This is a genomic window from Aliivibrio sp. S10_S31, from assembly GCF_014694495.1.
Taxonomy (GTDB): domain Bacteria; phylum Pseudomonadota; class Gammaproteobacteria; order Enterobacterales; family Vibrionaceae; genus Aliivibrio; species Aliivibrio fischeri.
Genome location: NZ_JAAUWR010000011.1, coordinates 57672 through 155286, shown reverse-complemented (window position 1 = coordinate 155286; position 97615 = coordinate 57672). Strand labels below are relative to the sequence as shown.

Annotated in this window: 85 protein-coding genes and 1 pseudogene (1 of these 86 running past the window's edge); 50 read left to right on the top strand and 36 right to left on the bottom strand. The window is 38.0% G+C overall.

The window, feature by feature from the left end:
* Window positions 1-3091 (bottom strand): cadherin domain-containing protein (locus HC728_RS11575; protein ID WP_190395523.1); only part of this gene is annotated, 3091 nt, incomplete at its 3' end.
* Window positions 3092-3630: 539 nt separating this feature from the next.
* Between HC728_RS11575 and HC728_RS11570 the strand changes: the two genes are divergently transcribed.
* Window positions 3631-4944: a TolC family outer membrane protein gene (locus HC728_RS11570; protein WP_065640982.1), complete on the top strand. Its 1314-nt coding sequence runs from the start codon at window positions 3631-3633 to the stop codon at window positions 4942-4944.
* A gap of 2 nt (window positions 4945-4946) precedes the next feature.
* Window positions 4947-5555 carry an OmpA family protein gene (locus tag HC728_RS11565; protein WP_190395522.1) on the top strand — a complete coding sequence of 203 codons (609 nt, stop codon included), beginning with the start codon at window positions 4947-4949 and terminating at the stop codon, window positions 5553-5555.
* 71 nt (window positions 5556-5626) lie between these two features.
* Here the strand turns inward: HC728_RS11565 and HC728_RS11560 are convergent, their stop codons facing one another.
* The 5 genes from HC728_RS11560 to HC728_RS11540 all read right to left on the bottom strand — a co-directional run bounded on the left by HC728_RS11560 (window position 5627) and on the right by HC728_RS11540 (window position 14082).
* A complete protein-coding gene (locus tag HC728_RS11560) occupies window positions 5627-7741 on the bottom strand; it encodes a type I secretion system permease/ATPase (protein ID WP_012535331.1) in 2115 nt (704 codons plus the stop codon).
* Window position 7742: 1 nt separating this feature from the next.
* Window positions 7743-9668 (bottom strand): EAL domain-containing protein, encoded by a 1926-nt coding sequence (locus HC728_RS11555; protein ID WP_190395521.1) that lies wholly within the window; start codon window positions 9666-9668, stop codon window positions 7743-7745.
* Between the two features lie 6 nt (window positions 9669-9674).
* Window positions 9675-10343, bottom strand: a complete 669-nt coding sequence (locus HC728_RS11550) for a transglutaminase-like cysteine peptidase (protein ID WP_065624554.1) — start codon at window positions 10341-10343, stop codon at window positions 9675-9677.
* Window positions 10344-10366: 23 nt separating this feature from the next.
* Complete coding sequence (locus HC728_RS11545) at window positions 10367-11758, bottom strand: HlyD family type I secretion periplasmic adaptor subunit (protein ID WP_005423898.1); 1392 nt, start codon at window positions 11756-11758, stop codon at window positions 10367-10369.
* 206 nt (window positions 11759-11964) lie between these two features.
* Window positions 11965-14082, bottom strand: a complete 2118-nt coding sequence (locus HC728_RS11540) for a GNAT family N-acetyltransferase (protein WP_190395520.1) — start codon at window positions 14080-14082, stop codon at window positions 11965-11967.
* 152 nt (window positions 14083-14234) lie between these two features.
* Here HC728_RS11540 and HC728_RS11535 point away from each other — a divergent pair, with 152 nt between their 5' ends.
* Window positions 14235-14807, top strand: a complete 573-nt coding sequence (locus HC728_RS11535) for a nucleoside triphosphate pyrophosphohydrolase family protein (RefSeq protein WP_005423902.1) — start codon at window positions 14235-14237, stop codon at window positions 14805-14807.
* Between the two features lie 74 nt (window positions 14808-14881).
* Here the strand turns inward: HC728_RS11535 and HC728_RS11530 are convergent, their stop codons facing one another.
* Both HC728_RS11530 and HC728_RS11525 read right to left on the bottom strand, forming a co-directional pair.
* Window positions 14882-15856, bottom strand: a complete 975-nt coding sequence (locus HC728_RS11530; RefSeq protein ID WP_005423904.1) for a ParB/RepB/Spo0J family partition protein — start codon at window positions 15854-15856, stop codon at window positions 14882-14884.
* Window positions 15857-15859: 3 nt separating this feature from the next.
* Complete coding sequence (locus HC728_RS11525) at window positions 15860-17083, bottom strand: ParA family protein (protein WP_005423906.1); 1224 nt, start codon at window positions 17081-17083, stop codon at window positions 15860-15862.
* 1092 nt (window positions 17084-18175) lie between these two features.
* On the opposite strand from HC728_RS11525, the gene HC728_RS11520 reads away from it, so the two are divergent.
* From HC728_RS11520 to HC728_RS11510, 3 genes are all read left to right on the top strand, one after another.
* Window positions 18176-20161, top strand: a complete 1986-nt coding sequence (locus HC728_RS11520; RefSeq protein ID WP_005421664.1) for a replication initiator protein RctB domain-containing protein — start codon at window positions 18176-18178, stop codon at window positions 20159-20161.
* A gap of 349 nt (window positions 20162-20510) precedes the next feature.
* The gene (locus HC728_RS11515) at window positions 20511-20858 is read left to right on the top strand and encodes a RidA family protein (RefSeq protein WP_005421667.1); all 348 of its coding nucleotides are present in this window, start codon (window positions 20511-20513) and stop codon (window positions 20856-20858) included.
* Between the two features lie 307 nt (window positions 20859-21165).
* Window positions 21166-22707 (top strand): DUF4832 domain-containing protein, encoded by a 1542-nt coding sequence (locus HC728_RS11510; RefSeq protein ID WP_065598199.1) that lies wholly within the window; start codon window positions 21166-21168, stop codon window positions 22705-22707.
* Window positions 22708-22715: 8 nt separating this feature from the next.
* Here the strand turns inward: HC728_RS11510 and HC728_RS11505 are convergent, their stop codons facing one another.
* Together HC728_RS11505 and HC728_RS11500 are read right to left on the bottom strand one after the other, a co-directional pair.
* On the bottom strand, window positions 22716-22886 hold the full coding sequence (locus tag HC728_RS11505) for a hypothetical protein (RefSeq protein ID WP_190395519.1): 171 nt from the start codon (window positions 22884-22886) through the stop codon (window positions 22716-22718).
* Window positions 22887-23063: 177 nt separating this feature from the next.
* Entirely contained in the window at window positions 23064-24170 is a 1107-nt protein-coding gene (locus HC728_RS11500) for a M20/M25/M40 family metallo-hydrolase (RefSeq protein WP_190395518.1), read from the bottom strand.
* A gap of 229 nt (window positions 24171-24399) precedes the next feature.
* Here HC728_RS11500 and msrB point away from each other — a divergent pair, with 229 nt between their 5' ends.
* Complete coding sequence (gene msrB / locus HC728_RS11495; protein ID WP_190395517.1) at window positions 24400-25536, top strand: peptide-methionine (R)-S-oxide reductase MsrB; 1137 nt, start codon at window positions 24400-24402, stop codon at window positions 25534-25536.
* 140 nt (window positions 25537-25676) lie between these two features.
* Window positions 25677-25979: a VF_A0006 family four-cysteine protein gene (locus HC728_RS11490; RefSeq protein ID WP_017019972.1), complete on the top strand. Its 303-nt coding sequence runs from the start codon at window positions 25677-25679 to the stop codon at window positions 25977-25979.
* Between the two features lie 90 nt (window positions 25980-26069).
* Here the strand turns inward: HC728_RS11490 and gfa are convergent, their stop codons facing one another.
* Window positions 26070-26633 (bottom strand): S-(hydroxymethyl)glutathione synthase, encoded by a 564-nt coding sequence (gfa, locus tag HC728_RS11485; RefSeq protein ID WP_190395516.1) that lies wholly within the window; start codon window positions 26631-26633, stop codon window positions 26070-26072.
* Window positions 26634-27030: 397 nt separating this feature from the next.
* On the opposite strand from gfa, the gene HC728_RS11480 reads away from it, so the two are divergent.
* From HC728_RS11480 to HC728_RS11450, 7 genes are all read left to right on the top strand, one after another.
* Entirely contained in the window at window positions 27031-27903 is an 873-nt protein-coding gene (locus HC728_RS11480; RefSeq protein ID WP_005421683.1) for a patatin family protein, read from the top strand.
* 54 nt (window positions 27904-27957) lie between these two features.
* On the top strand, window positions 27958-29406 hold the full coding sequence (locus HC728_RS11475; RefSeq protein ID WP_190395515.1) for a catalase: 1449 nt from the start codon (window positions 27958-27960) through the stop codon (window positions 29404-29406).
* Window positions 29407-29626: 220 nt separating this feature from the next.
* On the top strand, window positions 29627-30166 hold the full coding sequence (locus HC728_RS11470; RefSeq protein ID WP_005421688.1) for a hypothetical protein: 540 nt from the start codon (window positions 29627-29629) through the stop codon (window positions 30164-30166).
* A gap of 267 nt (window positions 30167-30433) precedes the next feature.
* Entirely contained in the window at window positions 30434-31612 is a 1179-nt protein-coding gene (locus tag HC728_RS11465; RefSeq protein WP_065622948.1) for a lytic polysaccharide monooxygenase, read from the top strand.
* A gap of 211 nt (window positions 31613-31823) precedes the next feature.
* Window positions 31824-32363, top strand: a complete 540-nt coding sequence (locus HC728_RS11460; protein ID WP_054775960.1) for a porin family protein — start codon at window positions 31824-31826, stop codon at window positions 32361-32363.
* 227 nt (window positions 32364-32590) lie between these two features.
* Complete coding sequence (locus tag HC728_RS11455) at window positions 32591-34201, top strand: ABC-F family ATPase (RefSeq protein WP_081300251.1); 1611 nt, start codon at window positions 32591-32593, stop codon at window positions 34199-34201.
* Window positions 34202-34273: 72 nt separating this feature from the next.
* Entirely contained in the window at window positions 34274-34936 is a 663-nt protein-coding gene (locus HC728_RS11450; protein WP_190395525.1) for an exonuclease domain-containing protein, read from the top strand.
* 45 nt (window positions 34937-34981) lie between these two features.
* Here HC728_RS11450 and HC728_RS11445 read toward each other — a convergent pair whose 3' ends face one another.
* Window positions 34982-36448, bottom strand: coding sequence for a hypothetical protein (locus tag HC728_RS11445; protein ID WP_065598192.1), 1467 nt, complete (start codon window positions 36446-36448; stop codon window positions 34982-34984).
* A 524-nt stretch (window positions 36449-36972) separates the two neighbouring features.
* Here HC728_RS11445 and rsgA point away from each other — a divergent pair.
* The 13 genes from rsgA to HC728_RS11380 all read left to right on the top strand — a co-directional run bounded on the left by rsgA (window position 36973) and on the right by HC728_RS11380 (window position 48802).
* Window positions 36973-38034, top strand: coding sequence for a ribosome small subunit-dependent GTPase A (rsgA, locus tag HC728_RS11440; protein WP_005421700.1), 1062 nt, complete (start codon window positions 36973-36975; stop codon window positions 38032-38034).
* A 187-nt stretch (window positions 38035-38221) separates the two neighbouring features.
* Window positions 38222-38638, top strand: coding sequence for a glycine zipper domain-containing protein (locus HC728_RS11435; RefSeq protein WP_005421701.1), 417 nt, complete (start codon window positions 38222-38224; stop codon window positions 38636-38638).
* Between the two features lie 82 nt (window positions 38639-38720).
* Window positions 38721-39263, top strand: coding sequence for a porin family protein (locus HC728_RS11430; protein ID WP_005421703.1), 543 nt, complete (start codon window positions 38721-38723; stop codon window positions 39261-39263).
* Between the two features lie 131 nt (window positions 39264-39394).
* Window positions 39395-40114 carry a FadR/GntR family transcriptional regulator gene (locus HC728_RS11425; protein WP_017019961.1) on the top strand — a complete coding sequence of 240 codons (720 nt, stop codon included), beginning with the start codon at window positions 39395-39397 and terminating at the stop codon, window positions 40112-40114.
* Between the two features lie 93 nt (window positions 40115-40207).
* Complete coding sequence (locus HC728_RS11420; RefSeq protein WP_065598190.1) at window positions 40208-41113, top strand: 2-dehydro-3-deoxygalactonokinase; 906 nt, start codon at window positions 40208-40210, stop codon at window positions 41111-41113.
* On the top strand, window positions 41106-41747 hold the full coding sequence (locus HC728_RS11415) for a 2-dehydro-3-deoxy-6-phosphogalactonate aldolase (protein ID WP_190395514.1): 642 nt from the start codon (window positions 41106-41108) through the stop codon (window positions 41745-41747). The genes HC728_RS11420 and HC728_RS11415 overlap by 8 nt, the downstream gene beginning before the upstream one ends.
* A gap of 32 nt (window positions 41748-41779) precedes the next feature.
* Entirely contained in the window at window positions 41780-42772 is a 993-nt protein-coding gene (locus tag HC728_RS11410) for a TRAP transporter substrate-binding protein (RefSeq protein ID WP_190395513.1), read from the top strand.
* Between the two features lie 57 nt (window positions 42773-42829).
* Window positions 42830-43336, top strand: a complete 507-nt coding sequence (locus HC728_RS11405; protein WP_005421709.1) for a TRAP transporter small permease — start codon at window positions 42830-42832, stop codon at window positions 43334-43336.
* Entirely contained in the window at window positions 43336-44616 is a 1281-nt protein-coding gene (locus HC728_RS11400) for a TRAP transporter large permease (RefSeq protein WP_005421710.1), read from the top strand. The genes HC728_RS11405 and HC728_RS11400 overlap by 1 nt, the downstream gene beginning before the upstream one ends.
* A gap of 11 nt (window positions 44617-44627) precedes the next feature.
* Window positions 44628-45776 carry a galactonate dehydratase gene (gene dgoD, locus HC728_RS11395; protein WP_065624547.1) on the top strand — a complete coding sequence of 383 codons (1149 nt, stop codon included), beginning with the start codon at window positions 44628-44630 and terminating at the stop codon, window positions 45774-45776.
* 2 nt (window positions 45777-45778) lie between these two features.
* The gene (gene ilvD / locus HC728_RS11390) at window positions 45779-47470 is read left to right on the top strand and encodes a dihydroxy-acid dehydratase (protein WP_188863604.1); all 1692 of its coding nucleotides are present in this window, start codon (window positions 45779-45781) and stop codon (window positions 47468-47470) included.
* Window positions 47467-48372, top strand: a complete 906-nt coding sequence (locus tag HC728_RS11385) for a dihydrodipicolinate synthase family protein (protein ID WP_190395512.1) — start codon at window positions 47467-47469, stop codon at window positions 48370-48372. The genes ilvD and HC728_RS11385 overlap by 4 nt, the downstream gene beginning before the upstream one ends.
* A 178-nt stretch (window positions 48373-48550) precedes the next feature.
* The gene (locus tag HC728_RS11380) at window positions 48551-48802 is read left to right on the top strand and encodes a hypothetical protein (RefSeq protein WP_005421716.1); all 252 of its coding nucleotides are present in this window, start codon (window positions 48551-48553) and stop codon (window positions 48800-48802) included.
* A gap of 56 nt (window positions 48803-48858) precedes the next feature.
* Here HC728_RS11380 and HC728_RS11375 read toward each other — a convergent pair whose 3' ends face one another.
* Entirely contained in the window at window positions 48859-49011 is a 153-nt protein-coding gene (locus tag HC728_RS11375; RefSeq protein WP_005421718.1) for a hypothetical protein, read from the bottom strand.
* 145 nt (window positions 49012-49156) lie between these two features.
* A complete protein-coding gene (locus HC728_RS11370) occupies window positions 49157-49387 on the bottom strand; it encodes a hypothetical protein (RefSeq protein WP_005421723.1) in 231 nt (76 codons plus the stop codon).
* A gap of 316 nt (window positions 49388-49703) precedes the next feature.
* Between HC728_RS11370 and HC728_RS11365 the strand changes: the two genes are divergently transcribed.
* Together HC728_RS11365 and HC728_RS11360 are read left to right on the top strand one after the other, a co-directional pair.
* On the top strand, window positions 49704-49889 hold the full coding sequence (locus tag HC728_RS11365; RefSeq protein ID WP_005421726.1) for a hypothetical protein: 186 nt from the start codon (window positions 49704-49706) through the stop codon (window positions 49887-49889).
* Between the two features lie 332 nt (window positions 49890-50221).
* On the top strand, window positions 50222-51739 hold the full coding sequence (locus HC728_RS11360) for a peptide MFS transporter (protein ID WP_065594691.1): 1518 nt from the start codon (window positions 50222-50224) through the stop codon (window positions 51737-51739).
* 42 nt (window positions 51740-51781) lie between these two features.
* Here the strand turns inward: HC728_RS11360 and HC728_RS11355 are convergent, their stop codons facing one another.
* Window positions 51782-52207, bottom strand: coding sequence for a MarR family winged helix-turn-helix transcriptional regulator (locus HC728_RS11355; RefSeq protein WP_065598186.1), 426 nt, complete (start codon window positions 52205-52207; stop codon window positions 51782-51784).
* A 147-nt stretch (window positions 52208-52354) separates the two neighbouring features.
* On the opposite strand from HC728_RS11355, the gene HC728_RS11350 reads away from it, so the two are divergent.
* Window positions 52355-52657 (top strand): DUF3861 domain-containing protein, encoded by a 303-nt coding sequence (locus HC728_RS11350; protein ID WP_012534959.1) that lies wholly within the window; start codon window positions 52355-52357, stop codon window positions 52655-52657.
* Between the two features lie 111 nt (window positions 52658-52768).
* Here the strand turns inward: HC728_RS11350 and HC728_RS11345 are convergent, their stop codons facing one another.
* Window positions 52769-54007 carry an NADH:flavin oxidoreductase/NADH oxidase family protein gene (locus tag HC728_RS11345; RefSeq protein ID WP_065598185.1) on the bottom strand — a complete coding sequence of 413 codons (1239 nt, stop codon included), beginning with the start codon at window positions 54005-54007 and terminating at the stop codon, window positions 52769-52771.
* Between the two features lie 170 nt (window positions 54008-54177).
* Here HC728_RS11345 and HC728_RS11340 point away from each other — a divergent pair, with 170 nt between their 5' ends.
* Window positions 54178-55086, top strand: a complete 909-nt coding sequence (locus HC728_RS11340; RefSeq protein WP_065598184.1) for a DMT family transporter — start codon at window positions 54178-54180, stop codon at window positions 55084-55086.
* Between the two features lie 74 nt (window positions 55087-55160).
* Here the strand turns inward: HC728_RS11340 and HC728_RS11335 are convergent.
* Window positions 55161-55382, bottom strand: a pseudogene (locus tag HC728_RS11335) (LysR substrate-binding domain-containing protein); the annotation flags it as partial.
* Between the two features lie 48 nt (window positions 55383-55430).
* Here HC728_RS11335 and HC728_RS11330 point away from each other — a divergent pair.
* Window positions 55431-55895 carry a peroxiredoxin-like family protein gene (locus HC728_RS11330; protein ID WP_139070540.1) on the top strand — a complete coding sequence of 155 codons (465 nt, stop codon included), beginning with the start codon at window positions 55431-55433 and terminating at the stop codon, window positions 55893-55895.
* Between the two features lie 124 nt (window positions 55896-56019).
* On the opposite strand, the gene HC728_RS11325 is transcribed toward HC728_RS11330, so the two are convergent.
* Both HC728_RS11325 and HC728_RS11320 read right to left on the bottom strand, forming a co-directional pair.
* Complete coding sequence (locus HC728_RS11325) at window positions 56020-56655, bottom strand: CatB-related O-acetyltransferase (protein ID WP_190395511.1); 636 nt, start codon at window positions 56653-56655, stop codon at window positions 56020-56022.
* 254 nt (window positions 56656-56909) lie between these two features.
* On the bottom strand, window positions 56910-57284 hold the full coding sequence (locus HC728_RS11320) for a hypothetical protein (RefSeq protein WP_190395510.1): 375 nt from the start codon (window positions 57282-57284) through the stop codon (window positions 56910-56912).
* 248 nt (window positions 57285-57532) lie between these two features.
* Here HC728_RS11320 and HC728_RS11315 point away from each other — a divergent pair, with 248 nt between their 5' ends.
* Window positions 57533-58876: a Fic family protein gene (locus HC728_RS11315; RefSeq protein WP_190395509.1), complete on the top strand. Its 1344-nt coding sequence runs from the start codon at window positions 57533-57535 to the stop codon at window positions 58874-58876.
* A 607-nt stretch (window positions 58877-59483) separates the two neighbouring features.
* Here HC728_RS11315 and HC728_RS11310 read toward each other — a convergent pair.
* Entirely contained in the window at window positions 59484-60440 is a 957-nt protein-coding gene (locus HC728_RS11310; RefSeq protein ID WP_190395508.1) for a WYL domain-containing protein, read from the bottom strand.
* Window positions 60441-60599: 159 nt separating this feature from the next.
* On the opposite strand from HC728_RS11310, the gene HC728_RS11305 reads away from it, so the two are divergent.
* Both HC728_RS11305 and HC728_RS11300 read left to right on the top strand, forming a co-directional pair.
* The gene (locus HC728_RS11305) at window positions 60600-60770 is read left to right on the top strand and encodes a hypothetical protein (protein WP_190395507.1); all 171 of its coding nucleotides are present in this window, start codon (window positions 60600-60602) and stop codon (window positions 60768-60770) included.
* 387 nt (window positions 60771-61157) lie between these two features.
* Window positions 61158-61580 carry a PD-(D/E)XK nuclease superfamily protein gene (locus tag HC728_RS11300; RefSeq protein ID WP_065594700.1) on the top strand — a complete coding sequence of 141 codons (423 nt, stop codon included), beginning with the start codon at window positions 61158-61160 and terminating at the stop codon, window positions 61578-61580.
* Window positions 61581-61709: 129 nt separating this feature from the next.
* Here the strand turns inward: HC728_RS11300 and HC728_RS11295 are convergent, their stop codons facing one another.
* Window positions 61710-62603 carry a LysR family transcriptional regulator gene (locus tag HC728_RS11295; RefSeq protein WP_190395506.1) on the bottom strand — a complete coding sequence of 298 codons (894 nt, stop codon included), beginning with the start codon at window positions 62601-62603 and terminating at the stop codon, window positions 61710-61712.
* 117 nt (window positions 62604-62720) lie between these two features.
* On the opposite strand from HC728_RS11295, the gene HC728_RS11290 reads away from it, so the two are divergent.
* Window positions 62721-64742: an alkyl/aryl-sulfatase gene (locus HC728_RS11290; protein ID WP_190395505.1), complete on the top strand. Its 2022-nt coding sequence runs from the start codon at window positions 62721-62723 to the stop codon at window positions 64740-64742.
* Window positions 64743-64888: 146 nt separating this feature from the next.
* Here HC728_RS11290 and HC728_RS11285 read toward each other — a convergent pair whose 3' ends face one another.
* On the bottom strand, window positions 64889-65860 hold the full coding sequence (locus HC728_RS11285; RefSeq protein WP_026029390.1) for a GlxA family transcriptional regulator: 972 nt from the start codon (window positions 65858-65860) through the stop codon (window positions 64889-64891).
* A 158-nt stretch (window positions 65861-66018) separates the two neighbouring features.
* Between HC728_RS11285 and HC728_RS11280 the strand changes: the two genes are divergently transcribed.
* Both HC728_RS11280 and HC728_RS20405 read left to right on the top strand, forming a co-directional pair.
* Window positions 66019-66789, top strand: coding sequence for an MBL fold metallo-hydrolase (locus tag HC728_RS11280; RefSeq protein WP_017019937.1), 771 nt, complete (start codon window positions 66019-66021; stop codon window positions 66787-66789).
* A gap of 53 nt (window positions 66790-66842) precedes the next feature.
* On the top strand, window positions 66843-67022 hold the full coding sequence (locus HC728_RS20405; protein WP_370539788.1) for a DUF2798 domain-containing protein: 180 nt from the start codon (window positions 66843-66845) through the stop codon (window positions 67020-67022).
* Between the two features lie 97 nt (window positions 67023-67119).
* Here the strand turns inward: HC728_RS20405 and HC728_RS11270 are convergent, their stop codons facing one another.
* Window positions 67120-68325, bottom strand: coding sequence for a sugar efflux transporter (locus HC728_RS11270; RefSeq protein WP_190395503.1), 1206 nt, complete (start codon window positions 68323-68325; stop codon window positions 67120-67122).
* A 205-nt stretch (window positions 68326-68530) separates the two neighbouring features.
* On the opposite strand from HC728_RS11270, the gene HC728_RS11265 reads away from it, so the two are divergent.
* Together HC728_RS11265 and HC728_RS11260 are read left to right on the top strand one after the other, a co-directional pair.
* Entirely contained in the window at window positions 68531-69418 is an 888-nt protein-coding gene (locus HC728_RS11265) for an AraC family transcriptional regulator (protein ID WP_155662324.1), read from the top strand.
* Between the two features lie 34 nt (window positions 69419-69452).
* Window positions 69453-70292, top strand: coding sequence for a LysR family transcriptional regulator (locus HC728_RS11260; RefSeq protein ID WP_155662323.1), 840 nt, complete (start codon window positions 69453-69455; stop codon window positions 70290-70292).
* 273 nt (window positions 70293-70565) lie between these two features.
* Here the strand turns inward: HC728_RS11260 and HC728_RS11255 are convergent, their stop codons facing one another.
* The 5 genes from HC728_RS11255 to HC728_RS11235 all read right to left on the bottom strand — a co-directional run bounded on the left by HC728_RS11255 (window position 70566) and on the right by HC728_RS11235 (window position 76600).
* Window positions 70566-71906, bottom strand: a complete 1341-nt coding sequence (locus tag HC728_RS11255; protein ID WP_190395502.1) for an MFS transporter — start codon at window positions 71904-71906, stop codon at window positions 70566-70568.
* An 8-nt stretch (window positions 71907-71914) separates the two neighbouring features.
* The gene (gene uhpB / locus HC728_RS11250) at window positions 71915-73372 is read right to left on the bottom strand and encodes a signal transduction histidine-protein kinase/phosphatase UhpB (RefSeq protein ID WP_238933810.1); all 1458 of its coding nucleotides are present in this window, start codon (window positions 73370-73372) and stop codon (window positions 71915-71917) included.
* A 38-nt stretch (window positions 73373-73410) separates the two neighbouring features.
* Window positions 73411-74019 carry a transcriptional regulator UhpA gene (gene uhpA / locus HC728_RS11245; RefSeq protein ID WP_065604475.1) on the bottom strand — a complete coding sequence of 203 codons (609 nt, stop codon included), beginning with the start codon at window positions 74017-74019 and terminating at the stop codon, window positions 73411-73413.
* A gap of 147 nt (window positions 74020-74166) precedes the next feature.
* A complete protein-coding gene (gene uhpT / locus HC728_RS11240) occupies window positions 74167-75561 on the bottom strand; it encodes a hexose-6-phosphate:phosphate antiporter (RefSeq protein ID WP_005421797.1) in 1395 nt (464 codons plus the stop codon).
* A 295-nt stretch (window positions 75562-75856) separates the two neighbouring features.
* The gene (locus HC728_RS11235) at window positions 75857-76600 is read right to left on the bottom strand and encodes a TetR/AcrR family transcriptional regulator (RefSeq protein WP_065621313.1); all 744 of its coding nucleotides are present in this window, start codon (window positions 76598-76600) and stop codon (window positions 75857-75859) included.
* Window positions 76601-76821: 221 nt separating this feature from the next.
* On the opposite strand from HC728_RS11235, the gene HC728_RS11230 reads away from it, so the two are divergent.
* The 3 genes from HC728_RS11230 to HC728_RS11220 are packed head-to-tail and all read left to right on the top strand — an operon-like array spanning window position 76822 to window position 82015.
* A complete protein-coding gene (locus HC728_RS11230; protein ID WP_012534896.1) occupies window positions 76822-77895 on the top strand; it encodes an efflux RND transporter periplasmic adaptor subunit in 1074 nt (357 codons plus the stop codon).
* Window positions 77895-78956: an efflux RND transporter periplasmic adaptor subunit gene (locus HC728_RS11225; RefSeq protein ID WP_017019929.1), complete on the top strand. Its 1062-nt coding sequence runs from the start codon at window positions 77895-77897 to the stop codon at window positions 78954-78956. The genes HC728_RS11230 and HC728_RS11225 overlap by 1 nt, the downstream gene beginning before the upstream one ends.
* Window positions 78956-82015 carry an efflux RND transporter permease subunit gene (locus tag HC728_RS11220; protein ID WP_017019928.1) on the top strand — a complete coding sequence of 1020 codons (3060 nt, stop codon included), beginning with the start codon at window positions 78956-78958 and terminating at the stop codon, window positions 82013-82015. The genes HC728_RS11225 and HC728_RS11220 overlap by 1 nt, the downstream gene beginning before the upstream one ends.
* Window positions 82016-82106: 91 nt before the next feature.
* Here the strand turns inward: HC728_RS11220 and HC728_RS11215 are convergent, their stop codons facing one another.
* On the bottom strand, window positions 82107-82820 hold the full coding sequence (locus HC728_RS11215; protein ID WP_026029388.1) for a GntR family transcriptional regulator: 714 nt from the start codon (window positions 82818-82820) through the stop codon (window positions 82107-82109).
* A gap of 247 nt (window positions 82821-83067) precedes the next feature.
* On the opposite strand from HC728_RS11215, the gene mngA reads away from it, so the two are divergent.
* The 3 genes from mngA to HC728_RS11200 all read left to right on the top strand — a co-directional run bounded on the left by mngA (window position 83068) and on the right by HC728_RS11200 (window position 88472).
* Entirely contained in the window at window positions 83068-85014 is a 1947-nt protein-coding gene (gene mngA, locus HC728_RS11210) for a PTS 2-O-a-mannosyl-D-glycerate transporter subunit IIABC (protein WP_017019926.1), read from the top strand.
* 196 nt (window positions 85015-85210) lie between these two features.
* Window positions 85211-87847, top strand: a complete 2637-nt coding sequence (gene mngB / locus HC728_RS11205) for a mannosylglycerate hydrolase (RefSeq protein ID WP_190395500.1) — start codon at window positions 85211-85213, stop codon at window positions 87845-87847.
* A 208-nt stretch (window positions 87848-88055) separates the two neighbouring features.
* Complete coding sequence (locus HC728_RS11200; RefSeq protein WP_005421808.1) at window positions 88056-88472, top strand: VF530 family DNA-binding protein; 417 nt, start codon at window positions 88056-88058, stop codon at window positions 88470-88472.
* Between the two features lie 141 nt (window positions 88473-88613).
* On the opposite strand, the gene HC728_RS11195 is transcribed toward HC728_RS11200, so the two are convergent.
* Together HC728_RS11195 and HC728_RS11190 are read right to left on the bottom strand one after the other, a co-directional pair.
* Window positions 88614-89333, bottom strand: a complete 720-nt coding sequence (locus tag HC728_RS11195) for an SDR family oxidoreductase (RefSeq protein WP_011262955.1) — start codon at window positions 89331-89333, stop codon at window positions 88614-88616.
* Between the two features lie 176 nt (window positions 89334-89509).
* The gene (locus tag HC728_RS11190; protein ID WP_017019924.1) at window positions 89510-90712 is read right to left on the bottom strand and encodes an MFS transporter; all 1203 of its coding nucleotides are present in this window, start codon (window positions 90710-90712) and stop codon (window positions 89510-89512) included.
* A 175-nt stretch (window positions 90713-90887) separates the two neighbouring features.
* Here HC728_RS11190 and HC728_RS11185 point away from each other — a divergent pair, with 175 nt between their 5' ends.
* Window positions 90888-91769 (top strand): LysR family transcriptional regulator, encoded by an 882-nt coding sequence (locus HC728_RS11185; RefSeq protein WP_017019923.1) that lies wholly within the window; start codon window positions 90888-90890, stop codon window positions 91767-91769.
* Between the two features lie 27 nt (window positions 91770-91796).
* A complete protein-coding gene (locus HC728_RS11180) occupies window positions 91797-92696 on the top strand; it encodes a LysR family transcriptional regulator (protein ID WP_038155721.1) in 900 nt (299 codons plus the stop codon).
* A 63-nt stretch (window positions 92697-92759) separates the two neighbouring features.
* On the opposite strand, the gene HC728_RS11175 is transcribed toward HC728_RS11180, so the two are convergent.
* Together HC728_RS11175 and HC728_RS11170 are read right to left on the bottom strand one after the other, a co-directional pair.
* Entirely contained in the window at window positions 92760-92972 is a 213-nt protein-coding gene (locus HC728_RS11175) for a helix-turn-helix transcriptional regulator (protein ID WP_005421814.1), read from the bottom strand.
* Window positions 92973-92983: 11 nt separating this feature from the next.
* The gene (locus tag HC728_RS11170; protein ID WP_005421815.1) at window positions 92984-93514 is read right to left on the bottom strand and encodes a DUF2975 domain-containing protein; all 531 of its coding nucleotides are present in this window, start codon (window positions 93512-93514) and stop codon (window positions 92984-92986) included.
* Window positions 93515-93754: 240 nt separating this feature from the next.
* On the opposite strand from HC728_RS11170, the gene HC728_RS11165 reads away from it, so the two are divergent.
* Complete coding sequence (locus HC728_RS11165; RefSeq protein WP_190395499.1) at window positions 93755-95056, top strand: diguanylate cyclase domain-containing protein; 1302 nt, start codon at window positions 93755-93757, stop codon at window positions 95054-95056.
* Here the strand turns inward: HC728_RS11165 and HC728_RS11160 are convergent.
* The 3 genes in view from HC728_RS11160 to HC728_RS11150 are tightly spaced (at most 2 nt apart) and all read right to left on the bottom strand, a layout consistent with a single transcriptional unit that may run on beyond the window.
* Entirely contained in the window at window positions 95037-97028 is a 1992-nt protein-coding gene (locus HC728_RS11160; RefSeq protein WP_005421817.1) for a diguanylate cyclase domain-containing protein, read from the bottom strand. The two genes, HC728_RS11165 and HC728_RS11160, sit on opposite strands and share 20 nt — an antisense overlap.
* Complete coding sequence (locus tag HC728_RS11155; RefSeq protein WP_065598171.1) at window positions 97025-97606, bottom strand: YfiR family protein; 582 nt, start codon at window positions 97604-97606, stop codon at window positions 97025-97027. The genes HC728_RS11160 and HC728_RS11155 overlap by 4 nt, the downstream gene beginning before the upstream one ends.
* A gap of 2 nt (window positions 97607-97608) precedes the next feature.
* On the bottom strand, window positions 97609-97615 hold the 3' end of the coding sequence (locus HC728_RS11150; protein WP_190395498.1) for a TonB-dependent siderophore receptor. Its footprint extends 2177 nt past the window's final position; 7 of the gene's 2184 nt are visible here — the last part of the coding sequence; its start codon lies beyond the right edge, outside the window; it ends in the stop codon at window positions 97609-97611.

The following is a 97615-nucleotide window of genomic DNA, read 5'->3' as shown; positions in this document are numbered from 1 at the left end:
ACACATTACCTGCCGCATCAGTCTCTCGAACCGTAATTGAGTTGTCACCTTCGACCACAGCAGGAGGGGTTGTTGACCAACTGCCATCTGCAGCCTGATATTCAACTGTATTGCCAACTTCGCTTGGGGTTACTGTGAATAAGCCATCATTCGTAAGCAGATCACCATCACTAATACCCGAATCAGTATCCAGCGTGATCTTTGGTGCATTTGGCGCTTGCGTATCTAAAACAAAATCTAGTGTATTTGAACCAGACACATTGCCCGCAGCATCTGTTTCTCGAACTGTAATTGAGTTGTCACCTTCAACTACTTCAGGAGGGGTTGTTGACCAACTGCCATCCGCCTCTTGATATTCAACTGTATTACCCACTTCGCTTGGCGTTACTGTGAATGAACCGTCATTAGTTAAGAAGTCATCACCTAACTTACCGCTATCGGTATCTAAAGTGATTATTGGTGCACTTGGAGCCTGAGTATCTAAAACAAAATCTAGTGTACTCGAACCAGATACATTGCCTGCAGTATCAGTTTCACGAACCACTATTGAGTTGTCGCCTTCCGATGCTGTTGGCGCATCAGTCGTCCACTCACCATTAACAAAGTACTCAACCGTATTACCAACTTCGCTTGGCGTTACTATGAATGAACCATCATTAGTTAAGAAGTCATCACCTAACTTACCGCTATCGGTATCTAAAGTGATTATTGGTGCATTCGGCGCTTGGGTATCAAGTACAAAATCAAGTGTGCTTGAGCCAGACACATTGCCTGCCGCATCTGTTTCTCGAACCGTAATTGAGTTAGCACCTTCGGTAGCGATTGGCGCATCAGTCGTCCACTCACCATTCACGAAATACTCAACCGTATTACCATCTTCGCTTGGGGTTACTGTGAATGAACCATCGTTAGTTAGGAAATCATTACCCAACTTACCGCTGTCGATATCTAAAGTAATCGTCGGTGGATTCGGTGGAATTTCATCTATATCTGTTACTGCAATATCAAAACTTTCTTGGCTTATTGAGCCATCAGTAGACGTCGCAATGATGGTGATAGAGTGAGAATCAGCTACTTCGTGATCAAGATTACCAATCAGCGTCACCACACCAGTGGTTGCATCGATCGCAAACAGACCTTTCACAATATCTGCATCTGAGAGCTTATAACTAACCTCGTCACCATCTGGATCTGTCGCAAGGCCAGTGATATTTACAACCGACCCAATTTCAGCATTCTCTGAAATCGTATTATCCACTGCGTTACTGTCAGTAACAGGACCTACATCATTATCAGTATCACCGCCGCCCGGTCTCGAACCATCAGCATCGGTTACTGTAATATCAAAACTTTCTTGGCTTATTGAGCCATCAGTAGACGTCGCAATGATGGTAATAGAGTGAGAATCGGCGACTTCGTGATCTAAATTACCAATCAGCGTCACCACGCCTGTAGTGGCATCGATAGCAAACAGACCTTTAACAATATCTGCATCTGAGAGCTTATAACTAACCTCGTCACCATCTGGATCTGTCGCAAGGCCAGTGATATTTACAACCGACCCAATTTCAGCATTTTCTGAAATCGTATTATCCGCTGCATTACTGTCAGTAACAGGACCTAAATCATTATCGGTATCGCCACCGCCCGGTGTCGTTCCGTCTGCATCCGTCACTGTAATATCAAAACTTTCTTGGCTTGTTGAGCCATCAGTAGACGTTGCAATAATGGTGATAGAGTGAGAATCCGCTGTGTCGTGATCAAGATTACCAATTAACGTCACCACACCTGTAGTTGCGTCGATAGCAAATAACCCTGCATCAATGTCTGCTTGTGATAATGCATAAGTGACATCATCACCATCTGGATCTGTCGCAAGACCTGTAATGTTTACAACCGCCCCAATTTCAGCATTCTCTGACAAAGTATTTTCAGCTGCATTTGAATCTGTAACAGGACCCACATCGTTATCGGTATCGCCGCCGCCCGGTGTCGAACCGTCTGCATCGGTTACTGTAACATCAAAACTTTCTTGGCTTATTGAGCCATCAGTCGATGTCGCAATGATGGTAATAGAGTGAGAATCGGCGACTTCATGATCAAGATTACCAATCAGCGTCACCACACCTGTGGTTGCATCGATTTCAAATAAACCAGCATCAATATCTGCTTGTGATAATGCATAAGTCACCTCATCACCATCTGGATCTGTCGCAAGGCCAGTGATATTTACAACCGACCCAATTTCAGCATTCTCTGAAATCGTATTATCCACTGCGTTACTGTCAGTAACAGGACCCACATCGTTATCGGTATCGCCACCGCCCGGTGTCGAACCATCTGCATCCGTCACCGTAATATCAAAACTTTCTTGGCTTGTTGAGCCATCGGTCGATGTCGCAATGATGGTGATAGAGTGAGAATCGGCGACTTCGTGATCAAGATTACCAATTAACGTCACCACACCTGTAGTTGGGTCGATAGCAAATAACCCTGCATCAATGTCTACTTGTGATAATGCATAAGTGACATCATCTCCATCAGGGTCAACGGCCAAACCAGTAATATTGACTTTATTACCTATCGTTATATTTTCTGAAACTGCATTTATTTTTTCATCACCATCAACAATATTACTGATAGCGCTATTTTTAGTATCTTTAGTTATTCCATTATCAAAGCTACCAGTATCTCGATATGCTTTATATTGATCTAACAATGTTAAACTTTGAGTTTTAGAGAAACCAATAGCCTCTAAAGAAGAAGTATCAAAATCTGTTTTGGCAATTATACTTTCGCCTGTTCTTTCAATTTCAATCGATGTAGTTAAACTAGAACCAGAATCTTCACCTGCTGCTGGCGCTTCGGTAATCAGGGAAGGATCTTCCCCGTCAATAATGGCGTTTAGAATTTCTTCAATATCCTTATTTTCTTCAGGTATATCATTAGAATCTAATGATACATTCTCATTACCATTATTAAGTAAAATTTCCCCGGGTAATACTTTATCGCCTGCATTGATTAGTTTTAAATTGCCATTTTTATCAATGACAATAAGTTGTTCTTTGCTTGCTGATATATTTAAGGCCATGAAGAGATTCCTAAATCCATTTATTCATATTAACTATCACCACCCAAGATCATAGTTATCTATGTAATAAATTTATCATACCTTTAACATTTCATCCACAAAGCAACATCATCAAAAACTAGATAAGTAACGTATGTTATCGGTCTTTTTTCATAACTTCTTAATTTTACGCCCGACATCACAAATGTGATATTTATTCCAAAATAAACGTAACATTATTTAACAGAGGTAAATTATTTTTATCTTTTTTAAGAAAAATAAACTAGCAATCTCAGTTATGAGCCTAATAAAATTTGCTTTTTTATTCTGCTTTTACCGAAACCTTCAACTTTATTTTATTTTATTTGTGCCAAAATGTTACTAATTATATTTCAACAAGTTATTTTTTGCTTTTCAAGTCAACATAACGTAGCATTTCTAACAAATGGTACACATAATAAGTACAGAGTAATGACATTATGTTGTTATTAACTCATTGATAGAATTGTTAATATCTTCTTCATTTATGGTTTAAAGATACGATTATTAGGAGAAACACTTTGAAATGGATAAAACTCGCAACATGCAGCAGTTTGCTTGTTTTGAGCGTATCTTCACAAGCTCAAACTTTAGAGCAAGCAATATCTCAAACCTTAACAACTAACCCTGAGGTAAAAAAAGCTTATAACTCTTATATGAGCTTTGTTGAAGATAGTAATAGTGTTGATGGTAATTACTTACCTTCTATCGATCTAGATGCTGGGATTGGATATGAACAAATTAACCCGGTAAATGGAAATGATACGAGTTTAACTCGAAAAGATGCAACACTATCTCTAACTCAATTAATTTGGGATGGTTCAAACACCATCAATGATATGGATCGAACCGAAGCTGAAGCTGAATCTGCAAGATTACAATTGATCTCTTTAGCTGAAAATAAAGCACTTGATGTATCACAAGTTTATTTAGATGCAGTGAAAGCAACTGAAATCCTTGCGCTATCTGAAAGTAACCTTGCTATCCATAAGAAAATCTATAAAGACATAAAAAAACGTGCCGCATCAGGAATTGGCTCTACAGCTGATGTATCTCAAGTGGAAGCCCGTATTGCTAGAGCCCATGGCAATTTACTAGCGGCTCAAAATAACCTTTTTGATACTCATACAGTTTTTACACAGATTGTAGGCTCTCCACCCCAAGCTCTTATTTACCCAAGAGCTGATGCGAATACCTTACCATTGAGCTTACAAGAAGGTATTGAACGAGCTTATGAGCATCACCCTGTAATTTTAACTGCTCAATCTGATATTCAAGCTGCTAAATATCAATATGCGCAATCAAAAAGTAATAACTACCCTACTTTTTCTCTAGAAGCAGCTCAAACATGGCGTGATGATGCTGGAGGTATTGAAGGAAGTAGTGATGAGTTCTCCGCAATGGTTCGCATGCGTTATAACTTATACAATGGCGGCACGGATAGCTCTCTATCTGAAAAAAGCGCGTATCAACTAAATATGGCGAAAGATCTACGCGATAGTGCATACAGAAATGTCGAGCAAGGTCTTCGTCTGTCTTGGAGCGCTCTAGATTTAACCTTACAACAAAAAGAGTTTTTAGCCGATCACGTAGATGCTGCTTCAGACACTGTTATTGCTTATGAAAAACAATATCGTATAGGTAAACGAACATTACTTGACCTACTTAATACTGAAAATGAATTGTTTGAAGCAAGAAAGTCTTACCTTGATGCTCATTATGCAGAGCAATTTGCAAAATACCGAGTACTACATGCAACAGGGACACTATTACCTTCATTACTAATTGATACTCCACAAGAGTGGGACAATAAAAACAAAGAAGAGGAGAAATAATTATGAAGCAATCAATTTATCCAGTAATTATTGCTAGCCTTTTCTTAACAGCGTGTGTTTCTGGTGATAAAGATTACATAGAAACACCGAAATCAGATCAAATCGCTGATTTAAAAGATGAAGATAATGACGGTGTAATAAATGCACGTGATATTTGTCCAGGGACCCCGAGAGGTGCTCAAATTGACAATGATGGCTGTGCAGAATATGTCGAACATTCAGATAAAAAAGATCTGAAGATCTTGTTTGCAAATGACTCATCAGAAATATCTCCAATATTCAAAACCGAAATACGCACCATGGCGGAATTTTTAGAAGAATACCCTGAAACATCGATTCAACTACAAGGATTTGCAAGCCAACAAGGTAATGCTGAATATAATATTCGCTTATCAGAATTACGAGCAGCAGCAGTACGTGTCGCTTTAATCGAATATGGCGTTGATCCTCAACGTATTGAAACCATAGGCTTTGGTGACACATTACTAACAGCTAAAGGCGACTCAGCCGTTAGCCATGCCCTAAACCGTCGTGTAGTAGCGACAGTCGTTGGGTTTAAGGGGGATGTTGTCAATGAATGGAATATTTTTACATCCCGTAAAAAGAGATAGCATTATCTAACCAAAAAAAGCCCCTCAGTGAAATTCATTGAGGGGCTTTTTTATTACAAAATAGAAGGAGCTTAACTTACCGCTCTTACCTTTCCGGTTTTCAATTCATTTAATACTTGTTCTTTTGGCCCATCAGCAATGATATGACCCTTCTCCATTACGATAAGTCGATCTACAACATCTAACATCGATGTTTTATGAGTAATTAAGATTAACGTTTCTGCAGGCTTTAAGTGTGATAGCTGGTTCTTAAATAACATTTCTGTACGATTATCCATGCAGCTTGTTGGCTCATCTAACAACAGTACAGGCGGCCGACCAATTAACGCTCGCGCAATAGCAACTGACTGACGTTGTCCACCAGATAATAATAAACCACCTTCACCAACTTGACGCTCTAATCCAGCTGGATCTTGCTGTGTGAAAGCAGTAACACCAGCACGATTGGCTGCATCCATCACTTCTGCATCATCTGAAAGTTCACGTCCAAGTACAATATTCTCTCGGATAGAGCCATAAAATAGTGTTATATCTTGAGGGACACAGCCTATATTACGTCTCACATCAACATGGTGTAATTGTGATATGTCGGTATCATCAATACGAACAGAGCCAGCAGTGGGCTTATACAGGCCCATAATAAGGCGTTCTAACGTGGTTTTTCCTGAACCAATACGTCCAATAATTGCTACTTTCTCACCTGGATTGATCGTTAAGCTAATATCACGTACCGCAGCAACTTCAGCTTCAGGGTAATTAAAGCTGACTTTATCAAGTTCTATTTTTCCTTGAAGTATTGGGCGATGAATATATCGCTTCTCTTCTTCCTGTTCATCAGGCATTGCCATTAATTCTTCAATAATCGTCATTGATGATTTTGCTTGATTATAACGGCTTGATAGTAGAGATATTTGAACTAAAGGGCCGATAGCTTTACCACTTAACATTGTTGATGCGATTAATCCTCCCATGGTTAGATCGCCATTAGAAATAAGATAAACACCAACAATAATCATCCCTATGTTTACAGCCTGTTGAACAAAACCAGCCATATTTTGAATCGAATCAGTAATTCTTCGGCTTTTAATGCTCCAATTAGAAATATGTGTAACCGCTTCTTCCCAACGATACTGATATTGACTTTGTGCATTAAATATCTTTAACGTTTCTAAACCCACTAAACTTTCAATTAAGTTCGCATACTTTTGTGAGGACAAACGAGAGCCTTCTTCAATCGTTTTCTTTAAAGGTCCTTGAATTATAGCTGCATGAATCAACAGCAATGTAATACCGACGACAGGAACTAATACAATAGGTCCCGCAATAAGATAAATAATAAATAAGAATAAAAGAGCAAAAGGCAAATCAATCAATGATGCTATCGTTGCCGAAGTAAAGAAATCACGAATAGACTCAAATTCTTGTAAATGCCTTGCAAATGCACCAACAGAAGCAGGTTTTGCTTCCATTCGAATACCTAATACTTTTTGAAACAGCTTTGAAGAAATCAATACATCTGATTTTTTACCTGCTACATCAATAAAATAGCCTCTTAAGTATTTCAAAATAAAATCAAATACAAAGACCACAAAAATACCAGAAGCCAATACCCATAGAGATTCGAACGCTAAATTAGGTACAACTTTATCGTACACCAGACGGGTAAACATAGGTGTAGCGATTGCAAATATATTAATCAAAATAGAAGCAATAAATACATCTCGATAAATATGCTTCGATTCAAACAAAGTGCTCCAAAACCAATGACCTTCACGCTTTTTTAAAATCTCAGGTGAGCGATCATCATATCTGAACTGTTTTTTTAATAAGATATACCTACCAATATATTGAGCTTCTAAGTCTTCAACGGAAATAGATATAGGTAACATATCCGAGCTTAATGTAATAATTTCAGCTTCTTTTCGCTCAGCATCAAACCCGATTAAAACACACGACTCTCCCCCTTTTAGCAATAAAACAACAGGTAAAATAAGTTGAGGAATAGAAAGTAACTCACCTTGGTTTTCTTTTGCTACTAAACCTGCTCTTTCTGCTGCACGAGAGAATAAAAATGGCGTTAACTTACCATCTTGTAATGGCAATCCATTAATCAAAGCTTCTGGTGAATTTATTTGTCCGTAATAACGACTTACATAGCAAAGTGAATGTAATAATGAATCCTTCATATTAAATGCCTTCCACTTTTTCATTAATAAAGAAACCTTGGAATACATCAACATTATGTTCTGCTAATAAATCCAATTGTTCTTTGTTTTCAACGCGCGATGCGATTGTTGTAATACCAAGGTTTTGTGCCGTTCTTGATATAGAAGCTAAAATATAGCGCTGTTTTTCATCATCTAACTGATGGGTAAATAGGTAGTCAAGTTTTACATAATTAGGACGGAATAATTTAATGTACTCTAAAGATTCAAAATTACGTCCAAAATTATCAACGCCAAATTCAGCACCAGAAGAACGGATCACATTACACAATAATGCCGTATGGTCTTCACTTTCAATGAATGCACTCTCTTGAATTTCAAAATGAAATAATGACGCAATAGATTTATGCTTCTTCAGTGTTGCAGTTAGCCAACGAACGAAACTTGGGTTATCCACACTTCGATTTGATAAGTTAATCGCAACAGGTTGTATTATTTCCCCAGATGAAACTCTTTCTATCATGGTTCTAATTACAAATTGATCAAAGTAAGTCGTTTCATTCAGTTGTTCTAATGCAAATAAATACTGATTAGCAGAGTAACGTTGCTCATCTTTTTCTATCGCAGAAAAAACCTCTTGATGGAAAACAGTTCCGCTAGGAGTTGTGGCAAGTTGTAACGTAAATTGAAATAAGTGTTCATTAATCGCTTCATCAACAAACGCTTTCCATTGTTGTTTACCCATCAATTCATGCTCGCTTTCATCAGCAATAAAACCAAAAGGTAATTGTGGATTTGAATGAGCTAACGTTAATGCGTTATCGGCAAGCGATAATATTTCAGTTGTCGTTTTCCTTATTTCATTAAATACAACGCCAAGCTCAGCATCAATAGGCGCTGTTGCTGTTGGGTCACCTTTAATATCTTGGGTATAAACCACAATATTTTCAGCGGCTAGCTTTAACTCATCTTCTTCAATATTTGGAAAAATAAAACCAAATTCAGAAGAGTTAATACGAGTCAGAATTACATTGGATGCAGGAAGCGTTGCTTTTAATAAATCAGACAATTCACGAACTAAAGCATCACCAGCCTCGTAGCCATCTTGCTCATATACTTTATTGATAAAATTTACTTTAAATAAAGCAACACCACCTTTAGAAGACTCAGCTAACCAATTTGTTAACTGCCCCATAAAGAAGCTTCTATTTCCTAGACCAGAGATAGGATCTAAATACACTTTATCACGCAATTTTTCAGCCTCTTTCGCTTGTGATTGAAAGCTTTGCGCTATCTGTGCTGACATCAAATTGATCCCGTCAATTACAGCTTCAAGATCTTTTGTCTTTGGTTTTGGTAAATTGTTTTCAAAATTATTATTAGCGACTTCTTTCATCTTAATAATAATTTGTTGAAGAGGAGATAGCGCACGCTTAACAACAAAGGCAATAGTTACTGTACCAAGACAAATAACAACAAAGAAAGTTATCGCTAACTGTATCAAAGCATTCCAGAGTTGCTGATAAGCATAACCAGGATGCGTAACAATTTCGACTTCTGCTAACTGCAACCAACCGCTTGTTATAATACGATTCTCAGAAATAGTTCTAAAAAGGTGTAATTGAGTAAACCACTCTGGAACAGTATCGATTTTAACAGGGTAAACTCGAACAATTTCCTCATTCGTTGTAAACAATGTTAAACGTACCGCAGAGTAATAACTTCCATCAAATAAAGCATTAATAACAGATTCAGAGGCTACTTTATCTTCATCTTCCAAATAAGGAGCTAATGCTAAACCAACCGTATTAATGGTGTTATTCACTTCTGAGCGCTGTTGATTCTCTAAGAAGGCTTGCGTATTTCGAAATTCAATGGCAAAAACAGAAATCATCAATATTAAAAAGACAGCTGTCATCCATGCTACTAGTTGTTTATATAATGTCATTTCTCACTACTCATCATAATTCAAAATTGGGTGATTTAATCTCAAGCCATCGTTCCGTTTTCGTAAATCATTCCATAGACTTAAACGAGATGACTTTCCAGCTTGCTGACCATTACCTTTTCCTTTCATCAGCCATAGATGTTGACCGTTAAAACTGTATATAGGTAAAAGATCTGTTCGTTCTGTTGCTGGTTTTATTTCTTTATCTATATTATCTAAAATTAAAGGGACTGATGCTGGTGTTGGATAATAAGCCAGTACCATGTGAAACTGATTTAACTCTATTGCTTTAAGGTAAATAAGCCTTAATTTTTTATCTGATACGCCTAACTCAATCAGAGAAAAATATTTAGCAATGGTAAAGTCTTCACAATCACCAGCATTTGCTCCAAGAAACTCTAAAGGGGTTGCCCAGTAGTCTTTTTTCCCCCACAGTTTTATATCATCAACAAAATAGAGTTGATTAAAAAACTGATTCACATTATTTAGTTGTTCTCTCTCATTATTCAAATCAGCTTTGGCTAGCATATCTCGCCAAGCTAACACTCTTTTTCCGGCTCTTTCGCCATATTCATCTTGTACTGCTTTGATCCAAATATTTTCTTGTTGTGTTAAAGCAATAGAAGCGATAGAGAATATGGCAAATGGTATTCCTAACAACCATCGACTTCTCATTGTGAGATGTGCTCCTTTTACTTTTATTCTCTTAGTGCTGATCCTTTTGCTTGAACGATAGGTTTCACTAAGTAATCTAAAATAGAACGTTTTCCTGTAATAATATCAACCGTGGTTGTCATACCTGGAATAATATTAAATTGTGTTTTTTCTTCTAAATCTTCTTGGGAAGTCCTAACTCTTACAAGATAAAAACTGTTTCCTTCTTCATCTTGAATAGTATCGGCACTGATATGCTCTAGCGTACCTTTCAAACCACCATAACGAGTAAAGTCATAGGCACTAAATTTAACAATGGCAGAAAGCCCTGGACGTAGAAAGGCGATATCTTGTGGTGCAATCTTAGCTTCAATTAATAACGTATCTTCTGTGGGTACAATTTCAATTAAGTCCATACCTGGTTGAATAACACCACCGACCGTATTTATGTATATTTTTTTTATGGTTCCAGTAACTGGCGATAACACAACTGTACGATTTACTCTATCTTTCAATCCGACCTGTGATTCAGTTAAGGCTGATAATTTATCTTGAGTAGTATTTAATTTTTCTTGCTGTTCAGAACGAAACTTTAGAGCTGCGTCGATTCTGTTTAAAACAGTTTCTTGAATTGCAGAAGTTAAGACAGGAATTTTTAATTCAGTGGATGTAAGTTCACGCTTAGTATCGTTAACTTGACGCTGTAATTTTAATAGTTCGATGCGAGGAACAACACCTTCATCTGCTAGAGGTTTTGTTATATCTAACTCTTTTCTTGCAAGGTTATAGCTTGCCTTTAAATTTCGAACCCGCGCTTTTATTTCTACAAGGTCTTGTTGCTTTTGACTTACCTGTTGGTCAAAAACAAAGATTCTGTTTTTCAGGTTATTCATATCAGCTTTATATTCTGCAAGCTGGCGACGAGTAACAATTGGATTTTCTTTCGCAAACTCTTCATCAAATTTTAATTTATCAGTATAAATGATGACAGATTCTTTCCAGCGCTTACGATTATTTATATCCTGAATAAGAATACTATCCATCGAAGCCGCCAATTGTTGAGCGCTTGCAGTTAAATTGATCAGTTGTTTTTTACGTTCTCTAAAATCAGAGCGAAAGCGAGTATCGTCAATTAAAAGAAGTTGCTGTCCTTTTTCAACTTGGTCACCTTCTTTAACCAACATCTCTTTGACTAAACCCCCTTCTAAGTTTTGTACAACTTGTAATTGCGAAGAGGGAATGACTTTTCCTTGACCTACAGTAACTTTATCAATTTCAGCCCAAGAGGCCCAACCAATAGCAATACAAAAGAAAACGACAATCACCCATAAAAGAATTTTTGCATTAGTTGGTGTATTTAAAAGTAGAGCCGCCGTTTTGTCATCAACAAAATCCAGCTCATGTTTATCAAGCTTGTTGAATCCTTTCTTACTCATTTATATATCCCTAATTGTTGTTATTCAGATAACAATCCTATTACATTAAGAATATAGTATTTATACGTTAGGAACTACAACAAATCATTGAATATTAGAAGGCTGAATCAAATTTAGGATAACTCTTTATGTGGAATTTACAGTGTAAATTCAATGAATATGAAAATCTTAATTTACACTGTAAATTGATAGCTATAATGATTTGACTAGGATTTACAGTGTAAATTACATAATAAGATTCTAATTGCTGAGCGCATTTCAGCTTCGGCTTCTCTTCTTCCTGAAACCTTTGAAAGAGAAATGGTAGTTTTCCAATCTTGTAATTGAATGATTTTAGACACCACTAACACTTGATGCGTTATATTTAGAGGTAGCAGAGATGATATAGATGACAATACAAAGTGTCTGAGTTCATACTGAATCATCTCAACGCCTAACCCACCATTAGAATACATTTCAATTCTTTTAATCATTAAATCGGATAACGGCTGTTTCGTATCAATCCCTTTTAATAAACTTAATACTTCAGAAACATCAAGTTCATTAAAAACACTTAGTAGTTGTTCAGGTAAAGCCATAGAAAAATAATCTTTACCAACAGGTTGCCATTCGACCGCATTTTTAGATAAAGGCAATACCGCAAGTAACGAGTGGCTTCCACTCGCTTTATCTTTAGAAATACCTAATCGTATAAAACTAAAATCTAAGCTCAACCAAAATTCATTCAATCCAGGAGTCGAGCCAAAGCTTGTGCTTAGGTAATCAACACCTAAATCACAATAGAATGCTTTAATACACTCAATTAATTTAGAACCAAGATGCATACGTTGATAATGCTGCTCAACCGCAATCCTCATAATACGAATACAAGATTGTTGAGCCGGTTCGTTAATACATAACGTTTGTGTTAACGAAACAGGAACTAAATGTCCTTTAGGTCTTCTCTTTCCAAGTTGAATATCAGCAATAAGCTGATTGTCGAGTTCACCTTCTGAAGAAACTAATGCGCATGTAAGTACGCTTCTAGACGATTTATCTATGCCAGCCCAACAAAAGAGACTAGGATCAGATAATAGAGCCAACCAATCATTAGGTGATGTTTGATAGTGAGCAGACACTAATAAAGAAAAAATGGATTGTGCTAATTCAGGATACGTTAATAAATCACTTACATTCAAGCGAACAAATTCGACATCCTCTCGGCTAATATCCAGTTGCTTATTACTCGACACTTTGTGATCTAATAAAAAAACAGAAGATAACCAATTTTCTAATGGATCGAGTTCAGACCAGCGAATAGGTTGTATCATTTCCACAGAATGAAAGTTTGGGCGTAGCAGAGCAAGTTGCTTTTTGAACTTTATTTCGAATCCTCTACCAGTCCCTTCATAACCATTAATTGTGGTAGAAAAAACCAGACGAGAATAACGCTCAGTTAATGCCAATAACATCGGTGCAGGAATAGCTGCCGCTTCATCGATACATAACAAATCTAATGAATAAGAATCACGTATTAATTCATCCGGAGCAAAATACGTAACCGTTGAGCCATTTATAGTTAAGGTGTTTTTTTCTTGTTTAAATGGCATTCCTAATTTTTTTGCCACACTTGCAGCATGACCGAAAACTTCATTGATATTCACGCGTAGTGGTGCCGTAATACCAATAACCAATTTTTTATCACGAACAAGCTCAGCGATAGCGATACCTATTGCTGAAGATTTTCCTCGTCCACGATCAGCGGTGATAATTAATGGTCTCTTAGCGTGGCCAGTAATCACTCTTTGTATACTTAACACGGCATGCTTTTGATCGATAGAACGATATAGTTCATCTAATTTATCTGTCTGAGTAAAAGACGACGTTAACTTTTTTTCTGTCGGAACCTGCGGTAGTGACGGTACAGGAGCATTTTCTGAAATAACGAGCATCTGCTTTTTAAAGAGTGTTAACCAACGTTCGATATTACGATGCAAAGATGAGTCTTCTGAACGAACAAAAAAAACTAATCCTCCGCCAACAAGTGTTCCACAAACTGCATTTATTGCATTCGCGTTAAACTCATGAGAAATATCGATCACCAAACAATGTGTTTCTTGCCCTAATTTTTTTAGAGCTGCTTTCATTTCTAAGCTAGGTAATTCACCAATAGAAAGGTTACCGTAAACCTCAATATCAGAATCCAGATATCCAGAATGAGCAATATACTCTTTAATGACTTCTTCGCTCCAACCGATAGAACCTTCTAAAAGAATTGGGTATCGAATAAAACCACTCGCTGCATAAGCAGAAACTGTTTTCAAAAAAGATAAAACTTGAAGCATGGGAAAATCCATTAATACGAGAGATAAAAACCATTGAATTGTAGCATGAGATACAAAGTTTCCTTCAATTAAGAAAAGAAAGTATGACGAGAGTTTATTTGAAAAGGTATAATAACTAACTCATTTATGACTTCATCATTTAGGAAATAAACATGCATTTAAGTCAATTAACTCCAGCGGTTTACCAAAAGCTTTATCAAGATATCGAACAATTCAGAAGTACCTTTGACTTAGCTGTTGATTCACCTGAATCACTAGATGAAAAAAATGACCTACTACATACATCTCTAGCTATTGAAGAACTAACAGAATTAGCAGAAGCAGACAGCAAGATTGAACAAGCTGATGCTATTGTTGATACGGTTTATGTATTAATGGGAAGAGCAGTTCATCTTGGCACAAAGAATTTAGAAGATAATTTAAGTATTTCGTATCTTGTAGATTTACTTCTAAACGTTGCTAAAAATCTGAATATTGAATTTATTCCGTGCTGGGATGAAGTTCATTCAAGCAACATGAGTAAAGTATGTAAAACAGAAGATGAATACCAAGCAACAAAAGCATTCTATGCAGAGCAAGGCATTGAACTGATGTCGACAGAAAAAGGCGGTTTTATTATCGCGAAATGTGCAAAAAATGTAGAACTAGAAAATAAAGTAATTAAACAAGGTAAAGTTCTTAAATCAGTAAATTACCGACCAGCTGATTTAGCACCATTGGTTTAATGCTTTCTTAGATAAAAAAAGAGCCTGATTTAATGATTAAATCAGGCTCTTTTTTATTATTTAATAAATACTAGTTACGATACTTTTTGACTAATGTACTCAAGAATATCTTCCATCAAAGCATCATCAACTTTTTTCAAACTTAACGTTAAGCCTGAGCCTTTACGTTTATAAGAAGCACGTCCTTTTACTAATTCAGTCGTTAACGATTTTGCTGGTTCTTTTTTCGGTAATAGATCTTCAATCCATACTTCAATCAGCTCTGTTACTTCTTTAGTCATTCGACTAACACCAAGAGCCGTAGAACGCGTCCAGGCAGCTCCTTGTTCACCAGCACACTGCTTTAATAAGGTTTTCTGCTCTTCTTCTGAGAGGGCGTTATAGAGCTTATGAAGCTTAACTACCGTTGGACGACCTATTTCACTTACGCTTGGGTAAGCTTGTAGTAATTCCAATGGTAAAGTCGCTGCTTTTAGAGCTCCACTGACTAAAGCTTCACTGCACTGGCATACTTTTGCTAATTCTTTTTGATCGGCAACATCACCACGAGAAAGCATTGCCTGCATTTCTTTACCACGCTCATATAATGAAAGTGGTTTATGAGCATTAGCAACGTCAGATAGGAATTTTGCATGTTTTGTATTAATACCTTCAGCAACATAGATTAAGAAATCTTGTTCAGCCAAAATACATGACATACGACGACGGCTACCATCAAGAACTTCAATCTTACCGCCTTCAACCACACGACCAACAGCAGGATATTGCTGACCACGATCACGTAATGTAGATAATATATCTGATAGTGCATGCTCAGTTAAAAAAGATTGTTCACGAGCATTTTCAGCAAATACTACCGTTGATGAACTCACATCTTTAGCAGGAATTTTACGTAATTCAAACGTCACTAAATCTTCACCAGCAACAGCTAATTCAATAACTTGAGCTTGTGATTTAGCTGCTTTTTGTGCTTCAACAGGCGTTGTTGCACGACGCTTATTAGTTTTACCAAACAGTTTTGCGTTTAAATCAGAAGTTTTAATCGCCATGAATTAGTACTCCCCTTTATTTAATGAATTCCAGTGACTGTGTAATACGCGTTCAAACTCTAGTGCGCTTTTCTTAACAGCATCTTGAGCTACAGCAAGTGTCTTCTTACCACCTTCAAAATCAGCGGCAGTTAAGTCAAATACGGTACTGTATGTATCTGCACAAATTTCAAATGCTCGGCTTCTTGGGATGGTCGCCATCATAACTTGATCAGCCAATAAATAATTCATTTCCGTTAACACAGAAACTTGTTTTTTATTGTCATCTTCAAACATGGTTGGCATTAAGCGAACAAACTCTAAACCGTGCCAGTCTTCTGGGAACATTTCATAAACCGTTGGTAAATGTTGGAAAAAGTTAACCGTTGAAGCCCAGTCTAAACGTTTTGCAGCACATGGAATTAATAACGAATTCGATGCGTACATTGCATTCCAAACTAATGGATCTACGTGTGGACCGGTATCAATCATAATGACATCAAATTGATCGGCAATTGGATCAATCACTTTTTCTTTCAATAATTTAACGATATCTAGAGAGCCATTTGTTGATAAATCTTGCCATGCTTCAGCATTAAACATTGCATCTTCAGGGAAAGCTGAAATCGTTTTTAAATTTGGATATTGAGTGTTTAAAAGCACATTTTTGGCCATGAACTCGCCATCAATAACCTCACCTTCAGGTACATTATCTAGCATAATATCAACAGCAGAATAAATAGTATCTTGTTCTGACACGCTAATCTGAGGGTTTAAAAATAGACGAAGTGAGCCTTGTGGATCTAAATCGATTAGACAGATACGGTATCTTTTTTCCAGATTTAACGCTAAACATGCAGCCAAATGTACAGCTGTCATTGATTTACCAGTACCACCTTTTTGGTTCTGAACATTAACCACCCAAGGTTTATTGTTAGCATTTTTCTTCTGTTCATGAAATGTTGGAACGCCTGCCGCATCCATTAACATATGCGCTTCAGTCAAAGAAATTGAGTAATGATTCGCATTATTTTTTGTAAATTGATGACCTTCAGATTCTAAACGAGTAATCGCTTCATCTAACTTACGTCTTGTTAAACCAGAACGAGTTTCCATCATTGCTTTCGACATTGGAGGGAAGTGTTCATTATTTCTTTCTTCAAGTACTAACTCAATACGATCAGATTGAACTTGCTGAGTTTGCTCTGCCAATGCAGCTAAATTGGCAATGGTTTGTTCTCTATTCATTATATTCGCCATCAGTATTAACTATGAAAACAATTGTACAGCATAAAAGCAATAATTCAACAAATAGCTGAACATGAATTTAATTATGTGATATTCATTAAAAAAGAAATTTTAAATATCAAAGCTGACATTTACAGTTAAAAAACACTAAAAATAATCAAGATAATTACGAGCAAAATAAGTTAAACTTAAAGTGTTACAGTGTCACTAGCGTTGATTTACAGTGTAAATTTTCACGGAAGCGTGAAAAAGATAGACTAAATTACGGCTGATGTATTTTCAATTAATTTTATGAAAAAATTCTGAAAAATTTAAATGTAATATAGAGATATATTGAGTCTATTCACTAAGCTATTTATATAAAATAGAAGCATGATCAAGGCTAATATTTCAGTAATAAACAGGTGTAAATTGATAGAATGTAAGTTCTGGACTAAGAAGCATGATCAAGAACTAATCTACTTCGGAAGCATGAAACTTTCCTCCTAAATTACAGAGGATGTATATCTGACAAGGCTTCAGAGAAGATCAATGAAAATATCAAACAATTCAATCAGGTTGATCTCAGAAGAATGACACTTGATCATTCTTCTGAAATACGATTAAAACACATTAGACATAAGATCATCTTAATTTTATAGCTATAAATGAATTAAAAACGTATTTTAGACTAATCTTTGGTTCTTAAATGTCATCCATCAATAAAATACACCTCTCAAAAAGGGATAAAATAGAAATTCTGTGGATAACTTGTGTTTAGACCATGATCATTCTTCAATGAAACTCATGATCATCGATTCAAATGGACGATGATCATGCTTTTGAGATTTAATGATCATTGATCCAGAACCATAATGATCATGCTTTCTAGATATTCTTGATCATGCTTTCATAAGTTTATTTTTTAAATTGTTTACTTTCAATAACTTAAAGGCAAAAAACCAACCAGATCATAGATCAATATAATCATATAGATCAGAATTAATCATAAAGATCAGTTTAAAAGAATAATAATTTTTTTCTTTCTTTAAAGATCCATTTCCATTAACCTATACGAAAGAATGATTAAAATACAATTAATGTCAGTTGAAAATGAATCATATAAAACCTACAGATAAAGAAAAGATCTACATTCCTCTTCCAAGAGATCACAAAGGTGGACACTTATTTGAAATCCCAACAAACTTAGTTGACTGGATTTCACAGTATCAACACTTTAAAGGTGTCACCAAAAGCATTTTGGAATTAATGAATCTTATTTCTTTAAAAGGATTTTCATCTCCAGATGGTTTAGTTTCTACAACTGAAATAATTGAAACAACTGATGGTCATTTGACTCGTGCAGCGATACAGCAACGTCTGCGAACTGCGGTAAATATAGGATTATTTGAACAATTTCCAGTTCGTTTTGAACATGGCCTAGCTGGAAAAACCATGCTTCATAAATTTATTAATCCTTCTCAGCTCATTTCTGCACTTGGAATAACCAGTCTTAAATCAGAACAAAGTCACGAACAAGAAAAACAAAAACGCTCAAAAGCACTAGCTCAAACACAAGTAAACCGACAATTCCTAACAGAACACGGTTTAAGTGTACCTCCTAGTATGCGTGATGAAGCAGATCAATTTGTAGTATCTCCAACTAACTGGGCTGGGATCATAGATCAAGCTTTAGCTCCACCACGAACAAGAAAAAATTATCAAAAAGCCATGGTTGCTATTTCAGGAACAAAAGCAATTATTGAAACAAGATCTTCCAAAAACATCATGACAGTTGATGATCTTATGACGCTTTTTGCTTTGTTTACTTTAACTGTTCAATACCATGATCATCATCAAGACGATTATCATATTCAGACAAAAACAATGGGAAATAAAACCCCCATTTATATTACTGATATTCTTACACTTCGTGGTAAAAAAGACTCTGGGCCTGCACGAGATTCTATTCGTGAAAGTATTGATCGTATTGAATTTACAGACTTTCAATTACATGAATTAACAGGCCGTTGGTTAAGTGAAAATATGCCAAAAGGCTTTAAGAGTGATCGTTTTCGCTTTTTAGCTAGAACGATCACAGCATCTGATGAAGCACCGAAAGAAGGCAAAGATGGTGAGATCAAGATCAAACCAAATTTGTATATTTTAGTTTGGGAGCCATCGTTTTATGATGAATTATTAACCAAAGATTACTTCTTTTTATTTCCACCTGAAATTTTAAAGCAACATACATTGGTATTTCAGCTCTATAGCTTCTTCAGAAGCCGTTTAGCACGTCGAATGACTGATAACCTACTCCTAAGTGAAATTAACCAAAAACTCGCTCGTAACGTCGATTGGAGGCGTTTTTCATTAGATCTTATTCGAGAACTAAAGAAATTAGCGAAAGATAAAGTTACCGAAGAGCTGTTTATTGTTAATTTATGGGGTTATCACTTAACGATTTCGATGTTAGATAGTTCAGAAAAGCTGCCTGATTATCAAATTGATATTCGTTGTGATCCTGAAGAGGTGATTCGATACTCTCGAGCAAGAACAACGAATGCTGGAAAACGTAATATGGCACCAACAATGCCAAACCCTTTACGTAACGAGATCATGCCAAAGCAAGACCTTGATCAGCTTTCCACGATCATTGATGGTGAATTTGAGCCTATTAAACGCAATGATCCAAGTAAGAGTGGTCGTTTAGGACGTAGGGTTAAGTTACGTAAACATTCAGCTGAAATTAATGCTGATGAATTAACTATCACATTAACTAAATACACGTCAGAACAAGCGTTAGAGCGTAGTATTACTGCTTTATCTGCTATGACAGGGCATAGTTCATCATCTATTTCTGATGAGTGTAAAGAGCTGTTAGATAAACTAGATTATTTGAAAGTTGCAGGTGAGATCTTACCTTACGAAACATTGAGTAAAACGATTGAATTTTACAATAGTCAAGATCATGGCAAGCATCTGTCCATTGAAAACTTGATCTCTGGTTTAGCTGTACGTAGAAAGATCTGTAAATTGGTTTATTCTCAGAACTATGATCAAGATGTTCTTCATGCATTAGATGAAATGGCAGGGTAGTCAATATATTGACATAGCTATGGCTGTTTATTGACAATATGATGACATAAAGAAAAGGGTGGAGGCTATTATTACTAACGAATAGACAACCTTTGTCCTTTACCAATCGAAAGATTGGCTCATATTGTTACACATCTTACTTTTATTGTTTAAATAATTGTATTGGCGAGCCTCAGAGCTCGCCGTTTTTTTATCTGCAATAAATCATTTTTACATTCTCCGTATCCTATGACTCCATGATCATTCTTCCATTGAAAAATAAGGTGTTAGAGCGTTTGATACTCGTAATTATGAACAATTTTTATTACTCTATACGCCTATTTATTTTCTATTATTGAGATGACTTCCTATGATTGAACGCCAAGAAACAAAACAACGCATGAGCCGCATCGTAAAACACAATGGAACGATTTATTTGTGTGGTCAAGTATGTGCTGATGCAACAAAAGACATCACAGAACAGACACAAACTATGCTAGATAAGGTGGATCTTCTGTTAGAGCAAGCTGGAAGTTCTCGTGAGCATATGCTGTCAGCTACGATCTACATTAAAGATATGAAAGATTTTGCTGAAATGAATGCGGTATGGGATGCATGGGTTCCTGAAGGCCATGCACCAGCACGTGCATGTGTTGAAGCAAGTATGGCTCGTGACGCTTTATTGGTTGAGATCTCAGTTATCGCGGCTGAAAAGTAATGTAAATTAAGTGATTACCAATTTTTATTGGTGATCACTGCTTTTTTTATCAAACTCTCTTGATCATCTTTCCGTAATTCTTCTGTTTTCTTTGATCCCTACCTCGTTACACTTTGATCATGTTTCTGTGAAGAGGATAAGATCTGCATGACTTATCATGATCATGCTTCTGCTCTTATTCAATTTTTTGTTATTTTTTATAGCTATCTATTTCATATATAAGAAATTTAATTTCCCTGACATTCCTCTAACAGAACTCTTTATTTATTCCGTACACTGCCCGCGTCTTAATTAGTTTGGTTTTTTCATGTCTGTTTTCAAATATTCACCGCTCTTTTTCTCTTTGTTTTTAACTGCTTGTGGCTCTGATTCTGAAGATTCATCAGATACTTCAAGTTATTGTGATACGAGCATGGGGAGTAGGGTGACTGAAAATGGTGGAATGAAAACAACCTTTCCTAAAATCAGCTGCCAAGTTTTAGTGAATCCGGATATGGGGTTTACTGATTTTCATTCTATTTCAATTAAAGATAACCAATGGAAGCCTGTTCCTTCATATCCTGAAACAAGCACTGTTTATTATCGATGGGATTGGTCGGTTTTGCAGCCTACGGATGCTGATTCATTCGATTTCTCTGAAATAGAAGAAGTGGTAACTAAGGCGCAGAAAGCCAATAAAAAATTAGCTCTACGTATTGTAGCAATGGAAAATATGGGCTACGGAGCAGCAAAAAGCGAATTACCAACATGGTTAATGAGCACTATTTCTGGAACAGATTCTCCGACTGGTGTGTTTGTTCCAGATTATACTAGTCCTGAGTTTTTAAATGCGGCCAATAAGCTAATAACTAAGTTAGGAGAAGTATTTGATGACCCTGATTTAATTACAAGCATAGATATCGGTATGGTTGGTTCTTGGGGGGAATGGAATTTAGAAGATGCTTATCCTGGTGACGGTACGTTAGGGTTATACGCTAGTGGTGAGAAAGGACTATTTTCTAATTTTTCTCGTTTTTCTGAATACGCTGATATGTTCGAGTCCGCTTTTACCCAAGTACCTAGAGTCATGTTAATTGGTTCTTCAAATAAAAATGAAACCTTTTTAGCTCAAGCAACAAGTAGTACAAAACCAGCTGGGTGGCGTGCCGATTGTTTGGGTGATAAGTACGGTTATTTTTCTAATAGCTGGAGTCATATGGATGAAGGTTATCCTGAAGCATTAGCAAACGCTGAGCAACATGGTTCGCCGGATATTAAAAGCATCTGGAAACAAGCTCCAGTTCAGTTTGAAACTTGTGATGATATGACGGTATGGAAAACACATCATTCATACACAATTAACGATGTCACTGAAGTGTTTAATTATGCGCTTGATCATCACGCCTCATTGATAAACGCAAAATCAAAACCGATTCCTGATGAATTTCAACCAGCGGTTCAAGAGGTACTTAAAAAGCTCGGCTATCGTTTTGAATTAATCTCTCTAACGCACTCTAAAGAGGTTTTAGCATCAAGTTCGATGTCTATTACTTCTGAATGGAAAAACAGTGGTGTAGCGCCATCTTACTATCCATATCGACTTGCTTATCGTTTTGTTGATGCTTCAGGAAATGTTGAGGCAAAACAAGAGACCTCAAAAAATGTTCTTGATTGGTTGCCAGCAGAAACAAGAACGGACACGGCACCTGTAATTAATATTCAAGATGATATTAATACTCCTGCGTTAACAGGCATATATGATTTACAAATCGCTTTAGTAAATGATCTTGGGGATGCACAAATTAAGCTTGCGATAGACATGCCCCAAGAAAATAACTGGTACACGATTTCTAAGGTTACAATTAATTAATGTCTTATTTAAGGTAGTCTAAGTAATAAAAAATCGTAAAGATGTATGGTCTCTGAGCGAGTTGGTGCTTGCTCATTGATTTGGATTAATTGATGTTTAATCGTGTAGAACCGAAAACCGATAATAGAGATAAGAATAAACGCAATGACGTAGATAATAGTATTATTTGATATGTTCATGCTGCCCCACCTTATTGAAAAATCAATGATAACGACTGCTTGAGTTAACCATATATTAATTGTGGTTTTAATTCTGATAACTGGATTAAAAAAACAGCATAAAGTTGAATTTTTATCCAAAAAAACAGCCACTATTATCGAGTGGCTGTTTTATTATATTTACGATAAACGTTAAGATTAACGAGTTAGATACGCTGCAACGAAACGAGTAATATCAACCATATCTGATACTTTAATGAACTCTTCTGTTGTATGTACTTTTGACATGCCAGTCGAAAGGTTAACGGTTGTTAAGCCTTTTTCATTAAATACGTTTGCATCTGAGCCACCACCGGTCGGTTTAGTAAATGGTTCGATATTAATGCTTTCAAACGCTTCTTTAATGCTTGCAACATGTGGGTTTTCATCTGCAATTTTGTAAGCGTTATATGCACGAGTTGAGATAATTTCAATTTCAGCACCGTGCTTGTCTGCAGCAGCTTTAAATGTTGATTCCATATGCTCAACTTGCTTCGCTAACTTTTCATCATCAAGAGAGCGAGCTTCACCTTCAATGTATAGCTCTGGCATTACAATGTTTGTTGCCTGACCACCACGAACAACACCGATGTTTGCTGTTGTCTCTTCATCAATGCGAGATAGGGTCATGTTAGTAATTGCATCAGCAGCAACCGTTAGAGCATTGATGCCTTCTTCTGGTGCTAAACCTGCATGTGCTGGACGACCTGTAATGGTTACTTTAAGGTTTTGCTGACCTGGTGCTGAGGTAATGATGGTACCAATAGGGCCACCGGAGTCTAACACGATAGCGTGATTCGATTGAATGTAGCTCATATCGAAGTTCTTAGAACCGTGTAAACCACCTTCTTCGTACACAGTAAAAGCCAGCTCTAGTGTTTTATGTGCTTGATTGTTTTCTTTAATCACACGTACCGCTTCCATTACTGCAGCGATACCTGATTTATCATCACCACCAAGGATAGTGTTGCCTTTAGAGCGGATCACACCATCTTCAATAATTGGTTCAATACCATTACCCGGAGTTACTGTGTCCATGTGAGAGCTAAATACAATGCTGCCCTCTAATGAGCCTTCTAATTTTGCGTAAATATTAAAGCCATTTGATACATGCTCAGGTACTGGTAGTTTTGATACCGTAAAGCCTAGCTCTCCCAATTGCTCTGCTAATGCTTCTGCAATTGCTTTTTCATTTTTTGATTCACTGTCGATCTGAATAATATCTAGGAAGTGGTTTACTAAACGTTCTTGATTTACTTGAGTCATGACTTCTCTTCTTTCATTGATAGGGAATAATAAGATCACTCTAACTAAAGAAAGTGCAGAAAAAGATGCACTGAATCAATAAATCGTCCGACTTATCTAGCATAGCCATGCGTTATATCTTAATAATTAAAAGTTATAACACATAATTAATAGTTGATAACATTTTGCAACTTTCTAGATTCATATAACTCTGATAACTATATTAATAAGAAACCATAAAGAGGTTGCTATGAAATCACGATTAAAAATCACAACAGTAGCTCTACTGTTTGCTTCATTTTTTGCTGTTATAACAAGTTTCTTTTCTACCGCTGAAGACATGACTCAGCCAATGAAAGGGGACTATGAGATAGCCACTCTTGCTGGGGGGTGTTTTTGGTGCACTGAATCTGATTTAGAAAAATTAGATGGAGTGGTGGATGTCGTTTCAGGCTATTCAGGGGGAGATCTTGAAAATCCAACCTATAAGCAAGTGTCATCAGGAAAGTCAGGTCACATTGAAGTGATTGAAGTGACGTTTGATCCAAAAGTGGTTTCTTATGAACAGATCCTTGATCATCTTTTCAGGCACATAGACCCAACAGATAATAAAGGATCGTTTGTTGATCGCGGTCCTCAGTATCGTCCTGCTATTTTTTATCATAATGAAGATCAGAAAGTGATCGCTCAGAATTTTATGAAAGATATTGATGCAGCAGGGATTTTTCCAAAACCGTTAGCTACTGAGTTAATTGAGTATAAGACATTTTGGCCAGCAGAAGCGTATCATCAAGATTATTACAAGCGTAATCCAATTCGTTATAAATATTATCGCCATGGTTCTGGTCGTGATAAATATTTAGATTCTGTATTTGGTGAAGATAGAGAGGAAAACCCGAAAACATTACGTCAGTACATTACGGAGTATGAAATGACAGTCAATGTGAAGCCTTACAGTAAGCCTTCTGAAAAGCAGATCAAGAAGTCTCTGACGGAACTGCAATATTACGTAACGCAAGAAGAGGGAACAGAACGTCCATTTGATAATGCGTATTGGGATAATAAAGCGGATGGCATTTATGTTGATATTGTAAGTGGTGAGCCTTTATTTTCATCCACTGATAAGTATAAATCAGGGACTGGTTGGCCAAGTTTTACTAAACCGATTAATAAGGCGTACATTGTTGAAGAGGATGATTTTCAGTTATTTACTAAACGAACTGAAATCCGAAGCAAATTTGCAGATTCACATTTAGGGCATGTTTTTAATGATGGTCCTAAGCCTACAGGTTTACGTTACTGTATGAACTCTGCTGCGATGCGTTTTGTTGCAAAAGCTGATTTAGAAAAAGAAGGTTATGGTGAATATTTGTATTTGTTTAATTAAATAGTTTTTAGCTGTATTTAAATGGCTTTATATCAAGGGGGGTTATAAATTTTTATTTGTAGCCCTTTTCAGTTAGTCTTCTATGTGTAGTTAATATTTAAATATAAGTGTCGTTTTACTTAATGAGTCAGTTTATTACCATGAATAAGTTCAAGATAATGTTACTTTGGCTATTTATTGCAAATAGTGTTCAAGCTAAAGAAGATAAAGAGGCATATCAGGATTGCATTTTTCAATATGTCACAGGGACTGAAGAGCCTAGTGTTTCACTGATGCTAACCAATGCCTGTAAGAAACTTTATATTGATAACTTTATGCTAGAAGAAAAAGACGCCAATTATAATCAATGCTTACTTGATAACCTTCAAAGTTCTAAAAATAAAATAGCATCATTGAAAGTTAAGCAGGCATGTGATCAGAAATATCGTAGCTTTTTTAATTAATAAATTGACGTTATTTAAATTAATCGTAAGAAAACCCCAGCTCATCAGTGGTTAAGCCGGGGTTTTTATTTATATAAGATAGGTATAATTTTATTTATTTTGCGCTGCAATGTGAGCTGCAATTGCATCCATTAATGCAGGTGATAGGCAATCGTAAGTTGGTAGACCTAATTCAACAAAACGAGCACGGATCGCATCCATATCTTTAGGATCTGTACCTGTTTCAATAATAGATGATACAAATGCAGCAAATTGTGGTGCAGACCAACCTTTATCAGCTGATAGCTCTGTGTGAACAAAGTCTAAACCGAAGAACGGATGACCTTCGTTATCAATACGACCGTACATGTGAGTACCACACTCTTTACATGCATGACGTTTAATTGTTGCTGTTTCATCAATAACAACTAATTTTTCAGCATTTGCGATAACTTCAACATTGCCACGTGAAATTACAGCAACTTGAGAGAAGATCGCACCTTCTGGTTTCCAACATTTAGAACAGCCACAAGCATGGTTGTGAGCTGTTTGAGCTGTTAGTTTAACCGCTACTTTATTCTCTTTACATTGACAGTGTAATGTACCGCCTTGGAAGTTTTCATCTGTCGCAGCAAAGCCATTGTCGATTGCTGGGTGTAGTTTTGTAATTGTCATTTTTTTTCCTGTAAATACGTTCAGTATTTTTTGTAATGCATTGTTCAAGCTTTGAACCTTTATCAAAATTTAGTTAGTTGTTTTCGTTATCTGAGCGCTCAAACGATGGGAGGCATTTTTCTCCTTTCTGCGGCGGTAAACAATCAGGTAAATTGTAATTCATTATTACCAATATGTAATAGTTTGTGTTTTTAATGAGGTTTTTATTACTTATTGTATGGTTGTTTGTTTTTGTTTAATTTGTTTTATCTATTTGATTATTAATGTAAATGTGTCTTTTATAAGCTTTCAGGTTTAATTTGATAGGTTTTGTAAATTGCAACTATAAGTACAAGCTATTATCTTTAATCTATTTCTAGATTTATTCTATCCCCGTAGTTTATTTGGGGATTTAGAGATGACAAAAAGTGCATTAGTTGTTGAAGGTGGTGCAATGCGCGGCATTTTTGCTAGTGGCGTATTGGATATTTTCATGAAAAATGAATTTATGCCTTATGATTTTGCAATTGGTGTTTCTGCTGGAGCATCTAATTTATTAGGGTATCTTTCTAATGCACCACAACGCAGTTTTCATGTCATTACTAAATTGGCTACTCATAAACGTTTTTTTAATATTCCTAGATTTGCAAAAGGTGGGGATTTAGTCGATGTTAAATGGTTAATCGATGAATCAAATGCAAGACATCCTTTAGATTTAGAACAACTATTTTCTTCAATACCTATGTATGCAGCGGTAACGAATATTGATAGTGGTAATGCTGATTATTATCAAGTCAAAGAAAATAATCTAAATGATGTTATTGAAGCGACGACAGCCTTACCCATTGCTTATAAATCAACACCTTGTTTTTCTGGAGGGTGTTATACCGATGGTGGTGTAGCTGATTCAATTCCAGTGAGAGAAGCTTATCGTCGTGGCGCAAGAGATATTACGGTTATTTTATCTCATCCATTAAGCTATGAAATGAAGGCTCCTAAGTCATCTTGGTTAATTACGAAATTATTGTCACGTTACCCACAAATTGCAAAAGCCATGCTTGTTCGTGCTGATAACTACAATTTATCATTAGAGTTCATTCGTAATCCTCCTGAGGGAACAACGGTTCGTGTTATTGCTCCACCTGAAGATTTTTCTGTCAAACGCCTTTCAATGAAATCTCCCATATTAATGGAGGGCTATCAAATGGGTGTTTCTGCTGGATTAAATCATTTATCAAGTCGTGACGGTACATTTGGATTAGATACTGAAAATTGTCATTTCTGTATTTAATTCTATTTTTATAAACAGTTTTATCGTGCACTTTATATAAACAAGGAATCAATCATGAGTAAGAAGTTAACAACAGCTGCAGGCTGTCCTGTTGCACATAACCAAAATGTTCAAACTGCGGGTAAACGTGGCCCTCAATTATTGCAAGATGTGTGGTTTTTAGAAAAACTGGCGCATTTTGATCGTGAAGTTATTCCTGAGCGTCGTATGCATGCGAAAGGCTCTGGTGCTTATGGTACATTTACGGTTACTCACGATATTACGAAATATACGAAAGCAAAATTGTTTTCTGAAATTGGTAAACAAACCGAGTTATTCGCGCGTTTTACAACGGTAGCGGGTGAGCGTGGTGCTGCTGATGCTGAGCGTGATATTCGTGGTTTTGCGTTAAAATTCTACACAGAAGAAGGTAACTGGGACTTAGTTGGTAACAATACGCCAGTATTCTTCCTACGCGATCCACTAAAATTCCCTGATTTAAACCACGCAGTGAAACGTGATCCTCGCACAAATATGCGAAGCGCGAAAAATAACTGGGATTTTTGGACATCATTACCTGAAGCACTTCACCAAGTGACTATTGTAATGAGTGACCGTGGTATTCCTGCAACATACCGTCATATGCATGGTTTTGGTAGCCATACATTTAGCTTTATTAATAGCGATAATGAGCGTTTTTGGGTTAAGTTCCACTTTAAATCACAACAAGGTATTAAAAACTTGTCAGATGCTGAAGCTGCACAAGTGATTGGCCAAGATCGTGAAAGTCATCAACGTGATTTACTTGAAAGCATTGATAACCAAGATTTCCCTAAATGGACACTAAAAGTGCAGATCATGCCTGAAGCCGATGCGGCAAAAGTGTCTTACAATCCGTTTGATTTAACAAAAGTATGGCCACATAAAGATTATCCTTTGATTGAAGTGGGTGAGTTTGAGTTAAACCGTAATCCGCAAAACTTTTTTGCCGAAGTAGAGCAATCGGCATTTAACCCAGCAAACGTCGTTCCTGGTATTAGCTTCTCTCCAGATAAGATGCTGCAAGGTCGCTTATTTGCGTACGGTGATGCACAACGCTACCGTTTAGGTGTAAACCACCAACACATTCCAGTGAACGCACCTCGTTGTCCTGTTCATAGCTATCACCGTGATGGTGCAATGCGTGTTGATGGTAACTTTGGTAGCACACTAGGTTATGAGCCAAATAATGAAGGTCAATGGGCTGAGCAACCTGATTTTGCAGAACCAGCATTGAATCTTGATGGTGCAGCTGCGCATTGGGATCACCGTGAAGATGATGATTACTTCTCACAACCGGGTGATCTATTCCGCTTAATGACCGCAGAGCAACAAGCTATATTGTTTGATAATACTGCTCGTAACTTAAATGGCGTACCAAGAGAAATTCAACTTCGTCATTTAAGACATTGTTATAAAGCTGACCCAGCTTATGGTGAAGGTATCGGTAAATTACTTGATATTGATGTAAGCGAATTTAATTGATAAAAAAGTTAATATAAGGCGACGAATAAGTCGCCTTTTTTATGCTTATCATTTTGATTTAAATAAAATTTATTAAAATGATAAAGCCGTAGTTTTTATGCGGTTTTTCTCTTTAAAAAATGAGACCGAGTGTTCACTTTAAGAAAATGACTGTATTCATTTTTTTATTTCTGGGGATATAGTCAATCCAATTGCATTAAATGAACCGGAGAAGTACCCCATGAGTGCATACATTCAATTTCCAAAAGAAACGTTTAATAAAACAGCGCCAATTGCTTATGGCGAAGATGAGCAAGAAGTGATGATAGATCAAGTCATTTACGACTATATCTTAAAATACAGCAAAGACTCTGCAGAGGCTCAAGGGCTATTATCATTGCTTGTATCTGAAAATAAAGACTTTATTGAGAAAGCTCGTGAATCCTCAGAGATTAAAGAATCTCGAGCTGATTATATTGTTAATTTGATGAGTTCTGCATTATTGAATGTGTCTCCTGTTCCGCTTGATGCTCATCAAGTTATTGAGATTAATTTTGATAATTTAACTTTTCAATGTGGAAAAACAGTAAGTCAGTGTTTCTCTATCCCAGCGTTTATTATGAGTATGATGAGCCAAAATGATGTACAAGAAGTCATTGAATCTGAGCTTATTCATATTGACGCAAAAGACTTTAATTTCGAACTTTTTAATAGTTATATCCGTGGTATTTTATTCTCTCGACTATTTGAAAATAAGATCACCGCAGATAACTGGGTCTAGTTTGATTTTATGAGCGGTTATCATTTTGGTATACCGCTCTTTATTATGATGGTTTACGTGAGTTTACATTGTAAATTTCATGAAGTGAGTCGAAAGCCAAATTGCTTTTTTCATTTTGTTCATGAGCGACTGGAAAGCAGATAACAAAATGATAAATCGCATTTAATAATGAACCGATATATTGAGTGAAATTTTCTTTTTTTGCTAGCTTTGTTGGGGTAAGTACTGTGCTACTGGTACTTTTCCGTTCATAAACAAGGAAAGAAAATGACTAATAAATTAACTTCGCTCACTATTGCTTTTGTTGGCGCATTATCTTCAATGGGAGCACAAGCACACGGTTGGGTAGAGTACCCAAGTGCAAGACAAAATACCTGTTATTTAGATGGTGGCTTCTGGGATAACACTATTCCCAATCAAGCGTGTCAAGCTGCTTATGATGAATCAGGTGCTTTTCCTTTTGTTCAGCGAAATGAAGTTGCCGCTAATGTACCTAATTATCAAGATATGGCACACGTTCAAGCGATTGTACGTGATGGTCACTTATGCTCTGCAGGTGATGCTGCTAAGTCTGGATTAAACTTAGGCTCATCACACTGGCAGAAAACAGCGATAGCACTGGATGCAAATAACCAGATAGAGCTGATCTTTAATGCGACAGCCCCACATAACCCTTCTTATTGGCAGTTTTATCTTTCTAATGAAAATTATGATCCAACGGTTCCGCTTACTTGGGGAGATCTGGTTCTTATTGATACAGCAGGTAATATTCCTGTTGGCGAAGATAAAAAATACCGAATTAAAATAACACTTCCGGCAGATAGAAATGATTCCGCTGTTCTCTATACGCGTTGGCAGCGTGAAGATGCAGCTGGTGAAGGATTTTATAACTGCAGCGACATTTCTTTTAACGGCTCAGGTACAACACCACCAAAACCAACCGATCCTGTCGAACCCCCACAATATTCAGACTTAGGCTATTACATTAATCAAGGATTTGGGCCCGTTGAATCAGGAGATACGGTTCGCTTCAGAACGTTTGATTCTACAGGAGCTGAAACTACGGATATTAGCTTAGCTATTACTGCAAATAATACAGCAACATGGTCAGCCGAATTGGCAGGGCAGTTTAATCAACTCAAAAACAAAGAGTGGTTCATTGGTATTTGGCATCAAGAAATGAATCATTATATGTATGATTCAAATAATATTTATGCAAATAAAGTCTTTGCACCTGCAGCGAATGTGAGTTATCAACTTTCTTTAATTAAAGCCGATATTACCCCGCCTGTTGAGCCGCCAATAGAACCTTCAAATCCATGGGATAAAACTGCAACGTACAATGCAGGCGAGACCGTGGAGCATAACGGAAAAGCATGGGTGGCACAGTGGTGGACAAAAGGTGAAGAGCCAGGAACGACAGGTGAATGGGGAGTGTGGCGATAAGAAGAACCACTAAATTCATATTCATTAAAATATATGTTGTTTAATATAAAAGCCCTAAATTACTTGTTTAGGGCTTTTATTATAAGTACTGCTTATGAATAACATAATGAGAGCTGCTTAGCCTAAATTACATTGATTCCATATTATGCACTCAATGATTAAGAACACGAATTCAAGGATGAAATCATTAATTTAAAAAATGAGAGTAATTATGAAATTAGTACAAAAAACACTTCTAGCAGCAGCGCTTTTATCTTCAACAACCCTTTATGCTAATGCTTTAGAAGGGCATCGAATCGGTTTAGGTTTTAACTCAACGAGCATTGATGATGTGGCTTTTGATAGCAAGCACTCTACAAGTGGCTTCACTTTAGCTTATGGTTACGACATTAATGATATTTTTGGTATCAACGTTTCTTTGAATAAAGGCAGTGGAAGTGAATCACTTTTTGACATAGATACCTCAACGTTTAAGTTTGATACTGATATTGGCTACACATTCCATATGGAAAATGCATCAATTAAGCCTTATGGGGTGTTGGGCTTTGCTAAGTTTAAAGAAGAATTTAGCGTATTAGGCCAAGATGTTGGAAAATGGGATGATTCAACCATATTCATAGGTGTTGGTACTCGAGCGACATTTAACCAACATTTTTATACTGATTTAAGATTGGATTTTATGAATCTAAAAGACAGTGGTGATAATATTTTTGCCGATCAATTCTCTTTTACTGTTGGTTATAAATTTTAATTAAGCTTGATTAATACGTAATTTAAGTTCTCTTTGTTATTCTTAAAGCTCTGGATTTTTCTGGGGCTTTTTTATTGTGTATTAAAACGTCATACTTCTCGACAATGTGATCGAGATCTCTGTATAATCCGCGCCTAGATTTTCTCATTCATCATACTTTCGTCCTTCATCTTTTGGCTTTTTAGCGCCTGATCATGACTTGTCAGTAAACCCTAGGAATTATTTCGTTGATACAATCAAACAATATCACCATGCAATTTGGCGCAGAGCCTTTATTTGAAAACATTTCAGCAAAATTTGGCAACGGTAACCGTTATGGTTTGATCGGAGCAAATGGTTGCGGAAAATCAACGTTCATGAAGATTCTTAGTGGTGCCTTAACGCCGAGTTCTGGCAATGTATCAATGACGCCGGGACAAAAATTAGGCGTATTGAGTCAAGATCAGTTTGCGTTTGAACAATTTAACGTAATTGATGTTGTGATCATGGGTGATAAAAAATTATGGGAAATCAAACAAGAGCGTGATCGAATCTATTCACTACCTGAAATGAGTGAAGAAGATGGTATGAAAGTCGCTGAGCTTGAAAGTGAATTTGCTGAAATGGACGGCTACAGTGCAGAGAGCCGTGCAGGTGATATTCTCATTCAAGCAGGTATTGAAGAATCACTTCACTTTGGTTTAATGCAACAAGTGGCACCTGGCTGGAAACTACGAGTGTTATTGGCACAGGCATTGTTTGCAAACCCAGATATTTTGTTACTTGATGAACCAACCAACAACTTAGATATTCATACGATTAACTGGTTAGCAGAAGAGTTAAACAAACGTAAATGTACCATGATCATCATTTCGCACGACAGACACTTTTTGAACTCTGTATGTACGCACATGGCTGACATTGATTACGGTGAATTGCGTATTTACCCTGGTAACTATGAATATTTCTTAGAAGCATCAAGCTTGATCCGTGAGCAACTGCTAGCTGGAAATGCGAAAAAAGAAGCTGAGATCAGTGAGCTACAAGATTTCGTAAACCGTTTTGGTGCAAATGCATCTAAAGCAAAACAAGCCAGTTCTCGTGCTAAGAAGATGGAAAAAATCACACTAGATGAAGTGAAATCGTCTAGCCGTATGAGCCCATCTATTAATTTTGGTGAAGGTAAAAAATTACACCGCCAAGCATTAGAGCTTGAAAATCTAGGTCATGGATTTGATGGTGAAGTATTGTTTAAAGGTGGTAATTTACTGCTTGAAGCTGGTACGCGTTTAGCGGTAATTGGTGAAAATGGTGTGGGTAAAACAACCTTCTTACGCTGCTTAGTTCAAGACTTACAGCAAAACGAAGGTATTGTTAAATGGTCTGAAAACGCTTCTGTTGGTTATTGCCCTCAAGATAGTACTGCTGATTTTGATAATGATTTAAGCATCTTTGATTGGATCTCTCAGTGGCGTACTGTGAAGCATGATGATCTTATGGTCCGTGGTATTTTAGGTCGTTTATTATTTACGGCGGATGATGCAAATAAGAAAGCGCGCAACTGTTCTGGTGGTGAGAAAAACCGTTTATTATTTGGCAAGCTAATGATGCAAGATATCAACGTACTTGTTATGGATGAACCAACAAACCACATGGATATGGAGGCGATTGAAGCGTTAAATGATGCACTAAAAGTGTATCCGGGTACGTTAATCTTTGTTAGCCATGACCGTGAATTTGTATCGTCACTAGCGACTCATATTATCGATATCAAAGATAAAAACATAATTAACTTCCAAGGTACTTATGAAGAGTACCTAGACCATCAAGTTAAAATGCTACAGGTTAATATTGCTTAATCATTTAGCTTTACGTTAAGATTATTTAATCTATTTAAAAACGCGAGTTTGATTACCAACTCGCGTTTTTTTATTTGTTTATTTAGGAAATACACATGTCATCCATTTGTTCTAAAAAAAGCAACGCCAGCAAATACTGTTGTTGTACTCGATTTCGAAACCACAGGTCTATCTCCCAATCAGGGGGATCGTGCGATAGAGATTGGTGCAGTAAAATTAGAAAATGGTGTGGTGGTTGATCGCTTCCAAGGCCTAATGAACCCCGGATTTCGAGTCAGTTCATTTATCGAGAACTACACGGGTATTTCTAATCGTATGCTTGCAGATGCAGCCAGTTGTGATGAAGTAATGAATGAGTTTGCCAACTTTATTCAAGGTTGCAATCTGGTTGCTCATAATGCTTCGTTTGATAAGCGCTTTTTAGATGGTGAGTTAGCGTTAATCCAGCGTGAATATTATGGGGATTTTGCTTGTTCACTATTAGTGTCTAGACGATTAACTCAAGAAGCATCATCGCATAAATTAGGTGATTTGGTCGCTTATCATCAAATTGAGAATGATGGTGTATTTCACCGAGCATTAGCTGATGCTGAGGTTACGGCATCATTATGGCTGGTATTATTAGAGACGTTAGAAAGAGAGCACGGAATAGTAAATCCAAGCTTTGAATTAATGATGAAGATAGGTAAAACACCTAAAGCATCCATAGCTAACTTTTTGAAAAAGAATCGCTAGCGGATCGTAATAAAGCGATTTATTTATCGTTATACACGTTGTGATCTAAAAGCGTCGATTTAGAAGTGTGATAAATTGTCTTTTTCTATCTGACTTCCATCCGTATTCCATGGCTAATGACCAATTTTGATTAAATACGTAATTAGCCCCAACTAAGCTAGCCCATTTATCCGTATTACTTTGTTTTACTTTATAGTCAATGCCAACCCCTTCGTAATTATACGTTCCGGTTAATGTCAATGTACTATCTAAGTAGGTACCTCCGGCATAAACGGCGATAGATTGAGGGCCTGTGATCGGGAATATCTTTCCTACTCTAGGTGAGATATTGACGATTAACCCTTCTGCATCATTCTTTTTCATATCAGCGTAAGTTACTGAAATAGGTAGAGTAATAAAATAACTGTTCCACCCAGAAGCCAATATGGTTCCTAAGGTATAGTTTGTACCTTCTAAATGCGCGGTAACACTAACATTAGGATTTTTTCCTTGTAGCCTACATGATGGAGGCTTTAATATTCCGCTGCAATCTCTACCTAATTGTTTAATTAAATCATCGCCGCTGAATTGTATTCCTATATCAGCTGTCCCTTTAATTTTCCCTACTGCTCCAAAGACATTCATAAAAGGAAATAACCACGCATCTAGCTTTAACTGAGGCGATCTCGTGTTATTACTGTTGTTATCAAAAGAAACAAAATCAATAGGATACTGTTTAGACCCATTAATCCCCACATCTAAATCACTGATATCCATGTATTGAAAAGTATCTGTATAGATGATGCTTATGCCATAAGGCTTGGGTAATGAGTAACCTTTATCAATGACGGCTTGTGCATAAAAAGGAAGTGATCTCTCCCATTTTTTCGGAGCTTTTGTTGGTTCTAGTGAATAGCTATCTGCTTCTGTAGGTTCGGTTTTATTTGGAATGGTAAAGTCACCTAACCCAGTATCGTTTAAATCGTGGTTAACGGAGGTCGATAAGTATCGTAATGTTCCTGTTGCACCGAAACCTGAATTTGATAGTACATAAACTGGAACATCGTTTTCTGCATCAAGAAGTGCGGCTGAAGTTGTAGTTCCTTCATCATCAAGGTTTAAGGCCGCTTCAAGAGAAAGAGTGTGAACGCCTCGCTTGTACTCTGCTATTGCTTCTTCAGTATCAAAAATTGCGAGAGCTTGATAATTACCAAGAGCTAAACCTATACCAAGATCATATCGGTTAACATCAATATAAGTAATTGAAGAATCTTCATTGTTATAGATAGCGCCTCTTCCTGTCGCTCCTCCAATTGCAGGAACCATGATGCCAGATAAACTGACTGTACCATAACCTTTTGCTGATTGAAGTTGGTCTGCTACATCAGGGTAGTCTTTACTGATTTTAGTGATGATCTCAGAGGAGGTGGTATTTATTTCGTTTCTTACGTTATCCCTGTCTTTTTTGGGAACATGAGAACTGCAACCAACCAAGATTCCCAAATAAAAAAACCATAAAATACGAATCACCATATGCATAATCCTTTAGCTAAGCTGATCGGAGCGAAAAAGAGAGTGGGATCTAAAGCGAATTAATTCTTTTGGCCACCGTATTTGTGAATAAGTAAGTATAAGGTATTTATTTGTGACTGCTTGGCTTTTAAGGAAATAAAATCATTATTTGTCGTTTTCGTTATTCATTGCCGCTTTTGTTCAATTTTCAAATAAATAGGAAGGTTATCATACTCTGAACTAATCATATTTTTTCTGTAAAAACGGAAAAATAGTGGGGCTAATTGATGAGAATAAAAGTAAAACTTCATTTGTTTATCATCTTGTTGTAAATAATTGCTACCAAGATCTTAAAACGATGAAAAAGAGAGGTTCATCGAAAAACTTTCATTGCTATTTTTTCTGTATACGGTGGTAAAATCTCGGAGCAAAATAGAGCAGTTTAAACACCTTGTTTTATGAGGGATTTGCATTAGATTGCTTACCATTGATTTTTATATATCCCTATCAATGGTAAACAATCTACCATATGTATGGAGCAACAAATGAGTGAGCAAATTCTCACACTATCGCAACTAGGCTGGCGACCTTATTTTCAACAACAACTGACTTTTGAAGATTTAACTGATTTTCAGGTTGGTCGAATTATTGAACAGCATCGAAGCAATGTGATTGTTTTGAGTGAGCAAGGCCAAGTGAGTTTATTACCACCATCTGGTGATGAGCGTGTTTGTGTGGGTGATTGGGTACTATTTGATGAAGATCTACGAATTCAGCGTGTACTAGATAGACAATCATTGTTTGATCGTAAGGCACCGGGTTCTAAAGTCGCATCACAGCTGATTGCTGCGAATGTTGATAGTGTCATGATCGTATGTTCTTTGAATAACGATTTCAATTTGAGCCGTATTGAGCGTTATCTTGCTATTGCAAAAGAAGCGGAAGTAGAGCCAGTGGTTGTTCTGACTAAAGCTGATTTATGCGACGATGCTGATGATAAACAAGATCAAGTGCAAAAACTGAATCGTATGATGAGCGTATACAGTGTGAATGCGCTAGATGCGAAAGAGCTAACAGCGTTACATAGCTATTGTAAAAATGGTCAAACTATCGCTTTCTTAGGTTCATCTGGTGTTGGTAAATCAACATTAGTTAATGGATTGCTTGGATTTGAAGCTCAAGAGACGGGCGAAATCCGTGAAGATGACAGCAAAGGTAGACATACAACAACACACCGAGCTCTTAAGCTAATGCCTCAAGGCGGTTTGTTAATGGATACTCCTGGAATGCGTGAATTGCAACTAGCAGATTGCGAGCAAGGTGTGAATGCCACATTTAGTGAGATTACAGACCTTGCGTTAACGTGTCGTTTTAGTGACTGTTCACATACCAAAGAGCCGGGTTGTGCTGTACTAAAAGCGGTTGATTCTGGTGAGCTCGATGAGCGCCGTTTGGTGAGCTACCAAAAGTTAATGCGTGAGCAAGCTATTAATGGTGCAAGCCTAGCTGAACAACGCGCAAAGGATAAAGCCTTTGGTAAAATGGTACATGGTGCTATTGCTGAAGCTCGTAGCCGTAAAAAAGGGTATGAGACAAGCGCTTATTAATACCATCATATTATTATGAGCTAATAAAAAACCGCCCATCTGATTGGCGGTTTTTTTATAACCGCTTTTTAGCTTTTGGATAGTGTGATAAACCGTGGTTATCAGCGCTATAACTAACGTTCAATTCTCTCCTTCCTCTAACTCTCTTATTATTCATTTGTTCCCACAAAACAGAGAGAGTCTATTTATGTTCTTCCTAAACAATAAAGTAAAAGCAGTATTGATTGCCTCTACATTTGTTGTCACAGGATGTGCTTCACCAGCGATGGATGCTGATAATGAAAACGCAGCAAGAAACCGAGGCGCGGTTGGCGGAGCCTTGGTTGGTGCTACTTTAGGTGCCGTAACTGGTGATGCGAGATTAGCAGTAAAAGGTGCAGCCGTTGGTGGTGTTACTGGTGGTGTTGCTGGTTCAATGAAAGACTTAGAAGATTCTCGAAATAGTAAAGATGTTCAAGTTTTAGCTGATGGTCATTCACAAGATAATCGTAGTGATGCAGAAAAACGCCTAGCTGAGCTTGAAGCTGAAATTAAAATTCGCGAGTTAGAGCAGCAACTGGCGGATCTAGAAGAGCAGAATAATCAAGATAATGAAGAAAGCTAATTTCTATCTTATTCACTCCAATACGAAATGATTAATTAATTTTTATTGAATGGATTCGATAACCTAATAAGCGAGATTTATTATGAACAATACTCCAAAAATTTTACTAGCAAGTCTATTTACTTTAGCTTTAACTCCTTCAGTGTCAGCTTCTATTTTTGAAGACAATGAATTTAGTGGCCACCGAATTGGTGGTGGTTACTCGAATACAGAATTGGTTTTTGATAACCGAGGAGCTGATTGGGGGGATGGTATTAAACTTGAGTATGGTTATGATATTAACCAAATTTTTGGCATTAATGCATCATATCAAAATAATAACGGCAGTAAGTACGGTGTTGATTTAGATGGAAGTACATTAAAAATAGATTCTGATATTGGTTACACGTTTAAATTTGAAGAGTGGTCAGTAAAACCATATGGTGCAGTAGGCCTAGCTCGAGTAAATGAGAAGCTATCATATGATGGTATTAGTGATTCATTTAAAGAAATTTCATTAATGGGAGGTATGGGTGTACGTGCTAATTTAAATATGGGATTGTATACCGATCTTCGTTATGACTTCTTCAATATTGATAATCAAGACCAAGATCAATTATCGTTAACTGTGGGTTATCGTTTTTAATTATCGAAAGTCGAATATAAATAAAACCGCCTTTATTATTTTGAATAAAGGCGGTTTTTTGCTATCTGGCTATACAATCACCAATATTACGCATATTATGTTCTTAATGTCTTTTAACTTGTATGATAAGAATGAGCCTTTCTAAAACAGAAATAGTACAGCAATATGTAGTGAAATTAATCTTTACTAATGACTTAGTTTGTGGGGACTCTCTAATGGGAGAAAACTACCTTGCAAAGGAACTAGATGTATCAAGAACCTCTGTAAGAGCAGCATTACAGAATTTATCAAGTAAAGGGATCATTACTATAATACCGAAAAGTGGTAGTGTGGTTAACTCTCCAGAAGAATGGAATTGGTTGGATAATGCCGTACTTAATTGGGTTGCCGAATTTCAGGTAAATGATGAGATTATTGGCCATTTAATGGCAACAAGATTAGTTTTTGAACCAAATATAGCTTCTCTTGCGGCGATAAATGCAACAGGAAAAGATCTTGCTCTTATAGAGGAAGCCTATGATTTAATGGTAAAAGGTGTGGAGTTAAAAGATCAGGAAATGATGACAAAAGGTGATGTTCGCTTTCACCACTCATTACTTTTAGCAACACATAACCCATTTTTAATCGCAATGGGAGATGCACTGACTACAGCCATGACAGTCTCGTTTAAGCAAACTTGCGATAACGATTTGACTTTAAGTAAGCCGGCATTGGATGAACACTTTAGAGTTATGGATGCTGTTCGTATGAGAGAACCAGAATCCGCTCGTAATGAAATGAAGATGATTGTTGTTAATGCGATAAATAAGGTTACCAATGTTGCAAATAAATACATTAAGTATATTAATTAATCAATTTTAGACAGTGATCACGGTATCACTGTTTTTTTATCACTAGTATTCTTGTCATACAAGTTGTTATTGTTTGTCTGACTTGGAGGTCTGGTGGAAAATAATTGGATAGCGATAGATTGGGGGACAACCAATTTCCGTGCATTTTTAATGAATGAGCAAGGGGAATGTCTTTCGCGTGTAGAAGAATCAAAAGGATTATTGAGTGTTAAGAAAGGAGACTTTCCTAGCACTCTTGAAGGATTAATTGGTCATTGGCTAACTGCTTGTCCAACTCTTCCTATTTTAATGGCTGGAATGGTTGGCTCAAAACAAGGTTGGAAGGAAGCACAATATATCAAAACGCCAGCAAGTATTTCTGAATTTATAGGAAATACAGTTACTGTCTTTAACGGGCAAGCTAATATTATTGCTGGTGTGAGTTGTTCTCATAATTCGGTAGGAATGCCTGATGTAATGAGAGGAGAAGAGGTACAGCTGATTGGTTTGTCAGATATTATTAAAAAGTCTACATTCTTTTCTATTTTACCCGGAACTCATAGTAAACATGTTTATTGGAAAAATGGTCTTTTAGAGCGTTTTTCTACCGTAATGACAGGAGAGTTGTTCTCTCTTTTAAAGCACCATTCCATTCTAGGTAAAGACTTACCTATTCAACATAACTCTCAACATGTCTTTTTAGATGGCGTTTGTTTAGGACGCCAACATCCGCTAAATCAAATCTTATTCAGCGTTCGGACAAGGCGATTATTCGATCAAATTGATGAACACAATATTGAATCCTATTTATCTGGTTTATTAATTGGCCATGAATTAAGTCAATTGTCGATAACAGAATCGTGTTTTGTTGTTGGTAATTTTTTACTGACTGAACGTTATGTTCAAGCGTTGAACCATCTTGGTTTTGACGCTCAACAAGTTAGTGGAGATGAGTGCTTTTTGGCTGGTATGAATCATTTATATCAATCATTTAAAGGAGAAAATAAGAGTAATGACTAACTTAAAAGCAAATCCATTTTTTCAATCATTACCTCTTGTCGCTATTTTACGCGGTATTTTGCCAAGTGAAATTTTACCAGCAGCCAAGATACTGATTGAAGAGGGGGATCGGTTTATTGAAGTTCCTCTCAATAGCCCTGACGCATTAATGAGTATTAAGTTACTTGTGGATGAATATGGTGATAAAGCTATCGTAGGAGCTGGTACAGTAACCGATCAACAAAAATTGATTGATGTATTAGAGACTGGAGCAAAATTAATTGTCACACCGAATATGAATCCAGATGTAATTAGTATTGCATCTAAGCGGGATTGTATTGTTATGCCGGGAGTTCAAACAACAACAGAAGCGTTTACTGCATTATCTTGCGGTGCTTCTGCATTGAAGTTTTTTCCTGCTGAAGTGATTGGAGCAAAAGGAATAAAAGCAATGAAGTCTGTACTGCCAGAAGGAACGGTTTGCCTTCCTGTTGGTGGTGTGGCTGCAAACAAAGAAAGTATGCAAGAGTATTTAGATGTTGGGGCTGATGGATTTGGTCTTGGGTCTGGATTGTATCAAAAAGGTATGTCGCTAGAAGAGCTAAAAAGCCGTAGTCATGCCTATAAAAAAGCTTGGTTAGGCACACAAAAATAAAACAATTTACTCTCCCTACAAAGGAATAAATTATGAAACTGAACAAACTTTTTACGCTATGTGCTGTGTCGATGATTGCTGTTTCATCCTATGCGAATGCTGCTAAAACAATGAGAATCGGGATTGGGGTTCCTGAATCACATTTCGAATACGCTGCAATGAAGAAATTTGAAGAACACGTTGAACAAGCAACGAATAATAGTATCGATGTGAAGGTTTTTGCTAATAATCAGTTAGGCAATGACCAAGAAGCTCTCGAAGCTATTAAACAAAATATTGTACAAATGAACCTTCCATCTCCAGCGGTACTAGCAAATATCGTCAAGGATTTTAATATTTTATCTTTGCCTTTTATTTTTCCTACAGAAGATATTGCTAACCAAGTTGTTGATGGTGAATGGGGACAGAAGTTAGCATCTAAATTAGAAAGAGCGGGCTATGTTGGTTTAGGGTATGGGAACTTTGGTTTTAGACATGTAACGAATAACACTCGTCCTATTGCTACAGCAAAAGATTTCGATGGGCTAAAATTAAGAACCATGCAGAATAAAGCGCACCTAGATTCATTCCGTGCTTTAGGTGCAAACCCGACTCCAATGGCTTTTTCTGAGCTGTTTTCATCACTTCAACAAGGCGTGGTAGATGGTCAAGAAAATCTATATACCAATATCTATTCACAGCGTTTGTATGAAGTACAAAAATACGTATCAAATACTGGTCATGTGTATAGTTGGGTTGTGTTTGTTGTTGGTAAGCGATTCTACAATGGCTTATCTGAAGAAGAACAAACGGCATTAAATGATGCAGCTAAAGTTGCTATCGACCATATGCGAACTTCAGTGCGTGAACAAGATAAGCAGTCATTACAAAATATGATTGATGCTGGCTTGGTTTACACTGAAATCTCTCCAGAAGAAAAAGCAAAAATGCGTGAAATTGTAGCGCCTGTTGTTCAGCAATTTGCTGATGATATTAACCCTGAATTATATCGTGAGCTAACAGCAACTGTAGATTCTCTTCAATAAACATGGAAATAGAGCTCCTTTTCTATATAGGAGCTCTGATTGTTTTAGGTTTGTATTATGAAAAATAAAATTAATTATTTTATGAATAATATTGAAGAGTACGTCAGTATATTACTGTTCTCTTCTCTTATTATTCTCTGTTTTTTGCAAATATTATTTCGTTTTGTATTTAACTTTTCGTTGTCGTGGACAGAAGAATTATCTCGATATGTTTTTATTGCACTTGTTTATATTTCAGCAAGTTTAGCGGTTATTCGAGGTGCACATGTTCGTGTTGAAGTGATTGATAATTATATCAAAGGAGCAAATAAGCGAATTTTAGATACTATCATTGATTTGTCTTTTGCTATCTTTATGATTTATATCGGTTATTACGGTATTGAAATTACGATTGAAACCCTTGATGTTGAACAAACAACGCCTGCTCTTGGGTGGAGTTCTGGTTGGGTATACGCCGTTGTTCCTTTTTCATTTTATTTAATAGCGCTGCGCTTAATTCAGCGTGCTTATTTACGATTAACAAATAAATTAGATGAATCAAATATATCTGTGGGGTGTGACTAATGGCTACTTTCGGAATCGCGATGTTGGCTTTTGTGGTCTTACTTTTTATTGGTATGCCTATTGCCATTAGTATTGGTATGACGACGGCTTTTGCTCTATTTTTAAGTGATATCCCTGTTTCATTTATCGCTCAACTTTCATTTTCAGCATTAGATTCGTTTACCTATCTTGCAATACCTATGTTTATTATGGCTGGTTTTGTTATGGAAACCGGCGGATTATCTCGTCGTATAGTTAACTTTGCTTCAAGTCTTGTTGGGCGTACTGCTGGCGGCTTAGGTATTGTTACGGTTGTGGCGTGTATGTTTTTTGCCGCTATTTCTGGTTCATCTCCTGCAACGGTTGCTGCCATTGGTTCAATGATGGTTCCATCGATGATAGAAAAAGGTTACAACCGTCATTTTGCAGGTGCATTAACTGCATCCGCAGGCTCACTTGGTATTCTTATCCCACCTTCAATTCCAATGATTATTTATGCGGTTACGGCTGAAATATCCATTGGTGATATGTTTTTAGCAGGGTTTATTCCTGGTGCGATGATCGGTACTGGACTTATCTTAGTCGTGTACTGGATCTCTAAACGTCGTGGGTATAAAGGTCAAGATGAAGACTTTAGCCTACAGCAAGTGAAGACCACCTTAAAAGAAGCAAAATGGGCACTACTAACACCAATTATTATTCTTGGTGGTATCTATTCGGGTATTTTTACTGCGACAGAAGCTGCATGTATTACGGTAATTTATACCTTAATTATTAGTTTGTTCGTTCATAAGGAAATGAAGTTTAGTGATTTACGCCCAGTGATCGTTAAAGCCGCACTGACGACGGGGTGTGTCATTATTATATTAGGCTTTGCCACGGCATTTGCTCGTTACTTAACGATCAGTCAAATACCACAAATGATAGGCGAACTTATTCTGTCATACACTAATAACGCGACACTTATCTTAATGATTTTTGTTGTGCTTATTATGTTTACTGGCCTGTTTATCGAAACCGCGGCTCAAATACTTATTTATACCCCACTATTTTTACCTATCTTGGTTCAGCTTGGAGTGAGTCCATATCATTTCGGTATCATTTTAATTGTTGGTACTGAGTTAGGGCTTATTACTCCGCCTGTCGGGGTTAATCTCTTTGTAGCAAAAGGCATAACAGGATCATCAATGGTTCAGTTAAGTCGAGCAATCGTACCATTCTTATTAAGTATGTTATTGGTTCAATTCTCTCTCGTTTTACTTCCTGAAGTTATTACGTTCCTACCTAATCTGTTTGGTTAATTGGTGATGATATGAAAATTGTAAGTTATGAAACATTCATTGTTCCACCTCGTTGGGGCTTTATCAAAATAGTCACTGATGAAGGCATTGTCGGGTGGGGGGAACCAAGCTTAGAAGGGCGAACACACACGGTACATACTTGTGTTGATGAAATGATGGAATACCTAATAGGGAAAGATCCTAGGGATATTGAATTACATTGGAACTATCTTCACCGCTCATCATTTTATCGTGGTGGCCCTGTATTTATGAGCGCATTAGCTGGTATTGATCAGGCTTTGTGGGACATAAAAGGAAAGGCATTGGGAGTTCCTGCTTATCAACTCCTTGGTGGAAAGTGTCGAGATAAAATTCGTACTTACTCATGGATCGGGGGAGATCGCCCAGACGATGTGGTTCGAATGGCTAAAGAAAAGCAAGATGAGGGATTTACTGCGATAAAAATGAATGCCACAGAAGAGCTTAATTATATTGATGATTACAGCAAAATAGATGCTCTGTTAACTCGTGTGCAATCCATCCGAGATGCGGTTGGATCTGATATGGGTATCGGCATTGATTTTCATGGTCGAGTGCATAAAGCGATGGCAAAAATTCTTATGCGAGAACTTGAACCTATGCACCCAATGTTTGTGGAAGAGATTGTTTTACCAGAACATTTAGATGCGATTCATGAAATAGCGCAGTATGGAGCAATCCCAATTGCAACGGGTGAACGTTTACACTCTCGTTGGGATTTTAAAGCACTTCTTGAACGTGGTGGTATTGATATTATTCAGCCTGATGTATGCCATTGCGGTGGCATTACTGAGATGAAAAAAATTGCGAGCATGGCTGAGACTTATGATGTTGCTCTTGCCCCTCATTGTCCTTTAGGTCCGGTTGCATTGGCTTCATCTGTTCATGTAGATACGTGTTCTCAAAATGCGATTATTCAGGAGCAGAGCATTGGGATTCATTATAACAAAGGTAATGATGTTCTTGATTATATTGATAATAAAGATGCTTTTTCCTTTGACGAAGGCTATTGCCTAAATTTAGAAGGGGACGGTTTAGGCGTTGAGATTAATGAAGCTTTTATGCGAGAGCAGGGCAAGATTAATCCACGCTGGCGTAATCCTCACTGGACAAACAAAGACGGTTCATTTGCGGAGTGGTAATCATGAGTAATTGTAATTCTTGTAATCAATGTGGCACACCGCATTTTAATGATATTTTGAAAGAAGATAATGGTGCACTAAAACGCGCCTTATATAAATCTATGGGACATTCAGATGAAGGGTTGCGTAAACCCATCATTGCCGTCGTAAACAGTTATACCAATGCCACGGCAGGTCACGCTAATTTAGATAAAGTTGGTGCAGAGGTTATTAAAGGGATTGAAGAGGCCGGTGGAACCGCCATGACTTTTGGTACGATTGCTCCATGTGATGGTATTGCAGAAGGTCACATAGGTATGCGATACATTTTGGCTGCTCGTGAGGTGATTACGGCATCAATTGAAGTGATGGTAAGAGCTCATAATTTTGATGCAATGGTACTTCTTGGCTCATGCGATAAAATCGTTCCAGCAATGTTAATGGCAGCTGCACGTTTAGATATTCCTGCAATTATGGTCAATGGTGGGCCTATGTATCCTGCAGAATATAAAGGTAAACATTGGGATGGAAATATCGTAACGGAAGCCATTGGATGGAAAGAGCAAGGCCAGATTGATGAAGAAGAATTTCGTCATATCGAGGATATTGCAGAACCTACCGTCGGGTCATGCACTATGTATGGAACGGCTAATACCATGTCATGCTTAGCCGAAAGCTTAGGGATGACATTACCACAAACCTCAACGATTCCTGCAATCGCGCCAGAACGACTCAATGTTGGTTATTTAAGTGGTAAACGTATTGTTGATATGGCATACGATGGAGTTAATGCTCGTCAAATTATCAACAAAAAATCAATTCATAATGCTATTTGTTGTTTATTAGCAACAGGTGGGTCGACTAATGCTATTTTACATCTACAAGCACTTCATTATGAAGCCGGATTAGGTGAACTCGCATTAGAGGAGTTTGATAAATTAAGTAAAACTATCCCACTAGTCGCCTCTATTTATCCTGCATCTGAATACGACATGATTGATTTTCATGAAGCGGGAGGAATGGCTGCGGTAGAAAAAGAAATTGCTTCTTTGCTTCACTTAGATGCGATGACAGTTGTCGGGACAAAGGCGGAATCTCTTTCTCAAATTACAGAAACGACTCGTCGTGAAATTATTAAGCCTTTGTCATCTCCATTTTTAAAAGAAGCCGGTGTTGGTGTTTTAAAAGGGAACTTATCTCCTTTAGGGGCTGTGATTAAGCCAGCTGCTGTTCCTGCAGATATGTTTACCTTTAAAGGAAAAGCCGTGGTCTTTGATTCTGAGATAAGTGCTATCGAAGCCATTATGGATAAAAAGATTAAAAAAGGCTCTGTACTCGTTATTCGATATGAAGGCGTAAAAGGTGGTCCGGGCTTACCTGAGATGTATAAGCCAATGAAATTGTTAGAAGGTATGGGACTCGCCAATGAATGTGCCTTGATTACTGATGGTCGTTTTTCTGGCTCTAATCGAGGGTTATTTGTTGGCCATATCTCACCTGAAGCCGAAGAGGGTGGCGTTATCGGTTTGGTTGAAGATGGCGATACAGTTACGTTTGATTTGGATAATCGAGATCTTACCTTAGAGGTATCTGAAGAAGAGCTTGATAGACGCAGACAATATTGGGCACCAATTAATAAACAAACACCAAACGGGTTTATGGATTTGTATCGTGAACGAGTAGGAACCTCTGCCACAGGAGCTATTTTACGATGATAAATGCAAAAGACATTTATGGGGTAAACCCTATTGTTGCTATGCCCTTTTTAAGTAATGGTGAAGTTGATTTTATTAGTTTTATTAAATTATTGGATCATTTAAAACAGACACAATGCCACGGATTAACGCTCTTTGGTATTGCGAGTGAGTTTTATAAATTAGGTCAAAATGAGAAACAAATATTAGCAACAGAGTTTATTGGTAGTTTAAAAGACAGTGATATTTATAGCTGCATTTCTGTAACTGAACACTCTACAGAGCTCGCTGTAAAGGCGGCAAGAGAATATCAGAACAAAGGTGTCGACTCTCTAATGCTATTGCCACCATTCTTTTTAAAGCCGAGCAATAAGCAAATTATTGAGCACATTCGAGCGGTATTAAGTGCTGTAACTGTGCCTGTATTAGTGCAATACGCACCAGCTGAAACAGGGTTGCCTATTGAACCGAGTGAAATGAACGCACTAGCAAAAGAGTTCCCTCACGCGGTCTTTAAAATTGAATGCAATCCGCCTGTTGAATATACGCAAGAGCTATTATCTCTTTGTCCTGAAGCGGTTGTGATGAACGGTTATGCTGGGTTGTTCATGTTAGATATGTTGAGTATCGGCGGTAAAGGTGTGATGCCTGGGTGTTCGTTTACTGAGGTATATGTTCAGATATACCGACATTGGGTAAGTGGAAATCGTAATCGAGCGAAAGAGTTACATAATACATTGTTCGAGTACATTACTGAGTGGATGGGGCATTGTGAGTATATTATTGCTATTGAGAAGCGGATTTTGCAGAAGCGTGGCATTATCAGTTCCGATTACAACCGAAAGCCTGACTACCAACTAAATGATCGTGATGAAGAAAGAATAGAACAATTTCTTAGCGAATTTAAATTGAATTATAAATAATGTTACATAGCCTTTATCTAGATAGTTAAAGGCTATTTTATTTGTTTCAGTTCTTTGAATGGATTGCCTTGGCAGGCTAAACACCGTAACATTCTGTTTGTTTCGAAACTTGTAAAATAGCTCGTTTTAGATGCACGATTAAAAAAGAATCAATATAGCCCAGTAAGAGTATGTAATTATGAACAACGATGCAGACATCATCACAAACCTAGAAGATCTAGAAACGTTTTTAATCTCAATTGAAAATGGTGGTTTTGGCTTAACAAATGTTGCCGGCATTGCATTAGCAACAAGCAATAAAGATGGTCGCCGTTTTGTTGCCGTATTGGATGATAAGCATCAGCTTTTATTGTCTCGTTGGGTAACAGAGGAAGTGTTTCAAACGGGTCAAGATTTAGTGCGTAACGGTCCAAGCCGAACAACACATTAATTATTGTTCTGAGTTCTATTGTTTCTAACTAGGAAAACTGATTTATAAAGTAATGGTTAGGAACAATAGAAAGTAATGATTGCGCATATGAAGAAAACAAATACCATTGCTTCAATCAGCCACTCTTTGTCATCCCAACCTAATAGTTTTATCTCTGCTTTTGTGAGTTTGATTTCCAAGTCTTCAAAATCATCATTTAAATCGCACATAGCCATTCCTTTTTATGTCTGAAATTTAAAGTGATCTTATCGTTCCTTTTAGTTTAGAAAAATTGAATAATTTAAAACTAGTGTTTAATTAAATTAAATAAATGAAAAAGAAGATAAGGGGCGCCACTCCCTTTTTATCTACTGTTTATTTGATTGTATCCTTTCGATTCATGTACTTAGCGATAAAGTAAGGAGGAATTAAAAAGATTAAAAAATAGATGGATTCATGGATGAATATGGATGCTATTTTCTCTTCATGGTTTAAGTAAGCAAATAAAGCCGATATATCCAAAAGGATATAGAGTGTTGCTAATACACTTGAAATAATGAAAGCCAAGCCGAGAATATCTCTTTGATAAGCTTTTGATATCGTCATTTTTATTCCTTCAAAAATGTTAGGTACAAAATAACTTACGCCTAATCATCCGGTGATTTTTTGCGCTATATCAATAATTATTTTTTGTGCGTGGAAAGTAAGATTTACTATTTGATAATTAAAGAAAAATTGGATTATTGCTGTTAATTTCGTTCTTTTATAGTGCTAATTAATTGGTAATAATTAACACTTAAATAACTATTTTTATACAACCTCTTGATAAGAAAGAGAAAGTTTGAGAATTATAAGTCAAAAGTCTGGTTTCATAATATGAAAGTGGTAGCATGATCTGGTGTGTTATTTAAGGAATAGAAAAATGGTCACCACCACTCCAACGCGTTTTAAAGTTAAAGTGAACACAAGCAAAGGAAGCTCTTATTGGACACTTAGTGGTTCTACAACCATTTTTGAAGAAGCTGTTGTTTTTACTATGGAATCCATGCCAGATTTCTTTCGACAGTCGCTTAATCAGGATTCAATTGAATTATTACCTGTTGAGTAAAAGAGAAAAATGCAATTTGTAGTGCATGAGTATAAAGGACAACGTTAATTTAGCGTTGTCCTTTTTATTTAATAACTACAAATAGCTACATATGTAGATGATTTATCTGCAATGATGCGTTATTTTTAATTTATATGAGTGCAAATAACAATATTGTTAGTTATTAATAAATAAATTTAAGGGTTGGTTCTCATTCTGTTAAATAGAAAAAGTTGACACTTAAGTTTGGGACTTATGCATCAAATGGTGAAAGCTTCAGATGATATAAAGGCAAAAAATACACCTACAAAAAGTAGGTGTTAATAATGTCATTATAATTCTGGAGTAGTAGTATGCAAGACAATAATGCACGATTTCCCACGATAGCTAAGGTTTTGATCCTCAGACAATTTTTATGGGGTGCCGCTTTTTATGGTGCCTTTGTACTTCTCACTAAATTCTTTCTCGATGATCTTAATTATAGCGAAGCTGACACCATCATGATGATGGGGGCCTTTGGTGCGGTTGGTCCTGTATTTTCTGCCGTTGGTGGTTTTTTAGCCGATAAGTTTATAGGTGCATTTCGTGCTGTATACATAGGTTATGCCACTTATTTAGCTGGTTTTTTATTACTAGGTATTGGTGCGAGTCATCTTAATGTGCCTATGAGTATTCTGGCTATTGCCTTAATTGGCTTTGCTCGTGGATTATCAGCAACATGCCCAACGGTTCTTTTTGGTAATTCATATTCAGAGACGAACCGCGAGGCTTTTCAACAAGGTCTTACCGTAAATTATTCAATTAACAACCTTGGCTCTTTTTCTGCTAAATACCTTTTTCCTTTTTTAATTGCTTACCTAGCTTACCAAGGCGTATTTTTTGTATCTGCTATTTTAATGGCGCTAAATTTACTTATGTTTTATAAGTTCCGTAAAGAGCTAGTGAGTGTTGGTAATGATTTAGATAAAACGCCACTGCCATTAAAAACTTGGGCACTGTTTTTTGCTGGTTCAGCAGCTATGCTCGGCTTAATATTTTGGATTTTCTCAAATCTTGATACAGGTAAATACATTCTTTATACCTTAGGCTTTGGCGCTATTGGTTACTTTATTTATGAGATAACAAGAGCGACGCGTGCATACCAATACAAAATGGTCGCAGTATTAATTACGGTTTGTATTCTTATTGTGTTCTATTTCTTTTATGGCCAAATGTTTACCTCAATGAACATGTACGCCATTAATTTAATGGATGATACGTTACTTGGTTTTATTCCTATCCATCCTGAATCGAATATGGCATTTAACCCTCTATGGTGTTTTGTTCTTGGTGGGCCAATGATTCAACTTTATGCATGGTTAGATCGCAAAGGCTATTCACCAACAATCCCGACTAAAATTGCGGGTGCATTTATGCTAAGTACGATTGCTTTTGGATTGTTAGGGCTTTCTGCTGGCTCAATTGGCGAAAATGGCAAAATATCAGCGGACTGGATTTTACTGGTTCATTTTTTCCAATCGGGTGCTGAGCTTATTGTTGGGGCTTTGGGGGCTGGGTTTATTTTTGAAATGGTGCCACGTTACCTTGCTGCGTTTTCAATCGGTTTACGTGCGGTTGCTATTTCATTAAGTGGCATTTTAGCTGCGGTAATTGCAACGAAAATCGCGTTACCAAAAGACATCGTATTTACACCAGAAGTGGTGGAGACGGTATACACCAGCTATTTCTATATGCTAGCGCAAGTGGCTGCATTTATGGCGGTATTGACGCTAGGGTTATCTAAAGTTATTCAAAAATTAATTGCGCGTGGTGAAGCGTTAGAAGCAGAAGAAAAAGCGAAAATATCAATGGACCCTGAAGTTCAGAGTTAAAGCTTAATATTTTTGTAATAAAAGGGCGAATTTCGCCCTTTTTTAGTTATTAAGGTTTCTCGCCATCTTCTCTGCAATACGCTTAAATTCAGCGATCTCTTCATCAGAGAGATCCACAGACATCTTTTCAAACATACTTTTATCAATCCCCGAGATTTTTTTCATGATCTCTTTTCCATCTTCAGTGATACGAAGGCATTGGCTGCGTTTATCTTCAGGGTTTGGTTCTTTAATGATGAGTTCTTGTGCTAATAAACTGCTTAAGAGACGTGTTACTTGAGCTTTATCGCGATTTAAATAGTTAGCAATATCAACGGCTGTGCAATGCGGTTTATGGTTAATTATTTTGATAACACGCACATGCATAGGCGTGATCCCAAGATCTAACTCTTCTATTTGATCATGTAAATTGCGTTTAAATGTATGCACTAACGTGAACAAGCTATCTAATGATTTTCTATCAGACATAAATATTACCACTTAAAATATGGTTGACATTGTCAACTAAAAATATATAGTTGATATTATCAACTTAATTGAGTGTTCTTTCAAGGGAAGACTCAAATCAGTTTGTTGTTATTTACGACACAATTAAGATTATTAGAAGGTAGAACTATGATCCCTAAAATTAGAAAAGATAAGTGTTACCGAGTGACGATTGAAGAGATAACACCAGAGCAAGAAACAGCTCAAACATTGGCGTTTGAATTTCAAGATCGTGAAGATGTTTTTAATATCGTGAACAAATTAAAGCAAAAAAGTGGTTTAGAACCAGAAACAGCAACAAAGGTAGGCGTAGCATTGCGCTTACTCGGCCCTGTTATGATGGCAAACCGTAAACATGAATTGTTTGCTGATTTTATGCCGCACTTTAAAACCTTTATGCAGAACTTGAAGAGTAAAGTGAAAGGCAAATAAGAGAATATTAAAAATTCGAAGTTGAGTGATAGGTATCCATATTAGCTACGCGATATAGCATAACTAATATGGTTCAGTCGTTAGAGGTGTGTTGGTCTCTACGCTCTCTGCTTACGCTCTCCGCTTTTTAAAAGCATACCAACCGGCGCTTAGTAAGGTTTTAAGTACCACACTAAATGCACTCAATTGAGGATCGGCTTCTTTTCCTTCAGCAATACGCCACATTTGATGCTCATACCAAACAAGTCCAACCATCGCCATTTTATCTAATGCGGGTTTGCCTGTTGTTGGCTCTGCTAGTGGCATTCCATGGTTTGGGTTTTCTATTAGTTTGTTAGGAAAATCAGGATCAACACCCATGGTTCGTGCAATGCCAATAAAGTCAGTAGCAGAGGTATTTAAGGCTTCATTCATTGCAGGAGCAGAGCGAAAACCACCAGTCACAACTAAAGGTGTATTAACTAGTGTTCTTACTTTTTCCATGTAATCCATAAAGTAAGCTTCACGTTTAACGGTACTTTCTTTTACTGGTTTATTTTTATCTTTGGCTCCCATCATTGATGGACTCTCGTAAGTGCCACCAGATATCTCAATTAAGTCGATGCCATTATTACTTAAGGCTTGCACAACCTGCATTGATTCTTCTTCAGTGAAACCACCTTTCATAAAATCGGCACTATTAAGCTTAATGCCTACCGGGAATTCAGCCCCAACTTCTTTACGAATAGCATTATATACTTCGAGTACGAAACGCAGTCGGTTTTCTAATGAGCCACCCCATTTGTCGTTTCGTTGATTGTGCCTTGAGGATAAAAATTGACTAACAAGATAGCCATGAGCACCATGAATTTGTATTCCAGTAAAGCCTGCTTGCTTTGCTAGTTTGGCACTGGTAGCGAATTTAGTAATGATCTCATGAATTTCACTCTCAGTGAGGGCTCGTGGAGTATTAAAGCCTTTTTCTAACCCACGCTCTAGTGAGATAGCTGAGGGAGCAACAGGGTTAGCACATAAAAATTTGGGGATTTGCTTACCTGGATGGTTAAGCTGCATCCATATGTGTGAGTTATTTTGTTTTCCGGCCTTAGCCCACTCAGTAAATAACGTAAGGTCACTTTTTTCATCTAAAACCACATTCTTAGGCTCGCCAAGGGCGGTTCTATCCACCATGACATTACCTGTCATCGATAAACCAATACCACCTTTAGCCCAACGCGCGTATAAGGTTACTAAACCGGAAGTAGGGTTATGCTGCTTATCGCCAAGCTGTTCACTCATTGCCGATTTGAATAGACGATTTTTAATAACTTGACCATTGGTAAGAGTAAATGGCTGATTTATCGAATTCATGTGTGCTCGCAGTTAAATTATTATGTTGTTAATTAGTATGCCTTATTTTTTTGATAGTTCCGAATGTTGAAACTAAGTCTATTTCATTATGTTCACAAGTATGATTATTCTGGGGATGTAATAGAATAAAGGCTATCATTCATTACCTTCTCAATTTGGTTGATGTTGTTATGCCTACTGTCTCTTTTTCACTGATCCCAACAGGGGGTAGGTTTATGTTTTTGTCTGCGCTTGGATTTGCGCTCATGTCGGCGTGTGTAAAATACGTGAGTAATTACGGTATTCCTGTATTTGAAATTGTGGCAGCAAGGGCATTAGTTTCTTTGATCATTAGCTATGCAGATGTGAAACGAAAAGGCATTTCGATATGGGGAAAGAATAGGCCATTACTTCTTGCTCGTGGGGCTGTAGGCACAACGGCTCTTATGTGTGTTTACTATGCAGTGACGACTCTACCTTTGGCTGAAGCAACCATTTTGCAATACGTCCATCCTATATTTACCGCATTGCTCGGTGTATTGTTTCTTAAAGAACACATTCAAAAATCAACTATGATCTGCATTGCGTTCTGTCTTGCTGGGTTGTTTGTCATGGTTCAACCAAGCATGAACAGTGGCAGTACAAGTGAATTGCCTATTTTTAGTATCGCTGTTGCTTTGTGTGGTGCGTTAGGGAGTTCGATTGCTTATGTGATAGTTAGAAAACTCAGTCAGACAGAAGACAGCTCCGTTATTATCTTTTATTTCCCATTAGTAGCATTACCTATATCAAGCGTACTGATTTGGAATGACTTTGTATGGCCAAGTCTATTCCTTACGATGATCTTGGTTTTAATCGGTATTTTCACGCAAATTGGGCAATATGGATTGACCAAAGCAATGCAAACCCAAGCCGCGGGTAAAGCGTCTGCTTACTCTTATGTACAGATTGTCTTTTCAGCGTTATTAGGTGTCTGGATATTTAATGAAATTCCATCCATTTGGACCTATCTAGGTGGTGGATTGATTGTGACTGGTGCGCTAATTAACGTATTCGGGAAACAATCTGTTACTATCCCTAAGAAAAGTAATTTGAAATAAAATCAATGAAGCGCTAATTTATTTAAGTTAGTGCTTACTTTCTTTATGAGTTAGGTATGACTAAAGAGTTATTATTACTCAGACAGCTTTTGTTTTAAAAAATCAACAAAACAACGGACTTTTAAGGGCGTATAACGACGTTGTGAGTAGATGGCATTGATCGGTAAATTCTGGCCTGAATACATAGGCATTATATGACGTAAACGGCCTGATGTTACCTGTTCTTTAGCCATCCAAATAGGTAAGAAAACAATGCCCACACCAGTTAAGGCGACATCTAATAATACGTCACCATTATCGCTCTGAAAGTTCCCTTTAACGGGAACAGAATACGCTTTATTTTTATGATTAACCTTTCGGAACCACTAAATGGAGCTGATTGGAAATTGGTGGTGGTTTATCGTGGTAAGCATTGTCCGTTGTGTACTCGTTACTTAAATGAGCTAGAAACACTAAAAAGCCGCTTTCTTGAACTGGGAGTGGATATTGCTGCGGTATCGGCTGACAGTGAAGCCCAACTAACGACTCATATGACACAATTATCAGTGAGTTTTCCGATTGCTTATGGTTTGAGTGTAGAGCAAATGCAAACGTTGGGGGTGTATATTTCAGAGCCTCGTTCTGAGCAAGAAACCGACCATTTATTTGCTGAGCCGGGTCTTTTTGTTATTAATGAAAAAGGGCAGGTACAAGTCATTGATATTTCAAATGGACCTTTTGTTCGTCCTGATTTGAATGTATTACTCTCTGGTCTTGAGTTTATCCGTAATCCAGAAAACAATTACCCTATCCGTGGTATGTATAACTAAGCGCAGACGGCAAGTAATAGATTTATAAATAAAAAAGGTTAATTGAACCCAATCAATTAACCTTTTTTGAGTCGTTTGAACTATTTGGGAGAATTACCTGATGATATTCACTAACTGTGACGCTCTAATTAAGCTCGTCATATGAAGCGATTGCTTGTTTTAGTTGCTCAAAATCAGGGCTGCATAAATGCGGTTTGAGCGCATTGAACTTATCAGTAGGCCAATCGTAAACTTTAAAAGACAATAGCTCTTCTATCACGGAAGGCTCAAAGCGATATTTCACATGCTTTGCTGGAGAGCCTGCAACCACGCTATATGGCTCAACATCTTTGGTGACGACACTATTTGCGGCAATAACGGCTCCTTCTCCAATCGTTACGCCGGGCATGATCATTGATCTCATGCCTAACCAAGCGCCATCATGAATATGAGTGTCCCCTTTGCTCGCATAAGAGTCGTCGATAAAGTCCATAAATGGGTATAAACAAAACCAATCTGTTCTGTGGTTATGGTTTCCGCCCATTAAGATAATAACTTCAGCGGCGATACAGACGTAGTCACCAATATGAAGCTTATCGATTTCCCATCTTGGCTCCCATTGACGGCTGATTTTATCTCCGTGTAAATACCGAACAACAGAGTCTTCAAAACCGTTATCCCAGCAATCGCTGTAATAGCTATGGGTGCCTTTAATGTGAATGTTTTTGTTGGTTACGACTTCATGAAGTAACTGAAACGTTGACCAGTGCTTTTCTTGCATAATAAACCTTTTAACTTATATAAAAATAATGGGGTTGGCATTAATTTAAAATAAGTCAGTGGATTTTAGGCTGTTTCAGTAGGGGGGTAAGCTTCATGATTATTGTCCTCACAGTTTGAGGGGATAATAACACATTGATTTGTTTTATGGGGTACTTCTGATATTTAGAAATATCGAGAGGCAAAAACAAAAAAGGCATTAGCAAATTTAACTCTGCTAATGCCTAGAATTTGTATGTTGATCTTTATTAACGCTTATTCAACGTCACAATCCATACAGCTTTGTAGAGCGATTTCGTGCTCAAATACCGCTATCTCGTTACCGTCTTTTAGCAACTCTGCGATTTCATCTGCAACTTCTTTCTCATCGTCAGCTTCAATTTGACCTTCTAGCTCTTCTTCAGAGTAACCGTAGAAATTCAGCAATAAGTAATCACGAGCTTCAGCTTTAGTACAAGTTACGTTTACTGAAAGATCAGCTTCAACGTTACCTTGTTCGATAATTGCAGCTAATTGCGCTTGAACATCATCTTTCATTGTTGCTGTTAACCAACCAAGATCAGTGTTTACTTTGGTTTTTTTACAGTTAAAACAAGGCAGCTTGTGAAAGTAATATTGAAAATTAGTCATAGGTCATTTCTCTTTTGAGTGTTGTATCGCAAGATTATGCGCGTTTTTGAGGAAAATACTATCTTAATAGGGTTATTACCCCGAAACTAATTTTCTACAGACTCAAAGATAAGTAGGTGAGCTTTTAGGGCGTTAATCTAAAGAAGGCTATATTTTACTGTGACACTCTTATTGTCACTAAAGGATAAATACGCCATAATTGTGACACCTTTATCCAGGAAAGTGTCACAATTAAAAGGGTATCTGTCATGAATAGGTTTGAAATCCAGCGTTATATCGAGCAGCAATGTCACCCTGTGTCTATTTCCGACATTATTCTTGATCATCCAGACCTAATTCGCCGTACGCTTCAGCGTTGGCTTAACACTCTGATTGAAGACAAGCAAATAGAAGTCATTGGTGACGGTCGTTCTCGCAAATACATTGCGCGCATTGTTAGAGAGGAGGCCGCCAATTCAACCGATAGTTTTCCAAAATCGATCCCACTTTCACCTGATAGTTATGACATTCTTAATTATCTAGGTAAGCCTATTTTTGAGCGTGAACCTGTTGGTTATGCTCGTGATTTTTTAGATGACTATATCCCAAATAAAACATATTACCTTTCTGAGCCTATTCGCCGTCAGTTACATCGCATGGGTAAAACCATCTATGCAACGCAACCCGCGGGCACGTATGGAAGAGACATCTACAACCGTTTATTAATTGATTTATCTTGGGCATCAAGCCACCTTGAAGGCAATACCTATAGCCGATTAGACACTGTTGAGTTAATTGAGCATGGCCAGTTTGCACAAGGAAAAGACATCATCGAGACCCAGATGATTTTAAATCATAAATCAGCGATTGAACTGCTGATTGATAATGTCGATTCTGTTGAGTTCAATCGTTTTACCATATTGAATTTGCACAGTGCGCTTTCAGAAAACTTATTATCCAACCCGTTTGATGAAGGCCGAGTGCGTAGTCATGTTGTTGAAATCGGTGGGAGTGTCTATAAACCGATGTCATCAGAAGAGGTGCTCTCTATTCAACTGGAGTCGATTCTTAATAAAGCGAATCAAATCATTGACCCATTTGAGCAATCATTTTTTATCATGGTGCATTTACCTTACTTGCAACCTTTTGCGGACATTAATAAGCGCACCTCTCGTTTAGCTGCGAATATTCCGTTGCTTAAAGCTAATTTATGTCCTCTTACGTTCTTAGATGTACCAGAAGAAGCCTACAGTAAAGCGGTACTTGGTGTGTACGAAATGAATAGAATTGAGTTGCTGCGTGATCTGTATTTATGGGCGTACGAGCGCTCAACAAAAGAATACCTAGCCGTAAAACAAGAGTTAGTAAAGCCAGATCAACAACGATTGCAATATCGAGCAAAGATAAAAGAGATTGTTAAACAAGTCATACTGACGCCTGAATCTCAACCCCTTGATATCATTGAATCGTTTGTTAGCAATGAACAAGAAATGGATAAGAAAAACATTATCGCCCTTGCATTAGAGGAATTAAGACGAATTCACGAGGGAGTTCTAGCTAGATACGGTTTAAGGCCGTCTCAGTTAGAAAAGTGGCGTCAATTGCATGGATAGTGAGTAACATCAAAAGCAATAAGGTCTGTGTGCAAACTATTCCAGTTCGTTCTGGTTTACTTATTGCCATTTCCCACACTAAACACATAATGGCCAAGAGCCGTTAAACTTAGTTCAACAGGCCATAACGTAGCGTCATAAATGGCAACGCAAACCGCCACTCACTTCCATAGCACACAACCAAGAGCTTTATTTCCAACCCCTAGCCCCAAGCATGGGGAATAACCGCAATGTTATGTGTAAATTGCTCATAGGCCACCAAACAAGTTGGTGCTCAAAAGCGTTTATCCGCCTTGCACAAAAGAGCGCATGCAAAGCGGGGCAATGGCACGCGCAAAAAGCACAAACAACGTGCTTATTGCGGTCACGTTTATCGAGTTTCTGTTGGGCTTGGTTGTTCCGATAAGTGTGGCTTTTGGTCGTTCCGTCCAATCATAAAAGATAGCTTCGCCCTTTTATGCTGAGCTCCCCCACATCCCCCGCCCACCCAATGCTGTGCCCCTTCTTTGGTTAAGAAAGGATTGTTAGTGTGGTTAGGGTTGTGATTACTTTGAGGGCCTTTAGTGTTATTTGTTGGCGCAGCGTGGGCAGTGTCGTGTCAATGAAATTAATTAAATGTCGAAAAACACTTATGTTGTTCAAGGAGCTTGTTAACCATGCTTAAGTTATCAACTCTAAAGCGATAATATTTTTTATTTGTTTGTGAGCAATGGTCATTGTTTACATCTTGTAAAGGTCTTGTATCAATATGCCATTTGTTTTTTAAGATCCATAGATAAGCCGGTTTTTTAAGAATGAGTAATTCATCACTTCCATCTTCTATACCAAAGTCGATACGTATCGCATCTCTTTCTCTTTTTTCTTTTCTATCCTCATGAATAATTAAAGAAAGTGGTATATCTATATTCCAATCAGGATCATAAGCTAAGTCCTCATAAGGCTTTCTATTTCGTTCTTCAATACATACATCTTCATTAACTTCTAGCATTCGTGCAAAATTAAAAAACTTAAACTTATTTCTAGAGGTATCTTTTTCTGAGCGGTCATATGCCCTAAATATCCAGTGTTCACCATCATGTAGAATATTCAAAGGTACAATTGTTCGGTTCGAATGATTATTACTGTTTTTTGAGTAGTATTTACATTGAATTGCATAGCCACAATTGATCGCTCTTGTAATGCGTTCTACATGATTGATGTTCATTTGATGTGGGAGGGTGTTTATTCTTTCATATGGCAAGATAGCTGTATCAGTATCAGAAATTTTATTTTTATTGAAACCATTAGCTAGCATTCCCATTGCAATGTCGGCACGCCATTTTATGAGAGGTTTATAGTTTTGCTCTATGGTGTTTACTCTCAATGAATGATTATATGCCATATTATTAGGGCGCAGTTCGTTATATGCAGCTAACATTTTTGATGCGGCAGCATCCGAAAGATTAAAAAGCTCAGTTATATCAGCTCGTTTTATACTTCCAGTAAAGCGCAACATAAAATCTATGAAGACGAGTCTATCTGCATTGTTTTTATCTTTTTCCTTCAGTTCTTTATATGAATACATATTTTCGCCATAGGTTGTCTGTATATATGTACATTATTACATATTACTCCAAGATTGTACATTAAATATCAATAGCACTTATATTTATTATAAGTGCTATTGATCATCCAGTTGTAGTGCTGTATGATGAAGATATTCTTAATCAAAGGAGTAATACCGATGTCAACTAACGGAAAAGCAGGCGATAACCGCCGTCATGGAATGGTTCGTGAACGTTCACAAACTCAAATACCTTCGGGTCATTGGGTTAAGCGCGATACCAATACAGGTCAGTTCATGGATGTAAAACAAGACGGGACGCCATTTAAAGGCGTACGAAAAGAAAAATAAAAAGGCACTTTCAGTAAAGTACTAAAAGTGCCTTTTTACTGTGAGGTGAATTAATAATTCTGCGCCAACAGACTTATTAAGGCCCAACACTAAGAGGTTTCAAGCCCTGTAAGAAAGGCCGATTGCTCTGATTTGTTCTGCAATCATACCTTTCTAACGTGTTCATCTCAATCATTGAATTCCCTCTTTTATGTTTTTTTGAGAGGAAGCTCTATGAGTATTCATCAAAAAGTAGTGCAAGTATGTGCTTATGTGCGTCGTCGTAATGGCCGCCTTGAGTACGTCTGTCAGCACTTACGCTCTTTGCCTGGTGCATAAGAATAAATAATTATCGGGAGTCTTAAGCGAGGCTCCCTTATATAGCGCACAGTTAGAAAGGAAAAAACGATGTGCAGAAAAGACCTATTGAGAGATATCTCAAATACCCTTACTAATTTTGGTTTTACTGAGAATAACAGTGGAGCCTCTATGACCTACCAATCTAATGTTAGATATCCGAGCATTTTTGCCGGTAAAAATGACTATGCTCATTTTATCGTGCATATGCCTAATAGTACTATTCAAGTGGCTGCTAAGTTCCAAGAGTCATCAGGTACAGCAATGGAAAAGCTTGGTTATACGGCATTTGATGCAGAGAGAACCAAGCATGACGCCTATTTGGTTGTTTGCGGAGGTCAAGAGTTACTGCGAGATCACCGTGCTCTCGATTTCTTAAATGAAAAGCGTCACATTGCTCCTAAACTCAGGGCGTTAACAGTTCACGGTTTAAGTGATTATTTAGCAAATGAACTTAGGCCAGCAGCAGCTTAAATTGTAAATAGCCGACTCTACTTTGTTAAAGGAGGGGGAAGCACTTATTGTCTGATACCAATGTGTTAGCGCAAGCAAGCTAGAACATTCGTTTCAGATTAGCTCACTTTAGCTGATGGTAGAGTGAGCTTAACAAAAGTATGACTTTATTTTTTCTCGCAACCACATGTTTGCTGGGCTTTGTCGCTCTCGGTTATGGGTGAGTAAACGATAGTTAACTGGTTTAGATGTAAATGGGCAATCTAATACCTGTATATCCAGCTTATCGGCAAATGTTGTTGCGATACTCTCGGTCACCACCGCAATGCAATTACTAGTAGCAACCATAGACATTAGTGACACAAGAGACGTACACTCTGCGCCTACTTGTCGCTCGCTCAGTCGTTCCTCGGTAAAATAATCTGCCATGTAGGTATCCTCACGGCGTAATTTCCAAGTAATGTGTTTTTCGGCATAAAATTGCTCACGAGTAACATTGCCTTCTATTCTAGGGTGTCCTTTTCGTGCAATCAGTCGGATCTTATCTTCAAATAACGGTTCGGTAAAAAACGAGTGTGTTGAATAGTTAGAGACTTCGATAGCAAGATCGGCTTGATGTTGATTGAGCGCCTGGATCAGTGCTTCTTCATTAGAGTGTGTTGGGTGTAATTCAATAGTGACATTACCCAAGCTACTATCGGCTTCTAATTTAGGCAACAGCATTAACATCACAGGCTCTGAAGTGTATATAACGAACTTGCGTGGATACTGGGTCGAAAATCCCTCTAACCCTTCCAATGCGTTGTTGATTTGAGCTAATGCGGGCTCAACATGACGAATTAATTCTTGAGCATGCTGCGTTGGAATAATCCCTCGGCCTGATCGAATAAATAGCTGATTTCCCACCTGCTGTTGCAAACGTTTAAGTAAACCGCTTACTCCTGGTTGAGTTAATCCCATCTCTTCTGCGGCTAAGGTAATCGACTGGTGGCGATAAACCACCACAAACACTTTTAATAAGTTTAGATCTATATTCGAAACCATCCCTTCCCTCAAACATAACATTTCGTGATGTATTAAATACAGTTTCATGTATGTATTGCTATGTGTCAATACGCTAAATTAGCACCATACCAATACGAATTCCCAAAGAGGCTACTTATGAAAACTCGTTTTACTCTTTCAGTTCTTTCACTCTCTGTTATGGTTTCATTTGGCGCAGCAGCTAATGATTATGCATCTATTGATACGTACGAGGGAAAAGCGGCATCTAAGTTCACCGAAAATGCCAATACCGCAGTGGCAAAAACGCTTCCTTGGGAAGACACGTCTGCGTTTAAACGCACTACTCATGGTCTTATTGCTGAGTTTGGTACACATGAAGCAGGCGAGCTTAAAAACCGTTTTGAATACATGGCGGATATGTCTGTGGAAGATTTACCACCTTCAGTAAACCCATCAATTTGGCGTCAAGGAATGCTAAATTACGCGGCAGGCGGTCTGTATGAAGTGACGGATGGGGTATATCAAATTCGCGGCGCTGACTTATCAAACATGACGATCTACCGCACAGATAATGGCTATGTGATTCACGATCCACTTCTGTCTCGTCAAGCCGCAGCTGCTTCGTGGGAATTCGCAAAACAGCACCTACCTGCGATTAATGGTGAGCACAAAATTACGGGTATGATCTACTCACACATGCACGCCGACCATTTTGGTGGTTCACGTGGTGTCTATGAATCCGGTGATTTTGTGAAAGATGCTGAAATCTATGCACCAAAAGACTTTATTAAAGAGCTTGCTGATGAGAATGTCATAGCAGGCACCGCAATGGGGCGTCGTGCAAACTACCAGTATGGAACTACATTGGATAACAACGCGAAAGGTATTGTTGATAACGCTCTTGGCTTAGGTACATCACGTGGTGAAGTAACACTTGTTGCTCCGACGATTGAGATCCAAGAGCGCGAAAAAGTCATTAATATTGATGGGCTCGATTTCCACGCAATCAACATGCCGGGGGCTGAAGCGCCTGCTGAGATTGTGCTGTATGTACCAGAATATCGCTCATTGAATACCGCTGAGCTTACTTACGACGGTATGCACAACATTTATACTTTCCGTGGGGCAAAAGTTCGTGATTCATTGGTATGGACTAAATACCTAACGGAGCTAAAGATGCGTTTTGTTGATAATGGGTTAGTAGACAATATTCACGCGGCACACTCAGCACCAGTATGGAATGATGCAGGCACTGACGTAAACGAAATTTCTGAATACATGACGCTACAGCGTGACAACTATGGTTTCATTCATAACCAGTCGATGCGTTTAGCCAATCACGGGGTGACGATTCATGATGTAGGCCGTCAAATTGAAGAGATCGTTCCACAATCTCAAATCGATACTTGGCACACCAATGGTTACCATGGTTCATACAGCCACAATGCGCGTGCAGTGGTAAACCTGTACCTTGGTTACCATGATATGAACCCTGTGAACACCAACCCATTGCAAACCAAAGATCAATCTTGTGTGTATGTGAATGCCGCAGGTGCAGACGTACTATATAAAGCGGGTATGGCTCACTTTAATGCTGGTGAATATCAAGAAGCCTCTCAACTGTTTAACGACCTAGTACAATGTAACCCGAACAACATTGATTACCGTTTCGCACTCGCAGACAGCTTTGAACAGCAAGGTTACCAGTCTGAAACCATGGCATGGCGTAACAGCTATTTGCAAGGTGCGGTTGAACTGCGTACTGGTGAGATCCAAGAGTCAATCAAACTTGCTTCACCTGATGTAATAGCGAACACACCAACGGGCATGTTCTTAGACTTTATTGCGGTGAGTTTGAACGCACCAAAAGCGGAAGCCGCAGGTCTTGACTTCAACTTCGGTGTTTACCATCCAGATCTTGAAGAGCGTTACTACGGTGAAGTGTCTAATGCGAATATGGCTAACATTGAAGTCGATAAGCTACCAAAAGTGGATTTTGAATTAATTATCAACAAAGCAGATTTTACAAAAGTCGTTCTTGGTGAGACAACGCTAGAGGCACTATTCAAATCTGGTCAAGCGGGTGTGAAAGGCGATGCATCGCTGTTAGAGAAACTGGCTGGTTCACTCGATAAGTTTGATGGCATGTTTGAAATTCTACCAATGCCAAGCAAATAACATTTAATGATAAAATCGCCTAATTGTGGGTAATGTAATGCCAGTCAGTTAAGTTGACTGGCATTTTTTTAGTTTGGTGGAGAGTGGGCTCAATAAAAGTAGTATACGTTAGCTCGTTTTTTGGACTATTCCGATTTACCGTTAGCCTAATACCTAAATGTTTTTCGCCACTCACTAGGAGTTACTTGGAACTTTGTCTTGAACTTATCTCTAAATACAAAAACGGAACTGAACCCAACTCGGTCGGATACCACCTCAATGGAAAGATCGGTTTCTTCCAGTAATTCCTGTGCTTGATGTAAGCGTTCTGTCATAAGCCATTGTCCAAATGACATGCCCGTCGCCTTATTAAATTTACGAGTAAATGTGCGTCTTGTTAGCATCACTGAGTCGGCAAGCTCATCTATTGTGTATGAGAGCTCGATATTTTTTCGTACAGAATCTAATAGCTCATTGATTCGAGTATCTGCTGTATTTACAGGAACAGGGCGTTCAATGTACTGGGCCTGACCACCTTCTCTATGCGGTGAAACGACCATTTTTCGGGCCAATTGATTCGCTTCTTTACTGCCATAACATTGCCTAAAAACATGCAAGCTACAATCAATATTGGCCGCGATCCCTGCTGATGTGATGATTCTGTCTTCTTCGACGTATAGAGCATTGTGATCAACTTTGATGGATGGAAAGCGAGTCGTAAAATCACTCTCAAAGTTCCAATGCATGGCGGCGGTTCTATTTTCAAGCAAGCCACTGTAAGCCAATACATAACCCCCAAGACAAAGTCCTATCAGTGTTGAACCATTTTGATGCGCGGCTTTTAATTTTTCGATGAGCTGTATCGACGGTGCCGTCTCAACGTTATGCCAATAGGGGACAATGATGAAATCAAAGTCTATTAATTTTTCTAACCCTCCTTCTGGCTTTATTTCCATCCCAATGTCAGAGGTTATAGGCCCATCTTCGCCAGCGATGATCTTCATATCAAACATTGGCCTATCGTGGATCTCTGAGTTGCCAAATATCATGGCTGGCACAGAAAAATGGAATGGACTAAATCGATTGAATACGATGATAGCGACTCTAGGAAGGTGAGGCGAAGCGGGATCTCGGTTCATGGTTTAGTTTCAGCTAAAAAGACGTTATGCAAGCAGCATAAATTAATTTTGTCCCAAATTATATCTTTATTGGCTTATAGGACAATGTTCAGCGTGTCGAATTTAAACCAAAATAGCGTCATCAAAACATGACCCAGAATATAAATAGGTACAGCACAATGAAATTTACTCAAGTACGTAATGCAACTGCAATTATCGAATACGCTAACTCTCACTTTCTTATCGATCCATTGTTTGCACCAAAAGAGGCATACCCTGGGTTACCAGGTACGTACAATGACCACCTAAACTGGCCAACCGTTGAATTACCGATGTCTATTGAAGAGATCTTAAAAGATATTGATGCGGTAATCGTAACTCACACCCACCCAGATCACTGGGATGAATACGCGATTAATGCAATTCCTAAATCAATCAAGGTTTTCACTCAAAACGCTGCAGATGCGGATCAAATTCGTCAATCTGGTTTTACTGATGTTGATAGCCTAGAAAATGATGCGATTTTCAACGGTATTAAACTGAACAAAACATCAGGCCAGCATGGTAGCGATGAAGCTATGAGTGTAATAGGGGATGTATTAGGTGAAGTATCAGGCGTTGTATTCAGCCATGCAGATGAGAAGACAGTTTACCTTGTTGGCGACACACTTTGGAACCATGACGTTGAAGATGCGATTGAACGATACCAGCCAGAAGTCATGATCTTAAATGCGGGCGATGCACAATCTCCATTTGGCTCAATTATTATGGGAAAAGAAGACACATTAACAGCGCATAAAGCACTGCCAAATGCCACGATCATAGCAACGCATATGGAGTCAGTTAACCATGCGACTTTAACAAGAACAGAGCTGAATCAGTTTGCAGCAAAAAACAATATGTCAGACTTTGTATTGGTTCCTGAAGATGGTGAAACCTGCACGGTTTAAGAACAATACTATGACAATAGATAAAAAAACGAGCGTATGTGACGTCTTTTGCGATGGCTTTCTTAATGACGTTGATGGTTTCTTTGACGATAACCATGATTAATTTAGGATTTAGTGAGTTTTTCTTCAAGGTATGGCTGAAATCATGGATCTTGTCATTCTCAATTGCGTTTTCTGTCGTACTACTGATATCACCTAGAGTCCTACATTTAGTGAATCGTGTTATTCAATAAAAGTTTTTTCTCACTATGCCCTAAGATACTTTATGTTTATTGTTTTAGGGCAATAGCAAATCAGCTATTACCCCCCTGTACTTAAATAGCGTTAACCCTACACCTCTCCAGCCACCGCGCATTGGCCTTCAATCATTACCTTCTGTTTCTTCTCTAATATCTCAAACACAATCAGCAACACAGCAGCGATAACAGCACCAGCAAAGCATAAATACAGTGCGCTGTAGTAGTTGTATAACTCACCCACAACACCCACCATCACGCTTGATACCAAGACACTGATGTTCAACATGTTGGAGAACAGGGTAGAGGCCGTACCTAATCGGTCTTTCATCATATCTTGCAGTGCGACCATGCCAAGCGTGGCACACACACCAATGAAGAATCCATTAAGTATTTGAGCAATCAGCATGCCTGTAAAACTGGTGGTTGATAGCATAACAAGAAAGAACATGGCACCAGATGTCACGCCAAGTGTCATTACTCTGGTTGTGCTTAGTTTTTCTGCCATTTTACCAGCCCCAAGCATTACAGGGATCTCGCAAGCTGCTGCCATACCAAACATTAAGCCTAACCAACTCACATCCACTTGCAGCTCTTGTGAAAGATACAGAGGCATACTGGTGATGTATAAATTGTTGGCAGAAAACGCACACACAATAATGAAGCAATAAAGAATTACCATACGACTTAACGGTTTATGCTCAACAACAGCCGCTGTTCGTTCTTCTTTTGTCACCACGTTATCAGGGATCAACTTAGCGATGATGAGTATCGCGATAGAGACCGTAATCGCAGAGACCGCAAACGCCGCACTAAAGCCAAATTGTGCTTTTAGCATGAACGCCGCTGGTGGACCAAATACCCATGCAATGGCAAGGCCTGCACGCATCTTGGCTAAAAAACTGGTGCTGTTAGCGACGTGTCTGTCACCGTATTCTCGACCTAGAGCAAACAGTTGACCAAAAGAAGCGCCACTGACGCTACCAAAGACCACGGCCATCGTAATCGCTAACCAATAATCACGAATAACAGTAAAACTGGCGACCAAAATTAAGTAACTTGCTAAAGAGACAATCAAAATGGTTTTACGGTTCCAATGCGTGTCTGAGCGTTTGGCAATAAACTGAGATACGATCACAGAGCTGCTGACAGCGAGCGTCATATACAGGCTTAACATCATTGGTGATGCGCCCAACTCCTCGACAATAAACAAGCTTGATAGCGGGTAAAAAAACGCACTACAAAGCCCGGTAATAAAGGCGATAAAAATAAACAAAAATGTCTTCTTGTTTTGCGGCATAGTGAAGCTCCAGTGTACGAAATAGAATGTGGTTGAACCGTTTTATTTAGGCGTAGTCTACTCAATGATGAGGACGGGTATTGATGTTATTCGAGCTACCTCTAATACTATTCAGTCATTTTGCTCTCTTTCTTTGACAGGTGACGCTTACACGATTAGCCTGAGAGTGATTTATTTCGAGTGGTATTAACCGTTAAGGCCAAACATGAAACCATTTAAAGAACACGTGCAAAATGTACCTAGTTTTGATTGGAAAGTAAGAGAATTTCATTGTCGTGTAGAAGACAATGAGTTTGCGTGTTCTTGGCATTATCACTCTGAATATGAATTGGTGTTGTATCTAGACCCTGATGAGGCATTTCAAGGCAGTTATTTTGCAGGAGATGCGATTGGCGATATCCACCATAATTCTCTGCTTCTTTATGGTCCGGGTTTACCTCATATGGTGGCAGGACGAAGCATAAAATTAGAGCAATCGAAGCATCACACGGTAATTATTTGGTTTGCTCACCATTGGGTTGAGCGCTTAATGGCACTGATCCCTGAAGCGAGAAACCTCAAGCGGTTATTAGATAATTCCGCTTATGGCTTATCGTTTAGCCCAGAAACCGCACATAAGATGTCAGAATTATTAAAACAGGGTAATACGTTAGATCGTCATTTGCAGGCGATAAAAGTGATTGAGATATTAGTCAGTCTTGCTGATGATTCCAAAGCCAAAAAGCTATCAACCACACCTTATCGAATTAAGCCGCTTTCCGATGATTCTGAATTAAACCATCGAATTGAGCGAGCAACGCGTTATATAGAAACCTATTATGGTGATGCGATTAAGATCTCTGATTTATGTCAGCGACTTCATATGAGTGAGAGCTCGGCTTATCGAATGTTTGAGAAGCATTATGGAATGAGTTTTTCTGATCATTTAAAGCAATACCGTATTGGTAAAGCGTGTGAGCTGTTAGCGAGTACTAACTTTCCTATCGCATTAGTGGCAGAAAAGACGGGGTTTAAAAATATATCTAACTTTAATCGCCAGTTTAAAGAGTTAAAAATGATGACGCCGACTGAGTTTCGACGTCGATTTAATTAGGTATTTCTTCCGGGATATAAAGTAGGGAAGCGAAATGAATTTAAATTTTATCAAACATTTTTTAGCGGTGTATGATTTTGGTAGCGTGACAAAAGCCGCTGATCATTTGGATATTACCCAGCCGTCAATGAGCAGTGCGATTAAAAAATTTGAAGAGAGTTACGGGCAACCGTTATTTTTAAAAGTAGGGCGATCTCTAGAGCCAACCGATGCGGCTCATTCACTGGCTTATCAAGTGCGTCCGATAATGGAACAACTGGTGGTGGCATTAGAGTCCCCACGTCGTTTGATAATCAGCGCGCCAGAAATCGTATTGCAATCTCTACCTGATATGGAGGATGCCTTGTTGACAGAAAGCCCTGCGGTTGAATATCAAATGCTCGATAAGATTCGCTCAGGTGAGGTGGACATATTAATTGATGATATTACCGTGACGGACTACACCTTTGTGAGTGAGAGTTTAGGTAAGCTAGATATTGCTTTTGCGTGTCGATGCGATCACCCAAGCATTACGGGAAACTCATTAAGTTTAGAGCAATTTAACCAAGCTGAGCATGTTATGCTTAAATTGAAAAACGAGAACATGGGTGCATTTGAAACCCGTCCTGATGAGATATTTGAACGCAATATCGTTCGTGAAGTGAGTGGGCCATCTAATTTATTGTTGAGCGTGAGAAATACGGATGCGATCTGCATTGTTGCTGAAAGCATGTTTGGTTTAGCTCAAGAGCTCGGTTTAAAAGTATTAGAGTCACCTTTTCCACTCCAACCGTATGAAATAAAGCTTATTTATCATCGTCGTAATATAAGTAATAAAACGCATCAATATGTACGTGAGCAGATTAAAGCTAGACTGAGTGAACTGCATCAATGAATACATAGATAAAAACTATGCATCGAATAGTCTACGACCAATAGTTTCTCGTTATCAAGCATCATAGTATTACCTGATTACAGTCTAATTCATTAATCTTTAATGAAAAATTAGGTTGATTCTAACTACAGGTAAACCGGAGTTATTTGATGAAAATTGATAAAGATGTTGTTATTCCTCGTACATTAATTGCCACTATTATCGCTGTTTTAATTATTGCCCCTAATGTAGGGTAAGTGTTTCTTATTTATATTTGAGATTTAATAACTGCTGTTATAAGCGTACTCTTGTTTCAATCGGTTTTTGAGGCGATTGAGCTTGTAAAAAGGGCAGAAGAAGTAACCCTATGACAGCGGCACAAGTCGAAATGGTGATAAAGAACCCTGTCCATCCATAGGTTTCTAAGATCATCGCTAATGGGTAGCCTGAAAGCGCTGCCCCCATATAAGCAAATAATCCAACAAACCCTGTAGCAGCGCCTGCCGAGTCTTTGTGTGAGCATTCCGCCGCAGCCATGCCAATTAACATTTGTGGACCAAAAACAAAGAAACCAACAGAAAACAACCCAGCAGCTTGAAACACAAAGTTAGTTAGCGGCATAAGCCATAACGCTGAAACGGAAAGGAAAATACCAATAGCGAACAAAATGTTCATTGGTCCACGATTGCCCCCAAAGAGCTTGTCCGATCCCCATCCTGCAACAAGAGAGCCTACAAAACCGCCAATTTCAAATAGAGATAATGCGGCATTCGCATTAATTAAGCTGTAGTTGTGCTCTTCTGTGAGATACAGGTTTCCCCAGTCATTTACAGCTGTTCTTACGATGTAAACCAATACATAGCTAAAAGCGAGTAACCAAATGTACTTATTACTAAACACATAGGTTTTTAAAATCTCTCGATAGCTTAGCCCTTGACCATGGTTTTCTTGTGCGAGCTCTAGTGGATCGTTACGCCATTTTCCCACACTAGGTAAGCCCATGGTGGTGGGTTTATCACGTAGACGCCAACACACAATCAGTCCAATTGCGACACCAATCATACCCGGTAAGATAAAACCTTCTCGCCAGCTATAATGAAGGGTTAAATAGCCTACAAGAATAGGAATTAACGCTCCACCGATGTTGTGTGCTGTGTTCCATATTGCCCAACGGAATCCTCTTTCAGAACGAGAGTACCAAGTGGTGAGGAGCTTTGAACATGAAGGCCAACCCCAACCTTGAAACCATGCATTAAGTATCCACAGAGAGATAAAAGCCGCTAATGAACTAGAGAAGCCAAAAGCAATATTAATCAGTCCGGTGGCAATTAATCCTAACCCCATAAAATAACGAGGGTTAGAGCGGTCAGAAATGGTGCCTGAAAGGAATTTTGATAAGCCGTACGAGATATAGAAAAGAGTGCCGATTAAACCGAGATCACCTTTATCAAGCCCTAAATCGGTGATCATAGCAGGAGCGGCGTAGTTAAAAGTTTTACGAGTGAAATAAAAACCCGCATAACCCATGTACATGCCGATCATGATATGTAAACGCCAATAGCGATAACTCTCGTTCACTTGAGTATCACTAAGTGTGTTGTCATTTGATGTGGTTGAGCGTAAAAATCCAAACATAGTCATACTCACATTTTTGGTAGTGCAATGCTAATTTGAGTGCCAGAAATAGAGGTGTTGGAATTGATGAGCATTTTCCCTCCAAGTGCTTGAACTCGCTCTTGCATGCCTCTCACTCCCATTCCATTCATTAAATCTTGGGTTTTAAATCCAATACCATTATCCGTAATAAAAAGACTGACTTGTTCATCAAGAGTAAGATCGATCCCAATTTCACTGGCTTGTGCGTATTTATAAGCGTTATTTAATGATTCTTGGCATAAGCGGAAGATAGTGACTTTAAGCGTATCACTTAAGCATGAATAATTACCTTGCCAGTTTAGTTGTATATCAACGCCGTGATCGGAAAACTCCATTTCACGGATGAGTTGCTCAACGGATTCTTTTAAATCCAAATCATCCAACATTTTGGGTCTTAGTTTGGTTAATAATCGCTTGGTTGTGTCATAGACATTGAGTGAGAGTGTCTCGATAGTATCGGCGCAACGAACACTCATCTCAGCGGCATCAATGCGTTTAATTATGCTCGCTTGAGTGCGGATAGCTGTGATGTTTTGGCCTATTTCGTCATGCAATTCACGTGCAATATCACGACGAACCGATTCTTCAGCTGTAATTAATTGGCGTGATAGATTTTGATTACGAGACAGTTCATTACGTAATTTTTGATTGAGATCTTTCTGCTTTTGAACCGCTAATCCAAGTAAAATACCCGTAATGGTTTGGGCTGAAAGCGATAAAAGTAAATCGGTAATTTCAAGTTTAGATACGCCACTGTGAGCGGCAATTAATGCCACGCTATTAAATAATGTCGCTAATAAAGCCCCTTGCCACCCATATCGTACCGCAAGCAAAATAATCGGAATGGCCATACAAAAAGGAGCGAAGCGTCTTAACTCATCAGGCAAGCTGGTTTGTATTAAAATGCTAGCAACCAACAATAGGCTGTATAAAGCGATATGGCGTATTTTAAATTCAACAGCGGTATTGATTAGGTGGGAGCTAAGTGGTGCCCATTTATTTTGAAATAGATAGTTCCACACTAAATAACACATCGGAACCAGCATTAACCCGCCTGTAATGCTCACAAGCCATACCATGTAAATGGATGGAACGTGAGAGCCTACAACCGCAATATTGATGAGTGCGGTGATCATAATGACGCTTGCCATGATGAGAAGATGACGGTTTTGATCGCCGTAGTAATACCGTTTTGCAAACCACGTAATGGGAATACTTAAGGCACTAGCAATAAGAACGGTTAGCCATTGTGGTTCATCAAGTAGTAGAGCTAAAGCGATGGTTAGTCCCCATTCTGCAATGTAAATCGCAGGCCAATAGGAAGAGCGAGTGTGCAGAGTCATCCCTAAGCGTAGAGAAAAGGGAAATAACAAAATAGCGAGCTCAGGGTCATTAATAAAGTAATAGGCAATGACCCATAAACAAAACCAAGCACAAGCAGCCATAAAGGCACCGCACAGTGATGTTGCGAAATAGGAGCGCATTAGTATGAATCTTGAGTAAAGAGTTTAGCCAGCTCAACGTTATTTTTTACGTTAAGTTTATCCATTGCATTAGCGCGGTGAACATGGACGGTTTTATGACTAAGCCCTAATTTAATGGCAATGGATTTTACGTCTAATCCAGTTGCAAGTAATTGGCATACTTCGTTTTCACGGCGAGTTAGATGATTCAATGCGGTTTTGTTTTTGACAGGTGTTGCCAGTTTAATCGCAATATCTGGCGTAAGGTAACAACCGCCATTAGCACTGGTTCTTACCGCTTGTATTAGCTCATCAGGGCTGCAACGTTTGCTTAGGTAACCTTTTGCTCCTAGCTCTAATGATTTCTCAACCATGGCAGGAGAGTCATGCACACTGAGCATGATGCTAGCAATGCCTGAAGGAATATCTTCTAACAGGCTTAATCCACTCTCATCTTGCATTGATATGTCTAAAATGACGACATCAGGATGACAACTTGGTAGTCCACGACGCGCTTCTGCTGCTGAGCTAAATTCTCCAACGACAGAGATATCTGATTCCAAGCTAAGTAATTGAGCGAAACCAGAGCGGACAATGATGTGGTCATCAACAAGTGCAACATTAATCATGATAAGTAACCAAAATTGGGAGTGAAAAGCAAAATAGCCCCAATAGGAGCGATAAGAATATAAATATAAGGTGGGGTAATGATACTGAATTGAGAGCGCTATTGGTATGATCTCGCGCGCTTTAGCTAAGTAAAGCGCGCGAAAGTATTACGCTTGTTTTGCAGCTAGGTGCATTTTTTTAGCGTGACGGATTTTCTTCTCTTCGGCGATAGCGACAAACACAAGTAAGAAAATACAGATTGCAGCAGAGGTATCTAATGCCGCAAATGTGCCTTTCCAACCGGTTAAGCCAAAGATAGGAGTACCATCTGCAATCATACCAAGGCCTAGTTTTGCAAAGCTGTCGCCAATTAAGTAAGCGAAAGTACCTTTCACACCATCGGCAACACTGATGGCTTTTTTAGGAACAAAACCAACCGCAGCAACACCAATTAATAATTGAGGACCAAACACTAAGAAACCAAGTACAAACAGAGAAGCAAGGTACATGAACTCACTGGTCGCGTGTTGGTAAAACTCTAGTGACACAATGATTAAACCAAGAGATACACAAGCAACCAAAGCTCGACGACCATTAGCAAGGTCAGATAAATAACCCCACATTAATGTGCCAACAAGAGCGCCGACTTCGAATAACGTAAAGCCTGAAATAGCGGTTTCTTTTGATAGACCTAACTCTTGATAAGCGTAAACCGTAGACCATTGATCGATACCAATACGAACAATGTATAAGAAAATATTCGCAAAACAGAGTAACCAGATCACTTTGTTTTTAAGTACATACTCAACAAAGATCTCTTTTTTCGTCATTTGATTTTCTTCAGCGGCAGTATCTTCTTCACTGATTTCTTCATCAAAAAGCTCTTCAACTTTACCTAGGCCGTAAGCTTCAGGAGAGTCATTACCAAAGCGCATACCAATAAAGCCGACAATGATTGCAATGATAGATGGGAATACGAACATACCAATAACGTTGCCATCAAATAGGTAGTTTGCACCAAATAGAGCAACACCTGCCGCACCAGCACCACCAACGTTGTGTGACATATTCCAAAGGCCTAAATATGAACCACGTTTATTACGAGGCGTCCATTTAGTGATGGTTGAGTAACTTGAAGGACCACCTGTACTTTGGAAAAAACCACTTAATGCATAGAAAGCCACCATCATGAATAGGCTCGCGCTGCCGCCACCCATACTGAAGCTAAAACCTAGCATCGCTAGACCAGACAGAATAAGCATGAAAGGTAAGAATTGTTTGGTGTTTTTACCATCGGCATAGTAAGACACCACGGTTTTACCGATACCGTAAGTAATTGAAAAGCCAAGACCAATCAGACCTAAATCAGTCATTGATAATCCGTACGTTGAAATCATGTCGTTTTGTGCGACATTGAAGTTTTTACGGATCAGATACATGGTTAAATAACCAATAAATACAACTAGGTAAGACTGTAGGAAAGGCTTAAACCACATTTTTCTTCGTACTTCTACCGGAAGATCTAATGTTGGTTTTCTAACCTGATCTAAGAACTTTAACATTGTGAACTCTCTTATAATCTATAAGGATATGCACGGAGTGATGTGCTCCATACTCTCTTTGTTATTTGACGAGAGAATAGTAAGGAGTCTAAAAAGCGACCGCATGAGAGAGGGTCTTAGAATAACTAGGAAAAATTCCTAGAAATTGATGAGGGATATAGAAAGCGTGAAAAAGCTCACATTGTGTATGATTCTGTTGGGTATTGTTTAAGTGGCTAGTTGAGTGTGTTAAAGGATGGATAAATAGGCATTTCCATCCTTTAAAATATGGATTTTCTATATATTAATTTATTATTTATTCAATTACTTCAGAGGACGTAATATCTTGTTCTAAGGGGCATTGAACGTCGATTAATAACTCATTAAGTTCTGTTGGACAAAGCATTTGCTCTTTTGTGATAGAAAATTTGGCCGCCATAATTTGATTGAATAAGTTCCAATGTTGCAATAATAGTTTTTCTTGGTTATTTGCAAATTGCGGCCAGGTTTCAGACATCATTGGCGTTAAGCTAGAAGCCCCATGAGAAAAGATCAGCATTTGCCATTTTGTTTCCCATATATCAAGTTTACTTTCTGGATTTACTTGATTGTATTCTTCAAACAGATCTTTAAATATCGCTTCAAATTCACACTTGGTTTTTAAGAAATACTCAAGTAATGCATTGTCATCTTGGCGGATCGCATCAGCAATCATTTTGATTGGCTGTGGATTCATTAGCGTAAATGCAGACAATTTAGTGATGAATAAGTAAATGCGATAGCTTGGTGTTTTATCTGTTGGAAGAGAAGCAATTATTGCATGTAAATAAGTTTGCATATGCTTATCGCAAGCATCACAAATCGCCTTCCAAATCATATCCTTACTACCAAAGTGATGACGAATAAGACTATGGGATACACCTGCTTTTTCACTGATATTACGCAGTGATACTCGTTCATAACCTAACTCACCGAACATCGTTGCCGCAACCATTAAAATTTGACATTTCGTTTGTTCAGCAGCTTCGTTACTTCTTTTTCCCTGCTTTTTTTCGGTCATTATTCGCCCTTAGTTTTATGCATTTATTTGTTGCTAATTACTTTGGAATCTGAACAGCCAATTCTGATTTCGTCTTCAAGCATACCAATTTCATCGCCTAACGCGTACTTAAAAATGTACTTTTAAACTATTTTACTGCACAAGTGTAAAATATATTGATCTACTTCAAATAAAAACTATACTGCACAGGTGTGTAGTAAATAATATGAGTGGAGAATATTGTGCGAAAACAAAATATAAAACGCACATTCCTAGGTGCTGTAATAGCATTGAGTTTGTCAGGAATGCTTACTGGTTGTGAAAAAGCAGTATCAGAAACAACGGATCAAACGATTAAACCAGTAAAATTGTTATCAGTTAAAGATCTTGCTATGGCAGATTCTGATGCTTTTCTGGCACGCATTGATGCGACGTATCGAGCGCAGTTGTCATTTCAAGTGGGCGGTGAAGTTTCTGATCTCAAAGTAAAAATGGGACAGGCAGTAAAGAAAGGTGAGTTATTAGCATCGTTAGATCCAAACGATTTACAGTTGGCGTTAGATGCCGCTAATGCTCAGTTTTCATTAGCAAAAACACAATGGACTCGCGCTAAGAGTTTGTATAGTAAGAAATTGATAAGTACTAATGATTACGATCAACGTGAAACGCAATATCAAGCAGCATTAGCTAATTACGAGCAAGCGAAAACAGATCTAAGTTATACCGAAATTCATGCGCCGTTTTCAGGCATTATTTCTTACACCTATGTAAAACCACATCAGATCGTAGGTGAAAAACAAGAGATCTTAAATCTTATTGATAATTCAACACTGGATGTATCAGTAACATTACCAATCAGTTATGTGGACTCTATTTCTATTCCAGCACTCATTAGCAGTGATATGTGGGTCACCATGGATAATGAACCTAATAATGAGATAAAAGGTAGATTTAAAGAGATTTCCACTCAGCCTAATTTAGATACGAACAGCTACGAAGCCATTGTCACTATGATGCTACCAGAAGGCCGTAATTTACTTACAGGTATGACAGGTCAAGTTCATATTCCAAAACAAAAAAGTTCTGACTATTTACAATTACCACAGAGTGCATGGGTTAATAAGAGTCTTAATCAAGGACAAGTGTGGTTAATGAACCAAGAGACGAAAACAGTAACGAAAACAACGTTGCCATTAAATGAGCAAGGATTAGTTATTTCTGGTTTACATGCAAATGATTATATCGTTATTGCGGGTGTTGATAGCCTTGTTGAAGGTCAAACTGTAAAAGCATGGCAGCGTGAGGAAGGTATTTAATGAATCGTTCATTATATTCATTACTTGTATTAACTCTGTTTATATTAACTGGTTGCCAAGAAGAAAATACAACCGAACAAAGTAAACCACTTTATATTTCAGGTTTTACTGTAAATGCACCTGTGACTCAACAATTTCGTTCTTTCAAAGGACAAGTTGTGCCTGCTGAGCAAACACCGATAGCGTTTCGAGTAACGGGTGAAATCGAAGAAGTGTTGGTTAAAGCCGGAGATGTGGTTAAACAAGGGCAACTGGTTGCAAAGCTAGAAGACAGTAAGGTAAAGCAAGCAGTTAATGATGCTAAGGCACAGTATTCGTTAGCATCAAAACAGTACCTTCGTGGTAAAGAATTGAACCGTCGAGCTATGATTTCAAAAGCTGAACTTGATGAGTTATTTGCGAATAGAGAGCTGGCTCAAGCGACGTATCGTGCGGCAAAAAATCAATTAGCTTATACCCATCTTGTTGCACCGTTTAACGGTAAAGTGCTTGATGTTTATAAAGAGCAGTTTGAACGAGCTGCAGCAGGTGAGCCGATTATGAATGTGTATCAAAACGATAAAGTGTACATGCGTATTGATCTTTCAGATAACGTGTTAGCCATGATAAATCCTGAAACAAATCGAGATTCTTACCATCCGATGACAACGTTTGTTGGTTTATCAGAATCTTACTCTATGGAGTATTTGGAACATACAAGCGAGCCAAACGCTCAAACTCAGACGTATGAAATGTATCTATCTATGCCGCAACCTAATGTTGAGATCTTACCGGGAACCAGTGCAACAGTGAATGTTGATATGGTTGAAGCAGGGATCACTTCAATTGATGGTTATCAAGTGCCTGTGACGGCATTACAAGCAGGTCAAAAATCAGGTCTGTTCTATGTTTGGATCATACGTGATGGGCAAGCAACTAAAGTGCCTGTAACTATCCGAAAAATCAGTGGCGAAGGCGCGATTGTTTCTTCTGGTATCAAACAAGGTGATGTCTTAGCTAATTCAAATTTACGAAAGCTACGTGATGGTAAAAAAGTAATGCTAATGGAGAGTCAACACTAATGAACATTGCTGAATATTCAATTAAAAATAAAGTCATTAGCTGGTTATTTATTACCATTTTAACGATTGGCGGTATTACCTCATTTCTTGATTTAGGACGCTTGGAGGACCCTGCATTTACGATTAAAGATGCAATGGTTGTTGCTACCTATCCAGGAGCAACGTCAAAAGAAGTGGAAGAAGAATTAACCTACCCGTTAGAAAAAGCGATCCGTAAATTACCTTATATTGATAAAATTACGTCGACCTCATCCAATGGCATGTCACAGATTATGGTGAGCATGAAAATGGACTATGGCCCAGATGAACTACCTCAAATCTGGGATGAAATGCGTAGAAAAATTAATGATTTAAAACCAACTCTGCCTCAAGGTATTCAATCTTTACAAATCATTGATGATTTTGGTGACGTGTTTGGTGTGATGATGATGCTTACTGGAGACGATTATAATTACGTTGAACTTAAGCGTTATGCTGACACATTAACTCGTGAATTAGAGCTTATTGATGGTGTTGGTAAGATCTCGATTGCGGGTGATCAACAAGAAATGCTGTTTGTAGAGATTTCGTTGGATCGCCTAGCTGCCCTTAATCTAGATATGAACACGGTTGCAGGCTTATTGAATCAACAAAACAATGTGGTTCAAGCGGGTGAAGTATTAGTGAATGGAGAAAGCTTAACGATTCGACCAAGTGGAACATTAACTACCGTTGAATCGTTGGGGGACTTGATCATTCATGGTCGTGATACTGGTAATCTTATCCGTCTAAAGGATGTTGCAACGATCACTCGTGGTTTACAAGAAAAGCCGGGCAACATTATTCGATTTAATGGTAAAAATGCCTTAAATATCGGACTATCGTTTGCATCAGGTGTGAACGTGGTTGAAGTTGGTCAACGTGTCCAAGAAGAGCTAACGTATTTAGAGTCGATCAAACCTGCGGGGCTTGAGTTAAGTTATTTCTATAACCAAGCGCAAGAAGTAGATACGTCAGTTCGTGATTTTATTATTAGTTTGGCGGAAGCAGTAGCTATCGTTATTGTTGTTTTATTGTTTGCGATGGGGATGCGAAGCGGACTAATTATTGGTGTGGTGTTACTACTGACCGTGTTTGGTACGTTTATCTTAATGAGTTACAACAACATTGATCTTCACCGCATCTCATTAGGTGCGCTGATCATTGCGCTAGGGATGCTGGTTGATAATGCCATTGTAGTGGTTGAGGGGATTTTAGTTGGTCTCAAAAAAGGACGCACCAAAGTTCAAGCAGCTGCGGATATTGTAAAACAAACGCAATGGCCTTTATTGGGCGCAACAGTCATCGCGATTGCTGCGTTTGCTCCGATTGGTTTATCAGAAGATGCCACTGGTGAGTTCATGGGGGACTTGTATTGGGTGTTGTGTTATTCACTGTTTTTAAGTTGGGTAACGGCCATTACGATCACGCCATTCTTAGCTGACTTGTTATTAAAAGAAGAAGATAAAAACACAGGTGAAGAAGACGCTTATAAAGGGTTCTTATTTACTGCATTTGCCTCATCGCTTAAGTTGGCGTTACGTTTCCGTTGGTTAACAGTGGCATCGCTAGTGGGTCTACTTGTTGTCGCAGTAATGGCGTTCGGTAATGTGAAGCAGCAATTCTTCCCAGCATCTAATACGCCAATGTTCTACGTGGATATGTGGATGCCAGAAGGTACAGATATTCGTGAAACTATCAAACAATCAGAAGCAGTAGAAAGTTACATAAGTAAGCAAGACGATATTGAGTTTGTATCCGCATCGATTGGCCAAGGTATGCAGCGTTTTGCGCTAACTTATCAACCAGAAAAAAGCTATGAAGCGTATACACAATTTCAGATCCGAACTACAGATCGTGAATCGATGTTTGGTTTATTAGAGAACTTAACCAATTCATTAGATAAGACGTTTGATAAACCGACATTTCAATTCAAAATGATGGAATTTGGCCCGTCTCCAGCATCAAAAATTGAAGTTCGAATTTCTGGGCCAGATCCCCAAATCTTACGTAATTTAGCTACAGATGTTGAAGATATTATATTAACGGATCCTGGTTCGAGAAATATTCGACATGATTGGCGTGAACGAACAAAAGAACTTACGCCGATATTTAATGAATCAAAAGCGCGTCGTTTAGGTATTTCAAAAGAAGACTTATCGAACACATTACAAATGGCGTTTGGTGGTTCTACGTTAGGTATGTTGCGTGATGGTACTCATACATTGCCGATCGTGACACGTTTACCAGAATCAGAACGTGTGGATTTTGAATCTTTACAAAACGTAAAAATCTGGAGTCCATCGCTTCAAACTTATATTCCAGTAGATCAAATCATTGATGGAGTAAATTTAGATTGGAGTGAACCGCTGATTCAGCGTCGTGATAGAAAACGTACGATTACAGTAATGGCAGATCATGATTTATTAAGTGATGATACTCCAGCAAGCCTGCTAGCGCGTATTCAACCAAAAGTGATGGAATTACCATTGCCTGAAGGGTATGAGATTACGTGGGGTGGTGAATATGAATCGTCTAAAGATGCACAAGAGTCTTTATTCGGTTCATTACCAATGGGCTACCTATTTATGTTTATTATCACCATGTTGCTATTTAACTCGGTTAAAAAACCATTAGTGATTTGGTTTACGGTTCCACTGTCTATTATTGGTGTGGCCTTTGGTTTACTTGGTACAAATATGCCATTCAGCTTTACGGCATTTTTGGGACTATTGAGCTTAAGTGGAATGATTTTGAAAAATGGTATTGTCTTGCTTGATCAAATCAACCTTGAATTGGCGTCAGGTAAAGATCCATATCTTGCTATCGTAGACAGTGCTATTAGTCGTGTTCGTCCCGTAAGTATGGCGGCATTGACGACAATTTTGGGGCTTATCCCATTATTGTTTGATGCGTTCTTTAGCTCAATGGCGATAACCATCATGGCTGGTTTGGGTTTTGCTACCGTATTAACCTTAATTGTGGTGCCTGTCATGTTCGCTATTTTATTTAAGATCAAACCGACACAACAATACGCATAAATTAACACTGCCTTAGAGTGATTTTTATCTCACCAACCACAATAGCTAACGCGTTTATTGTGGTTGGTTTTTTATTTTTATTGATGAGGTATCAGCGACGTTTTGCGATAAGAGTAAATTTATAGTCGGTTGAGGTAAAATAATTCCGGCTGTATTCAAATACAACGTCTCCTTGTAAATAACCACGATTGCGTTTTTCAATAATGGGTTGTGTAGGGTCAATATGTAATAAATCAGCAATATCTTGTGGCGGTAAAATCGGTACAAGTTCTTGCTCACTCCTATCAATCACCATTTTTTTCTGATTCTCAATAAAGTCATATTTTGATTGTTGCATTACTTGATAAGACAAATCAGGGAAGAGTTCAACAGGCATCCACGTTTCTTCTACCGTAATTGGACTATCATCCATAAAACGAACACGTTTGACGTAAAAAACCTTATCGTTCTCGGAAATATCTAAATGTTCAGCCATCGCGATAGAGGCTTTTGTAATTTCAAAAGCAATAACATCACTATGAGTTACAACATCTAAATGCGCCCACTTCTCTTGGAAGCTAGATTGTTGATAAATATCGTAATTGATTTTATTTTCTTTCACATAAGTGCCACTACCTTGCACGCTTTCTAATTCATCATTTTCAATTAGTAGTTTCAAGGATTGACGAATAGTGACTCGGCTTACTGAAAAAAGCTCACGCAGTTGTGCTTCACTTGGCAGAGCTTCACCTACTTTGTATTCACCTTGACTAATTTTTTCTCGAATCGCATCGGCGATCTGACGATACATAGGTAATCTTGTCATGGTTGGTCTCTCGTTATAAGAACGTAGTCGTCTATAGTTATATTAAACAATTAAAATTTTATTATTTGTATGATACGAATCTTATCGATTAAGACAAGCAACAAGCGCAGATATTACATAAATTAATTAATACCATTTAAATACAAGTTGTGTCGTGTGTGATATTAATCACGGATTATATGTATTAAATAGGTATTATTATTCCCGTTACCAAATACACACACATTCGTGACATGGGACGAAGGTTATGAAACTGACTACTCTTACAAATGAATCGCTTATTAATCTGCAAACAACATTTAATAGCAGAGAAGACGCGATTTATGCACTTGCAGATCAATTAGAACAACAAGGCAAGTTACATAATAAAACGGAATATTTAGACGCTGTATTTGCTCGTGAAGCTGAGGGGCCAACGGCTCTTGGTGAAGGCTTAGCAGTACCTCACGGTAAAACAGACGCAGTAAAAGAAGCCAGCTTTGCTGTGGCGACATTAACAAAAGATATCAAATGGAAAGGTATTGATGATGAAGACGAAGATGTAAACCTTATCTTCCTAATTGCGATTCCAAATGCAGAAGCCGGCTCAACTCATATGCATTTACTAACGGCGTTAACGACGGCTTTGGTTGATGATGATGTGCGTGAAGCCGTTTTAAATGCTACAACTCCAGATCAAATATTTGCGTTGTTAGATGGCCACCAAGATAAAGAAATTGAACCAGACAACTTAGATACAAATGTACCAACAATTGTTTGTGTTACGGCTTGCCCTGCTGGTATTGCACATACATATATGGCTGCTGAGTATCTTGAAAAAGCAGGTAAAAAGTTAGGTTATCGTGTTTATGTTGAGAAACAAGGCGCAAATGGGATTGAAGATAGGATCACTGCAGAGCAATTAAACGGTGCGGTTGCGTGTGTTTTTGCTGCGGAAGTGGCTATAAAAGATGTGGAACGTTTTAACGGGCTTCCTAAAGTAGAAACGCCAGTTGCTGAACCAATTCGTCATGCTGAACGCATTTTAAATGAAGCAATTGAAGAGGGTAAAAAAGGGCGTTCATCTGATTTTATTACAGCAACAGATGAAACTCCGAAAAAAATACCAATGAAAACAGAATTAAAACAAGCATTGTTATCGGGTATTTCTTTTGCTGTTCCCTTAATCATTGCTGGTGGTACCGTTTTGGCTGTAGCGGTACTTATTGCTCAAATTTTTGATTTACAAGAACTATACGCAACTGATGGTTCATGGTTGTGGATGTACCGAAAACTGGGTGGTGGTTTACTTGGTACGTTAATGGTTCCTGTGCTTGCTGCGTATACGGCGTATTCCTTAGCGGATAAACCAGCGTTAGGTCCTGGTTTTGCGGCAGGCTTAGCGGCAAACTTAATTGGGGCTGGTTTTTTAGGTGGTGTTGTCGGTGGTTTACTTGCCGGTTATGTCATGCGTTGGGTAAAAGAGAATATTCGTTTAGCCCCAGCCTTTAATGGTTTTCTTACGTTTTATCTTTATCCTGTGATCGGTACTTTGGTCGTTGGTAGTTTAATGTTATTCGTTATTGGTAAGCCTGTAGCCTTCTTAAACCAAGGTTTAACGGATTGGCTTAACGGGTTATCAGGAACCAATGCCATTTTACTTGGAGCAATTTTAGGATGTTTTGTTTCATTTGATTTAGGTGGCCCAGTTAACAAAGCCGCGTATGCTTTTTGTTTAGGCGCAATGGCCAACGGGGTTTATGGTCCTTACGCTATCTTTGGTTCAGTGAAAATGGTATCGGCCTTTACGGTGACGGCATCTACTATGATTGCCCCTCGTTTATTCAAAGATTTTGAGATTGAAACGGGTAAATCAACATGGTTATTAGGTCTTGCAGGTATTACCGAAGGAGCTATTCCAATGGCGATTGAAGATCCTATTCGAGTGATTGGATCATTCTTGGCGGGTTCAATCGTAACTGGAGCGATTGTCGGTGCTGCAGGCGTTGGTCTTTCTACTCCGGGCGCAGGTATCTTCTCACTCTTCTTATTGCACGATGGCGGTATGGGTTCATTTATGGCAGCTACGGCTTGGTTTGGAGCTGCGCTTATCGGTACCGTTATTTCAACCATTATCTTAATTGGTTGGAGAGGGCATGCAGTAAAGAAGGGAAAAATCGAAATTCAAAAGGTTGAGGTATCAACTCAACATTAATGGTTCGTTTCTTTTTATATAAATAAGCAGAGTGCTGGGGTTTCCTAAAGGCTCGGGCACTCTTCTCATCTAAATGTCTGAATGAAATAGCATAGAGCTAATAAAACGGGGATTTAAATGAGAGCTTTCACTTACTCACTTTATTTTAATATTCACTATCGTGGCACTGACTGCGGCGAGAAAATAGGTAAAAATTATGACAACATCACGCGTTCATATTACTCCACACATGCATTGGGATCGTGAATGGTATTTCACAACAGAAGAGTCTCGTATTCTTCTTATTAATAACATGGAAGAAATTATGACACGTCTGGAAAGCGATCCAGAATATAAATACTACGTGTTAGATGGTCAAACTGCAGTGTTAGAAGATTACTTTGCGATTAAACCAGAAAATAAAGAACGCGTAAGAGCATTAGTTCAAGCGAATAAGTTGATTGTTGGACCTTGGTATTCACAAACCGACACAATGCAAGTCTCTGGTGAATCGATTGTTCGTAATATGATGTATGGTCTGCGTGATTGTTTAGAGTTAGGTAATCCAATGAAAATTGGTTACTTGCCTGATTCCTTCTCAATGAGTTCTCAATTACCGATGATTTATAATGCATTTGGTATTGATAGAACCATGTTCTGGCGTGGATGTTCTGAGCGTCACGGTACCAACAAAACAGAATTTCTATGGCAATCTAACGATGGCAGCGAAGTAACGGCACAAGTTTTACCGTTGGGTTATGCGATTGGTAAGTACTTACCAGAAGACGAAGCGTCATTGCGTAAGCGCTTGGATACTTATTTCCAAGTTCTAGAAAAGGCATCTATAACTAAAGACATTTTGTTGCCAAATGGTCACGACCAAATGCCGATTCAAAATAATATTTTTGAGGTGATGGATACGTTGCGTCAGGCCTATCCTGATCGTGAATTTATCATGAGCCGTTATGAAGATGTATTTGAAAAAATCGAAGCCATGCGCGACCAATTAGATACGATTAAAGGCGAATTTAACGATGGTAAATACATGCGTGTGCACCGCAGTATTTCATCGACACGTATGGACATTAAACTGATCCACGCAGAAGTTGAAAATAAAATCGTTAATATTCTTGAGCCATTAGCCTCTATTGCATGGACATTAGGGTTTGAATATCACCATGGCTTGATTGAGAAAATGTGGAAGGAGAGCATGAAAAACCATGCGCATGACTCGATTGGTTGTTGCTGTTCAGACAAGGTACATGCTGAGATTTTAAATCGCTATATTCTTGCGGATGACATGGCAACGAACCTCATCAATTTCTATAAGCGTAAAATTGTAGATCATATGCCTGCGCGTGAAGGGTGCGATAAATTGGCGTTCTTCAACTTATCACCATATGTTCGTGAAGAAGTGATTAATACCACTATTACGATCCGTGCAAGAGCATTCTCATTGTTTGATGATGAAGGCAACCAAGTTGAATATTTTATTCAAGATCAGCGTGAAATTGATCCAGGTAAAATTGACCGCCAGATTGTTCATTACGGTAACTATGATCCGTTTGTTGAATATGATATTCAAATTAACCAACAAGTCCCTGCGATGGGCTTTACAACCTTGCATATCCAAGCCAATGAAGCAGGCCGCCTAAAAGTTGCAGAGCAAAAAGACTATTTGATGGAGAATGAGTTCTATCAAATCGAGGTCAATAAAAATGGTACGTTGAGCATTTTTGATAAAGAAACCAAAGAAACATTTGACCAAGTGCTTCGTTTAGAAGACGGTTCAGATGATGGTGATGAATACGATTATTCTCCATCTCGTGAAGAGTGGTTGATTTATTCTGATGAATTTGATGCAAAAACAAATATCAAACATGAAGGTTATCAATCAGTTGCTTCGATTAAACTACGTATGCAAGTGCCCACTAACTTAGAGGCGCGTGAATCGCGTTCAAACCAAGAGGCCTTCGTAGATATGGACTGCCAAGTGGTTTTAAAACAAGGCTCTCGTCGTATTGAAGTGCGCATGGAGTTAAATAACCAAGCTGATGATCATCGTGTTCGAGTATTAATTCCGACCAAATTTGTAACAGATACAGTAGTGGCTGATAATCAATTTGGTGTCATTACTCGCCCAACAAGTGATCCTGCAATGGAGGTTTGGGAAGCGGAACAGTGGAAAGAAGCCCCTGTTCCTATTTATCAATTAATGAACTTTGCCGCGCTTGAGAATGGCTCTGCAGGTATGGCTATTATGACTAATGGCTTACGTGAGTTTGAAGTCATTACTTCTGATAGTGAGCACCGCGATACATTAGCCTTAACATTATTTCGTGGTATTGGTGTGTTAGGTAAAGAAAATCTACTATTGCGTCCGGGTCGACCATCAGGAATTAAGATCCCAACTCCGGATTCTCAAACGCGTGGAAAAATAGTATGTGAATTTGCGCTGTTTGGTTTTGCTGGCAATCACATTGATGCGAACGTGATGGCAGAAGCGCGCGATAACGTGACGCCAATCCAATGCTATAACAAGATCCCATACAATGCGATGAAGCTGAATGTGGGTGAGCAAAAGCTGCCATTAACCTTTAGTTTGCTAGAGAAAGAGAAGAAAGGGGCAGTATTAAGTGTGCTGAAAAAAGCAGAGGATTCAGATGCTTTGATCTTACGAGTATATAATCCATCAGAAATGGAAAAGTTAGAAGATGGTATTAAGTTCACTCAAGAGGTGAGTGCTTGGAATGAAGTGCAAATGGATGAAAAAGTGTTAGAAACAGAAACGCAAATAGAGCATTTTGGTGTGGTATTCCCTTGCCAAGCGAAATCATTCAAGGTGTCGTTTTAGTTCTTAGCGTAAATATACGTATTTTGTTCATGTTTAAATATTGAGAAGCCTCCTTAGTGTGGCTTCTTTTATATTCAATTGAGGATCGTACCATCTCTTTTTTAAACGGCTGGTTTTATTGTGTTTAAGCACTATATTTTGAGTGATAACTCTGTATAATTCGCCGCCTATTCACCCTGTTTGAACAACCGATACTTAGGAACTCGTTATGATGACTGATGAAGAAAGAATTGAACTGCAACAAAACAACCCATTACACGGTCTTAAGTTAGAAACCTTGCTACAAGAGTTGGTTGATTTTTACGGTTGGGAAATTCTAGATACCGCAATGCGTTTAAACTGTTTTAATACGAACCCATCAATTGCAAGTAGTGTTAAATACCTAAAGAAAACAGAATGGGCGAGAGAGAAGCTAGAAAACTTTTACCTATACCGTTTTAAACGTATGCCACGCGCATCAAACCTAGAGTTTGATAAGCCGCCACGTTCACGCACATTTCCACATGGTCTTGAACCAAAAGAGCCAATGGAATTGACGGTTGATTCGATTTTGAAATCACAAGCAAAAGCGGCATCAGCGCATAAAGCTCGTACTTCTAATCGTGGTGGTAACTATCGCCGATAAGAGATACGTCATTAATTGATGTGACTCTTTAGTTTGAACAAAATAAAAAAGCCAAGCAAATATCTCAACTATTAGAGAATTCAAGCTTGGCTTTTTTGTGTTTATTATTTAACGATGCGTTGATTAGTATGTTAGTACTTACTATGGTTGCTGTTTAGTTGGTGCTAGCGCAATTTCACGAATACATACGTTTTGAGGTTGTTGGTAAGCAAAAGATACTGCACGAGCAATGTCGTCAGCAGCTAGTACGCCACCCATGCTTTCTTTCCACTCACCGTAACCGTCTTTAATTTCTTGAGAAGACGTATGAGATAGAAGCTCAGTCTCAACCGCACCTGGTGCAATTGTTGTTACACGAACGTTTGATAAAGCCACTTCTTCACGCACGTTTTCAGAGATAGCATGAACCGCAAACTTAGTACCACAGTAAGCAGCATGGTTAGGGAACGTTTTCTTACCAGCAATAGAGCTGATGTTAATGATAGTACCGCTGTTACGCTCCATCATAGGCGCAAGAACTGCTTGCATACCATTTAGAAGACCAAGAACGTTTACATCAAACATGGTTTTCCACTCTTGTGCATCTTGAGTGTCAATTTGACCAAGAAGCATTGCACCAGCGTTATTTACGATTGCATCTACAGGACCAAACTTTGCTTCACCTTGAGCAATAGCCGCTTCAAAAGAGGCTTTGTCTGTTACGTCTACTTTTACTGATAAAGAGTTTGGTAGGTTAAGTGCTTCAAGACGGTCAATACGACGAGCAAGAAGAAGTAGAGGATGGCCTTCATCGCTTAAACGACGAGCGATTGCTTCACCAATACCAGAACTTGCACCTGTAATAACAACTAATTTTTTCATCTTCTATTTCCTCAATAAATTCAATAAGCAACGGGATTTAAAACCCTGTTTCGTTGCGATGGATGTATATTACTGCGACTCTTATTGTTGATATATAGTCATTTACTTGAAACTCTGTTGCTATACTGCAATAATAGTGGCGCTTCACCTGCGTATCGGGTTATCGCTGTTAGATGTTACTCAGTCATATTTATTATTGAAGTCGCTTCATTATGTGTGTTTGTTTTTTTGTCTAGCTTACCGCTGAACTGAGTTAAGGCTAAAGCGACTAAAACAATAATAGCACCAACCCAAGGAGTGTGAATTAATCCTGCTTTTGTGACGATAAGTCCACCTCCCCAAGAACCAAGTGCGATACCTACGTTAAATGCCGCAATATTTAATCCAGAAGCAACATCAACAGCGTTAGGTGTGTGTTTTTCTGCTAATTTCACGACATAAACTTGTAAGCCCGGCACATTACCAAAAGCGAAGGCACCCCAAATTAGAATGGTGATCACCGCGGTGATCGGGTTGATAACCGCAACATTGAATATGAGTAATATTGACGCTAAACCAGAAAAAATAATGGTTAGCGCTTTGATTGGTCCCATTTTATCTGCCATTTTCCCACCCCAAATGTTGCCAATGGCAACGGATACGCCATATACCAACATGATTAAGCTAATGGCATTTGAGTTGAAGCCTGATATCTCTTCTAATAAAGGGGCTAAGAAGGTAAAAGCGGTAAATGTTCCGCCGTAACCTAATGCAGTAATGGCATAAACCAGAAGTAAACGAGGTTGAGTTAATACACGAAGCTGTGCCGATAATTTGGTTTCAGGTGGCTGCGTTAAATTGTTAGGGACTAACAGTGCGCTACCAATAAGAGCGATTAACCCAAGAATGGCCACAATTAAAAAGGTTGCTTGCCAACCAAAAGTTTGGCCAATGTAAGTTCCTAGCGGTACACCAGTAACCAAAGCAACCGTTAAGCCTGTAAACATGATAGCAATGGCGCTTGCTGATTTCTCTTTAGCTACCAACCCCGTCGCAATGGTTGAGCCAATAGAGAAAAAGACCCCGTGAGCTAAGCCAGTAAGAATACGAGCAATAACAAGGGTTTCATAGCTTGGTGCTTTCCAAGCTAATAGATTACCAGCAACAAATAATGTCATAACAGAGAGTAAGGTACTTTTACGGTTCCACTTTCCTGTTAATGCTGTTAAAACAGGAGCGCCGATGGCAACGCCAAGAGCATAAAGGCTGACAAGTAGCCCAGCAGAGGGTAAAGATACGTTAAGATCTGTCGCCATGGTTGGGATAAGGCCAACAATGACAAATTCGGTTGTTCCAATCGCAAAGGCGCTGAGCGTCAATGCAAGTAATGCTAATGGCATAATATATCTCACTTTTTTATTTGTCTGTATAAATAGAACGTGAAGCGTTAAATAGGCTTTGTTCAATGAGAGCATTATGAAAGAGATCTTGATTGTGAAAAATAGTGCTTATGGCAAATGATTTTTGTTAAAAGTGATATAATAAGTAAGCCATGGTTTAAGTAAGAGAATAGGTATGTTGACGCGTTCTGATGATTTAGAAATATTACTAGCAGTTGTTGATAGTGGAGGCTTTTCTGCAGCCGCTGAGGCATTGGATATTCAAGTTGCTCGAGTATCAAGAGCGGTCAGTAAAATAGAGAAGCAATTGAAGGTTTCCATATTGAATCGAACTACGCGACGTGTAGAGTTAACCGATGAAGGCCGTCAGTTTATAGAAGCGATCAGAGTGGGTTTACAACATATTCAGCAAGCTGAAGATGATATTATTACACGAGGGGAATTGCCTAAGGGACGACTACGAGTTGATGCTGCCAGCCCTTTTGTATTTCATCAATTAGTACCTTTAATCCAAGAGTTTAATCAGGTCTATCCTGATATTCAGTTAGAATTAACTTCCAATGAAGGGTTTGTTGACCTTTTAGAGAAAAGAACCGATCTTGCTATTCGTATTGGTAAACTAGTCGATTCAACTTTAAGAGCAAGGCCTTTAGGAAGGAGTTTACTGTATATTGTGGCTTCTCCTGATTATCTTTCCCGTAGGGGAACGCCTAAGCAAGTAAGTGACATACATCGTCATTCAACCATTGGTTTTTCTAGCCCTAAAGTGCTTAATTTATGGCCGTTAAAAGGGTTTACTCAATTTACTCCGACGATTACATCAACGAATGGAGAAACCATTAGGCAGCTTGCCTTATCCGGTAATGGTATCGCTTGTTTATCTGGATTTATGGTAAAAAAAGATCTTGAAGAAGGGCGGCTAGTGTCATTATTAGAGTTTGAAAAAATAAGTAATCTTGATAGAGAGCAAGTGAATGCTGTGTTTTATCATTCTTCATCGGTCGCTAAACGAATCTCTGCGTTTATTGATTTTATTCAACCAAAGCTAGTGCTTTAATGCTTAATAAAAGATGGTACTGATTTTATGATTAATCGCATTAACCTTACCGATATCCGTTCGTTTGTCCTTATTGCTCGCTTGGGAAATTTTACTAAGGCGGCGGAAACACTCGACGTATCTCGTTCTCATGTGTCACGCCAAATAAGTAGCCTAGAGAAACAAATGGGCGTGACGTTATTAATTCGTACAACTCGAACTCTACGTTTAACGGAAGCGGGTAAGCATTTTTATCATCAATGTGAACAAGCTCTTCATACTATAGATCAAGCTCTGCTTTCTGCTGTGGATGATGTTGAAAAGGTGCAAGGGGAGATAAAAATAAACTGTGTGGGTGGTTATTTAGGTGAGGTATTTTTAGCTGATATCGTTAATGCCTTTATGCAACAGTATCCAGATGTATCTATCAGTTTAGATTTTAGTAGTAATCGAGTGGATTTAATTGAAGAAGAGTTTGATATTGCTTTTCGTATGGGCAGTCTTGAAGATTCTGGTTTTGTTGCGAAGAAATTACTTGATATTGAGATGGGAACATTAGCCAGTCCAAAGTATTTACAACAATATGGTCGTCCTTCACATCCTAAAGAATTGCAGCAACACCATTGTTTAACAGGCTCTGTTCGTAAGTGGCATTTCCAATCTTTAGTTAATAAAGAACATTATGATGTTTCGATTAAAGGAAATTTACAGTGTAAAAATGGACGAGTATTGGTTGCTGGTGCCATCGCAGGAAATGGAATTATTCGAGTTCCACTGATTTATTGTCAGCAAGAATTAGATGATAAAAAACTTGTGCAAGTATTTGAAGAGTGGGGAATTCCAACCGTTGATTTTTCTGCGATTTATCATCGAGATCGTTATCAGCCTAAGAGAATAAGAACATTTATTGATTTTGTGAAACAATATTCAGACTCTTTATTTACTTAAACATAATTACAATCGCCATGAAGCACACTTGAGTGAATCATGGCGTTTTATTGCTGGATAGTCTTATTCTTCCTCTGCTTGATATTCTAAAATATCCGCAGGTTGGCACTCTAAATGTTTGCAAATGGCTTCTAAGGTTGAAAATTTTATTGCCTTTGCTCTGCTATTTTTTAGTACAGATAAATTCTGTTCCGTGATACCAATTAATTGAGCCAACTGATTTGAGCGCATTTTTCGCTTGGCTAACATGATATCGAGATTTACAACGATAGGCATATATATTGTCTCTAGATTGTGAGTTCTTGTTCTTCGCGGATAAGGCTTGCCTCTTCCATTACTTTTGCGATAACTCGTACGATTAAACCAATAACAAAGACACTGATTTCGCTGTCTGAAATATTAAAGCTGCCTTCCACATTATCTTCAGTATAAGAAAGTGCGATACTAAGAAGTATATCGGATAACACTTGAACAAATGGCATCATAATTAAGATGTTAGCGATTTTACGATACCTGATAGTGTTTTCAAGGGTAAAAACTTGTCCTTTCTTATATAAACGAAATAAAAGGATTAATTGCCATAAAATTGCACAGGTTAGTAACGTAGGAAGCATACTTGGTAGATAACCTAGCATGGAACGTGAGAAAGAGAGTGGAAGAGTGACTTCAATAGGGAAGGTACTCTGAAATGATTGCGAATTAAAAAGTGTCGCAGCGAACCAAAGAGCAGTGTCCATTAATGGTAAAGCAAACAAAGCAAACCCAAAAACAATAAGCAGTTTTGAACTAAAAGATTGGATGTTATTTAAATTATTCATGGTGTTTCCCATTCAGTGTGTGTGATGAGAATATATGCCTATTTAAAATAAATAACAATAATTATTTATCGTTTTACGATAAGTTTTTATCGCTATTTGCTTTATAAACGTTAACGCTTTAATTTTCCTGCTCTTAATTTCTTGATTGAATCACTTATTTTTTAAGTATTTATTAGTAATTTTATCAATAATTGTTAGTATACAACACAAAGGATTGTTAATTATATGTTTCGGTGTTGTATGAGTGTTCGATTAAAACTGATTTTATTTTTGTTGGTGTTGTTTTCTGTGGCTATTGCGAGTTCTGCTTTGACATTTAAGCTTGAATCTTATGGAGAAGAGAAGCTTGCATGGGTCATTCATACTCATAATGTGATTACAAAGTCTGAAAGATTATTGAGCAGTATGAAAGACGCAGAAACGGGTCAAAGAGGGTTTTTATTGACCCAAGAGATTCACTATTTGCAACCATATTACACAGGGATTGCGGAATCCAAGCAGCTACTTTCTGCTCTACAAAAGTTGACAAAAGACAATCAAAAGCAGCAACAAGCGCTTAAACATATTGAAAAATCAATGGCTCTTAAATTTGAAGAACTAGCTGCTACCATTGATTTTGTTCAACAAGATCAATTGCCTAAAGCATTATCTCTTGTCAAAGAAGATAAAGGTAAAGCTTATATGGACGATTTAAGAGAAGATTTGAATCAATTTACTAATATTGAGTTGTTGCTACTAGAGCAAAGAAAAGGCGACTTTAAAGAGAATCGCAGTCAACTTGTTACCTTCATTAAAATGCAAATTGCTTTTTTAATCTTTTTGGCAATAGGTTCTTTTTTCTTTATGAAGCGTAATGTATTTGATCCATTAAAATTATTGCTATTTAGTACGAAGAAAATGCAAAAAGGCCATAAACTTGATATTTCGGATATCGTCGAGAAAAATGAAATGGGTAAGTTATTATCAGCTTTCTACCAAATGAATGAAGTTGTTCATGAAAAAACAGAAGCGCTAACTTACAAAGCGCATCATGATGAACTTACTGGGCTTAAAAACCGTAGTATGGTTAATACTGAATTACAAGCTGCACTTCATCAAGCTGCAAAGACTAATACGAAAGTTGCTGTCTATTTTCTTGATTTAAATAAGTTTAAAGAGATTAATGACACATTAGGCCATGATATAGGTGACGAGGTTTTAAAGAAAACAGCTCAACTGTTAACTGAGACGGTGAGAAGTCGTGATAATGTATTCCGTCTAGGAGGGGATGAGTTTTTAGTTATTGGTCAAGGTATCGCTCAATGCTCTGGAGTGAAAAAGTTAACCTCGAAACTATTAGAGCAGTTTAAGTTTCCCGTAAATATCGGCAGTGAACCTCTATCTATTTCTCCTAGTGTCGGTGTTGCTATTTATCCAGATGACAGCATTGATGGCGAAGAGCTAATAAAGTTTGCTGACATCGCCATGTATGAGGCTAAAAAAGATAAAGGCAACTCATATAAAGAGTTTGCCCCTATGATGCTTAAACGAGAAACGGATTGATTTCTTTTGCTATATGGTAACGATTTTTTCCTGAAAGTTTAGCTTGGTACATGGCCTTATCGGCTTTTTCTAGAGCCTCTTCTAATGGAGTCTGATCGTTACCAGACCAGTAGTACGCTCCAATACTTGCTGATACATAAGGAGTGGCTCCATTAATATTAATAGGGTAGCTAATTGCATTTAAGATACGCTGCAAAATAGCATTAATTTCTTGAGTTGCTACCCTCGGATTTGTTAAGTACAAACCAAGTAAAAATTCATCACCAGATAGACGAGCGACAAGATCGTTTTCAAAAACATTATTAGTCAAACGTTGTGAAATGATTTTCAATAAATCGTCACCACATTGATGCCCATAAGTATCATTTACCGCCTTAAAACCATCTAAATCAAGGAAGATTAGATAAACGGATTTCTGTTTTTTATGTGCATTAAGTAGTTGTTTATAAGCATTTTGACGGTTAGCTAATTGTGTTAACCCATCATGGTTGGCTTCAAAGTTAAGGCGTTGAAGCTCTTTTACTTGAGTTTGGTCATTAAGTGATATTACAAATGACTCTACTTTATTATCGCCATTTTTGATTAATTTAATAGTTAGTAAACAAGGCAACCAATGTGATTTGTGACCGTGTTTTCTTGAAAAAAACTGACTTGTAACGTCTGTTTGAAGTTTAAAATAACCTACTTTTAGTACCTGTTTTAATACTGATGTATTGAGCTCGATAGGTTGACGTAAATGCAGTTGATTTAAATTGGTGATGTTTCCAAATGTTTGAATAAAGGCATTATTTTTAGTTTCTATCGCCATTTTTCTTGTTACAACAATCACTGAACTTGGATTTTGGTCAAAAATCATTTCAGCCATTCGCTGACGCTGTTCAATGAGATAGCGTTGGCTAATATCTTCTATGTGTACTAATGAGTTATTTTCACCCGCAATCGGGTAAGTCGATATTTGATATTGTTGCCCTGTACCTTGATGGCGAAGGGTTGTCGGTTCTAATCGTTGATGTGTTTCGATGCATTCACGAAGTAGAGTTAATCGGTTTATTGGTTCAAAATCAGACAATAAATTTTCAATATGTTGCTGATTAAGGGATGTCATTTCATCATTATTGAGCTGAATTTGGGGCAGCAATAAACGAGCTGCTGGATTATGATAAATTACTTTCTTATTAGGGGAGACAACTAACAGCCCTTGATCAAGTGAATCTAATACTTGATTAATATAATGGGTTTTATCTTCAAGCCTTTGAAATGCAAGTGTTAATTGAGAGTCACGTTGACTTAAGTTATCAAGCATTTCATTAAAGCAATGAGTGAGTTTTCCAATTTCGTCAGGGTGAACAATATGCAACCTTTGTTCGGTTACCCCTTTTTTGATAACCGTTTGCATTGAATTAAATATGGACAATAAAGGCGTGGCAATTAATCGGTGTACTCTGTGTGCAAAGAATAACGCTAAAAGCGAGAAGATAACCGTAGTAATTAAGAAAATGGTTAAAATCTGATTGCGTTGTTCAAACATGCTGTCTTTTGAGGCCCATACTGTCAGATTACCAAGGTGTTCATTGTCTAATGTTATTGGGTGTGTAATTGCAAAAAAGACTGAGTGTGAGCATTGGATATCTCGTTCGTGCCATGAACAGTTTTCAGGTAAGTTATCTAATTTGGCGAAAGGTTCGTTATTAATATGCTCAACTCGAGCAGCGATCACTTCAGGATCAAAGGAAAGTGCATTCATTTGATCTAAACCTGTTTGTTGGTCATTAAAGATCAACGCACCAGATAGATTACTAGCAATACCCTGAGCGAGAATAGACGTACGAGTGTATAAATTAGCACTATGAGTTACTCCCATAAAATGAGCAACACTTGCCCCTAGGATCATTGTACTAAGGGTCAGTAATGTCCAAATAGGGTAGATGACTTTTTTACGTAACGGCAAAGCGCTGAACCATTGAAGTATCATAATGACCCCTCATTGGTTGCTATTTCAGATACAGATAATAATTGTGAACGAAGAGAAAGCTCTGTTGGCTTAATATTATGTAAACTGATCAAAGGTTTAATTCTATTATTTACTTTAATGAAGGCAATCATTCCACCTGCTGTAATAAACGGCTGGCCATCACCGATTAACAGTGCATGTGGTTGCGAGATTTTAAATGTATTGATAATGCTAGGATCTTGAGTCGAGAGATAAATGACATGGCATGTTTCTCGTTCGAGATCTTTTACGGATGAATAGGGAATATAGTTAGCTTGTGTTGGTTTTTTGGTTATCAATGCTTGTAATGTATTACTAATATCTAGATCTAATTCACTGCAGAAATTAAATTGTTTATTGTTTGGGGCGAACTCACCCCAGGAGGTTAAAAAAGCAAAACGAAATAAATAAACCGCTTTCAAATTATGGTCTTGAATGTTGTTATCGTTAGCTTTGAGATTAAAACTTATAAGTAAAAGCAGCAGGCAGCCTATTACTTTAGAGCGAAGCCCATAAAATAACGGTGTGGATGAATTTGCCTGTGCTTTTGTTTTGAACATGGCTATATA

Coding starts and splice junctions, on each gene's coding strand:
- HC728_RS11560 (WP_012535331.1), bottom strand. CDS start 7,741: ATGAAGGATTCATTATTACATTCACTTTGCTATGTAAGTCGTTATTAC.
- HC728_RS11430 (WP_005421703.1), top strand. CDS start 38,721: ATGAACAATACTCCAAAAATTTTACTAGCAAGTCTATTTACTTTAGCT.
- HC728_RS11200 (WP_005421808.1), top strand. CDS start 88,056: ATGATGACTGATGAAGAAAGAATTGAACTGCAACAAAACAACCCATTA.
- HC728_RS11360 (WP_065594691.1), top strand. CDS start 50,222: ATGCAAGACAATAATGCACGATTTCCCACGATAGCTAAGGTTTTGATC.
- uhpB (WP_238933810.1), bottom strand. CDS start 73,372: ATGGCTGCTTGTGCTTGGTTTTGTTTATGGGTCATTGCCTATTACTTT.
- HC728_RS11340 (WP_065598184.1), top strand. CDS start 54,178: ATGCCTACTGTCTCTTTTTCACTGATCCCAACAGGGGGTAGGTTTATG.
- HC728_RS11270 (WP_190395503.1), bottom strand. CDS start 68,325: ATGCCGCAAAACAAGAAGACATTTTTGTTTATTTTTATCGCCTTTATT.
- HC728_RS11170 (WP_005421815.1), bottom strand. CDS start 93,514: ATGAATAATTTAAATAACATCCAATCTTTTAGTTCAAAACTGCTTATT.
- HC728_RS11370 (WP_005421723.1), bottom strand. CDS start 49,387: ATGACGATATCAAAAGCTTATCAAAGAGATATTCTCGGCTTGGCTTTC.
- uhpA (WP_065604475.1), bottom strand. CDS start 74,019: ATGATTAATGTTGCACTTGTTGATGACCACATCATTGTCCGCTCTGGT.
- HC728_RS11160 (WP_005421817.1), bottom strand. CDS start 97,028: ATGATACTTCAATGGTTCAGCGCTTTGCCGTTACGTAAAAAAGTCATC.
- gfa (WP_190395516.1), bottom strand. CDS start 26,633: ATGACAATTACAAAACTACACCCAGCAATCGACAATGGCTTTGCTGCG.
- msrB (WP_190395517.1), top strand. CDS start 24,400: ATGAAATCACGATTAAAAATCACAACAGTAGCTCTACTGTTTGCTTCA.
- HC728_RS11465 (WP_065622948.1), top strand. CDS start 30,434: ATGACTAATAAATTAACTTCGCTCACTATTGCTTTTGTTGGCGCATTA.
- HC728_RS11565 (WP_190395522.1), top strand. CDS start 4,947: ATGAAGCAATCAATTTATCCAGTAATTATTGCTAGCCTTTTCTTAACA.
- HC728_RS11505 (WP_190395519.1), bottom strand. CDS start 22,886: ATGAACATATCAAATAATACTATTATCTACGTCATTGCGTTTATTCTT.
- HC728_RS11215 (WP_026029388.1), bottom strand. CDS start 82,820: ATGACAAGATTACCTATGTATCGTCAGATCGCCGATGCGATTCGAGAA.
- HC728_RS11165 (WP_190395499.1), top strand. CDS start 93,755: ATGAGTGTTCGATTAAAACTGATTTTATTTTTGTTGGTGTTGTTTTCT.
- HC728_RS11410 (WP_190395513.1), top strand. CDS start 41,780: ATGAAACTGAACAAACTTTTTACGCTATGTGCTGTGTCGATGATTGCT.
- HC728_RS11305 (WP_190395507.1), top strand. CDS start 60,600: ATGTCAACTAACGGAAAAGCAGGCGATAACCGCCGTCATGGAATGGTT.
- HC728_RS11435 (WP_005421701.1), top strand. CDS start 38,222: ATGTTCTTCCTAAACAATAAAGTAAAAGCAGTATTGATTGCCTCTACA.
- HC728_RS11545 (WP_005423898.1), bottom strand. CDS start 11,758: ATGAGTAAGAAAGGATTCAACAAGCTTGATAAACATGAGCTGGATTTT.
- HC728_RS11475 (WP_190395515.1), top strand. CDS start 27,958: ATGAGTAAGAAGTTAACAACAGCTGCAGGCTGTCCTGTTGCACATAAC.
- HC728_RS11480 (WP_005421683.1), top strand. CDS start 27,031: ATGACAAAAAGTGCATTAGTTGTTGAAGGTGGTGCAATGCGCGGCATT.
- uhpT (WP_005421797.1), bottom strand. CDS start 75,561: ATGTTAAAGTTCTTAGATCAGGTTAGAAAACCAACATTAGATCTTCCG.
- HC728_RS11175 (WP_005421814.1), bottom strand. CDS start 92,972: ATGCCTATCGTTGTAAATCTCGATATCATGTTAGCCAAGCGAAAAATG.
- HC728_RS11330 (WP_139070540.1), top strand. CDS start 55,431: ATGATTAACCTTTCGGAACCACTAAATGGAGCTGATTGGAAATTGGTG.
- rsgA (WP_005421700.1), top strand. CDS start 36,973: ATGAGTGAGCAAATTCTCACACTATCGCAACTAGGCTGGCGACCTTAT.
- HC728_RS11280 (WP_017019937.1), top strand. CDS start 66,019: ATGAAATTTACTCAAGTACGTAATGCAACTGCAATTATCGAATACGCT.
- HC728_RS11320 (WP_190395510.1), bottom strand. CDS start 57,284: ATGACTAATTTTCAATATTACTTTCACAAGCTGCCTTGTTTTAACTGT.
- dgoD (WP_065624547.1), top strand. CDS start 44,628: ATGAAAATTGTAAGTTATGAAACATTCATTGTTCCACCTCGTTGGGGC.
- HC728_RS11365 (WP_005421726.1), top strand. CDS start 49,704: ATGGTCACCACCACTCCAACGCGTTTTAAAGTTAAAGTGAACACAAGC.
- HC728_RS11530 (WP_005423904.1), bottom strand. CDS start 15,856: ATGGCGATTAAAACTTCTGATTTAAACGCAAAACTGTTTGGTAAAACT.
- HC728_RS11385 (WP_190395512.1), top strand. CDS start 47,467: ATGATAAATGCAAAAGACATTTATGGGGTAAACCCTATTGTTGCTATG.
- HC728_RS11515 (WP_005421667.1), top strand. CDS start 20,511: ATGATTGAACGCCAAGAAACAAAACAACGCATGAGCCGCATCGTAAAA.
- HC728_RS11285 (WP_026029390.1), bottom strand. CDS start 65,860: ATGAACCGAGATCCCGCTTCGCCTCACCTTCCTAGAGTCGCTATCATC.
- HC728_RS11525 (WP_005423906.1), bottom strand. CDS start 17,083: ATGAATAGAGAACAAACCATTGCCAATTTAGCTGCATTGGCAGAGCAA.
- HC728_RS11510 (WP_065598199.1), top strand. CDS start 21,166: ATGTCTGTTTTCAAATATTCACCGCTCTTTTTCTCTTTGTTTTTAACT.
- HC728_RS11380 (WP_005421716.1), top strand. CDS start 48,551: ATGAACAACGATGCAGACATCATCACAAACCTAGAAGATCTAGAAACG.
- HC728_RS11300 (WP_065594700.1), top strand. CDS start 61,158: ATGTGCAGAAAAGACCTATTGAGAGATATCTCAAATACCCTTACTAAT.
- HC728_RS11190 (WP_017019924.1), bottom strand. CDS start 90,712: ATGCCATTAGCATTACTTGCATTGACGCTCAGCGCCTTTGCGATTGGA.
- HC728_RS11500 (WP_190395518.1), bottom strand. CDS start 24,170: ATGACTCAAGTAAATCAAGAACGTTTAGTAAACCACTTCCTAGATATT.
- mngB (WP_190395500.1), top strand. CDS start 85,211: ATGACAACATCACGCGTTCATATTACTCCACACATGCATTGGGATCGT.
- HC728_RS11555 (WP_190395521.1), bottom strand. CDS start 9,668: ATGACATTATATAAACAACTAGTAGCATGGATGACAGCTGTCTTTTTA.
- HC728_RS11550 (WP_065624554.1), bottom strand. CDS start 10,343: ATGAGAAGTCGATGGTTGTTAGGAATACCATTTGCCATATTCTCTATC.
- HC728_RS11290 (WP_190395505.1), top strand. CDS start 62,721: ATGAAAACTCGTTTTACTCTTTCAGTTCTTTCACTCTCTGTTATGGTT.
- HC728_RS11195 (WP_011262955.1), bottom strand. CDS start 89,333: ATGAAAAAATTAGTTGTTATTACAGGTGCAAGTTCTGGTATTGGTGAA.
- HC728_RS11470 (WP_005421688.1), top strand. CDS start 29,627: ATGAGTGCATACATTCAATTTCCAAAAGAAACGTTTAATAAAACAGCG.
- HC728_RS11405 (WP_005421709.1), top strand. CDS start 42,830: ATGAAAAATAAAATTAATTATTTTATGAATAATATTGAAGAGTACGTC.
- HC728_RS11375 (WP_005421718.1), bottom strand. CDS start 49,011: ATGTGCGATTTAAATGATGATTTTGAAGACTTGGAAATCAAACTCACA.
- HC728_RS11540 (WP_190395520.1), bottom strand. CDS start 14,082: ATGCTTCAAGTTTTATCTTTTTTGAAAACAGTTTCTGCTTATGCAGCG.
- HC728_RS11350 (WP_012534959.1), top strand. CDS start 52,355: ATGATCCCTAAAATTAGAAAAGATAAGTGTTACCGAGTGACGATTGAA.
- HC728_RS11295 (WP_190395506.1), bottom strand. CDS start 62,603: ATGGTTTCGAATATAGATCTAAACTTATTAAAAGTGTTTGTGGTGGTT.
- HC728_RS11225 (WP_017019929.1), top strand. CDS start 77,895: ATGAATCGTTCATTATATTCATTACTTGTATTAACTCTGTTTATATTA.
- HC728_RS11460 (WP_054775960.1), top strand. CDS start 31,824: ATGAAATTAGTACAAAAAACACTTCTAGCAGCAGCGCTTTTATCTTCA.
- HC728_RS11310 (WP_190395508.1), bottom strand. CDS start 60,440: ATGTATTCATATAAAGAACTGAAGGAAAAAGATAAAAACAATGCAGAT.
- HC728_RS11415 (WP_190395514.1), top strand. CDS start 41,106: ATGACTAACTTAAAAGCAAATCCATTTTTTCAATCATTACCTCTTGTC.
- HC728_RS11180 (WP_038155721.1), top strand. CDS start 91,797: ATGATTAATCGCATTAACCTTACCGATATCCGTTCGTTTGTCCTTATT.
- HC728_RS11400 (WP_005421710.1), top strand. CDS start 43,336: ATGGCTACTTTCGGAATCGCGATGTTGGCTTTTGTGGTCTTACTTTTT.
- HC728_RS11445 (WP_065598192.1), bottom strand. CDS start 36,448: ATGGTGATTCGTATTTTATGGTTTTTTTATTTGGGAATCTTGGTTGGT.
- HC728_RS11260 (WP_155662323.1), top strand. CDS start 69,453: ATGAATTTAAATTTTATCAAACATTTTTTAGCGGTGTATGATTTTGGT.
- HC728_RS11315 (WP_190395509.1), top strand. CDS start 57,533: ATGAATAGGTTTGAAATCCAGCGTTATATCGAGCAGCAATGTCACCCT.
- HC728_RS11235 (WP_065621313.1), bottom strand. CDS start 76,600: ATGACCGAAAAAAAGCAGGGAAAAAGAAGTAACGAAGCTGCTGAACAA.
- HC728_RS11345 (WP_065598185.1), bottom strand. CDS start 54,007: ATGAATTCGATAAATCAGCCATTTACTCTTACCAATGGTCAAGTTATT.
- HC728_RS11425 (WP_017019961.1), top strand. CDS start 39,395: ATGAGCCTTTCTAAAACAGAAATAGTACAGCAATATGTAGTGAAATTA.
- HC728_RS20405 (WP_370539788.1), top strand. CDS start 66,843: ATGGCTTTCTTAATGACGTTGATGGTTTCTTTGACGATAACCATGATT.
- HC728_RS11325 (WP_190395511.1), bottom strand. CDS start 56,655: ATGCAAGAAAAGCACTGGTCAACGTTTCAGTTACTTCATGAAGTCGTA.
- HC728_RS11185 (WP_017019923.1), top strand. CDS start 90,888: ATGTTGACGCGTTCTGATGATTTAGAAATATTACTAGCAGTTGTTGAT.
- HC728_RS11520 (WP_005421664.1), top strand. CDS start 18,176: ATGAATCATATAAAACCTACAGATAAAGAAAAGATCTACATTCCTCTT.
- HC728_RS11255 (WP_190395502.1), bottom strand. CDS start 71,906: ATGTTTGGATTTTTACGCTCAACCACATCAAATGACAACACACTTAGT.
- mngA (WP_017019926.1), top strand. CDS start 83,068: ATGAAACTGACTACTCTTACAAATGAATCGCTTATTAATCTGCAAACA.
- HC728_RS11155 (WP_065598171.1), bottom strand. CDS start 97,606: ATGTTCAAAACAAAAGCACAGGCAAATTCATCCACACCGTTATTTTAT.
- HC728_RS11220 (WP_017019928.1), top strand. CDS start 78,956: ATGAACATTGCTGAATATTCAATTAAAAATAAAGTCATTAGCTGGTTA.
- HC728_RS11490 (WP_017019972.1), top strand. CDS start 25,677: ATGAATAAGTTCAAGATAATGTTACTTTGGCTATTTATTGCAAATAGT.
- HC728_RS11265 (WP_155662324.1), top strand. CDS start 68,531: ATGAAACCATTTAAAGAACACGTGCAAAATGTACCTAGTTTTGATTGG.
- HC728_RS11355 (WP_065598186.1), bottom strand. CDS start 52,207: ATGTCTGATAGAAAATCATTAGATAGCTTGTTCACGTTAGTGCATACA.
- ilvD (WP_188863604.1), top strand. CDS start 45,779: ATGAGTAATTGTAATTCTTGTAATCAATGTGGCACACCGCATTTTAAT.
- HC728_RS11535 (WP_005423902.1), top strand. CDS start 14,235: ATGCATTTAAGTCAATTAACTCCAGCGGTTTACCAAAAGCTTTATCAA.